The organism is Alkanindiges illinoisensis DSM 15370 (assembly GCF_000619845.1).
GTDB lineage: Bacteria > Pseudomonadota > Gammaproteobacteria > Pseudomonadales > Moraxellaceae > Alkanindiges > Alkanindiges illinoisensis.
The window spans coordinates 1,431,062-1,546,404 of the sequence record NZ_JHUX01000003.1 but is presented as its reverse complement, the minus strand read 5'-3'; the positions used below and the strand labels follow the sequence as shown (position 1 = coordinate 1,546,404).

98 protein-coding genes and 5 tRNA genes (2 of these 103 running past the window's edge) are annotated in these 115,343 nt (G+C 45.5%); 52 read left to right on the top strand and 51 right to left on the bottom strand.

The window, feature by feature from the left end; translation table 11 throughout:
- On the top strand, nt 1-597 hold the final stretch of the coding sequence (locus tag Q337_RS0107705; protein WP_026471109.1) for a GGDEF domain-containing protein. Its footprint begins 660 nt before the window's first position; 597 of the gene's 1,257 nt are visible here — the last part of the coding sequence; its start codon lies beyond the left edge, outside the window; its stop codon occupies nt 595-597.
- A gap of 67 nt (nt 598-664) precedes the next feature.
- Here the strand turns inward: Q337_RS0107705 and argG are convergent, their stop codons facing one another.
- Nucleotides 665-2,005, bottom strand: coding sequence for an argininosuccinate synthase (gene argG / locus Q337_RS0107700; RefSeq protein WP_026471108.1), 1,341 nt, complete (start codon nt 2,003-2,005; stop codon nt 665-667).
- 355 nt (nt 2,006-2,360) lie between these two features.
- Between argG and Q337_RS17110 the strand changes: the two genes are divergently transcribed.
- From Q337_RS17110 to Q337_RS0107665, 7 genes are all read left to right on the top strand, one after another.
- Nucleotides 2,361-2,798 (top strand): YbaN family protein, encoded by a 438-nt coding sequence (locus Q337_RS17110; RefSeq protein WP_051526656.1) that lies wholly within the window; start codon nt 2,361-2,363, stop codon nt 2,796-2,798.
- 257 nt (nt 2,799-3,055) lie between these two features.
- Nucleotides 3,056-3,598 (top strand): L,D-transpeptidase, encoded by a 543-nt coding sequence (locus Q337_RS0107690; protein WP_034279683.1) that lies wholly within the window; start codon nt 3,056-3,058, stop codon nt 3,596-3,598.
- A gap of 229 nt (nt 3,599-3,827) precedes the next feature.
- A tRNA-Val gene (locus Q337_RS0107685) sits at nt 3,828-3,903 on the top strand.
- Between the two features lie 31 nt (nt 3,904-3,934).
- Nucleotides 3,935-4,011 (top strand) — tRNA-Asp (locus Q337_RS0107680).
- A 111-nt stretch (nt 4,012-4,122) separates the two neighbouring features.
- Nucleotides 4,123-4,199 (top strand) — tRNA-Asp (locus tag Q337_RS0107675).
- 139 nt (nt 4,200-4,338) lie between these two features.
- Nucleotides 4,339-4,414: transfer RNA gene (locus Q337_RS0107670), tRNA-Val, on the top strand.
- 233 nt (nt 4,415-4,647) lie between these two features.
- A complete protein-coding gene (locus Q337_RS0107665; RefSeq protein WP_169733748.1) occupies nt 4,648-5,067 on the top strand; it encodes a DUF4124 domain-containing protein in 420 nt (139 codons plus the stop codon).
- A 100-nt stretch (nt 5,068-5,167) separates the two neighbouring features.
- On the opposite strand, the gene Q337_RS18615 is transcribed toward Q337_RS0107665, so the two are convergent.
- Together Q337_RS18615 and Q337_RS0107660 are read right to left on the bottom strand one after the other, a co-directional pair.
- Complete coding sequence (locus Q337_RS18615; RefSeq protein WP_084494751.1) at nt 5,168-5,347, bottom strand: hypothetical protein; 180 nt, start codon at nt 5,345-5,347, stop codon at nt 5,168-5,170.
- A 207-nt stretch (nt 5,348-5,554) separates the two neighbouring features.
- Nucleotides 5,555-5,872 carry an Mpo1-like protein gene (locus Q337_RS0107660; RefSeq protein WP_051526654.1) on the bottom strand — a complete coding sequence of 106 codons (318 nt, stop codon included), beginning with the start codon at nt 5,870-5,872 and terminating at the stop codon, nt 5,555-5,557.
- Between the two features lie 139 nt (nt 5,873-6,011).
- On the opposite strand from Q337_RS0107660, the gene Q337_RS0107655 reads away from it, so the two are divergent.
- On the top strand, nt 6,012-6,719 hold the full coding sequence (locus tag Q337_RS0107655) for a Crp/Fnr family transcriptional regulator (RefSeq protein ID WP_228133095.1): 708 nt from the start codon (nt 6,012-6,014) through the stop codon (nt 6,717-6,719).
- Between the two features lie 60 nt (nt 6,720-6,779).
- On the opposite strand, the gene Q337_RS0107650 is transcribed toward Q337_RS0107655, so the two are convergent.
- Together Q337_RS0107650 and Q337_RS0107645 are read right to left on the bottom strand one after the other, a co-directional pair.
- Nucleotides 6,780-9,401: a PepSY domain-containing protein gene (locus Q337_RS0107650; RefSeq protein ID WP_026471103.1), complete on the bottom strand. Its 2,622-nt coding sequence runs from the start codon at nt 9,399-9,401 to the stop codon at nt 6,780-6,782.
- A gap of 240 nt (nt 9,402-9,641) precedes the next feature.
- Complete coding sequence (locus Q337_RS0107645; protein ID WP_026471102.1) at nt 9,642-10,196, bottom strand: SdpI family protein; 555 nt, start codon at nt 10,194-10,196, stop codon at nt 9,642-9,644.
- 257 nt (nt 10,197-10,453) lie between these two features.
- Here Q337_RS0107645 and Q337_RS0107640 point away from each other — a divergent pair, with 257 nt between their 5' ends.
- The 4 genes from Q337_RS0107640 to gltS all read left to right on the top strand — a co-directional run bounded on the left by Q337_RS0107640 (nt 10,454) and on the right by gltS (nt 14,502).
- Entirely contained in the window at nt 10,454-10,915 is a 462-nt protein-coding gene (locus Q337_RS0107640; RefSeq protein WP_026471101.1) for a hypothetical protein, read from the top strand.
- A 148-nt stretch (nt 10,916-11,063) separates the two neighbouring features.
- On the top strand, nt 11,064-11,777 hold the full coding sequence (locus Q337_RS0107635; protein ID WP_026471100.1) for a type 1 glutamine amidotransferase: 714 nt from the start codon (nt 11,064-11,066) through the stop codon (nt 11,775-11,777).
- Nucleotides 11,778-11,980: 203 nt separating this feature from the next.
- A complete protein-coding gene (locus Q337_RS0107630) occupies nt 11,981-13,216 on the top strand; it encodes a multidrug effflux MFS transporter (protein ID WP_026471099.1) in 1,236 nt (411 codons plus the stop codon).
- A gap of 62 nt (nt 13,217-13,278) precedes the next feature.
- Nucleotides 13,279-14,502: a sodium/glutamate symporter gene (gene gltS / locus Q337_RS0107625; protein ID WP_026471098.1), complete on the top strand. Its 1,224-nt coding sequence runs from the start codon at nt 13,279-13,281 to the stop codon at nt 14,500-14,502.
- A gap of 72 nt (nt 14,503-14,574) precedes the next feature.
- On the opposite strand, the gene Q337_RS0107620 is transcribed toward gltS, so the two are convergent.
- The 6 genes from Q337_RS0107620 to gatC all read right to left on the bottom strand — a co-directional run bounded on the left by Q337_RS0107620 (nt 14,575) and on the right by gatC (nt 20,527).
- On the bottom strand, nt 14,575-15,297 hold the full coding sequence (locus Q337_RS0107620) for an RNA-binding protein (protein ID WP_026471097.1): 723 nt from the start codon (nt 15,295-15,297) through the stop codon (nt 14,575-14,577).
- 78 nt (nt 15,298-15,375) lie between these two features.
- Nucleotides 15,376-15,993, bottom strand: a complete 618-nt coding sequence (locus tag Q337_RS0107615) for a DUF6915 family protein (protein WP_026471096.1) — start codon at nt 15,991-15,993, stop codon at nt 15,376-15,378.
- 270 nt (nt 15,994-16,263) lie between these two features.
- Nucleotides 16,264-16,890, bottom strand: coding sequence for an outer membrane beta-barrel protein (locus Q337_RS0107610; protein ID WP_026471095.1), 627 nt, complete (start codon nt 16,888-16,890; stop codon nt 16,264-16,266).
- Nucleotides 16,891-17,066: 176 nt separating this feature from the next.
- Nucleotides 17,067-18,566, bottom strand: coding sequence for an Asp-tRNA(Asn)/Glu-tRNA(Gln) amidotransferase subunit GatB (gatB, locus tag Q337_RS0107605; protein WP_051526653.1), 1,500 nt, complete (start codon nt 18,564-18,566; stop codon nt 17,067-17,069).
- A complete protein-coding gene (gene gatA, locus Q337_RS17105) occupies nt 18,566-20,116 on the bottom strand; it encodes an Asp-tRNA(Asn)/Glu-tRNA(Gln) amidotransferase subunit GatA (protein ID WP_051526652.1) in 1,551 nt (516 codons plus the stop codon). Before gatA ends, gatB begins: the two co-directional genes overlap by 1 nt.
- A 96-nt stretch (nt 20,117-20,212) precedes the next feature.
- On the bottom strand, nt 20,213-20,527 hold the full coding sequence (gene gatC / locus Q337_RS0107595; protein WP_026471093.1) for an Asp-tRNA(Asn)/Glu-tRNA(Gln) amidotransferase subunit GatC: 315 nt from the start codon (nt 20,525-20,527) through the stop codon (nt 20,213-20,215).
- 157 nt (nt 20,528-20,684) lie between these two features.
- Between gatC and Q337_RS0107590 the strand changes: the two genes are divergently transcribed.
- The 6 genes from Q337_RS0107590 to Q337_RS0107565 all read left to right on the top strand — a co-directional run bounded on the left by Q337_RS0107590 (nt 20,685) and on the right by Q337_RS0107565 (nt 25,857).
- Nucleotides 20,685-21,725, top strand: a complete 1,041-nt coding sequence (locus Q337_RS0107590) for a rod shape-determining protein (protein WP_026471092.1) — start codon at nt 20,685-20,687, stop codon at nt 21,723-21,725.
- Nucleotides 21,726-21,960: 235 nt separating this feature from the next.
- Nucleotides 21,961-22,818, top strand: coding sequence for a rod shape-determining protein MreC (mreC, locus tag Q337_RS0107585; protein WP_026471091.1), 858 nt, complete (start codon nt 21,961-21,963; stop codon nt 22,816-22,818).
- Nucleotides 22,805-23,326 (top strand): rod shape-determining protein MreD, encoded by a 522-nt coding sequence (gene mreD, locus Q337_RS0107580; protein ID WP_084494750.1) that lies wholly within the window; start codon nt 22,805-22,807, stop codon nt 23,324-23,326. The genes mreC and mreD overlap by 14 nt, the downstream gene beginning before the upstream one ends.
- Nucleotides 23,327-23,420: 94 nt before the next feature.
- Entirely contained in the window at nt 23,421-23,987 is a 567-nt protein-coding gene (locus tag Q337_RS0107575) for a Maf family protein (RefSeq protein WP_026471089.1), read from the top strand.
- Nucleotides 23,988-24,007: 20 nt separating this feature from the next.
- Complete coding sequence (gene rng, locus Q337_RS0107570) at nt 24,008-25,462, top strand: ribonuclease G (protein ID WP_026471088.1); 1,455 nt, start codon at nt 24,008-24,010, stop codon at nt 25,460-25,462.
- A 215-nt stretch (nt 25,463-25,677) separates the two neighbouring features.
- Entirely contained in the window at nt 25,678-25,857 is a 180-nt protein-coding gene (locus tag Q337_RS0107565) for a PA1571 family protein (protein WP_026471087.1), read from the top strand.
- Between the two features lie 126 nt (nt 25,858-25,983).
- Here Q337_RS0107565 and Q337_RS0107560 read toward each other — a convergent pair whose 3' ends face one another.
- Together Q337_RS0107560 and Q337_RS0107555 are read right to left on the bottom strand one after the other, a co-directional pair.
- Nucleotides 25,984-27,363 carry a WS/DGAT/MGAT family O-acyltransferase gene (locus Q337_RS0107560; RefSeq protein ID WP_026471086.1) on the bottom strand — a complete coding sequence of 460 codons (1,380 nt, stop codon included), beginning with the start codon at nt 27,361-27,363 and terminating at the stop codon, nt 25,984-25,986.
- A gap of 375 nt (nt 27,364-27,738) precedes the next feature.
- Complete coding sequence (locus Q337_RS0107555; RefSeq protein ID WP_026471085.1) at nt 27,739-28,473, bottom strand: phosphoadenylyl-sulfate reductase; 735 nt, start codon at nt 28,471-28,473, stop codon at nt 27,739-27,741.
- 273 nt (nt 28,474-28,746) lie between these two features.
- On the opposite strand from Q337_RS0107555, the gene thrH reads away from it, so the two are divergent.
- Nucleotides 28,747-29,364: a bifunctional phosphoserine phosphatase/homoserine phosphotransferase ThrH gene (thrH, locus tag Q337_RS0107550; protein ID WP_026471084.1), complete on the top strand. Its 618-nt coding sequence runs from the start codon at nt 28,747-28,749 to the stop codon at nt 29,362-29,364.
- A gap of 145 nt (nt 29,365-29,509) precedes the next feature.
- Here the strand turns inward: thrH and Q337_RS0107545 are convergent, their stop codons facing one another.
- Both Q337_RS0107545 and Q337_RS0107540 read right to left on the bottom strand, forming a co-directional pair.
- Nucleotides 29,510-30,991 carry an outer membrane protein transport protein gene (locus tag Q337_RS0107545; RefSeq protein WP_026471083.1) on the bottom strand — a complete coding sequence of 494 codons (1,482 nt, stop codon included), beginning with the start codon at nt 30,989-30,991 and terminating at the stop codon, nt 29,510-29,512.
- A gap of 268 nt (nt 30,992-31,259) precedes the next feature.
- Nucleotides 31,260-32,591, bottom strand: coding sequence for an OmpP1/FadL family transporter (locus Q337_RS0107540; protein WP_034279254.1), 1,332 nt, complete (start codon nt 32,589-32,591; stop codon nt 31,260-31,262).
- A 420-nt stretch (nt 32,592-33,011) separates the two neighbouring features.
- Between Q337_RS0107540 and Q337_RS0107535 the strand changes: the two genes are divergently transcribed.
- Nucleotides 33,012-35,042 (top strand): NADPH-dependent 2,4-dienoyl-CoA reductase, encoded by a 2,031-nt coding sequence (locus Q337_RS0107535; protein WP_026471081.1) that lies wholly within the window; start codon nt 33,012-33,014, stop codon nt 35,040-35,042.
- Between the two features lie 95 nt (nt 35,043-35,137).
- Here Q337_RS0107535 and htpX read toward each other — a convergent pair whose 3' ends face one another.
- Nucleotides 35,138-36,034 carry a protease HtpX gene (htpX, locus tag Q337_RS0107530; RefSeq protein WP_026471080.1) on the bottom strand — a complete coding sequence of 299 codons (897 nt, stop codon included), beginning with the start codon at nt 36,032-36,034 and terminating at the stop codon, nt 35,138-35,140.
- A 203-nt stretch (nt 36,035-36,237) separates the two neighbouring features.
- A complete protein-coding gene (locus tag Q337_RS17100; protein WP_051526651.1) occupies nt 36,238-37,095 on the bottom strand; it encodes a lytic transglycosylase domain-containing protein in 858 nt (285 codons plus the stop codon).
- Nucleotides 37,096-37,620: 525 nt separating this feature from the next.
- Between Q337_RS17100 and ttcA the strand changes: the two genes are divergently transcribed.
- Nucleotides 37,621-38,523 (top strand): tRNA 2-thiocytidine(32) synthetase TtcA, encoded by a 903-nt coding sequence (gene ttcA, locus Q337_RS0107520; protein WP_026471079.1) that lies wholly within the window; start codon nt 37,621-37,623, stop codon nt 38,521-38,523.
- A 224-nt stretch (nt 38,524-38,747) separates the two neighbouring features.
- Nucleotides 38,748-39,134, top strand: coding sequence for an SCP2 sterol-binding domain-containing protein (locus Q337_RS0107515; protein WP_026471078.1), 387 nt, complete (start codon nt 38,748-38,750; stop codon nt 39,132-39,134).
- Between the two features lie 250 nt (nt 39,135-39,384).
- On the opposite strand, the gene Q337_RS19020 is transcribed toward Q337_RS0107515, so the two are convergent.
- Nucleotides 39,385-39,522, bottom strand: coding sequence for a hypothetical protein (locus Q337_RS19020; protein ID WP_166738959.1), 138 nt, complete (start codon nt 39,520-39,522; stop codon nt 39,385-39,387).
- Between the two features lie 42 nt (nt 39,523-39,564).
- Nucleotides 39,565-40,527: a hypothetical protein gene (locus tag Q337_RS0107505; protein ID WP_228133094.1), complete on the bottom strand. Its 963-nt coding sequence runs from the start codon at nt 40,525-40,527 to the stop codon at nt 39,565-39,567.
- A 409-nt stretch (nt 40,528-40,936) separates the two neighbouring features.
- Between Q337_RS0107505 and Q337_RS0107500 the strand changes: the two genes are divergently transcribed.
- The 5 genes from Q337_RS0107500 to Q337_RS0107480 all read left to right on the top strand — a co-directional run bounded on the left by Q337_RS0107500 (nt 40,937) and on the right by Q337_RS0107480 (nt 48,309).
- Complete coding sequence (locus Q337_RS0107500) at nt 40,937-41,947, top strand: diacylglycerol/lipid kinase family protein (protein WP_228133093.1); 1,011 nt, start codon at nt 40,937-40,939, stop codon at nt 41,945-41,947.
- Nucleotides 41,944-42,732 carry a metallophosphoesterase family protein gene (locus Q337_RS0107495; RefSeq protein WP_026471075.1) on the top strand — a complete coding sequence of 263 codons (789 nt, stop codon included), beginning with the start codon at nt 41,944-41,946 and terminating at the stop codon, nt 42,730-42,732. Before Q337_RS0107500 ends, Q337_RS0107495 begins: the two co-directional genes overlap by 4 nt.
- A gap of 163 nt (nt 42,733-42,895) precedes the next feature.
- On the top strand, nt 42,896-43,189 hold the full coding sequence (locus tag Q337_RS0107490) for a co-chaperone GroES (RefSeq protein WP_026471074.1): 294 nt from the start codon (nt 42,896-42,898) through the stop codon (nt 43,187-43,189).
- Between the two features lie 69 nt (nt 43,190-43,258).
- On the top strand, nt 43,259-44,893 hold the full coding sequence (gene groL / locus Q337_RS0107485; RefSeq protein ID WP_026471073.1) for a chaperonin GroEL: 1,635 nt from the start codon (nt 43,259-43,261) through the stop codon (nt 44,891-44,893).
- A 305-nt stretch (nt 44,894-45,198) separates the two neighbouring features.
- Nucleotides 45,199-48,309: an efflux RND transporter permease subunit gene (locus Q337_RS0107480; RefSeq protein ID WP_026471072.1), complete on the top strand. Its 3,111-nt coding sequence runs from the start codon at nt 45,199-45,201 to the stop codon at nt 48,307-48,309.
- Nucleotides 48,310-48,376: 67 nt separating this feature from the next.
- On the opposite strand, the gene Q337_RS0107475 is transcribed toward Q337_RS0107480, so the two are convergent.
- Complete coding sequence (locus tag Q337_RS0107475) at nt 48,377-48,667, bottom strand: hypothetical protein (RefSeq protein WP_156935731.1); 291 nt, start codon at nt 48,665-48,667, stop codon at nt 48,377-48,379.
- A gap of 62 nt (nt 48,668-48,729) precedes the next feature.
- Between Q337_RS0107475 and Q337_RS18810 the strand changes: the two genes are divergently transcribed.
- Both Q337_RS18810 and Q337_RS18805 read left to right on the top strand, forming a co-directional pair.
- The gene (locus tag Q337_RS18810; RefSeq protein WP_156935730.1) at nt 48,730-48,990 is read left to right on the top strand and encodes a hypothetical protein; all 261 of its coding nucleotides are present in this window, start codon (nt 48,730-48,732) and stop codon (nt 48,988-48,990) included.
- A gap of 55 nt (nt 48,991-49,045) precedes the next feature.
- Complete coding sequence (locus tag Q337_RS18805) at nt 49,046-49,261, top strand: hypothetical protein (RefSeq protein ID WP_156935729.1); 216 nt, start codon at nt 49,046-49,048, stop codon at nt 49,259-49,261.
- A gap of 443 nt (nt 49,262-49,704) precedes the next feature.
- Here the strand turns inward: Q337_RS18805 and Q337_RS0107470 are convergent, their stop codons facing one another.
- Nucleotides 49,705-50,001 carry a type II toxin-antitoxin system RelE family toxin gene (locus Q337_RS0107470; protein ID WP_026471070.1) on the bottom strand — a complete coding sequence of 99 codons (297 nt, stop codon included), beginning with the start codon at nt 49,999-50,001 and terminating at the stop codon, nt 49,705-49,707.
- The gene (locus Q337_RS0107465) at nt 49,991-50,233 is read right to left on the bottom strand and encodes a type II toxin-antitoxin system RelB/DinJ family antitoxin (RefSeq protein WP_026471069.1); all 243 of its coding nucleotides are present in this window, start codon (nt 50,231-50,233) and stop codon (nt 49,991-49,993) included. Before Q337_RS0107465 ends, Q337_RS0107470 begins: the two co-directional genes overlap by 11 nt.
- 334 nt (nt 50,234-50,567) lie before the next feature.
- Here Q337_RS0107465 and Q337_RS0107460 point away from each other — a divergent pair, with 334 nt between their 5' ends.
- The 6 genes from Q337_RS0107460 to Q337_RS0107435 all read left to right on the top strand — a co-directional run bounded on the left by Q337_RS0107460 (nt 50,568) and on the right by Q337_RS0107435 (nt 69,242).
- Nucleotides 50,568-51,830, top strand: a complete 1,263-nt coding sequence (locus Q337_RS0107460; protein ID WP_026471068.1) for a tyrosine-type recombinase/integrase — start codon at nt 50,568-50,570, stop codon at nt 51,828-51,830.
- Between the two features lie 644 nt (nt 51,831-52,474).
- Nucleotides 52,475-53,194 carry a hypothetical protein gene (locus Q337_RS0107455; RefSeq protein ID WP_051526739.1) on the top strand — a complete coding sequence of 240 codons (720 nt, stop codon included), beginning with the start codon at nt 52,475-52,477 and terminating at the stop codon, nt 53,192-53,194.
- 120 nt (nt 53,195-53,314) lie between these two features.
- Nucleotides 53,315-65,074: a calcium-binding protein gene (locus tag Q337_RS19075; protein ID WP_211253596.1), complete on the top strand. Its 11,760-nt coding sequence runs from the start codon at nt 53,315-53,317 to the stop codon at nt 65,072-65,074.
- Nucleotides 65,075-65,151: 77 nt separating this feature from the next.
- Complete coding sequence (locus Q337_RS0107445) at nt 65,152-67,320, top strand: type I secretion system permease/ATPase (RefSeq protein WP_026471065.1); 2,169 nt, start codon at nt 65,152-65,154, stop codon at nt 67,318-67,320.
- 6 nt (nt 67,321-67,326) lie between these two features.
- Nucleotides 67,327-68,730, top strand: a complete 1,404-nt coding sequence (locus tag Q337_RS0107440; protein ID WP_026471064.1) for an HlyD family type I secretion periplasmic adaptor subunit — start codon at nt 67,327-67,329, stop codon at nt 68,728-68,730.
- Between the two features lie 188 nt (nt 68,731-68,918).
- Nucleotides 68,919-69,242, top strand: a complete 324-nt coding sequence (locus Q337_RS0107435; RefSeq protein WP_026471063.1) for a hypothetical protein — start codon at nt 68,919-68,921, stop codon at nt 69,240-69,242.
- Nucleotides 69,243-69,384: 142 nt separating this feature from the next.
- Here Q337_RS0107435 and Q337_RS0107430 read toward each other — a convergent pair whose 3' ends face one another.
- A complete protein-coding gene (locus Q337_RS0107430; protein WP_026471062.1) occupies nt 69,385-69,969 on the bottom strand; it encodes a TetR/AcrR family transcriptional regulator in 585 nt (194 codons plus the stop codon).
- A gap of 136 nt (nt 69,970-70,105) precedes the next feature.
- Nucleotides 70,106-71,248, bottom strand: a complete 1,143-nt coding sequence (locus Q337_RS0107425) for a thiolase family protein (RefSeq protein WP_026471061.1) — start codon at nt 71,246-71,248, stop codon at nt 70,106-70,108.
- Between the two features lie 213 nt (nt 71,249-71,461).
- Here Q337_RS0107425 and Q337_RS18800 point away from each other — a divergent pair, with 213 nt between their 5' ends.
- Complete coding sequence (locus tag Q337_RS18800) at nt 71,462-71,680, top strand: S1 family peptidase (RefSeq protein WP_228133092.1); 219 nt, start codon at nt 71,462-71,464, stop codon at nt 71,678-71,680.
- A complete protein-coding gene (locus Q337_RS0107415) occupies nt 71,667-72,089 on the top strand; it encodes a hypothetical protein (protein WP_051526649.1) in 423 nt (140 codons plus the stop codon). Before Q337_RS18800 ends, Q337_RS0107415 begins: the two co-directional genes overlap by 14 nt.
- A 277-nt stretch (nt 72,090-72,366) precedes the next feature.
- Here the strand turns inward: Q337_RS0107415 and Q337_RS0107410 are convergent, their stop codons facing one another.
- The 10 genes from Q337_RS0107410 to Q337_RS0107360 all read right to left on the bottom strand — a co-directional run bounded on the left by Q337_RS0107410 (nt 72,367) and on the right by Q337_RS0107360 (nt 79,985).
- A complete protein-coding gene (locus tag Q337_RS0107410; RefSeq protein WP_156935727.1) occupies nt 72,367-72,732 on the bottom strand; it encodes a hypothetical protein in 366 nt (121 codons plus the stop codon).
- Nucleotides 72,733-73,291: 559 nt separating this feature from the next.
- Complete coding sequence (locus Q337_RS0107400) at nt 73,292-74,353, bottom strand: DUF932 domain-containing protein (protein WP_026471058.1); 1,062 nt, start codon at nt 74,351-74,353, stop codon at nt 73,292-73,294.
- A 223-nt stretch (nt 74,354-74,576) separates the two neighbouring features.
- Nucleotides 74,577-74,912 carry a hypothetical protein gene (locus tag Q337_RS0107395; protein WP_156935726.1) on the bottom strand — a complete coding sequence of 112 codons (336 nt, stop codon included), beginning with the start codon at nt 74,910-74,912 and terminating at the stop codon, nt 74,577-74,579.
- 183 nt (nt 74,913-75,095) lie between these two features.
- Complete coding sequence (locus tag Q337_RS0107390) at nt 75,096-75,815, bottom strand: hypothetical protein (RefSeq protein ID WP_026471056.1); 720 nt, start codon at nt 75,813-75,815, stop codon at nt 75,096-75,098.
- Between the two features lie 62 nt (nt 75,816-75,877).
- On the bottom strand, nt 75,878-77,293 hold the full coding sequence (locus tag Q337_RS17085; protein ID WP_051526648.1) for a KAP family P-loop NTPase fold protein: 1,416 nt from the start codon (nt 77,291-77,293) through the stop codon (nt 75,878-75,880).
- A gap of 157 nt (nt 77,294-77,450) precedes the next feature.
- A complete protein-coding gene (locus Q337_RS0107380; RefSeq protein WP_051526647.1) occupies nt 77,451-77,783 on the bottom strand; it encodes a hypothetical protein in 333 nt (110 codons plus the stop codon).
- A gap of 120 nt (nt 77,784-77,903) precedes the next feature.
- Nucleotides 77,904-78,455, bottom strand: coding sequence for a hypothetical protein (locus Q337_RS0107375; protein WP_026471054.1), 552 nt, complete (start codon nt 78,453-78,455; stop codon nt 77,904-77,906).
- A 75-nt stretch (nt 78,456-78,530) separates the two neighbouring features.
- Nucleotides 78,531-79,541 (bottom strand): hypothetical protein, encoded by a 1,011-nt coding sequence (locus Q337_RS0107370; protein ID WP_026471053.1) that lies wholly within the window; start codon nt 79,539-79,541, stop codon nt 78,531-78,533.
- A gap of 12 nt (nt 79,542-79,553) precedes the next feature.
- Entirely contained in the window at nt 79,554-79,709 is a 156-nt protein-coding gene (locus tag Q337_RS18925) for a hypothetical protein (protein WP_169733746.1), read from the bottom strand.
- An 18-nt stretch (nt 79,710-79,727) separates the two neighbouring features.
- Nucleotides 79,728-79,985: a hypothetical protein gene (locus Q337_RS0107360; protein WP_034279251.1), complete on the bottom strand. Its 258-nt coding sequence runs from the start codon at nt 79,983-79,985 to the stop codon at nt 79,728-79,730.
- Nucleotides 79,986-80,722: 737 nt separating this feature from the next.
- On the opposite strand from Q337_RS0107360, the gene Q337_RS18795 reads away from it, so the two are divergent.
- From Q337_RS18795 to Q337_RS0107345, 3 genes are all read left to right on the top strand, one after another.
- On the top strand, nt 80,723-81,181 hold the full coding sequence (locus Q337_RS18795) for a hypothetical protein (RefSeq protein WP_156935725.1): 459 nt from the start codon (nt 80,723-80,725) through the stop codon (nt 81,179-81,181).
- Between the two features lie 37 nt (nt 81,182-81,218).
- A complete protein-coding gene (locus Q337_RS0107350; protein ID WP_156935724.1) occupies nt 81,219-81,644 on the top strand; it encodes a hypothetical protein in 426 nt (141 codons plus the stop codon).
- Between the two features lie 428 nt (nt 81,645-82,072).
- Complete coding sequence (locus Q337_RS0107345; protein ID WP_026471049.1) at nt 82,073-82,360, top strand: hypothetical protein; 288 nt, start codon at nt 82,073-82,075, stop codon at nt 82,358-82,360.
- 233 nt (nt 82,361-82,593) lie between these two features.
- Here the strand turns inward: Q337_RS0107345 and Q337_RS0107340 are convergent, their stop codons facing one another.
- The 10 genes from Q337_RS0107340 to Q337_RS0107285 all read right to left on the bottom strand — a co-directional run bounded on the left by Q337_RS0107340 (nt 82,594) and on the right by Q337_RS0107285 (nt 94,263).
- Entirely contained in the window at nt 82,594-83,622 is a 1,029-nt protein-coding gene (locus tag Q337_RS0107340; protein WP_026471048.1) for a hypothetical protein, read from the bottom strand.
- A gap of 173 nt (nt 83,623-83,795) precedes the next feature.
- Nucleotides 83,796-84,878 (bottom strand): YagK/YfjJ domain-containing protein, encoded by a 1,083-nt coding sequence (locus tag Q337_RS0107330; RefSeq protein WP_026471047.1) that lies wholly within the window; start codon nt 84,876-84,878, stop codon nt 83,796-83,798.
- Between the two features lie 327 nt (nt 84,879-85,205).
- The gene (locus Q337_RS18610) at nt 85,206-85,457 is read right to left on the bottom strand and encodes a helix-turn-helix transcriptional regulator (RefSeq protein WP_084494748.1); all 252 of its coding nucleotides are present in this window, start codon (nt 85,455-85,457) and stop codon (nt 85,206-85,208) included.
- Nucleotides 85,458-85,608: 151 nt separating this feature from the next.
- The gene (locus Q337_RS0107315) at nt 85,609-86,271 is read right to left on the bottom strand and encodes a hypothetical protein (protein ID WP_026471045.1); all 663 of its coding nucleotides are present in this window, start codon (nt 86,269-86,271) and stop codon (nt 85,609-85,611) included.
- Between the two features lie 367 nt (nt 86,272-86,638).
- A tRNA-Ser gene (locus tag Q337_RS0107310) sits at nt 86,639-86,726 on the bottom strand.
- A 92-nt stretch (nt 86,727-86,818) separates the two neighbouring features.
- Nucleotides 86,819-87,382: a DUF4112 domain-containing protein gene (locus Q337_RS0107305; protein ID WP_026471044.1), complete on the bottom strand. Its 564-nt coding sequence runs from the start codon at nt 87,380-87,382 to the stop codon at nt 86,819-86,821.
- A 185-nt stretch (nt 87,383-87,567) separates the two neighbouring features.
- On the bottom strand, nt 87,568-90,114 hold the full coding sequence (locus Q337_RS0107300; protein WP_026471043.1) for a glucose/quinate/shikimate family membrane-bound PQQ-dependent dehydrogenase: 2,547 nt from the start codon (nt 90,112-90,114) through the stop codon (nt 87,568-87,570).
- 456 nt (nt 90,115-90,570) lie between these two features.
- Nucleotides 90,571-91,893, bottom strand: a complete 1,323-nt coding sequence (locus Q337_RS0107295; RefSeq protein ID WP_026471042.1) for a carbohydrate porin — start codon at nt 91,891-91,893, stop codon at nt 90,571-90,573.
- A gap of 232 nt (nt 91,894-92,125) precedes the next feature.
- Nucleotides 92,126-93,514: a sensor histidine kinase gene (locus Q337_RS18325; RefSeq protein ID WP_051526646.1), complete on the bottom strand. Its 1,389-nt coding sequence runs from the start codon at nt 93,512-93,514 to the stop codon at nt 92,126-92,128.
- Between the two features lie 86 nt (nt 93,515-93,600).
- A complete protein-coding gene (locus Q337_RS0107285) occupies nt 93,601-94,263 on the bottom strand; it encodes a response regulator (RefSeq protein WP_026471041.1) in 663 nt (220 codons plus the stop codon).
- Nucleotides 94,264-94,372: 109 nt separating this feature from the next.
- Between Q337_RS0107285 and Q337_RS0107280 the strand changes: the two genes are divergently transcribed.
- Together Q337_RS0107280 and Q337_RS0107275 are read left to right on the top strand one after the other, a co-directional pair.
- Nucleotides 94,373-95,350 (top strand): crotonase/enoyl-CoA hydratase family protein, encoded by a 978-nt coding sequence (locus tag Q337_RS0107280; RefSeq protein WP_211253595.1) that lies wholly within the window; start codon nt 94,373-94,375, stop codon nt 95,348-95,350.
- 646 nt (nt 95,351-95,996) lie between these two features.
- Nucleotides 95,997-97,160: an HBL/NHE enterotoxin family protein gene (locus Q337_RS0107275; RefSeq protein WP_026471039.1), complete on the top strand. Its 1,164-nt coding sequence runs from the start codon at nt 95,997-95,999 to the stop codon at nt 97,158-97,160.
- Nucleotides 97,161-97,288: 128 nt separating this feature from the next.
- Here Q337_RS0107275 and Q337_RS0107270 read toward each other — a convergent pair whose 3' ends face one another.
- Nucleotides 97,289-98,521 (bottom strand): GAF domain-containing sensor histidine kinase, encoded by a 1,233-nt coding sequence (locus tag Q337_RS0107270; protein WP_051526645.1) that lies wholly within the window; start codon nt 98,519-98,521, stop codon nt 97,289-97,291.
- Nucleotides 98,522-98,993: 472 nt separating this feature from the next.
- On the opposite strand from Q337_RS0107270, the gene tig reads away from it, so the two are divergent.
- The 3 genes from tig (at nt 98,994) to clpX (ending at nt 102,533) form a co-directional block, all read left to right on the top strand.
- On the top strand, nt 98,994-100,328 hold the full coding sequence (tig, locus tag Q337_RS0107265; protein ID WP_026471037.1) for a trigger factor: 1,335 nt from the start codon (nt 98,994-98,996) through the stop codon (nt 100,326-100,328).
- Nucleotides 100,329-100,568: 240 nt separating this feature from the next.
- Entirely contained in the window at nt 100,569-101,159 is a 591-nt protein-coding gene (gene clpP, locus Q337_RS0107260) for an ATP-dependent Clp endopeptidase proteolytic subunit ClpP (RefSeq protein WP_026471036.1), read from the top strand.
- Between the two features lie 45 nt (nt 101,160-101,204).
- Complete coding sequence (gene clpX, locus Q337_RS0107255) at nt 101,205-102,533, top strand: ATP-dependent Clp protease ATP-binding subunit ClpX (RefSeq protein WP_026471035.1); 1,329 nt, start codon at nt 101,205-101,207, stop codon at nt 102,531-102,533.
- Nucleotides 102,534-102,651: 118 nt separating this feature from the next.
- On the opposite strand, the gene Q337_RS0107250 is transcribed toward clpX, so the two are convergent.
- Nucleotides 102,652-103,011, bottom strand: a complete 360-nt coding sequence (locus Q337_RS0107250; RefSeq protein ID WP_026471034.1) for a MerR family transcriptional regulator — start codon at nt 103,009-103,011, stop codon at nt 102,652-102,654.
- Nucleotides 103,012-103,112: 101 nt separating this feature from the next.
- Between Q337_RS0107250 and Q337_RS17075 the strand changes: the two genes are divergently transcribed.
- Complete coding sequence (locus tag Q337_RS17075) at nt 103,113-104,207, top strand: SDR family oxidoreductase (RefSeq protein WP_051526644.1); 1,095 nt, start codon at nt 103,113-103,115, stop codon at nt 104,205-104,207.
- A 23-nt stretch (nt 104,208-104,230) separates the two neighbouring features.
- Here Q337_RS17075 and Q337_RS0107240 read toward each other — a convergent pair whose 3' ends face one another.
- The 5 genes from Q337_RS0107240 to rep all read right to left on the bottom strand — a co-directional run bounded on the left by Q337_RS0107240 (nt 104,231) and on the right by rep (nt 111,484).
- The gene (locus Q337_RS0107240; protein WP_026471033.1) at nt 104,231-105,037 is read right to left on the bottom strand and encodes a class II glutamine amidotransferase; all 807 of its coding nucleotides are present in this window, start codon (nt 105,035-105,037) and stop codon (nt 104,231-104,233) included.
- 261 nt (nt 105,038-105,298) lie between these two features.
- Nucleotides 105,299-106,207 (bottom strand): acetylglutamate kinase, encoded by a 909-nt coding sequence (argB, locus tag Q337_RS0107230; RefSeq protein WP_026471032.1) that lies wholly within the window; start codon nt 106,205-106,207, stop codon nt 105,299-105,301.
- Nucleotides 106,208-106,226: 19 nt separating this feature from the next.
- Nucleotides 106,227-108,731 carry a phosphomannomutase/phosphoglucomutase gene (locus Q337_RS18605; RefSeq protein WP_084494746.1) on the bottom strand — a complete coding sequence of 835 codons (2,505 nt, stop codon included), beginning with the start codon at nt 108,729-108,731 and terminating at the stop codon, nt 106,227-106,229.
- Between the two features lie 125 nt (nt 108,732-108,856).
- Entirely contained in the window at nt 108,857-109,309 is a 453-nt protein-coding gene (gene dut, locus Q337_RS0107220) for a dUTP diphosphatase (RefSeq protein WP_026471030.1), read from the bottom strand.
- 129 nt (nt 109,310-109,438) lie between these two features.
- Nucleotides 109,439-111,484, bottom strand: coding sequence for a DNA helicase Rep (gene rep / locus Q337_RS0107215; RefSeq protein ID WP_026471029.1), 2,046 nt, complete (start codon nt 111,482-111,484; stop codon nt 109,439-109,441).
- Nucleotides 111,485-111,796: 312 nt separating this feature from the next.
- Here rep and Q337_RS0107210 point away from each other — a divergent pair, with 312 nt between their 5' ends.
- The 5 genes from Q337_RS0107210 to Q337_RS0107185 all read left to right on the top strand — a co-directional run.
- Nucleotides 111,797-112,501 carry a hypothetical protein gene (locus tag Q337_RS0107210; protein WP_169733745.1) on the top strand — a complete coding sequence of 235 codons (705 nt, stop codon included), beginning with the start codon at nt 111,797-111,799 and terminating at the stop codon, nt 112,499-112,501.
- A 5-nt stretch (nt 112,502-112,506) separates the two neighbouring features.
- On the top strand, nt 112,507-113,226 hold the full coding sequence (locus Q337_RS0107205; protein ID WP_026471027.1) for a hypothetical protein: 720 nt from the start codon (nt 112,507-112,509) through the stop codon (nt 113,224-113,226).
- Between the two features lie 188 nt (nt 113,227-113,414).
- Nucleotides 113,415-113,825: a bacteriohemerythrin gene (locus Q337_RS17070; RefSeq protein ID WP_051526643.1), complete on the top strand. Its 411-nt coding sequence runs from the start codon at nt 113,415-113,417 to the stop codon at nt 113,823-113,825.
- Nucleotides 113,826-114,140: 315 nt separating this feature from the next.
- A complete protein-coding gene (locus tag Q337_RS17065; RefSeq protein WP_156935721.1) occupies nt 114,141-115,217 on the top strand; it encodes a hypothetical protein in 1,077 nt (358 codons plus the stop codon).
- A gap of 18 nt (nt 115,218-115,235) precedes the next feature.
- A protein-coding gene (locus Q337_RS0107185) for an RnfH family protein (protein WP_026471026.1) crosses the window boundary here: on the top strand, nt 115,236-115,343 show its 5' end (the start). Its footprint extends 216 nt past the window's final position; the window shows 108 of its 324 coding nt (coding positions 1-108); the start codon lies at nt 115,236-115,238; its stop codon lies beyond the right edge, outside the window.

Here is a 115,343-nt window from a genome sequence, read left to right as displayed (position 1 = left end):
GAACGTATCAGTTTTCTGCAAGCCCGCCTATTAGAGCTAGATAAGCTGCACTCCAAACTGATGAGCAATGAACTGATCCGGCTGTCCAATGAAGACCCGCTGACCAGTTTGTATAATCGCCGCTATTTTAATGAAGCCATCCATACGGAGTGGGATCGGGCAGAGCGTTCCGGTGAGCCATTGTCACTGGTGTTTGTCGATATTGATTGCTTTAAAAACTACAACGATACCTATGGTCATCTTAAAGGGGATGATGCACTGGTTAAAGTGGCACAGGTACTTAAAAATCACATGCGCCGCAGCTCGGATATGGCAGCGCGGTATGGCGGCGAGGAATTTATCCTGCTGTTGCCAAATACCCCGTCCAGTGGGGCACAGGTCGTTGCCAATAATATTATGAAAGCTGTCGATGACCTAAAGGTTGAACACAGTGCTTCACTGATTGGTAAATATTTGACCCTGAGTATTGGTGTAGCCACCTGGTCTGGTGAAGCTGATATGACCGAAACCCAGTTGATTGCGCATGCTGATTCAGCAGTATATCAGGCAAAATCAGATGGTCGTCATCTGGTACGGGTCTTTGGTGAAAGCCTATAAATAGTAAACCCGCTTAAAGCTAAAACTAAGGCCAGCTTTAAGCGGGTGATTACCACAATAAAAAAACTTATTTCTTGTTTTTAAGCTGCGGAATGGCAGAACCCTGACCAATCGACAGTAAGCCAGCCTGCGTATAAACGCCCAGCTTGGCACGTGTATCAGTAATATCCAGATTGCGCATGGTGAGCTGGCCAATACGATCCATTGGTGTGAACTTGGAATCACCTTTTTCCATGGTGAGGCGTTCAGCTTCATAGGTCAGGTTAGGTGATTCGGTGTTCATGATGGTGTAGTCATTACCACGGCGTAGTTCAAGTGTAACCTCACCGGTAATGGCTTTGGCCACCCAGCGCTGGGCAGTTTCACGCAGCATTAGCGCTTGCGAATCAAACCAGCGGCCCTGATATAGCAAGCGGCCTAGACGCAGGCCATTAATACGGTATTGCTCAATGGTGTCTTCGTTATGGATGCCAGTCACCAGACGCTCATAGGCAATGTGCAATAGCGCCATGCCCGGTGCTTCATAGATCCCGCGCGATTTTGCTTCAATAATGCGGTTTTCAATCTGGTCAGACATGCCCAGACCATGACGGCCACCAATACGGTTGGCTTCTAAAATCAGATCAACCGGATTGCTAAAGGTCTGGCCGTTTAAGGCAACTGGCATGCCTTCTTCAAAACGCACCGTCACTTGTTCTGGCTTAATTACCACGTCATCTTTCCAGAACGCCACGCCCATAATTGGCTCAACAATCTTGATACCTGCATTCAGGTACTCAAGATCTTTGGCTTCGTGCGTAGCACCCAGCATGTTGGAATCAGTGGAGTAGGCTTTTTCTTTTGACATCTTGTAGTCAAAGCCGTTGTCGATCAAAAACTGCGACATCTCGGCGCGGCCACCCAGCTCATCAATAAAAGTCTGATCAAGCCATGGTTTATAGATTTTCAGGTTAGGATTGGTCAGCAGGCCATAGCGGTAAAAACGCTCAATGTCATTGCCTTTGTAGGTTGAGCCATCGCCCCAGATGTTGACGTCATCTTCTTTCATGGCGGTAACCAGCATGGTGCCAGTTACTGCGCGGCCCAGTGGCGTGGTATTAAAATAAGGTACACCACCTGTGCTGATGTGGAACGCACCACACTGAATTGCAGCAATGCCTTCAAGTGCCAGTTGCAAGCGGCAATCAATCAGATGTGCTTTGACCGCACCATAGCTGGTTGCTTTTCTGGGAATGGCATCATAGTCATCTTCATCAGGCTGACCCAGATTTGCGGTATAGGCATACGGCTCTGCGCCTTTTTGCTTCATCCACAATAAAGCTGCCGAAGTATCCAGACCACCAGAGAAAGCAATACCAACTTTTTTGCCTACTGGTACATTCTGCAAGATTGTTGCATTATCAGACATTGCGAATCCTAACGTCATAAAAAAAAGACACCCGTTGGGGTAGTCTTGGTGAGTTTGTATTGGCCATTGGCCGCATTATATCACTTTTCATTCAACTGTTTTTACGAAAAATAATCTTAAACACCAGGCAGTCTGACAAAGTGCTTTTAGGCCACTATCAACAGAAAGCGCTAACTGTGTATACAGATTGTAGTTAACCAAGTCATAAAATGAATCGACACAGTTAAAATGATGCGTAGTTTTTTGCCAGTTCTGGTGACAAAAATAACTTATGCTGAAATTAGACTATACTTGAGCGTACAAAATCAGTGTTTTAGTTTGACATTAATCCCTTGGGTTTCAATAGCAGTAAAAAATGCGTACTTCGTTTTGGCACAATTTATTCTGGCGCAGTCTGGTCATTATTTTTCTGATCCTGGCATTTATTGGTGCATTGCTGCCGGGCTTGCCCACCACTGTTTTTTTAATTCTGGCGGCTTGGGCAGCGTCCAAAGGCTGGCCAGCACTGGATCATTGGCTCACCAGTCACCCTAAATATGGGCATCTGATTCGTGAGTGGCGTGCGCATAAAACCATTCCACGCAAGGCCAAGGTGATTGCGACACTCATGATGCTGACCAGTGGCAGCCTGATGTGGCTTACCAACGCGCCGTTCTGGGTAAAGGTTTTTACCGATATTGTGATGCTAATGGTGGCCGTGTGGATGTGGACGCGCCCTGAACCCAAGCGTGAACTCATGGTGCTTACTCCAGCCAAACCCAATAACGATACGCCACCAGCGCCAAAACTTTAGACTTAAAATCATAAGTGCAACATTAAAAGAGGTATTTATAAACATTGCTGCATCAATGAATCTCTTAAGAAAGCTGTACTCAAGGGAAAAGAATCATAATCATCGAGCATAAAGATAATGGGTTGAATACGCATCCAGTAAAAAAATCAGTAAACTGTTAGCAAAATTTAAACTCAAAACTTTAATCTCCAAATCAGCCTCACTGCATGCTAGGCTGTAGCAGCTTATATCGTTATTCAGGTTTACAGTTGAGCACCATGTCCAAGCCCTATATTCAGGTGGATATCTCTACCCAGCAACTGCATTTTTTTGGTGAAGTTCAGCGCAGCTATAGCATTTCAACGGCATTAAATGGGGTGGGGGAGCAGGAAGGCAGCGGCTGCACACCGCGCGGCCAGCATGTAGTCAGTGACAAGATTGGCGCAGGACAGCCCATCAATAGTGTGTTTGTCGGGCGTGTGCCAACGGGTGAAATTTATACGAATGAACTGGCGGAGCAATATCCGCAACGTGACTGGATTTTAAGCCGGATTCTATGGCTGTATGGTATTGAACCGCAGTTTAATCAGGGGACAGGTTGCGATAGCCATAGTCGCTACATTTATATTCACGGCACGCCAGACACAGAGCCCATGGGCATTGCACGTTCTCACGGCTGTATCCGGATGCGTAATAGCGATGTCATTGAATTATTTGATCTGGTAGAAGTGGGAACGCGGGTGGATATTTTTGAGCAACTTGATGATTCATTGCGTAATTTAATTTTTAACGAAAACATATCAGGCAAAAATTGCTTGTAAATTGGATATATAGCGTCTTAAAAAAGATCAAATATTCACCAACTTAAGCCGGATGAGCCAATTTTTGGACAATCAGCTGCAAAATTTCAAAAAAAGCGGAAAAGCGTTTGACAGCTTATCTAGATTCTCTATAATGCACCCCACAACGCGATGAAGCCTGGCTTTATAGTGTTGTGATAGCTTTAATCTTGCGCTCGGGCAAAACGTTGTTTTGCTTTGTCATCGCTCAGGGCGTTTAGCTCAGTTGGTAGAGCAGCTGCCTTACAAGCAGCGGGTCGGCGGTTCGAGTCCGTCAACGCCCACCATGTTAAAGTTGTTATGTAAAAATAACGCGATGCAGCGGTAGTTCAGTCGGTTAGAATACCGGCCTGTCACGCCGGGGGTCGCGGGTTCGAGTCCCGTCCGCTGCGCCATTTCCTCTGAAATAGAGGGCGTTATCCCAAGTGACAATGCTTGTAACAAGCACTTGACTGAATGCAAGTAAACATTCAAACGCACCAGTTTACCCCATTGGTTGCGATAACGCAGCGGTAGTTCAGTCGGTTAGAATACCGGCCTGTCACGCCGGGGGTCGCGGGTTCGAGTCCCGTCCGCTGCGCCATTTATTTTTAAGCAAATCTTAGATTTGTTTCTTGTGCTCAAAATTTTGAGTGGCAGACTGATGCGTAGATGCATAGACTACGCACTCACGTTGTTCGTTTGACTTGCGCTTTTTTAAAGCAGTGCTTTAAAAAATCTCAGGGCGTTTAGCTCAGTTGGTAGAGCAGCTGCCTTACAAGCAGCGGGTCGGCGGTTCGAGTCCGTCAACGCCCACCATATTTCTGTTGGAAATAAAATGAAACCGCGCTTTTTAGTGCGGTTTTTTGTTTTTTGGTCAATGCTATTAAATCTAGATTTTTTAAATTTAAACTTGTTCATTCAAGCAACTAAAGTAAAGCTTAAAATTCTTTTTAATAATGCCTTACTGGAAGAGTCACGATGAAACCCAATATGCTATTGTTGCGTTATTGAAAGTATTTAAATAATTGAATAAAGAAATGGAAATTCATATGAAGACAAATATTTTAGGGGTTATGGTTATGTTAGTGCTGGCTCAGTCTGCCGAAGCCAGTAGTGTTTATAAATGTACCACCAGTAAAGGCACGATTTATCAGGAAGCGCCCTGTGCTGTAGGAGCCTCGTCAAAAACTAAAACTGGGACAGCAAATGCTTCAACCCAGAAGGTGATGAGTTCATCCGGCTTAACCAATGAAACCATGTCAATGGAGTATGATCGCTGTCTGGCGTTTCAGGGCATTATGAAAAGTATGTTTGTTAGAAAAGGCTACAAGGTATTGTCTGATACCCAAACAGCAAATATGTCAGTACTCAAGTATTGTCTGGATGATGGTACGGCCATTGTGACCTGCAATAAAGACACGCGAACCATGGTAGAAACGCAGACGCATAATATGAATGGCTGTAAATAATACGTCTTGAATGAATTTGGGTAATTTGTATTGTTTTATCATGAATAACTTTCAAGATAATAAAAAGCTCCTGAATTGAGGAGCTTTTGAAAAATAAAAATTAACAACGGCCCTTTTTAGCCTGACCAGGTGGGCAAAATCTACCATCATGAGGATGACTACCATAAGTGCGATCAGGGTCAATCACGACGCTGCCATCAGGTGTATGTACTGCACAGCCTGTTGCCAATAGAGCAGTAGCAATAGCCGCACTAATTACTTTCAATATGTTTGATAGCATAATTTTCTCCAATAATTGTTTTCTATAGCATAAAAGAAACGCTTTATTAATCATGAATAATTTTGTATTAGGCGAAGCATTGGTAAGTAATAAAATAGGTTTGCTATTAATATTAGAGCTTATTTTTTAATCAACAGGAGACTTATTAGTATGCTAAGTCTCCTGATTTATAACTATGTACTGTGTTCAATACAGCAATGATTTGCTTTAATCCTCAACCGTGGTGTTGACATCAACCAGACCGGATTTTTGACCCCACCATACCAGTCCTACAAGCAATTGACGCTTGTCATCCACAAAAGCCGGTTTTTTACCTTCAAAAATATGTCCTGCAAACTGAAAACCCCAGCCTACAGTGAACATGGGCACAGCAAGGGGCAGGCCAATGATAGTGGCGCCGATAGGTAGCGATGCTGCAATCAGGGGAATACCAATTTTATGGCAAAACTGGTTACGGGGATTCTGGTGATCAGCCTTGTAGCTTTTGAGCAGGCGGGTCCATTCTGCATTGAGGGTAATTTTCATGGTTGATACTCCATCCGGATTATTTACTGGATAGCTTACGCTCACTCCATCGTTGACACTATCAACTAGGCGACAATCTTTAACTGGGCAGCAATCTTTCGTATGATTAAAGTATGGGTTTAATCCGGCAAGACAATACATGACCATAGCGCCTGATATCAGTACACATGAGATGCAGCAGCTTCAGCAGGGCCAGTGGTTTCATTCATTGCCAGCGTATGTTCAGCAGCAGTTATTAAGCCATGCCAGAATTAAACATCTAACAGCCCAGCAATATTTGTTTTATCGTAATGATGCCTTTGATGGTCTGTATTGTGTGCTGGAAGGGGCGTTGCGGATTAATAGCCATAATGAGCAAGGCAAGGAAGCATTGCTGGCGGTGATTGAACCTTGTAACTGGTTTGGCGAGATTGCGCTGATTGATGGTTTGCCACGTACCCATGATGCCGTGGCCGAAAAGCCCAGCAAGCTACTATGGATATCACCTGCTGCGCTGGAGCAGATGTTGCAGGACAATCCGCTATGTTGGCGTTATATGGCGCAGTTAAGCACCCAGAAAATCCGTTTTACCTTTGCCAGCCTTGAGGAAAATGCCTTGTTTCCGGCATTTAAACGCTTGGTGAGTCGGTTGATTTTAATTGCTGAAGGCTATGGCGAGTTGAGCCAGAACAGCCGCCGGGTGCTGAATTTGCCGCAAGAGCAGTTGGCCAGTATGCTGGCAATTTCACGCCAGACCACCAACCAGATTTTAAAACAGCTGGAAATGCAGCAACTCATTCGGGTGGACTATCGGGAAGTGGAAATTCTGGATTTAGCAGGCTTAAAACAGCTCAGCCAGAAAATATAAAAGCCCGTCGCTTGGACAGGTGTTATACAAAATTCCATTCAAGTTTTGCTTTAAAGTCTATTAATAAACATCACGGCGATAACGGCCAGCTAAAGTGAGTTGTTCCAGCGTCGCGTCGCCCAGAATCTGAATCAAGGCTTCATCTACCGCTGGGGCCATGCCATCAATACTGCCGCAGACATAAATGGATGCGCCCTGTTCTACCCATTGCTGCACCTGTTCTTTTTGCGCCAGCAGGCAGTGCTGCACATAGCGGCGTTCGGGCTGGTCACGTGAAAATACCAGATCCAGAGTATGCAGATGCTGGTTAATGTGCCATTGCTCCAGTTGCTGGGCAAAGAAATAGTCGCGCTCACGCTGGCGTTCACCAAAGATTAGCCAGTTACGGTTAAAGCCATGCAGGGCACGATATTTTAAAATGCTCATCAAACCAGCAATACCAGTGCCATTGCCAATCAAAATAACCGGACGGTTGTCATCGGGCGCATGGAAGCTTTCATTACTACGGATACGCAGCAAAATATTCTGGCCTACCGCGGCATGGGCAGTGAGCCAGCCAGAACCTAGTCCTAAATTTAGGCCATTAGCAATTTTGTTCTGGCGCACCACCAGACTTAAATAGCCATCTTGCGGAATAGAGGCAATGGAATATTCACGCCAGGGAAGGGGTTGAAGTTGTTCCAGCCATTCCTGTACTCCAAATTTTTGCGGTACGCTGGCTGTTACATTGAAACCTAGGTTTAAGTAACGCAGCGCTTTAAACAGAGGCATCTGTTTGCCATGAAGTTGTACCTGACTTTCTGCATGCAGTTCATGCTTTGCCAAAAAGGCGGTAATAATGTCATCACTGTTACCGGGCTGGATTTCTGCAATATCACCGGCATTCCATAAGGCATCATGCTGGGCAACCAGCCGGATTTCAAATGCCGGTTCACCTAGACTACCGGGATTAAGCACTTCACGGCTTTGCAGTTGCCATTCATCAAACACCTTGGTAATCACCATGCTATCAAGGCGGGTGTGCGTTACGCTGCTTAAAGCATCATGCCAGCGATTAAGGTCAATATTGCTGCCATAGTTCACTTCAATACAGTCAAACAGACGGTTGGCACTGCCATCCTCCAGCCATTGATCCAGTTGCTTACCAAAGGCGCAGTAAGTGGCCTGATATTCCTTGTCACCCAGTGCCAATACCGCATAGCTAAGCTGACTTAAATCAGCAGGCTGCGCCAGATATTTTTTGGCAAACCCACGCGCGTGATCCGGTGGTTCGCCTTGTCCATACGTACTTACTACAAACAGGGCAGTGGTGGCAGTTTTTAACTGGTCAATCCCAAGCTGATCCATGCTAATCACCTGAGCAGGGATATTGGCCTGTTGCAGGCTCTGGGCCGTACGCCATGCCACTTGTTCGGCAAAACCAGTCTGGCTGGCATAAATCACTAGCCACGGCGACTGGCCATTTCCAGTCAGCGGTGACAATTGCTGGGCGGCAAGGGTGAGTTTCTTTTGCTTGCGGCGCTTGAGATACAGCATCCATCCTGTAATAAAAAACAGCGGCATACTGAGGGCAGCCAGCATGGTCAGGAACTGCCAGACTGGGCCAAAGAAGCTTCCCCGATGCACTGGCAAAATACTGCTCATGATTTTTTCATTCAGAGCTTTGTCTTTATAAAAACTAAGCTCCTCAATTTTTTGCTGGGCCAGATTATATTTTAAGGTATTACGCGCACGCTCATGCTGTGGCACGGCATCTACAAAAGACACTTCCAGCGTATTGCCTTTTTCTGGCAGGCGGAAGGTGGCTGTAGAGTAGCTTTTCACAGTCTGGTTAAACACCTGCCAGCCCTGATTTAATGCCTGATCAGGATTTATTTCAGGCGCTTTGAGTCCTTTGCTGCCCCGGCTATTGGCGGGTACGCCATCCTGTGGTGCACGCATTGCACGTTCAACATTGAGCTTGGGCTGTTCGCCAGCTCCCGGCCCTCTTGGCCCGCCTTGTGGTTTTGGTGGTTCAACACCCATCACGTTATAAGCAGCAGTGCGATACCAGTTATAAGACCAGGTTAAACCCGTTAATGCCAATAACAGGTAAAATACCAGTACCCAGGTGCCAACAACAGCATGCAGGTTCCACAAAAAGCTGCGGCCTTTTAAATTCTTTTTAACCACCAGCCATTCACGGGCAGAGCTTTTCTTGGGCCAGCGTAAATACAGGCCACTGAAAATAAAATAAATCAGGATAAGAGTACTAATACCCGTAAGCTGCTTGCCAAATTCCCCCATGGTCAGGCGGCGGTGCAGGTCTTCAATAAAATGAAAGAATGCTTCACTGCTGGCTTCTGGCAGGCGCTCGGCGGTATAGGGATTGACATTGTAAGTCTTGCCCCGGCGGCTACCCGGCGCTGCCACATTCACACTTGCAGCTTCGGTTTTTGAAGCGGCTACGGTCACGGCATTGATGGCCTGATCAGGATATTGGCGCTGATAGGCTGCATAAAGCTGGGCAGGGCTTAGCACTGTACCCGGTTGGGCCTGTACCACAAAGCTGTCAGGATTTAGGATTTTTGTGATGGATTCTTCATAGGAATAAATGGCACCGGTTACGCCCATAATAGCCAGAATCAGGCCTGCACTAATTCCAAAAAACCAGTGCAACTGGAATAGAATTTTTTTTAGCATAACTTTTTAAACCTAATCATCGACGAATTCAGCAACCTAAAAATTAGGCAAATTATAGCGGAGTCAGTGAAAAATTTAACTGAGAATGATTAAAGTTTTCATTTATTTTTTAAAAAATATTAAGTACCGGTGTAAGAGTTTAAAATCTTTGGAAAATCCGTAAACAAAAGCCGACATAGAAGTCGGCTTAAGTGCAGCAACAACAAGTTATAACAAACCAAATATAAGCCGGATTAAGGCTTACTTGGCCGGGCCAACAGTTTCGGTTAAATGCTTGCGAATGGTGTCAAATGAGAAATTTTGTGAATTCATGCGCTTGGGTAAGACATGTGCACCCTGCTGGCCTTTGACCTTAAACGTTAAAAATAAAAAGTCCGGATGATCCTGCCATTCAGTGACATCTTTCCAGCTAATCATGCCACGACCTTCCTGTGCACCCATGCGCTGGATCATGGTGAGGCCCTGTGGCTGCACGCCCATTTTAATGCCTTTAATGTCTTCAACCAGTTCTTCACTTAGTTTGCGCTTGACATACCATTCCAGGCCAAAGCGCCGAATGAGTAGATACAGCACCACACCGACCAGCATCAGCCAGAAAAGAATGGTTGAGTAATTCTTCACAAAAACCAGTCCAACAATGGCCAGCGCGACAATAACTCCTAGAATGATCCAGGTTTTTTGGCTAATGGTATTGGTACGACGCCAGATCGCCAGTTGGGCACTGCGCTGTTCAGCTTCAGACAGCTCAAACGGAACCGGCTGTAGCGTATAGGGATAGAGGCTTTTGGACATAATCAATAAAAATCTTTGTTTTGCAGAATATAGCTATAGTAGCCCAAAAGTGGTTTGATCTAAAGTCGGCAGTCACAGGAATTCAAAGTATAAAAAACGGAGTTTCCCGCAAAAAACAAGGTTGAAAACAGTTTTAAAACTGACCAGAAAGTGCTATTAAATAATCTATCAGGATGAAAATGAAAATTGTGCCACTCACAAAAGCCAGTCGGTAAAAACAAGACTTTTGGTGGCATCAGGGATGGGTCAGGGGAGTAAATATGATGAATCAATTCATTCGCATGGTGAGGATGGTTGCTGTTGTTCCATTGGCAGGCTTGAGCCTGTTTATATATAAAGTGGCATTGCAACCAGCCATTCACCAGTTTTATAAGCTGGAACCGGACATGCTCATGGTATACGGACTGGTATTGGTGGCTGCACTGGCACATGCAGTACTGCTGAGCAGCGTGGTGTTAAAATTTTATCATACATCGCTTGGCGTAGTGTGTGGTGTCATGAGTCTGGCGGTGCTGGCATATTGCATCCAGATGGCATGGTTAAGTCCACTGGAGCATACGGTATTCTGGCTGGTGACATTCTTTGCATATGGGGTGATCTGGGCGGGAGTGCTGTGGTTTGGTCAACGGCTGATGCAACGCGAGCAAACTTTTGAAATGCATGCACATATTACCAATAATACAGATAGCTTTGGATTATCGGCCAAAAACAGGCCCAGTTAATCAAAAGCAATGCTGATGAAGCCCTTGATGTACATAAGTAACTGTTTTTACTGAACAGCCTGCCCAGCCCAAGCCCTGAGCAATAATAACACTGGGTATTCACTGATAACTGCGTGCTTGCAGTTATCTTTATTATGGAGGGGTAGGAATGCGTGTTCACGTTTTGCAGCATGTGGCATTTGAGGGGCTGGGCTGTATTGAAGAATGGATTCAGTCCAGACAGGCCACTTTAAGTTTTACCCGATTTTTTTCCGCTAATGAACATACCTTGCCTGCTATTGAAGTATTCGACCTGCTGATTGTGCTGGGCGGGCCAATGAGCGTGAATGACCAGACCGAATATCCGTGGCTGGCACAGGAAAAAATATTTATCCAGCAGGCGATTGCTGCCCGCAAGCCAGTACTGGGCATTTGTCTGGGGGCGCAATTAATTGCCTATAGCCTTGGTGCAACGGTTTATCGCAATACAGTGAAGGAAATTGGCTGGTTTCCAGTTGAGGCCATGCCCAGTTTACCAGAGCAGGCATTTGCATTTCCGGCACAGGCCACGGTCTTTCACTGGCATGGTGAAGCTTTTGATTTGCCAGCCGGGGCCATCCATCTTGCGAAAAGTGCAGGTTGCCTGCATCAGGCTTTTCAGTATCAGGATTATGTGATTGGTTTGCAGTTTCATCTGGAAACCACAGCAGATACAGCCGGGCAGATTGTGGCGCACTGTGCCGATGAGCTGGCCGAGGAACTCACAAAAGATCAGCGTTATATTCAGGATACGGCCCAAATCCTGACGTTGACCCCGCAATACAGTAAGGCCGTCAATGGGCTAATGATGGAAGTCCTGGATTTTCTGGCACAAGCCATTTGAAGGCTAGGTGATTTATATTTGCCTAAGCTTGGGAACTTACAACACGGATCAGAGTAAAATGCTGAAATTTTATCCGTGTTGTGCTGCAACTTTAGTCGTAATTTGATCAATAACACAACGCTATTAACAAGAATGAAGCTTAATTATTGATTCGTCCCATTAAAATAGGGTGCTTCCATCACTATTTTAGATGTATGCCCACTATGCTCAATCAGCCTTCTACCACACGTCCTTATTCCATACGCTGGATTGTGATTCTGGGCTTGCTTACGGCACTGGGGCCGCTGTCCATTGATATGTATTTACCGGCATTGCCGGCAATGGCCAAAGATTTGTCAGTGGAAACGGCACAGGTAGCCAACAGCTTACCGGCTTATTTTTTTGGACTGGCACTGGGTCAGTTGATTTATGGCCCGGTGAGTGACCGCATTGGCCGCAAGATTCCCTTATATTTTGGCTTGAGCCTGTTTGCATTGGCGAGTCTGGTTTGTATCGTGGCCAGTAGTATTGATGTGCTGCTGATTGCACGTTTTTTTCAGGCGCTGGGTGGCTGTGTGGGGGTGGTGATGGCACGGGCTGCCATTCGTGATCGCCTGAGCATGGCAGAGTCGGCACAGGCCTATTCCATGCTGATGCTGGTGATGGGCGCTGCACCCATTCTGGCACCGATGCTGGGCAGTGCCTTACTCATCTGGACAGGATGGCATGGAATTTTTGCCATGCTGTTGCTCTGTGGGCTGGCCTGTTTGCTACTCATTCATTTTTATTTTGATGAAACCCTGCCTGTTGAATCACGGCGCAAGCTGACTGTCGGGCAGGTATTAAGCACTTATGCCGAGCTGCTAAAAGACCATCGTTTTCGCACGCCCGCACTGGCAGGTGGCCTGCTCGGTGCTGCCATGTTTGCCTATATCAGCGCATCCTCAGAATTATTTATTGATCACTTTGGGGTATCAGCCCAGAACTTTGCCTGGATCTTTGGTTTTAATGCCTTTGGCCTGATTGTGCTATCGCAACTCAATGCCCGGTTAGTCAAGCGGCTGGGCGTATTACGCCTGTTGCACATTGGTGCCAGCATGCAAAGTTTCGGGGCGATTTTCCTGTTGTGCTTGGCGCTATCTGGTCATAGCACACTCACCACCAGCATGTTTGGCTTATTTTTTGTAGTGTCTGGTGTTGGCTTAACCGGCGCTAATGCCACTGCTATTGCACTGGCTGAGCAGGGTCAGCGCGCGGGTATGGCCAGCGCCCTGATGGGCGCCTTGCAGTTTGGCTTTGGCCTATTGGCAGGCTTGGCGCTGTATATGCTGCCCTATGCCTTATCACTGTCGATGAGCATTGTCATGGTGGTATTAATTGGCGCAGGCCTGACAGCCGTGTATGTGTTGCGCTGGCGTGAGCGTCGGGCCATGCCGCCAGTCCCGCCCACAGGCGCCTAGCATTATTGTACCCGCTGAAGATATGTCAGGGAACATCAACTGGAATTTAACGGAACGATAAAATGGACTTTACTTTAAACGCCTATTACACCTTGATTAGCGCCGTAATTATTTTATTAATTGGCCAATATCTGGTGAAAAAAATCCGCTTTTTGCAGGATTTTAATATCCCCGAACCCGTGGCTGGCGGTCTGGTAGCTGCCATTATCCTGTTTGCGATTCATGCGCTCACTGGTTACCAGTTTAATTTTCATAAAGACCTGCAAACCGCATTCATGCTGATTTTCTTTGCTTCCATTGGCTTGAGCGCCAACTTTGCCAAGTTAAAAGCTGGTGGCAAGGGTCTGGTGGTTTTTCTGGCCATTATTGCCGTGTTTATTTTAGTGCAGGATGTGGTGGGGATTGGTCTGGCAACGGCGCTGGGGCTTGATCCGCTAATTGGTCTAATTGCCGGTTCCATCACACTGGTGGGTGGTCACGGCACGGCAGGTGCGTGGGGGCAAGTGCTGGAACAAAAATACGGTATACAGGGTGCAGTCACGCTAGGAATTGCCTGTGCCACGTTTGGGCTGGTCATTGGTGGTCTGATTGGCGGGCCGCTTGCTCGTTCGCTGATTGCGCGTCATCATCTGCATTTGCCTGCACCACAGGCCAATAACAATTTACCTGTAACTGAAAACAGTGATGTACTGAATTTTGAGCAACCGCAAAAGGAGCGCCTGATCACTGCCACCAGCGCAGTTGAAACATTGGCGCTATTTGCCGCCTGTTTAGCGTTTGCCGACTATATGACGATTATTGCCAAGGGGACAGTCTTTGAGCTACCCACTTTTGTCTGGGCATTAGGTGGCGGCGTGATTATCCGCAATGCGCTGGAATATATTTTTCGTGTAGACATGTTTGACCGGGCCATTGATGTGTTTGGCAGTGCTTCGCTGTCGCTGTTTTTAGCCATGGCCTTGCTGTCGTTAAAGCTGTGGGAACTGGCAGGCCTGGCTGCACCCCTGATGGTGATTCTGGCAGCGCAAACCGTGGTGATGGCCTTATATGCCTACTTCGTAACGTTTTATGGCATGGGCCGTGATTATGATGCGGCAGTACTGGCGGCGGGACATTGTGGTTTTGGCATGGGCGCAACACCAACTGCCGTTGCCAATATGCAGGCCATTACCAACAAATACGGCCCATCGCATAAGGCTTTTTTGATTGTGCCTATGGTCGGTGCGTTCTTTATTGACTTGATTAATGCGGGCGTGATTCAGGTGTTTATCAAGTTTATTGGTTAATTTAAACGCTAAAAATAAAAAAGCTGCCAATATGGACTGTTTAGCAGCTTTTTTATTTGAATGAAAAAGTTTTTACATTTCCTGAATCTGCTCAAGGGTTAGGCTATGTATTTCAAATAAAGGCTGTTTAAGCAAGGCATTCAGTGCCTTGATGGTCTGGTAGTTCGAGCGATTACCGCTGATTGTTAAACACCGCTGTTGTGTATCAAAGCTGATGCCTTGAGCGTTTTGCAAAAAGACCTGCAAAATTTCAGGACTATCACTCAGATCAGCCAAGTTACCTTGCAGGGTTTGATCCATTCTACTTAAAAAGTACCAGTCGCAATCGCTACCTTCAATAAAATCGGGATCATGATCAAACAATACTGAACCAGTATCATAATGATCCATATAGGATTCTTCTTCATTTAACCAAATCGCATAATGCGGCTTGCTGTCATCAAATTCGATCAGTTGATAACATAAAATGCCAGACAATTTGGCAAGTTCAAAGGCATCGTCTTCATTCATTTCTGGCAGTGTTTCATTATCAAAGGGTTTGCCAGTTTTTTCTAAAATAAAGGCTTCAATTTTTTCATAGGTTTCATCGTCTGCCTCACCATTGCCAATATCGTACTGGCTTAACTCATATTCATTATATAAGGCGTCAACAATCAGGGTCTTATAAGCCTGTTCCGCTTCGGCTTTATCAGTATAAACTGCAGCAATTTGCCCGGCAGTGACATCATTAGTTAAAAACCATTCATCGTTGTAGGCAAATTCATTATGGCGGATGACGTATTTAAGGTTGCTCATGGTTTGGATGTCCTTTATTTAATTGACTTGAGTGTTATGGCCTAAAAATTTTAGATGAAGCGGTTTGAAAGTTAGTTCCTAAGCAATCTTACTTTTTAAATCCCGCAATTTCAGCGCGCTAGGCGGCACTACCATGCCATTATCCATCCACAGCTCAAAGCGCATCGGATTAAAAAACATGGCAGGTGTGATATCAAACTCAATAAATTTGGCGTTACTTTTGCCCATCAGCGGTAAAATGGTATTGATAAACCAGCTATTGTGGGTGATCAGCAGTGATTTTAATTGCCCGGTAACGGATAAGGGCGAGAGCAGGGTAGCGGATAATTTGGGGTCATTAATCACGTCACAGTGAAATTTTTCCAGCCGCCTGGCCAAACCGTCCGTGGGAATATCCTGCATGGCTGCCACAAAATCGCCCAAAGTTGGAATAAAGCGATGGTGAAAATCCACCAGCAAATGGTCTTTTTCACACAGGTCTTTAACCTCAATTGTTTTGCCGGCGCTATTATTAAAATGATGGCCAAATATAGGAATGATGACTTCCTGCACGCCCCAAAAGGTATGCAAAATCCGGTGGCGATTGTCGGTACAGAGCATTTTGGTGCTGTCGATCAAGGCATGAATATCAATATAGTCTTCTAGTTCGCCACCGCGCCGCCGTTGTGAAATTTGCGCGTGCTGTACGGGATTCATGGTTGGGTTTGTTCCATTTTATTTTAAAAGCATCCTAGCAAAAAAATAAGGCAATGGATGATTCTCATGAGTTGTTAAGTCATATATTGTCGCTTGAATATTTTCAGGTTCTTATAAATTTTAAAATACATAATCAATGGCTTAGTCGTGGTTCCTTAAATAAATCCTTTAGTAAGCAATTTATCAGCCAACAAATCATTAAAACTCAGCCATAAAAAAACTGCTCACTAGGAGCAGTGTTTTATATGGATAACTTATAGTTAAACTGACTTAGAACTTATATTTCAGGCCCAGTGTAAAAGTCTGAAGGTCGAGCTGATCGCTACCTTCTTCTTCATCATCATCGCCAACCTGAGGAATATAATCCAGTTGAAGATTAGCAGACAGGGCAGGCGAGAATTGATAGCTGGCGCCGACAGTGAATAGTGCTTCAACCTGTGAGTCACTTTCTTCAGTATTTTCGCTACCTACATAACCCGTGTAATCAATAATCTGGGTTTTAAATTCACCATTAACTACAGCAGGCCCTAGCTTGCCATAAACGCTAAACTGAGGGTTTAGTGGTGCATAAGCTCCCACCTGTAATGCAATGGCAGAAATCTTGGCTTCAGCTTGTGCAGTGATGATGCCAGGCAGTGAACCGTTAACGGTAGCCTTACCAAAATTCAGGTAGGTTAATTCAGCACTAATGTTGTCATTAAACATCAGGCCGCCGCCAATGCGGAAAGTGGTGTCTTTGTCATCACAACTGACAGGTGCGTCTTCCAGCCCATCACAAAAATTTTTGACGGTAGTTTGGCCGATACCCAGATCAACAAAGGGTTGATACTGTAACGTTGCGGCAAAAGAACTTGTTGTAATCAGTGTTAGGGTAAGCAAAGATAGCTGCTTCAACATTTATATTTACCTAATGATTTATAGTCAGAATTTGACGCGCGCATTCTTCATTTTTTGGGTTACAAAGTCAATTAAATTATCCAGGTGAGTTTTAAAATTTTATCAGGATAAAAACAAAAAAAGCCATGCTCATCAATGAACATGGCCTTTTTAAAAACATAGAAAACGATAAAGACTTAACCCAGCAATTGCTTCATCAACTGATTCACTTGTGCCGGATTGGCCTTGCCTTTGGAGGCTTTCATCACTTGACCTACCAAGCCATTAAAAGCCTTTTCCTTGCCGGATTTATATTCAGCCACCATGTTTCCATTGGCAGCGAGTACTTCCTTAATAATGGCTTCAATGGCACCTGTATCGGTTTCCTGCTTGAGGCCCTTGGCTTCAATGATCTGGTCGGCCGTTTGTCCAGTGCCCGCAAACATTTCGGCAAACACCTGTTTGGCAATTTTGCCGCTAATGGTGTTATCCACAATGCGGGCAATCAGGCCACCCAGTTGTTGCGGGCTAATTGGGGACTCGGTAATGTCTTTTTCAGCTTTGTTTAAGCTACCCAGCACATCACCCATCACCCAGTTGGCCGATTGCTTGGCCTGTTTTTCACCACCAGCGGCTTGCACGGTGGCTTCATAGAAATCGGCCAGATCACGCGAACCTGTGAGGACACGGGCATCATATTCCGGTAATTGGTAATAGCTGATAAAACGCTCACGGCGAGCCACTGGAAGCTCTGGCAATTCAGCACGGATTTGCTCAATTTGTGCTTCAGAAATTTCGACAGGCAGCAGGTCAGGATCAGGGAAGTAACGGTAGTCGTTGGCTTCTTCCTTGGAGCGCATGCTGCGGGTTTCATTTTTGTTGGGATCGTACAAGCGCGTGGCTTGAATCACACGGCCGCCACTTTCAATCAGATCAATCTGGCGTTCCACTTCAGCATCAATGGCACGTTCAATGAAGCGGAAAGAGTTGATATTTTTTAGCTCGCAGCGGGTACCGTATTCATCACCCGGCTGGCGGATGGACACGTTACAGTCACACCGGAACGAACCTTCGGCCATGTTGCCATCGCTAATGCCCAGCCAGCGCACCAGCGCATGAATGGTGCGCACATAGGCTACGGCTTCCTCAGCCGAACGCATGTCCGGTTCGGACACAATTTCAAGCAGCGGAGTTCCGGCACGGTTTAAGTCGATTCCGGTCATACCGGCAAAATCTTCGTGCAGTGATTTACCGGCATCTTCTTCCAGATGCGCCCGGGTGACCCCGATGCGTTTGGTGCTGCCATCATCCAGCGTGATGTCGACAAAACCCTTGCCTACAATCGGATGATCCATTTGGCTAATCTGGTAGCCTTTAGGCAAATCGGGATAAAAATAGTTTTTACGGGCAAATACCGAGGCGCGGCCAATTTCAGCATCAATACCTAAGCCAAACCGGATGGCTTTATTAACCACTTCACGGTTCAACACTGGCAATACACCGGGCAGGGCCAGGTCAATCAGGCTGGCTTGCGTATTGGGTTCGGCACCAAATGTGGTGGAGGCGCCGGAAAAAATCTTGCTGTTGGTATTGAGCTGGCAATGGATTTCAAGGCCAATGACCACTTCCCAGCCATGCACTAGTTTGGATTTTGCACTGGATTGATTTGTAATAGATTGGGCAGTTGCTTGCGTCATTATGCGTTCTCCTGTGCACTTGCTGCGCTGTTGAGCTGGGCAGCAATCAGCGGTGAGCGTTGCAGGTGCCAGTCAGTGTGCTGCTGATACTGATGAACAATGGATAACAGTTTGCTTTCAGACCAATACGGGCCAATGAGTTGCAGCCCCACAGGTAGCTTGTTGTCATCAAAGCCAACTGGCGCACTAATGGCCGGCAAACCAGCAAGATTCACGGCAATGGTATAAATATCACCCAGATACATGCTCACTGGATCAAGGTTTTCACCAATCTGGTAGGCGGTGCTGGGTGCTGTTGGCCCGGCAATCACATCAACCTGTGCAAAGGCACGTAAAAAGTCCTGCTGAATCAGGCGACGCACTTTTTGTGCTTTCACATAATAGGCATCGTAGTAACCGGCAGACAGGGCATAGGTGCCAATTAAAATCCGGCGCTGTACTTCATCGCCAAAACCTTCAGCGCGCGAACGGCTATACAGGTCGGTCAGGTCAGTGGGGTTTTCACAGCGATAGCCATAGCGCACACCATCATAACGCGACAGGTTGCTGGATGCTTCTGCCGGAGCCAACAGGTAATAGGCAGGAATGGCCGCATCAGTGGTGTCAAGATCAATATCCACCATTATGGCACCGAGCTGTTGTAGTTGTTGCAGCGCTGCATCAATACGGCTTTGCACTTCACTGTTTAAACCATTGTGACCAAAGTACTGGCGTGGCAGGCCAATACGCAGGCCTTTCAATGGCTGGTTTAAGTCAGCGCCCTGATTTAGCTCAGCAACATAGTCATCAACTGGACGGTCAACACTGGTCGAGTCCTTGGCATCGTGACCCGACATGACTTGCAGCAGATAAGCACAGTCTTCGGCAGAACGTGCCATGGGGCCAGCCTGATCAAAACTGGAAGCATAAGCAATCATGCCAAAACGTGAAATCCGGCCATAAGTTGGCTTGATGCCGGTTAAGCCACAAAACGAGGCAGGCTGGCGAATGGAACCGCCGGTATCGGTGCCGGTTGCCAGCGGTGTCAGGTCTGCGGCAATAGCGGCGGCTGAACCACCAGATGAGCCACCGGGCACCCGGTCAAAACTCCACGGGTTTTTGGTGGCCCCATAAAATGAATTTTCATTGCTGGAACCCATGGCAAATTCGTCCATGTTGACCTTGCCCAGCGTAACCAGTCCGGCATTCAGGCATTTTTCAACTACGGTGGCATTGTAGGGTGCAATAAATGGATTTTTTGGGTCGCCCAGCATTTTGGAGCCGGCAGTGGTCTTAATGCCTTGGGTGCAAAAAATGTCCTTGTGCGCCAGCGGAATGCCAGTCAGGATGCCTGCCGTGCCAGTAGCGCGTGCCTGATCAGCGGCTTGTGCTTGTGCGAGTGCCAGTTCATTGGTGACAGTAACATAGCTGTTGAGCTGTGGATCAATGGTAGCAATACGCTGTAAATAATGCTGGGTCAGCTCAACGGATGAAAACTTTTTGGCAGCAAGGCCCTCACCAAGTTGGCGTACACTGAGCTGATGCAGTTCAGACGAAGAATGGTCGGTCATAATGATTCAGATATATTTTGTTAAAGAAAAAATAAGAAATCCATTGCAGCAAAAAGCCTGATTTTTGGCCCTATTCAACGATTACTCAGCCAGTGGTTACTCAATAACGCGCGGCACCAGATACAGGCCATCCTGGGTGGCCGGGGCTACGGCCTGATAATCGTCACGGCGATTTGGCTCGGCCACGATGTCGTCACGCAATGGCTGTGGATGATCAAACGGGCTTTTAAGCGGCTCAACATCCGTGGTATCAATGGCCTGCAATGCCTGCATCAGGGACAGGATTTTATTGAGGCTCGCTGCATAGGCAGTTGCCTTGCTGTCATCAATGGCCAGACGGCTTAATATGGCAATTTTTTCAACGTCATGTGCGGTTAATGTGTTGTCGGTTTGGCTTGTGTTTGCTGACATAAAAGCACACCTGCATCATCATAAAAAGTATAATTGCGGCACGTTATCACAAGATGCCGACTTGTCCAAATGGCTTGTCTAAATAATAGCATTTCGTTAAAGTTGCGTCCTTGCATTGTCATCTAATTTGCCACTTCATTTTCTCCTGGAATGCCCCGTGATTTTAAAACGTCTTTTTGGCCTGTTTTCCACAGATCTGGCCATTGATCTTGGTACAGCAAACACGCTTATTTATGCACCTGGTCGCGGTATTGTATTAGATGAACCCACAGTTGTGGCCATCCGTCACAGCGGTTCAAATAAAACGGTTGCTGCTGTCGGTATTGATGCGAAACAGATGCTGGGCCGTACGCCAGCCAATATTTCTGCTATTCGTCCTTTAAAGGATGGCGTGATTGCCGACTTTGAAGTCACTGAAACCATGTTGCAGTACTTTATTCACAAGGTTCATGAAAAACGCCTGTTACCACCAACACCGCGCGTGGTGGTGTGCGTGCCATGCAAGTCTACACTGGTTGAGCGCCGTGCCATCCGTGAAGCGGTAGAGCGTGCTGGTGCGCGCGATGTGCGCCTGATTGAAGAACCGATGGCTGCTGCCATTGGTGCGGGCATGCCGGTTGAGCAGGCCTGTGGCTCCATGGTGGTAGATGTTGGCGGCGGTACGACTGAAATTGCCATTATTTCCCTGTCAGGCTGTGTCTATTCTGATTCCCTGCGTATTGGTGGCGACATTTTTGATGAACAGCTCATCAATTACGTGCGCAAGGCACATGGTTGTGTGATTGGTGAAACCACCGCTGAGCGCATCAAGCAGGAAGTTGGTATGGCCTATGCGGATGGCAAGGTACTGGAAATTGAAGTGCGTGGCCGTAATCTGGCCGAAGGGGTGCCGCGCTCCTTTGTGATTAATTCCGAAGAAGTGCTGACGGCTATTTCTGATCCATTGTCCAGCATTGTCAGTGCGGTGAAAACAGCGTTGGAACAAACCCCGCCTGAATTGTCTGCCGATATTGCCGAGCGTGGCATTGTATTGACGGGTGGTGGTGCATTGCTGCGTAACCTGGACAAGCTGCTGTCACAGGAAACCGGCCTGCCGGTGGTGGTGGCCGAAGACCCGCTGACTTGCGTGACCCGCGGTGGCGGCAAGGTGCTGGAATACTTTGACAATCCAAACTACGACATGCTGTTTGTAGGCTAAGGATTTTTAGTACTTTATTTCTTTGATAAACAAGGTCTTTTGACAAGATAAAGGCTGCTATTCAAAGATGGCTGTTGTCCTTCAATGGTTCTTGATCTTGTCAAACTATAAGCTCAGGAACCACCCTTCGGCAGGCTCAGGGGACGTGTCGAACCATTCTTCGGCAAGCTCAGGAACCACGGTTGGTGAGCTTGTCGAACCACAGTAATCATTTTTTAAGTCTAAAGGCGGTTCGGTGCAGTCCAATATTTTCAGCCGTCAGCCGCCAGCGATCCGTTCTTTTACGCTGGCACTGATTGCCTGTTTTGTCCTGATTTTCATCAACTGGCGCTATGAGGACTATGTAACGCCAGTGCGCAGTCTGGTGCACCGTGCATTTAACCCGATTTATGCACTAGCCAGCTATCCGGTACTGTCCGGTGACTGGTTTCGCCAGCAAAGCAAGTCAGAAGATCAGCTACGGCGCGAAAATACGGCCATACGTGCCGAGCTGCTACAAAACCGTGTGCGTCTGCAAAAACTGTCTGAACTGTCTGCTGAAAATACTCGCCTGCGTGGCTTGCTGAATACCCCGCTGATTATTGATGGCCGCATGCTGATCAGTGAGGTGATTGGTACAGATACCGATCCGTTGCGCCAGATTCTAATTATCAACAAGGGCCGCCTTGAGCAGGTTAAAACCGGCCAGACCATTCTGGATGACAAGGGCATTATGGGGCAGGTGATTGATGTTTATCCGCACAGTGCTCGGGTGATGCTGCTATCAGACAAGGAGCACGCCATTTCGGTGCGGATTGAACGGACCGGCATGCGTGGTATTGTGGCGGGTACTGGCGATAGTGGGCGTCTGGCCATGCAATACGTGCCTAACACGGCAGATATCAAGGTTGGTGACCGGTTAATCAGCTCAGGTTTGGGTGAGCAGTTTCCAGCCGGTTATCCGGTGGGCATGGTCACTGCCATTGCCCGGCATGGTGCCGGTGAATTTGCCAGCATTGATGTCAAGCCTCTGGCACAACTTGAAGGCGGACATCATGTGGTGGTGCTGTTTTCCGAGCCTTTAGCCCTGGAGCAACCCTATGCCACTTCTTGAGTTTGGCCGCCGCTTAAGTGGCCGTACGCTGGGTGGCGGCAGCCAGTCACCTGATCCACTAATCGCCATTATTGTCAGTATCGTGGTGGCTTCGGTGCTGATGGTTTATCCTTTGCCGTATGATATAGCCTCCTGGCGTCCACTGTTTTTCCTGCTGATTATGCTGTTCTGGGTGCTGTGTCAGCCGGCCTGGTGTGGGATTTGGTTTGCTTTTAGCCTAGGCGTGGCTACTGATTTTATGATGGATGCGATACTGGGCCAGTATGCGCTCAGCTTTGTCATTATTGCGTTTTTGGCACGCTACTTTACCCGTAACCAGCGCATTTTAACTTTCGGTAACCTGTGGATTATTGCAGCCGTTGCCGTTTTCCTGCATTTGTTGATTCAACTGTTTTTCCAGAAAATGGCCAATATCCAGTTTCCAATTATCAAGCACTGGCGGCCTTTGTGGAGCAGTATGGCCCTGTGGCCACTAATTTATCTAATATTACGGCGCTGGCGAGCCTAGCGGTTCAATATCCAAGTTGTAACGAGCTGGATATAGCCCGGCTGTTGGCGTAAAACAGCACTTGGGATAGTCAAAAACTTTTTAGGAACTAGCAATGATTGTTCTGGCTTCAGGGTCACCACGACGTAAAGAACTGTTAGAGCAGGTTGGCGTAGGATTCACAGTGCAGGTATTTGAGATTGATGAAAGTCCGCATCTGCATGAAGCACCTGCCGATTATGTAGTGCGCCTTGCCATTCAAAAGGCACAAGCAGCTATTCCTCACCTGCCAGCCGATACCATTGTGATTGCGGCTGATACCACGGTAACCATTGATGGAAAAATTCTGGGCAAACCGCAGGATCAGGCAGATGCCTTTGCCATGTGGCAGCGTTTGTCTGGTCGTGACCATTTTGTGATGACTGGCGTGGCTGTTGCCCGAAACCAAACTGTATTACATCGCCGCGTAACCACAGAAGTGCATTTTGCGCGATTAAGTCTGGCGGACATGCAGGCTTACTGGCACACCGGAGAGCCGATTGGGAAAGCAGGAGGCTATGCCATTCAGGGACTGGGCGCTGCGTTCATTCCAAAAATCCATGGCAGCTATAGCAATGTGGTAGGATTACCCTTGTTTGAAACACTCGATTTACTGAAAGAAATTCAATCTATAAACCATTAAACCTGTTTGCTGGAAATTTCATGTCTGAAGAGCTCTTGATAAATATAACGCCAATGGAGTGCCGTGTTGCGTTAATTGAAAATGGCGTGGTGCAAGAGCTGTTTGTTGAACGGACTGCGCGGCGTGGTCTGGTCGGCAATATCTATAATGGTAAGGTGGTGCGGGTTTTGCCCGGCATGCAGGCTGCTTTTGTGGAAATTGGCCTGTCGCGTACTGCATTTTTGCATATTAATGACATGGTCTGGCCACGTCACCAGCCCATTCCCAATGTGATGGAAATCCTACATGCAGGCCAGCAAATTACCGTACAGGTGATGAAAGACATGCTGGGCAGCAAGGGTGCGCGCCTGTCAACCGATTTGTCCATTCCATCACGTTATCTGGTGCTCATGCCGTATGGTCATCACACCGGGATCAGCCAGCGTATCGAACAGGAAGAAGAACGCGAGCGCTTAAAGGCTTTAATTGAAGAAATCCAGCCACAACATAAGCTGCCGGGTAGTGTGATTGTCCGTACTGCAGCGGAAGGGGTCGCACGCGAAGATATTGAACAGGACATGCGTTATTTGGCGCGCCTATGGGAATATATCCAGAAACGCCAAAAGCAGATTGCAGCACCCGGCCTGATTTTTGAAGAATTACCACTACCACAACGTATCATCCGTGATCTGGCTAACGGACAAACCGCCAAGATTTATGTGGATTCGCGCGAAGTACATGCCAAACTGACCGAATTTGTCGATGAGTTTGTGCCCGGCTTGCAGGATCGTTTGCATCATTATCCTGGTGAGCGTCCGCTGTTTGACCTCTACAATGTTGAAGATGACCTGCAAAAAGCACTGCAAACCCGGGTGGCGCTGAAGTCTGGCGGTTATCTGATGATTGACCAGACCGAAGCCATGACCACCATTGACGTTAATACGGGTTCATTTGTGGGTGGGCGTTCGCTGGAAGATACGGTATTTAAAACCAATCTGGAAGCCACGCATGCCATTACCCGCCAGTTACGACTGCGCAATCTGGGCGGCATTATCATTATTGATTTCATTGACATGCAGGAACTGGCACACCGTGAAGAGGTGATGAAGTCACTGGAAAAAATGCTGGAACGTGATCACGCCAAAACCAAGATCACGCAAGTGTCCGAGCTGGGATTAGTGGAAATGACCCGCAAGCGTACCCGTGAGTCGCTGGAGCATTTACTGTGCGAATCCTGCCCGACCTGTCAGGGTCGCGGCTACGTGAAAACCGCTGAAACCGTCTGCTATGAAATTTTCCGCGAGGTACTGCGGCTGGCACGGGCTTATCAGGCGCCTAATGGTTATACCGTGGTGGCCAGTCCTGCGATTATTGACCGGTTACTGTCGACTGAAGCCACTGCCGTTGCTGATCTGGAACATTTTATTGACCGTGTGATCAAGTTTCAGGTCGAAAACCTGTATACGCAAGAGCAATACGACATTGTATTAAGTTAAGGATTATCTGGCGGAACAGCTAAAATCTAATCATCTTATCCAGCTTGAAAAGTGTCAGATACAACAAGGATTTTGCTTATCAGAATCCTTTTTTACCGCAAAATGATATAAGTCCTTACACATTGGGTGGTATTTTATTTAACGCCATCACACTTTGAGTTTTATACTAATCCTGGAGCCAACGACACGGGCATGTCTGGTAGCGAGGTGTAGGTATGAATGCTAAAAGCAAGGTGTTTGAAACGTTAAGCAGCGCCAGACTAACCACTGGTGATGCAGCAGGTTATGTCATTAATGAGCAGGGCGAAATGTGCAGGATTACAGACGCTATGATTAAGCTGGCCTGCCATGAATTAAAGACACGTTGTCATCTGCCAGCGAAAAATAAATCCTGATAAATAGCTCAAGTATTTGATTTAAATTATATAAAGAATGAATTAAAAAGGTGACATTGATATTTAATCAAGTCACCTTTTTTTGTGGCTCTTTTAAGGCAATCCTTAAGATGGTCAGAACGATATTTAGACGTTAATGCTGGCAGGATGTTCCATAAAGCGGGTTAGGTGTTCAAACGTCTGGATTTCTTCTTCCAGCAGCGCCAGCAGACTTTGCACCCGTGGTAACACATGACGGCAAGCCGTAATGCCCACTTCCAGTTTATCCATATAGCTGGTCAGGGTAATGTTAAGCGCCTGACCATCCATCAGTACAGAAGCCGGGTAGAGCGCATCCAGTTGGGCGCCATTCCAGTACAGTGGCTCACGTGGCCCTGGTACATTGGAAATCACCAGATTAAAGGCCTGATGACGCGGCAATGCACCTGACAGCAGGTTCAGGCCAGCCATGGAATACACCAGACCGCTGTAACCCAGAATTTCGCTGGGTTTCATGCGGCCAAAACGGTTTTTGGCATTTAAAACACTGCGCTTGATAATTTCCAGACGCTCCAGCGGATCGCCTTTGTGCGTACCCAGATTAGCCAAAATCATGGAAATCTGGTTACCACTATGGCTGTCATCGGTGCGCAGGGAAATGGGTACCATGGCAACCAGTGGCTTTTTCGGCAAGGCACGCTGGCCAATCAGATAAGAGCGCAGGGCACCGGAACATACTGCCAGCACTACATCATTAATGGTCACACCCAGTTTTTTGGCCACATTACGGAAGCGCGCCAGATCATAAGACTGGGCGGCAAAGCGGCGTGAGGCACTGATCGGCTGGTTGATAATGCATTGCGGTGCCTGAAAGGTAGACACATAATCCGGGTTTCTGCCCATTTCCTGAAACACGGTATTGATCAGTTCACGGCTAAGATTTGGCACGGTCTGGATTTGTTCAGTCAGTACCCGCACCAGCTTGGCTGTCTTGCTAAGTGGGTTGGCCTTTGGGCGCTTGAGTTTGTTGTTCTTAACAGCCCATGGCGGAACGATGCTGTTTTCAGTAGGTGAATGCGACAGGGATTTTTCCAGCAGGCGCATACCAGCCACACCATCCACCATGGCATGATGCATTTTAAAGAACATGGCAAACCGGTTGCCTTCAATTCCTTCAATAATATGGCATTCCCATAGGGGTTTGGCGCGGTCAATCAGTGCACTGTGTTCCTGTGAAACATAGACCAGCAGCTCGCGGATACGGCCCGGACGCGGCAATGAGATATGGCGAAAATGCTGGTCAAGGTCAAATTCTTCATCTTCGCCCCAAAAGATGCCATTTAACACCTGATTAAATGGCGCAACCGGAACTGCCCGGGAATTACGGATGTCTTCCACCAGTTGGTGCACAAAATCTGCCGGTGCATTTTCAGGAAGTTTAAACAGGAACAATCCACCAACATGCATGGGCTGCTGACGTTTTTCCAGTGATAAGAAAATAAAGTCGACGGGACTGAGCGGACGCATGTTAAACCTCTCCAAAAACATAGCTTATTATTAAATTCAACATATAGGGATATCACACGATGCTAAACGCGAACATCTAAATAATGTAAGACAATTTAAGCATTGTAGCATGATATAGAGACTAAGCATGAGTCATGCCAAGAAAAGTAGATGACTAGCAAATGCATTGTTTTTCAAGAAGCTATCTATTAGAAATATTTTTAAGTGAAATACTTAAATACAGTTTTACTTAAGTGAGGCTTTAATTGTTAGACAATATAATTGGTTTTTGTGTGATGAAAACTACAAAAAACAGCTAAAAATAATGCCCTGTTCCTTATGAAAGCAGGGCATGAGCAAGATTATTTATTAAACGGATTTTACCACTGGCGGATCTCAGGACTGGATATTTCCGGCATGCAGGCCACATTCTTTCTTGGTATCTTCCTCCCACCACCAGCGACCTTCACGTTCATGCTGGTTGGGCAGAATGGGCTTGGTGCAAGGTTCACAGCCAATCGAAACAAAGCCTTTTTCATGCAGCGGATTATAGGGAATTTCCATCATACGGATGTAGTTCCACACATCGCTACTGCTCCAGTTGGCCAGCGGATTATACTTGATCAGCTCACGGCCAGGGCCTGCCATGCCCGGATCAGCCTGAATCACGGGAATGGCAGTACGGGTGCCGGGGCTTTGATCCTTGCGCTGTCCTGTAATCCAGCCATCCAGCCCTGCCAGTTTCTTACGCAGCGGCTGTACCTTGCGAATTCCACAGCACTCCTTGTGATCATCCACATAAAAGCTGAACAGCCCCTTTTCATTAACCATGGCCTGTACCGCCTCAGGCTCCGGAAAACAGATTTCAATTTTAATGCCGTAATGCTTGCGCACGGTTTCAATAAACTGGTAAGTCTCACGGTGCAGCCGGCCTGTATCCAGACTAAATACCCGAAATGGTTTGCCAATACGTGACGCCATGTCAATCAGCACTACATCTTCAGCACCACTAAAGGAAATGGCAATTTCACCGGGCTGGTTTAGCGCTAGTTCAAGAATTTCGCGTGGTGAACGATCGGCATAGACCTGGGCCAAGGCTTCAGTTTCGTTAATAGTGGGAATAACAGTCATGAGAACTCCTGGCAAAATGGCGGAACAGAACCGGCTGGGATACAAACAGGGCCTATAAAATAGTAACTGTTCAGGCAAAACGGTGTAATGGCAAGTACTCAATTATAAAGTAAAGTGCTATCATTTTTTAGTAGCTCAACCCTTTAGATAAAAATAAAGCCAGCAAAACAAAAGCGCAGGGATATTAGCACTCGACCAAATACAAAAACCCATGTACAGTTGCGACGCATAAATCTGGCTTAGTTAAATATTTTTTTAAGATTTGGAGTCATCATGGAACTGGTCTGTTTGGATTTGGAAGGGGTTTTAGTACCTGAAATCTGGATTAATTTTGCCAAGAAAACCGGCATTAAGGCGTTAGAAGCCACTACCCGTGATATTCCAGACTATGACGTATTGATGACTCAGCGCTTAAATATCCTGCGTGAACACAATCTAGGCCTGCCAGACATTCAAGAGGTGATTGCTGACATGGGCCCATTACCGGGTGCCAAGGAATTTGTAGAATGGGTACGTACCCATTTTCAGTTAATTATCCTGTCTGATACGTTTTATGAGTTTGCCCATCCGCTGATGCAACAGCTGGGCTGGCCAACCATTTTCTGCCACAAGCTGGAAGTGGATGACAAGGGCATGATATCCAATTACAAACTACGTCAGCCTGACCAAAAGCGTGAAGCCGTTAAAGCCTTGCATCAGCTAAATTTCCGCGTGATTGCAGCAGGTGATTCTTACAACGATACCACCATGCTGGGTGAAGCCGATCATGGTTTCCTGTTTGACGCACCTGCCAATGTAATTGCCGAGTTTCCGCAGTTTCCAGCCATTCATGGCTATGATGCCTTAAAAGAAGCCATTCGCGCTGTATCCCAGCGTAATATTCCGGCTTAACCAATATACGTGCAAGGTTCTGGTATAGACTGCTAAAACCAGAAAAGCAGACAATAACCAGAAAAGCACACGATAAAAAAGGGCGAATCAATCGCCCTTTTTTATACACTTTAATTTTTCAGTTTAGTATTCAAATCATGAAAAATTAGAAGCGATAGCCCAGTTTCAGGCCGTAAGCAATGGCACTATTGTCGCTAAAGTCAGCAGCATAGGCATTGGTACCAGCCTGTGCACCAGTTTGTGCCTTGGCATCACCCAGCCAGAAATACTTCACACCACCAGCCACAAAGTAATTTGGCGCTGGGCTATACTGGATACCAACACCAGCATTCCAGTAACCTTCTGTTGGGCCTAAGGTTGATACCGGGTTACCCGCACCAGAATCCCAACCTACAGACACGTTACCCGCCCATTTGTCGTTTACCTTACGACCTACACCCACGTTAGCGGACCATTGATCATCGGAGTATTCAACCAGGTTAAATCCATTAGGCTGATTAGCTAAGGCACCTACTGCTTTAGAAACCAGACCAAATTTGTAAGGCTGAATGGTGAAGTTAGTCCAGTCTACCCAGCGTACATTGGCAAATGCCACGGTATTAGCCATGATTCCGGTCTGGAAATCCAGATTGACGGATTGTGGTGTGGTAATAGCGGTAGTTCCCTGAGCAGCTGCAATTGTAGCTGGTGCAGTTGGATCCAACAGTGCCAGGGCACCTAAAGTGGGAATGGTTTCCTTGACATTGGCATCGTAGTCAATTTCAGAACGGTAAGTGATAGATGCTTTTAAGGCAATTTCAGGAATCTGGTAAGCCATACCAGCCAGCCAGCCCCAAGCGGTTTCTTCTGAAATCTTGGCATCGTAACCGCTATACACGCTATAGGCCAAACCTCTTAGGTTTACATCACCTTTAATGGTTTGATACACCGGGCCGGCATAAAAGTTAAAGTTTTCATTTGGCTGGAAACCAAACAGGAAGCTTAAATTTTGGGTTTCTACTTCAACCTGAGTGCCTCCACCTGTGCCGCCAACGGTAACACCAGGGCTAGTTAAAGCACCAGCAACTCTCGCATCAACGACAGCTTTTACACCATTATCAATTGTCTGTTTGGTAGTCGGATCAGCGTTATAAGCTGCAACAGTAGCTGCTAACCGGGCTTGGCCAGCCGCCGTGCTAAGATCAACGCCTTGTGCCTGTAAAGCAGCGCCTACACGCTGGGTAGCACTCAAACCAGAGAATATTGTATTTGCCAAACCCTGACTCAGGATGGCTGTATCAGTCCCTTGACTTACAAATGCATTATTCCCAGAGTACTTTGCATCCGCACCGAACGGCTGGTCATACAAAATACCAAATGAGAAATTCTTGGTAGGCTGTAACTTGATGGCAGCTTGAGGAAATGCATAGTCATCTGCCATGTCCCCAATATTTCTCCGCGTTATTGTTGTCCCAGCTTCTTTCCCTGAAACATCCGGATCCAGAACAGAAAAACCAGCCTCAAAATAATTGTCAGGTTGCAGGAAGGCAGCAACAGACTGGCCAGAGCGGTCTAGGGCAGCAGCAAACACACTGGTAACTGGCACAAGAGTAAGCGCTATAGCAGCAGCAAGGGACTTCATTTTCATTGGTCGTCTTTCCATGATGAATAAAATGGTAGAAAAAATCCTTCAATTAGCTGAAGGCGGTTTTCGGGATGAAGTTTATCGTATTTAGGAAAATGCTACCATGTGATTTAAGTCACGAAAATGAATTGAAAATTAAGATAAAAGCTGATTGCTTAGAAATTAATGGATTTCATCACTCATAAACTATGTTGTCATTTTTTGGTGATTTGGTAAACCTTATAAAAAAGGACGAATAAATCGTCCTTTTTGCAGTTAACTTACTAATATTTTAAAACTTGTAGTTTAACTGGGCAGAAATGATGTTAGCACGATTCTGGAAAGTAGCATTATAGGTACCGGAATCCGCGTTTGTGGCACTAACATGAGCCTTGTCTTCATGAGCATAAATATAAGCCAGATCTATACTTGTTTTTGGATTAAACATGTAGTTGGCACCAATGGTATGCAGATAACGTTTGGCGGTTGGAATACGTGCTGAAGGGTGCAGTCCGGCAACGGCCTCATCTACTGCAAAGCCTGCTTTTAAACCCAAACGATCAGTTTGTTGCCAGCTTACCCCAACCGCATAGAGATTGGTGTCGTCATAACCCAAGGTTTCAGCAGTATTGAAAGTGCCTACCGCTGTTCCTTGAATAGAAATCGGCAATGTTTTGGCACTACTCCAGTTGGTACGCATCCAGGTGCCATGTAATTTGGTCGTTGGAGATACATCGTAGGTTGCTGAAACTTCATAGCTTTCAGGGGTAGTCAAGCTCAAACTGGCGTCGTACTGACCAGTAGTGAATGGTAAGCCAAGTGCCGCATCAACATTGCTAAAGCGGACGCTACCTTCGAGGTCATAATCTACTTCTGAACGATAGACTGCACCAAGATGGAGTTCAGGTGTAATGTCCCACAGTGCACCAAAGTTCCAGCCATAGGCAACGTCATCACCAATCAGACTTTGCAGGCCATTATTGGGATTAAGCCCTTGGACTGGATATAATACGTCTAGTGGAGCCAGCATGCGACGAGTCAGTTTACCATCTGCATAGTTAATGGTAACGCCTGCGCCTAGAGACAAGGTATCGTCAATTGCATAGCTAACAGAAGGTTGCAGCGTTAATACTGCGAGTTCAGTTTTATCACCCCAGTAGCGTCCGATATAGCTATTTTCATAGTCTGCATTGAAGCCGAATGGTTGATAAAAACCTAAACCAGCGGACAGACCTTCAACACCAATATTGGGAATTGCCCAGAACGCTGATGCCAGGACGCTGTCTTCGACTGCATCACCTTCAGCAGTTCCACCCAGATTAATTTGTGCACCACCGATTGCTGCTACAGGATTAGTTACAGCAGAAGGATAGGTAATATCTGTTTTTGGAAATACACCGCTGACGTTAGCAGAGACCTGTTGACCATCCAGACGGCTAATACCGGCAGGGTTGGTATAAACGACAGAGGCATCATCGGTTAAAGTAGCGCGGCCCGCATTTGCTAGGGCAATAGCACCCGTGCTTTGATAGTTCAACTGAAAAGCTGCCGCAAAAGCGCTTCCAGTAGCTCCAGTTAAAGCAGCTGTAATACAAACTGCCAATGTACTTTTTTTAGAAAACATGTTGATCATCCTCGCTGATTATTCAAAAAGTCCACGATTACTGAAACTTTACCAATAAATTTAACTTATTCATAGACTTTCAATAATGCATGCATAATGCTGATAATGTGTAGCATAAGAACTTGATTGGTACAAGCAAAGAACAGCACTGCTAAAAAATATGAGATTTTTGTAGAAAATGTAAATAGTCGGTTAATAAAAAGCGTTTAATTGCTTAAATCCTTCGCAAGAAATAATTTTTACCGAAGCACAGGTCAAATTTACACAACAGTACTGACCATTAGGTCACTGACAGTAAGCCTGTACTTTATTAAAATCTACCCATTTGATGTGTTACGGGTTATTGACCTGTTGCTTGCGCTTATTGATGAAAAATAAATAGGTGCTACTGCTTTTTCCTATTGCATGAGAGATTGCCTGATGAAGCCATATTCGCATTTGCTAGAACCGCTAAACCTTGGGTTTACCCAGCTTAAAAATCGTGTGGTCATGGGCTCAATGCACATTGGTCTGGAAGATCGTTTCTATAATTATCCCAAACTGGCTGCCTATTTTGCTGAACGTGCCAAGGGCGGGGTGGGCCTTATGATTACAGGCGGCATTTCACCCAATCGTCAGGGTTGGCTATTACCGGCTGGCGGCACCATGAATACGTTGGCTGATGCAATCAATCATCGGTTGGTTACGCATGCGGTGCATCGGCATGGGGGCAAAATCCTGATGCAGATTCTGCATTCGGGACGCTATGGCTATCAGCCGTTTGTCGTGTCGTCCAGTCCCATTAAATCACCCATTTCCATGTTCAAGCCACGTGCGCTTTCAGATAAGGAAATCTGGTCTACCATTAGTGATTTTGCCCGTTGTGCCAAGCTTGCCAAATATGCAGGCTATGACGGGGTTGAGATTATGGGCTCGGAAGGCTATCTGTTAAACCAGTTTTTAAGCACGCATGTTAATCAGCGCACTGACCGCTGGGGTGGTCCTATTGAAAACCGCATGCGTATTGCTGTCGAAATTGTAAAAGCGATCCGTAAGGCTGTGGGTGACAAGTTTATTATTTCATTTCGCCTGTCCATGCTGGATCTGGTGCATAACGGTAATACCATGGCAGAAGTCATTACGGTTGCCAAGGCGCTGGAACAGGCTGGTATTACCTTGCTAAATACCGGCATTGGCTGGCATGAAGCCCGTATTCCTACCATTGTAACCTCAGTGCCGCGTGCTGCTTTTGCCGACGTTACGGCTGAAGTCAAAAAGCATGTGTCTGTTCCGGTCATTGCGTCCAACCGGATTAATATGCCGCAAACTGCCGAGGCAATTCTGGCAGAGGGTAAGGCTGACCTGATTCAAATGGCGCGTCCGTTGCTGGCTGATCCGGAATGGGTCAACAAGGTAGCCACCAACCGGATTGATGAAATCAATACCTGTATCGCTTGTAATCAGGCCTGTCTGGATCATGCGTTTGAAAACAAGCGGGGTACTTGTCTGGTTAATCCGCGCGCCGGTTATGAAACCGAGCTGGTATATGTCAAAACCCGTAAGCCCCGCCGTATTGCGGTAGTGGGTGGCGGTGTGGCAGGCATGACTGCAGCGACAGTTGCTGCCGGACGCGGTCATCAGGTTACGCTGTTTGAAGCCAATACTGATGTGGGCGGGCAGTTTAATCTGGCCAAGGTGATTCCGGGCAAGGAAGAGTTTCATGAAACCATCCGTTATTACAAAACCATGCTCAAGAAAAATGGAGTGGAAGTACGGCTGGGCACCCGGGTGAATCGTGAGCAACTGGAACGTGAAGGCTATGATGATGTGGTAATTGCCACTGGCATTGCACCGCGTGCCTTAAAGCTGGCCGGGGCTGAGCTACCCAATGTGCTGACTTATCCGGAAGTACTGCGAGGCGCACCCGTAGGCCAGCGGGTTGCAGTGATTGGTGCCGGTGGTATTGGTTTTGATGTCAGCGAGTACCTGCTGCATAACCCAGCTATTCCGCAGCCGCAGCCACTGGCAGACTGGCAGCGCGAATGGGGACTTGATCCTCAGCCCAATTATGATAGTGAGGGCGGTACGGTAAGACCTGAGGTGCATCCGCCATACCGCCAGATTTACCTGTTACAGCGCAAATCCACGCCTGTTGGTGCAGGACTGGGTAAAACCTCAGGCTGGGTACATCGGGCCCAGCTTAAAAAGCATGGTGTGCGCATGCTGCGTAGTGTAAATTATGATGCCATCACCCCAGAAGGCCTGTGGATTACCGTAGATGGCCAGTCACAATTGCTGCGTGTCGATACGGTAGTGGTGTGTGCCGGGCAGGAATCAGTGCGAGAGCTAATGCCAGCAGAAGGGGAGCAACTCGGTGCACGCTACCATTTGATTGGTGGTGCATCGCTGGCTGCCGAGCTGGATGCCAAGCGGGCAATCCGTGAAGGTGGAGAGCTGGCCGCCCGACTATAGAAATTACTGACGATTCATTGGTCATAAAAAAGCCCTGAATCATTCAGGGCTTTTTAGTTTGGATTTTAAAAGCACTATGTTGAGCAGCTTAAGCCTTAATGCACATTTAACTGTTGCAAGGCAGCCACACGCTGTTCAATGGTTGGATGACTATGGAACAAGGCGGCAATACTAAAACCTTGTTCTTTACCTTCATTAATCGCAAAGGCTTTCATTTCCTGTGGCATTTGATCGGGTAACTCATTCTCGGCACGCAGGCGCAGCAGGGCAGAAATCATCGCATCCTTACCGGCAAGGCGAGCACCTGCTTCATCAGCCCGGAATTCGCGCATCCGTGAAAACCACATGACAATGGCTGAGGCCAGAATACCTAGTACAATGTCCATGATAATGCTGGTGATAAAGTAACCCATGCCCGGACTGTCACTTTCATTCTTGAAAATAGCGCGATCCACAAAATTACCAATGATCCGCGCAAAGAACATCACAAAGGTATTGACCACCCCCTGAACCAGCGCCAGCGTGACCATATCGCCATTGGCAACGTGACCAATTTCATGCGCCAGGACAGCACGCAGCTCGTCCTTATTCATACGCTCCAGCAAACCGGTAGATACTGACACCAGTGCATCGTTTTTATTCCAGCCTGTGGCAAACGCATTGGATTGATAACTTGGAAAAATTCCCACTTCTGGCATTTTAATGCCTGCACGACTGGATAACTCAGCCACAGTACTAACCAGCCATTGTTCTGCCGGATTTTGTGGTGTTTCAATGATCTCGGTGCCTGTGGTTTTTTTGGCAATAAACTTGGACATAAATAGCGAGATCATTGATCCCACCATACCAAACACAAAACAGATCACCAACAGGTTAGTGTAGTTCAGGCCACCGGGACCATGAGTTGAGCCAACGCCCAGTACAGACAGGATAATACCAACAACTACCAGTACCGCGAGGTTGGTCAGCAAAAACAAACCAATCCGCATCATGTACATATTCCTCTTAAAATAATAGGTAAAAAAATGATCTTAGCAGGCTAAAAAGCCTTGATCATGATGTAGATAAAGTAGAGCTTTATAGGACTTTTTCAATAGCTCAAAGAGCAGTAGGGGCAAAATGCAGTGGGTTTTTATAATAAATTAAGATGGGTTTAAGGCTATTGCTACTTCTGCCATAAACCCGAATCAAAGCATTAATAGGTTTCAATATTAGAGGCGGTATAAACGCCATCTACGGCATACACCTTTACCGGGGCCTGTGATATTACATTGGAGCTGCTGCTTACCGAACTGACTGGGGCAACCTGCTGGGCTTGCGCCAGCGTATTATACGAGGCGCTCATGGCTGAGGCAGACATTGGGGTTGTACTGATATTCCCGGCATACAGATTCTTATAGCGGCTCATCACCCGGCGCACATAATCCTGAGTTTCGCGGAAGGGCGGAATGCCACGATATTTGTCCACATTGCCTTCACCCGCATTATAAGCGGCCAGTGCCAGCTCTGTATTATAGTTAAAACGCTTCAGTAAAAAGCTCAGGTATCGGGCAGCACCCAATACATTTTGAGCCGGATCATAAGCATTGCTTACGGCAAAGCGGCGTGCGGTGGCCGGCATAAGTTGCATCAAACCCTGTGCGCCGACGGGTGAGCGTGCATTGGGATTAAAACCGGATTCAGTATGCATGACGGCTTTAATTAAACCGGAGTCCACCTGATGGGTGCTTGCAGCCTGTGCAATAATGCCATCATACAGGTTTTTATTCTTGCTATAGCTGGGTAGCACCGCAGATTCACTGCCGCCCCAGTTCCGGTAGCTATGGACATTGGTATCAGGATAATAAGTGACTTTTACCTTGGTATTATATTCGCCAAAGCTTTTATCATCCCGAACATTGGTGAGCAGGGTATCGCCATTCTTGTTTTTGTAGACATAAAGGTTGCCTGCCTGTGCAGGGACAGTAGACAATATAGCAATGCTACTTATTAGGGAGAGCAGTAAAGATCTTTTAGAGTGAAAAAACGCAGTTAAAGTCGGCTGAACTTGCATTGTAAGTTTTACCCACGTCCTTGAGATTTTGGAAGAGTGTAGCAAAAATATTTCTTTAGGTAACCCTTTTTGCGTCTGCAGTTACAATGTAATAGTCTATTTTTTAGACAACATTGAAATAATTGCAGAATTAATGAACATTTAGGTCAAAACTACATTTTAAATTAAAAAAAAATAACTTGAAATTAATAAGTCATTGATTCTAATTGAAAATATTAATTGGTTAAAAAATATACAAATTGTGTCAAACCCTTACAGAATCGTTGCGAAGCGATGTCAAGTTTTTAGTTATCCCCATTGTTATCCACAGGATCTGTGGAAAACTTAACTGATGAATGAATGCACAACTATGGGGAAGATTTTGTGTTTAATGGTTGACAAAGCTGCACCATTTTGTGACTGTGAAGCAAATATGAAGGATTTTTGAAGTCAAAAAAGCCAATTGTGATTTATAAAGCGTCTAACTTTTAATAAAATTTCGGGTACAATATCGGCCCAAAACCGCTTAACCGACGTGCTAAAAACATGTTTTCACCTGTTGCTGATTCTGTAAATTCCTATCCTATTCCTGAAGTACCAACTTCAACGGCCTATCATCGCCTGTTAAAAAAGATACGGCGTCAGGTTGGGCATGCAATCCGGGATTACAACATGCTGGAAGACGGCGACAAGGTCATGGTGTGTATTTCCGGCGGCAAGGATAGCTATACCTTGCTGGATATTCTGCTTCAATTTCAAAAGATTGCGCCCATCAATTTTGAGGTTGTCGCGGTTAATCTTGATCAGAAACAGCCGGGTTTTCCGGAAGATGTGCTGCCAAACTACTTAAGCGAACGTAATATCCCGCATTATATTCTGGAAAAAGATACGTATAGTATTGTAAAGCGACTCACGCCTGAAGGAAAAACCTTTTGCGCCGTATGTTCGCGCTTGCGTCGTGGTTCACTATATGGTTTTGCACAGGAAATTGGTGCAACTAAGGTGGCACTAGGGCATCATCGTGATGACATTATGGCGACGTTTTTTTTAAACCTGTTTCATGGCGGTAGTCTTAAGGCCATGCCGCCCAAGTTACTGTCTACCGATAAAAAGAATATTCTGATTCGCCCGCTGGCTTATGTGGCGGAAAAAGACATTATCAAGTATGCACAAATGCGCGAGTTTCCGATTATTCCGTGCAATCTGTGCGGTTCACAGGAAAACCTGCAACGCGCCATGATTAATGACATGCTGCGCGACTGGGATCGGCAGCACCCCAAGCGACTGGCCAGCATTTTCGGGGCATTACAGAATGTCTCACCTTCGCAACTGGCTGACCGCGAGCTGTTTGACTTTGAAAGCTTGCAGGTAGAAACCGAAGTACCAACCGCTGAGGAATTGGACAATCTTAAGCAACGGCTGGATGTAGTCAACCTGAGCTTAAGCTAAGACTGCGTTTAATAGCTTCTGCACATGCCTAAAAAATGCTGTTAAATTGCGCATGCCAAGTTTTGACACATTTTTTAGCGCGAAGATACAACTTTTGCCATATTCAGTTGGATAAGAGTCTGCTATAAAGCGGAACAAGCATTGCATTTTGAATGGCTTAGCTTATTTTTTTGCTGCCAAGTAATGTTAAATACTGTTTACAATGAATGAATAGAGGATCTAGCATGCCTGCATTTTTAAGTAATGAATGGTTTGATACCGTAGACAAACTGACTGCTGAAGCAGGTGACCTGAATCTGCCGCCTGCACTGGCTGGACTGGCACTTAACCTGACTGTTACTGAGCCTGGTAAAGACAATGTTGATTTGTCTTTGGATGGCGGCAAGATCCAGAAAGGCTTATCTTCCAATGCAAAAACCACGCTGACCATGGATGAAGAAACCCTGCGTAAAGTGTTTCTGGAATTCGACATGGCTGCTGCCATGCAGGCTTTCATGACTGGCAAAATCAAGGTTCAGGGCGACATGAGCCAATTGATGGCTCTACAAACTGCACGTCCAAGCCAGGAACAAAAAGATTTGTTCCAGCGCGTATTGGGCATGACTGAATAATTTTCAGTAAATCCAGAAAAGCCTGCATTATGCGGGCTTTTTCTTTGACAAAAATTATTCATGTTCTATAACAGTAAGGATAGGTAGACTTAAGCATAATTTGAAGATATTAAAATTATTATAATAAGTGGATTAAATAGCGGCTTAAAACGGACTATAAAATGTAGGGGAAGCTGAGGCAGCACAGCGAAATGAGACTGGCTGCCAGACAGGCGCTTATATAAGCTGAGTACCGCAAACGCTTTTAAATTCAGGCAAACAAATATTGCATAAAAAAGGCGGCCAGAATCATGCCAATAATAAAAAACAGACAAGCAGTTTTATCAAGGGCAAGACGATCAATGGATTGAACCAGTTGTTGCTGAGCGGATTCACGTATAATTTTCATTACCAGCACTCATGTACTATTTAACAAATATTCAAATAAGAATTATCCGTTATTATTAGTAGCATAAATGGTAGCCTGAATCCATATGTTTCCACGAATATAATCACCAACCTGAAAACTGGTTGGCATTTTATCGTGGTTTAAATACGCGAGACGTATTATTACCGGTTTACTCTCCTGTTCACGGATTATGACTACATCAATTAAATCGACTGTTTTGCCCATAAAATCAGTTTGTGATAATCCTACAATTTCTCCCTGAAACCACGCTTCATCTTCCTGCCCTAAATGATCACCATATAAATAAGCAACCATTTTGGATAAATCCAGCGTTACAGGTGCTTCATCGTCTGGCGATGCAGGCTGCCAGGCTGTAATTTGAGCCTGCAAGTCTTCTGGCGCTATTCCATTGTTTTTAGCCAGAATATCATTAAGGGCGCGATGGTGCTTAATGGCAGCCGGATCATCCACTAGCAGTGTTTCACCCGTTTTGACCTTTTCAAGGTTATAAGCAAAACCACCCAGATTAATCTGATAGACCTGATTATGTTGATACTGGTATTGATTAACGCTAAACAGGTTATCAAACGCGTAAATGGTGGCACCATCGCTGGTGGTAATATTTAATACCGCCTGCATAATATTACGGCAGCACATAATACGGCTAATTTTTCCTTCAATGCTATAAGGACTATTTATAATGGGAAAGGCAGACATTAAACGTACGGGTTGCTGCGTTTTATCAATTTCGATTAACTGGGTAATTTGTAGGGCCTGTTCCGGGCCATTAATTAGCCAGGTTTCCTGAGGCATGTTTTGATTGTCACGATTCAGGCCATAAGGCATGTGGGCATTATTTAAGGCCAGTTGCAGCCATTTTGGCACATCCTGATCCGGCTGGGCGGTTAAGAGTTGCCAGTGATCAGCATGACCGCCCATACAGTCTTGCTCAATACTAATTAATTCAGGGGCTTGTTGCGTTTGAGTCATGGTCTGTTCAGTCATATGCAGGCTTGCTGTTGAATTGGTTTAATTTAAAGTCTGTTAATAGTAATTGGGAAATTAGGGTATTTTTCAAGCCTGTTCATGTAAAACCTGCTGAAAAGCCCGATAAAATTCCTAAAAATTGAATCATTTGCATTATCACGCTGCATGTAATGATAAACTCGCGATCAATAATCAATACAAACACAACAAATTAAAATAAATCATGGCTGGTACTTAAAACAAAAGCTGTTTTTAATCAGTAAGGTAATCCCTGAAAAATAATGGCGATTATTGCAGCAGGATTTGGGCAATTTTACTTGGTATTGGCATGTTCGGCCTGACGAGTATGTTCAAATCATTGATGTGCGATTCCACTTAACCCTGATTTCAATAACCCGATTTCAATAAATTGATGTCCAGCGTATTTATGTCTTCTTCACTAATACAATCAATGGGATTGCCTGAGCCAACTGCGCCAGTCCCGTCTCATTCTCCAGAAGATCAGCCAGCTCATGCCAGCGGACGCCTGATTTCCATGGTGATGAATACTGGTTCGGGCCATCATGCCTATGGCCACGAGCAACTAGCTCGTCAATTAACAGCTTATTTTAGCGAGCAGGGCTTTGAGGTAGATTTATACCAGTTGACAGAAGCCCGGCAATTAAGCGAAGTGGTGCGACAGGCACGGGTCAAACATGATCGTGAAGGTGGGATCATTGTGGCAGCAGGTGGTGATGGCACTTTAAATACTGTTGCGCAGGAACTCAAAAACTCTAGTATCCGCATGGGAATTATTCCACTGGGTACGTTTAATTATGTGGCGCGGGCATTGGATATTCCGCTAGATCCATTTGCTGCGGCGCAAGTGATTGTTGAAGGGATAGCAAGACCTGTTCATCTGGGCACTGTCAATGACTATATTTATTTAAATAATGCCAGTATTGGCCTGTACCCAAAAATTATTGAGCAGCGTGAACTGTACAACGCCCGGTTTGGTCGCTTTCGGGTGGTGGCGATGGTATCCGGCTTTGTGGTGCTCATGCGCGAACAGCAGAAGCTAAAACTTAAAATGACTATTGATGGCGAACAAACCCCGATTGAAACGCCACTGGTCTTTTTTGGTAATAACCAGTTGCAGCTACAGGATCTGAAATTAACACTGGCCGAATGTGTGGCACAGGGCAAACTGGCTGCTGTTGCCATTACGGCATTAACCCGCTGGCAAATGATTAAGCTGATTCATCGTCTACAGGTTGGCTTGTTTGAGCAGGCACCCGAAGTGACCAGTTTTTGTGCCGAACAAATCAAAATTGAATCCCGGGTTAAGCGCATGAAAGTGGCTATTGACGGCGAAATTGTGCAAATTTCAACTCCCCTGATTTTTAAGGTAGCGCACAATGCGCTGCAGGTGATGGTGCCACGTGAGGTTATCAAATGATCTTACATCTGTCTGACCCGCATTTTGGTACGGAACAGGCCCGTCCAGTCCGGGCGTTAAAGCAGCTTTGTGATGAATTAAAACCGGAAGTGGTGGTGGTGAGTGGCGACTTAACCCAGCGGGCACGTCATAGCCAGTTTATCGATGCCAAGCGCTTTCTGGAAAGTCTGGGCTGTCCCTATCTGGTTATTCCAGGTAATCATGATATTCCCTTGTTTCATTTGCCCAAACGAATCTGGCGTCCGTTTCATCGTTTCCAGCAATGCTTTGGCAGTCTGGAGCCGCAAATCGAAACCGAGAATTTTTTTGTAATTGGCGTTAATACCATCAAGTCACACCATCATACCAAGGGCAGTATCTCGCTTCGGCAAATTGAGCATGTAGCAGAGCAACTACAGGCTGCACCAGCACACAAGCATAAGATCGTAGCCACGCATCAGCCCTTTATGGTGAGTCCGCATGATGATGAAGCGGCCAAGGATATTCCACGCCTGATGCTGCCAGCTTTAAAGCGCTGGTCGTCCTGTGGTCTGCATGCGCTTTTGCATGGGCATTTGCATCATTCTGCGGTATATGACCTCAACCAGTATTTCCTGCTGGGCCGTTCACATCCGGTATTAGACATTCATGCCGGTACGGCACTTTCCCATCGCGTACGTCATAGCATGCCCAATTCGGTGAACATTATCTGCGCTGATTTAACCGTGTGGCGCTATGACTATGACGAGACACAGGTAAGCTTTATTGAGAAGAAAATCTTATGGCAGCCCAAAGCTACCGACTAAAAGGATAAAAAACATACAAATATACAAAATTTTTTCATGTTTGCCCTTGAAGCGCATTTTTATATCCCTATTGATGCATCAACCAATTTAATTTCAGCAGGTCACTGCTGATTTCGTCCAATGTTTTGGCACAAAAAAGTGTTTATCAAGGAGAATCTGCATCATGAGTATCAATATTCGTCCATTACACGACCGTGTGGTGATTCGCCGTGTCGAAGAAGAAACCAAAACCGCTGGTGGTATTTTGCTGCCAGGTTCTGCTGCTGAAAAACCATCTCAGGGTGAAGTGCTGGCAGTAGGTAATGGACAAATTACTGATAATGGTGTGCGCGCCCTCGATATTAAAGTGGGTGACAAAGTACTGTTTGGTCAATACGCTGGTTCAACCGTAAAAGTAAACGGCGAAGAGCTGTTGATCATGAAAGAATCTGACATTTTTGCAGTAATTGAAGGTTAATGAATAGCTTGTAAAGCTTGTTCATTGATTCGTTTTATCTGCTTGAAAACATATAATTAGGAGTTATTCATGTCTGCTAAAGATGTAAAGTTTGGTGAATCCGCCCGTAGTAAAATGATTGCTGGTGTGAATATTCTGGCCGATGCCGTAAAAGTGACTTTGGGTCCTAAAGGCCGTAACGTGGTGATTGACCGTTCTTTCGGTTCACCGCACATCACCAAAGATGGTGTGACTGTTGCCAAAGAAATTACCCTGAAAGACAAGTTTGAAAATATGGGTGCACAGCTGGTTCGCGAAGTAGCCAGCAAGACTGCTGATATTGCTGGTGATGGTACAACCACTGCGACTGTACTGGCGCAAGCTATTTTAAATGAAGGCATCAAGTCTGTTGCTGCCGGCATGAATCCAATGGATCTGAAGCGCGGTATTGATAAAGCCACTCGCGCTGCGGTACAGGAAATCCATAACATTGCTACCCCAGCGTCTGACACCAAAGCCATTGCTCAGGTGGGTGCGATTTCTGCCAACTCCGACCAGACCATTGGTGACCTGATTGCACAGGCCATGGAAAAAGTGGGCAAGGAAGGTGTAATTACCGTTGAAGAAGGCTCAGGCTTTGAAGACACGCTGGACGTGGTTGAAGGCATGCAGTTTGACCGTGGCTATGTAAGCCCGTATTTTGCCAATAAGCCAGACACCCTGACTGCCGAGCTGGATAATCCGTTCATCCTGTTGGTGGATAAGAAAATCAGTAACATCCGTGAACTGATTCCAACACTGGAAGCAGTGGCCAAATCAGGCAAGCCATTATTACTGATTGCTGAAGACGTTGAAGGCGAAGCGCTGGCCACACTGGTTGTGAACAACATGCGCGGTATTATCAAGGTATGTGCGGTTAAAGCGCCAGGCTTTGGTGACCGTCGTAAAGCCATGTTGCAGGACATTGCCATCCTGACTGGCGCAACTGTCATTTCTGAAGAAGTTGGCCTGAATCTGGAAGGCGCTACCCTGCAAGACCTGGGTACTGCCCGCAAGGTCACTGTTGGCAAAGAAAATACTGTGATTGTTGATGGTGCTGGCCAGAAAGACGAAATTGATGCGCGTGTTTCAACCATTCGCAAGCAAATTGAAGAAGCAACTTCTGACTATGACCGTGAAAAACTCCAAGAGCGCGTGGCCAAGCTGGCTGGTGGTGTTGCGGTCATCAAGGTTGGTGCTGCAACTGAAGTTGAAATGAAAGAAAAGAAAGACCGCGTTGATGATGCCTTGCATGCAACCCGTGCTGCGGTAGAAGAAGGTGTGGTTGCCGGTGGTGGTGTTGCGCTGGTGCGTGTAATTCGTGCCCTTGAAGGCCTGACTGGTGCCAATGAAGACCAGACTGCTGGTATCAACATTCTGCGTCGTGCTATTGAAGCTCCATTGCGCCAGATCGTAACCAACGCCGGTGAAGAAGCCTCTGTAGTGGTGAATGCTGTTAAGAATGGTGAAGGCAACTACGGCTACAATGCGGCAACTGGTGAATATGGTGACATGATTGAGCTGGGTATTTTAGACCCTGCCAAAGTGACCCGTTCTGCACTGGAGCATGCAGCGTCTGTTGCTGGCCTGATGCTAACTACTGAAGCCATGATCACTGATATTCCAGAAGACAAGCCAGCTGCACCTGATATGGGCGGCATGGGTGGTATGGGCGGCATGATGTAACTGGTAATATACAGTTAGCTGCTTAAACCACTGGTTTAGCCAGTGTTAAAAACCCTGTCTTGGGCTCAAGGCAGGGTTTTTGTATATTGTGGATGCCTATTAAAAAAAGCCTGCTCATAAAGTAGAGAGCTGGCAGGCAACTGGGATTAAGCGTATCAATTTACAGGGTTAATTGTGCAAGAAGTGTAGAAACTTTATTTACTGGTCATATTATTTCGATATGCTGTTTGATCTTTTGTGGTCTAGGTGCGTGTCTTGCTGGGCAGCACTATGCCAGTACCAGTTTCTTTGTGGGAATAACAGACTTGATGTCCCGTTTTTTTATTGATCGGCCAATTTTTGCCTGGGTATTGGCAATTGTGGTCATGGCGCTGGGGGCGCTGTCCATTTTTACGCTTCCGGTAGAACGCTATCCTGATATTGCACCACCAACAGTCAGGATTTCAGCCAATTACAGTGGTGCATCCGCCAAAACCGTGGAGGACAGTGTTACGCAAGTGCTGGAACAGCAAATTCGCGGTATTGACAACCTGCTGTATTTTTCATCAACCAGTAGTGCATCAGGGCAAGTGCGCATTAGCTTAACCTTTGCGCAAGGTACAGACCCGGATACCGCGCAGGTTCAGGTGCAAAACAGCATTAGCAGTAGCCTGAATCGTTTGCCGCAAGTGGTACAACAACAAGGCGTCACGGTGTCCAAGTCACAGGGTGACAGCCTGATGGTAATTGGTATTTATGACACCAGCCGCAAAATGAGCACGGTTGAAATTTCCGATTACCTGATTAACCATGTGGAACCAGTGCTGAGCCGGATTAATGGGGTAGGCGAAACCAATGTATTTGGCTCGCAATATGCTATGCGCATCTGGCTTGATCCGCAAAAGCTTAACAGCTACAGCCTGATGCCATCGGACATCCGCAACGCCATTGAAGCGCAAAATACCCAGGTGACCGCCGGTGAAATTGGTGCGCAGCCTGCACCACCCGACCAGTATTTAAACGTGAATGTTACGGCGTTATCACGTCTGCAAACTCCGGAGCAGTTTGGCAATATTGTGCTCAAGGCCCAGCCGGGCGGTGCCGTGGTGTATTTAAAAGATGTGGCACGGGTGGAGCTGGGTTCAGAAAATTACTCAGTATCTACTGGCCTGAATGGTTTTCCCTCTTCCGGTATGTCAATTGATCTGGCTACCGGTGCTAATGCACTGGACGTGGCTGACACTATTCGCAGTGAAATGCAGCAACTGGAAAAACAACTGCCGGCCGGGCTAAAAATTGCCTATCCACGTGACAGCACACCGTTTGTAACGGCCTCTATCAAAGGCGTGGTTAAGACACTCATTGAAGCCATTATTCTGGTGGTGATTGTCATGTTTGTATTTTTGCAAAACTGGCGCGCCACTATTATTCCGGCCATTGCCGTACCCGTGGTACTGCTAGGGACATTTGGTATTTTGGCCGTGCTGGGACTCAGCATTAACACGCTAACCCTGTTTGCCATGGTATTGGCTATCGGTTTACTGGTAGATGATGCTATTGTGGTGGTGGAAAACGTCGAGCGGGTAATGCATGAACAGCAACTGGATGCACGACAAGCGACCATTGAATCGATGCAGGAAATTACGGGCGCGCTAATTGGCATTACGCTGGTGCTATCCGCAGTATTTTTGCCGATGGCATTTTTTGGCGGTTCGATTGGTGTTATTTACCAGCAATTTTCCATTACCATCGTGTCGGCCATGATATTGTCGGTATTGGTTGCGCTGACCTTAACACCTGCCTTGTGCGCAACCTTGCTTAAACCATCTCATCAAAAAGAGCCGCATCAAGGTGGTTTTTTTGGCTGGTTTAACCGGAGTTTTGAGTGTTTGCAGCACGGCTATAAAAATGCAGTGGCACGCATGATTGGCTGGCCAAAACTATTTATGGCAGGGTTTATTGTCATTTCTGCACTGGTAGCAGTGGCATATACCAGTTTGCCCACCAGCTTTTTGCCGGATGAAGACCAGGGATCGCTGAATGTGCAATTTACCCTAAAGGAAGGTGCACCTTTACGTGATACTGAACAAATTGGCAAACAGGTGTCGGATTATTTTCTAACCAAAGAAAAAAATAACCTGAATACTGTAATGATTGTGCTCGGGCGTAATTTTTCAGGCAATGGGCAAAATGTTGGGCAGGCTTATGTGTCACTAAAGCACTGGGATGAGCGCAAAGGCAAAGACAACACGGCTGCGGCCATTATTGAACGCGCCAATAAATACTTTAAAAAAGTACCGGATGTTAAAGTGAATGTGAATGCACCATCTGTTGTGCGTGGGCTTGGCCAGTCGAACGGTTTTGAATTCTGGTTACAGGACATCAATAATGCTGGGCGTGATGCCTTAATTGCGGCACAGGAACGCATTCTTAACAAGGCCAATGACAATCCTAATCTGCGTAATGTGCGTATGAGCGGGCTTGAAGATAAAACCCAGCTGCACCTGAATATTGACCAGAGCAAGGCTGCCATCATGGGCTTAAGTCAGTCTGATATTAATTCAACCCTGAGTGCGGCATGGGGCGGCGTGTATGTGAATGACTTCATTGACCGTGGGCGCATCAAGCGGGTATACATTCAGGGTGACATGAATTCACGCTCCAAGCCAGAGGACTTGGCCCAGTGGTACGTACGCGGTGCCGATGGCACTATGGCATCATTTGCCAGCTTTACCACTACGGACTGGATTCGCAACCCGCAATTGCTACAGCGTTTTAATGGGATTTCATCCATGCAGATTAATGGTAACGTGGCTGAGGGCTATAGCTCAGGTGAAGCCATGACCACCATGCAGCAACTGGTCAATGCCGAAAAAGGCTTTGGACTGGCCTGGAGTGGCTTGTCCTATCAGGAACAGCAAACCACCCAGCAGGGTATCTGGCTGTATATTGCCTCCATTGCATTTATTTTTCTGTGTCTGGCTGCACTCTATGAAAGCTGGACCATTCCTACGGCTGTCATGCTGGTTATTCCATTAGGTGTACTGGGAGCTGTGCTATTTACCAAGCTTGCTGGTTTTAGCAACGATATTTACTTTCAGGTGGCAATTCTGGCGACCATTGGTTTGTCGACCAAAAATGCCATTTTGATTGTAGAGTTTGCCGCCGCTGCACAGGATAAAGGCAGCAGTATTCTAGAGTCTGCACTGGAAGGCGCACGCCTGCGACTACGGCCCATTATCATGACTTCACTGGCTTTCGTAGCAGGCGTAATTCCTTTAGTATTTTCCGCTGGCGCAGGAGCAGTTAGCCGTCAGGAAATTGGGGTAAGTATTGTGGGTGGGGTATTATTTGGCACAGTACTGGCAGTATTTTATGTACCACTATTTTTTGTACTGGTCAGAAAACTATTTGCTGGAAAAACCACAAGGGCTTAAAAACTGAGGCTTGAGCAAAAAAAGCGGGTAAAAATGGTCAACCAGAAACAAGCTGGCCATTTTTAGCTTAACCCGCCTGATCCAGTTCGCAAAACCACAGGTAATCAGTGTCATTGCTGTCTTCTGCATGGCAATGGTTGCTTTCATCATTGAGAAATACACCGTGATCCTGTGCCTGGGTAACTCGGGGAAACCAGTAGACTTGACCTTGCGGATTAAAACTGGTGGCAACATTGGGATAGGGTGCTAAACCCAATTCTGCGGTGATGGCACGGTTGTCATCCAGCGTAACTACCAGAAGTTCGGTATTGGGGTCACGGTCGGGATTAATATTACGGATAATTAAAGCCACTGACATGATCATGGTCTCAAACTGTATAACAGATAACCATTTTAAGGGATTCTGGCTAAAAAAAAAGCTTGAAACGTCGTAACCTGTCGCCAATAACTTTATTATCAGTATTTAAGCCTGATAGAAATTACAAAAGAGAAGAAATAAAATTAAAAATTATTTTATATCATATGCTTAGCTATAAGGGTTTTTTACTCTATGTGTCTAGTATTTCATTTATCTTGGCAGCTTTATTTTTGGGAATTTATGAAGAGCAAAATAAGAAAAAATATTTAATGCTTTCATTGTTTTTTTCTACTTTCCTCTTTGAGTCTTTATGTAATGTTTAATTTTAGCCCAGATGTTCAACGTACACCGATTGAGACAGCGTGTGGAATTTCTTCCATGAAAGTTCCTTCTACTGGTTCAACAGCTAAAGCCAGAAATACCTACTTATTTAAATTAGACAAGTACGGAGGAATGACCTATTCAGATTCTTTTAATGGTGAAAATGTAGATTTTTCAAGGTTAAAAGAAGGGCAAAAAGTATGTTTAAACATTTCATTTATAGTTGGTGAGCAAAGAACCTCAAAAACTTGGGTCATTCATTCAGTTAATTGAATCACAAGTCATTAATTAGAGGAGCCACTTATAAATCTATATAAAATATTAATGTATTTTAAATCGGCGAGCTGATTAAGCGTTTAGGCCATACGCTCAACTTTTTAGTGGTGAAGTAAATGCTCTTAAGGATATGACTTGAAAGTTGGATTTTAGCAGATTTTTAAAATTTGCTAAGGACAACAAAAAACCCCTAAGTCCTATAAACTAAGGGGTTTGCGTACTACATCGAACTGTAGTGAACTATAATTTGGCGGAAACGGTGTCCGTGAATTATTGATCCGATACCGTCCGATACGATATTATTTTTAATTATAAAACATACATTTAAGCAAATTGGTTGTCCGAAGGTGTCTGGTGGAATTTGACTTAATCCAGCACTTTATGTTGGCTGGGATGTGGGTTTATTTATGTGGGTTTTTATGTAGGCCAGAAGATATAAATTACTCTTGTGCTTCGGTACGCTGATGAGCGTCCTCATAGACTGCGTTATTTTCACGTTTGCCTATAGCGACCACAAATACGATGATGAGTTCATCACGTACTTGATAAACGAGACGATAACCGGCTGATCGCAATTTAATCTTATAACAGTCGGACAGACCACTGAGCTGATTTGCTTCAATCCGGGGATTTTCTAAAACCTTTTCCAGTTTCTTTTTGAATTGGGTTTTAACAGTATGCCCTAGCTTTTGCCATTCTTTTAACGCGCGTGGATCAAATTCTAACTCATAAGTCATCTAAGCTAACCTTAATACCTTTTTGTGGTTTAGATAGACGTTCCTTAACTATCGCAAGTAGTTCCGCATCCTCATCTGATACCACAATCGTTTTAAAAGGAAGTTTTTTTTGTTCTGCGACATATTGTAGGGTCTGGCGCAATAGTTCTGATGGTGTGATCCCTAGTTGTTCTAGGGCAGCGTAAGAACGTTCTTTGAGATCATCTTCGATACGGATAGTAATTGTCGACATGTCATTCTCCTTGTAATAACAAATGTAATAACATTAGTGAATTTTAACATGTGAGATAATAGAGGTATAGTCTAACTTAATTAGACGTGGCTGATTATGTGAGCATGGGTTTTGCTAGACAGACTATAACCGTCTTAGAGTAGAAAACAATCAGACAACTCCTTTTGTACGTTTCTTGAATTACTTTTAAGTATTTAAGGCTAAATAGAAGTACCAGTTAGTTATATAAAAATTACATTAAATTCAATAATTAATGAAAAATTACTCAAAAGCTTGCTTGTAGGATCAGGCTAGATTTGGCACCTTATACATATCAAGATATTGGGCAGGACATATGCCTAAAAAAGCCAAAGAACTTTCCGCGCTCAGCGTTTCAAAACTCAAAATCAATGGCCGTTATCCGGTGGGCGGGGTTGATGGTTTACAGCTACGCGTGATGGATGGTTCACGTTCATGGATACTGCGTATTGCAGTAGGCACCAGAATTGACAGTAAAGGGCAGCCTGTTGTACATCGTCGGGATATTGGCTTGGGTGCCTATCCAGAAATCTCATTGGGTGAAGCACGGGAAAAAGCCAGAGAATTGCGTAAGCAAGTGCGTGATGGTATTGATCCGGTAGAGCAAAAAAAGCAGCAACGGCAAACCTTGCTTATGCAGCAGCTTAAAGCCAAGACCTTTCGTGAATGTGCCGAAATTGTCATCGCCAATAAAACCCGCGAACTGAAAAATGCCAAGCATATTGCCCAATGGGGATCAACGCTGGAAACCTATGCCTATCCGATTATTGGCGAGCAGCCGGTGAGCAATATTGGTAAGTCAGAAATACTCATGGTACTGGAGCCAATATGGCATAACAAAAATGAAACAGCCAGACGGCTTCGGGGCAGATTAGAGACGATTCTAGATTACGCCAAGGCCATGGATTATCGGCAGGGTGATAATCCGGCAGCATGGAAAGGAGCATTGGAACCAATTCTGGGCAAGGTAAAACAGGAAATCCAGCGACAACCCTCCTTACCTTATACTGAAATTCAGAGTTTTATGGCTGCATTACGTCAACGTGAGGGCATATCCCCCCGTGCCTTAGAGTTTGCCATTTTAACAGCAGTCCGTTCCGGTGAAGTATTTGGAGCGATATGGGATGAGATTGACTGGGATAAAAGAACTTGGGTTATTCCCAAAGAGCGGATGAAAGCAGGCCGGGAGCATAAAGTACCTTTGTCTGATGATGCTTTTCAGCTTTTACAGCTGCTACCTAGAATGGTTGATAATCCCTACATTTTTCCAGCACCACGCGGTGGCAAGTTATCCGACATGGCACTGACTGCTGTAATTAGACGGTTGCATGCTGCTGAGCTAGAAGCAGGTAGAAAAGGTTTTCTTGACCCTAAACAAGATAGGGTAGTGACTACCCATGGTTTTCGTTCAACCTTTAGGGACTGGGCAGCAGATAAAACCAGCTATCCGCGTGAAGTCTGTGAGCATGCGTTAGCCCATAAATTGCCTGATAGTGTAGAGGCTGCTTACCTGCGTAGTGATTTCTTGGAAAAAAGAAACAGGCTGATGAGTGAGTGGGGTGAGTATTGCAAAATATAATTGCTTCTAATGGGCTGATGAAAAACAGGAAGTAATATATGAAATCTAATAAAAAATAACCTATTAAATCAATTTCTTAACCTAAGAAATAGACAGATTTGTATACTTATAATTTTAATTAAATATTGTCTAGTGTATTCTATCAACAGAAAAAAGTATGTTTATGTAGTGTTTATTGTGCTTTTAATAATGAGGTTAGATTGAAAAAATTCATTCTAAGTTAAATATTTGATTTTGAATAACTGAATTTATAGATATAGAGGCTGGAGTTACAGGCTCCTAAAAAGTTGGAACGTGTGGTTAATATCAAATAGTTTGACTGTAGGTAAAGTTAGGCAAGAAAAACAGGATTACATGCTTCCAAGGCTAACAATAGTAGAGATATGAAAGTTTAATATGCAAATTTTTATTAAAACTAAATTTGTGTGAAGCAAACAGTAAACGGGCAGAATCTTGGAAATAGCTACTTGAAGCGTGGAATGTCTCACTATTGAATGATGTGGATAAACAACAGTAATTATTTATAAATCAATTGAAATAGTAGAATGTTTTATTTCATTTATAAATAGCAAGGCAATTAGATGACAATTATTAGATTTAACAATTTAAAGATAGTCACAATACTAATACTGTTGGGAGGTTGCATGTCGAGTCAAAAAGAAGCTGATCCTTACAAAGAAGGTGAGGTGGTCACATGGAAATTTAATGACCAATTTATCCTCAAGACTAAACTAGGTGCCAGAAGAACCCATATCTCTACAGGGCCGCATGATGCTGAATTTTATCGGCCAGAAAGTGAGCATTATGTGGGTCAGTTTCCGGTTGATTATGTGCCGGAGCAGTTTGCCAAGTTGACGAAAGCTCAGGCAAGACAGATGCAACCAGTGGCTATCATCGCAGGGCAACAGTTGGAATTTAATTTGATGCTCAATGGCTCAACTGTGCAGGCGACTGATAAAATCATCGAATCTGAACATGGCTTAGATCATCCTGATCAGGTCAAAGTTAGAATTAACTTTACAGGTTCAAAAACAGATACATATCATTCTTATAGAATTTTTGAGGAATCAGACGAAGCCAAATACGATAAAGATTCTTCAAGCAAGTATAGCTTAAAATGTAATATTTTTACAAAAACTAACGGCCTACTTTGCTTTGGTAAATCTGACTATCCTAATATTTCGGGAGTTTATTTTACTTTTAGAGATAAAGACTGGGTTGTAGGGGAGTCACAAGAGTCGTTGTTTGGAGGAGTTAAAGTAGAGTGGCGCATCGAAAGTAAAAATTTAAAACATTGGAAAGAGATAGACTTAGCTATTTGGCGATTATTAGACGAATGGAATATTTCATCTTTAAAAGTGTAAAACATTTCAGTAGTAAAGATTATAGGAAAAATTATGACAATTTCAATAGATGTGACCCAATTAGCTATAATTGATAGTTTTGTTAAAGTTCCAAATGGGAAGTATCCTGATTATGCAGGTATGTATAGTTATATATACAATACCTTTGGTTCAAAAATGCTCATTGATGACCCTGATCAGGCCTACTGGTTTCAGCAGGCAGCGGATATTAATAGGTATCTGAACTATGTGGCTCATCCAGAGCGATTTTTAAGTCCTGTCACACCGACCCAGTCTGCCTATTTTATTCAGCAGATCAATATAGAAAGCCTGAATTTGGCAAAATTAAATTCCTCTAATGAAAATATTGCAAATATAAGCAATCATATTGCCAAAAACGTCTATTACGATATTGCTGGATTAGACAAGAATGGGAATGTAAGCGGTAAGCCAAAAGGCATCATTCCGTCTTTAGAAAGTCAAGTAAGCCATGACATTCAAGCTGCTATTGATTTCGCAGGATTAGGTGTTAGTCAATGGGGGGGTGCGTTCTATTTTTGGGATACCAAAATTACTGAGGATGGTGAGGTTAATGGTGCTGGGGCCAAAAAAATCGGACAAACTATTGTTGATGCGGGTAAAGTCGATGAGTTTGTCAAAATGACCAGCATTGCAATGGCACGTACCATTGATAAATTTCATGTTGGTGGCGAAGCGACTAGTACAGCCATGATTGGTGCCATCAAGACATTTAGTTATGGTTATTCGGATGGTTTAAATCCGGTTGCACTTATTCCACTGTTGTTGGAAAGTCCACTATTGGCTGCAGCACTTGCACCCAATAGTGACCAATGGGTAGGCTTAAAAGTACTATTTGGCGTCTATCAAAAAAGTGAATGGATACAGTCTCAACAGCCAGCTGGTTTTGCCTGGGCAGAAAGAAATTTTGAGGAGTTTGTTGACTACTTAACCGATTTCGCTGATATAGCAGCAGGAACTATTGAAGATGCAGTATCACGGGTGCTGGATGACACAGTTTACGGTACCGGAAGCAATGATACGCTTGATGGGGGATTGCTGATTGGGTTGGGCGACGATACCCTTTTTGGACTAGGGGGTAATGACACACTCAAGGGTGGCATAGGTAGTGATACGTTACATGGTGGCAAAGGCAACGATACCCTATATGGCGGTTATGGAGCTGATACGCTTTATGGCGGCAAAGATCAGGATATATTACATGGTGATAGTGGTGATGATAAATTATATGCAGGTATAAGAAAAGACGATACCACAGAGACTTCAACAAATTATCTTAATGGAGATGATGGTAATGACCATCTCTATGGGGCAGCTGGTAATGATTATCTTTATGGCGGGCAAGATTCTGATGTTCTTGAAGGTTTCGATGGTAACGATTTTCTGTACGCGGGTACGAAAAGCAATGATGTAGATGATACTTCTGCAAACTATTTATATGGCGGTAAAGGCCGGGATTTTTTATATGGTGCAGCCGGTAATGACTGGCTGTTTGCCGGCAGTGTCAGAAATGATCAGACCGACAGAGACAATAATTTTCTCTATGGTGGCCAAGGCGACGATAAGCTGTATGGTGCAGCAGACATTGACCTGTTAAGTGGTGATGAAGGCAATGACCAACTGTATGGTGGCGATGGCAATGACATCTTAAAAGGTGGTACTGGCGATAGTGATGAGCTATATGGTGAGGCAGGTAACGACACGCTGATTGGCTCAGGATTATTAAAGGGTGGTGATGATTTTGATACCTATCAGGCATCTGGTACGGTTATCATTAATGATAGCGATGGTAAGGGCACTTTAAGCTATAACGGACAACAACTGAATGGCAAAACCATTAAATACAGAAATGAGAATCTGACACCCCCGCCGGTACTGGATTTCGGGCCTTATAAACTTCTAAGCCATGGACCTTTGCAATTAATCTCTCAATCGGCAACTCAGGCGGTCTATGAAGTTTCCGGCAATATTGATTTTACCTATGGTCAACTCACCACAGAGACACTGGACAATGGCGAGCTGGGCATCCGGTTTAGGGTAGTGGTTACCCGGGATGCACCACCGCCACCCAAAAAACCACCATTAAGAATACCCCCAATTCCACCGCGTCCTTCTGACCCATTGATTCTGGATTTGGATCATGATGGCAAAATTAATACCCAGCCTATCAGTGCTGGGGTGCATTTTGACTTGGATGGTAATGGTTTTGCCGAAAATACATCATGGGTGAGTGCAAGCGATGGCTTTGTTACCCTAGATTTAAACAATAATGGCAAAATTGATAATGGTTCTGAATTATTTGGCACAGATACCAAATTAGCCAACGGCAATAAAGCGGCTGATGGTTTTGCTGCACTGGCACAATATGATGCCAACCAGGATCATATCATCAATAATCAGGACACTGTTTTTAGTCAGTTGAGGATATGGAAAGACACGAATCAAGATGGTATTTCCCAGTCGACGGAACTGTATTCGTTCGCTGACTTATCGATTAAATCCATTAATCTTAATGCCACTGTAGAAAATGTGACTGACAGTAATAAGGTAGTTCACACTAACTTAAGCAGTTATACGCAGACAAGTATCGTGGATGGGGTAGAAACCTCTACCACTGGCCTAGCAGAAACCCTGTTGTTTGAAGTTGATACAGCCAGGACAGTGTTTGTTGACTCCAGTAACATTGAGGAAAACCTGCCGTTTGATATTTTGGCACTACCAAATCTCATGGGCTATGGCACCGTGCCATCCCTCCATATTGCTATGGCCAATGATACGACAGGTAAACTTCAGGAACTGGTTGAGCAGTTTGCCATTACTGAGCCAATGCAGCAGCGTCAACTGGTTGAAAAAATACTACTTTACTGGACGGGTAAGCAGGATACACCGGATGATGATGCAAATTTATATAGCATCAGCGCGCCACATTATGAAGTATTAAAAGTACTGTGGGGCAAGGAAACCGAATGGGCAGGATTGGTCCGGGGTGGCGTGTTTATTGGTTCGCTGGAGGCGGCTTATCAGAATGTGGTCAAGAGTGCCTATAGCCAGTTGCTAATGCAGGCCAATTACAGCGATTTATTGTCGTTAGTCAACTTTAAAGATGAAAAAGTCTTTCAGGGAACGCTATATTTGGCAGGCTCTACAAGTAGTTCAGGTGGCAGCACTCAGGTTCTTCATAACACCTATGAGGATCAACTTCCTTCGGGTTTTGGCGGCATTCATGACTGGAAACTGGTTGATGAGATCTGGCATGCTGATTATTCACTGGCGGCCGACCAGTTAGCCACCTTATTTGTACAGAATCCTGCCCATGGCGCCGGGCAAATTGAATCATTCCGCCTGACGATTTCCGGTCTAGACCCCTATCATGATGTGTTATACCGTGAATTTGTTGAGCAGTTTGCCATCAGGGCAGCACAGGTTGCTGATCTACCCACCAGAACGTTATTCATGCAAGCCATTTATGCCGGTGACGATACGATTACCGGTACAGCAGACAGCGATACCATTAATAGCTGGGATGGTAATGACAGCATTACGGCTTTAAATGGGGATGATATTGTCGATGCCGGCAATGGTAATGATCTGGTTAAAGGGGGTAATGGCAATGATCTGATCAAGGGTGGTGCTGGCAATGACACCATTTTTGGTGAAGCCGGCAATGATACCATACAAGGTGGCAGTGGCAATGATTTGCTGGATGGGGGTTCTGGCAACGACACTTATCTGTTTAGCCGTGGTGATGGCCAGGATGTGATCAACAATATTGATAATGATTCCGGTAATACAGGCAAGCTGGATAAAATCCAGTTCGAGGCAGGAATATCAGCGTCAGAGGTCAGCGTAAAGCGTGTCAATAATCATTTGCTACTGATGATAAATAATAGTGCTGACCAGATCACAGTGAATGATTATTTTATTGCCAATAGCGCAATGACGCCTTTACGTATGGATCAGATTGTATTTGCTGATGGCACGATCTGGACTGTAGACGATATTAAAATTAAGGCTCAGCAAGGTACTGATCAGGCAGATCAACTCTATGGTTATGCCACAAGCAATACCTTAGCAGGTTTGGCTGGTAATGATCAGCTTTATGGTAATACAGGAGATGATGTATTAAGTGGTGGTGCCGGCTATGATGAGTTACATGGAAATTTAGGCAATGATTTGCTGGAAGGCGGAGCAGACAATGACTCATTATATGGCGATGATGGTGATGATCAGCTAGACGGTGGTGCAGGGGACGACCAGTTGAATGGAGGATATGGTAATGATACCTATTCCTTTGGACGTAACTATGGATATGATGTTATTTATAGCTATGATTCTGCGCCTGATAAACTTGATAAAATTCAGCTAAAAGCAGGTATTTCTATTGCAGATATTAATTTAACAAGAAATCAATCCGATTTAATTTTAACCATTAAAAATACTAATGATCAGCTTGTTGTTTGGAGTTATTTTGATGAGAGTGGTCCTACCAATTATCGCGTAGATCAAATTGTTTTTGCTGACGGCACAATCTGGTCAATCGCTGATATTAAACAAAAAGTTCAACAAGCCACAGACTATAACGATAGACTTTATGGTTACTCCGGTAACGATAACTTGGCGGGTTTGGCTGGTAATGACACTATAATCGGCTACGGTGGGGATGATATTCTGGATGGTGGTAGTGGCAATGATTATTTAGAAGGTAATAGTGGTAATGATACTCTGGATGGCGGTATTGGAAATGATACCCTAGATGGGGGGATTGGAGCGGATACTTATATCTTTGGCCGTGGTTTTGGACAGGATTATATTACAGGGAATTATTACGATACTGATAATGGAAGTGATAAAGTCATATTTAAAAATGATATTAACATTGAAGATGTTATCGTTAAACGGCAATCTTATAATCTAATTATAACATTTAAGAATAGTTCCGATAGTTTGACAATAGGAAGCTATTTTTATGCTAATCAATTTCAGCTAGGACAAATTGTTTTTGCTAACGGAACAATCTGGACACCCACAGATATCAATAGCAAGGTACTTCAAATTACCAATGGTAATGATGAGATTCATGGCGATGAAAGCAGTAATACTTTCTTCGGCCTAGATGGTGATGATTATTTATTAGGCTATGGAGGTAATGATGTTCTCAATGGCGGTCTGGGTAATGACCGTTTAGACGGTGGTGAAGGAAATGACGAGTTAACTGGCGGTCTTGGTAATGACTACTTGGATGGAGGTGAAGGGAATGATACCTATCTATTTGGCCGTGGTAATGGACAAGACAACATCTATAACTATGATTACTATAATAATCAAACTGATAAGATAACTTTTAATAGTGACATTGCTGTTAATGATATTATTGCAAGACGTGAAGGCAGTGATTTAAAGCTATATGTTAAAAATACTTCCGATTATATAAACATTAATTACTTTTACTATGGTTCCCAGTATCAGTTGGAACAAATTGTTTTTGCTGATGGTACAATTTGGACGAGTCAAGATATTAGTTTAAAAGTTCAACAAGGTACGGAATATAACGATAATCTTTATGGTGATAGTTTAGACAATAGTATTGATGGTCTAGCAGGAGATGATTATTTAGTAGGAAATGAGGGCAATGATATTTTAGACGGCGGTACTGGAAATGATCGGCTATATGGAGGTAGCGGAAATGATACCTATATCTTTGGGCGCGGCTATGGTCAGGACAGTATTGATGCGTATGATAGTGGCTTAAATAAGAATGATAAGATTATTTTTAAAGACAATATTGCCGTTAATGATGTCCTGGCACGTCGTGACGGTAGCGATCTTGTCCTTTACATTAGAAATACGACAGATTCGCTAAAGGTTCAATCCTACTTTTATGATGATGGGAATAGCAATTCACGCCAGGTTCAGCAAATTATTTTTGCAGATGGAACAGTATGGGCGTTGAACGATATTAGGGCCAAAGTTCTAGAGGGTACTGCGGAGGATGATGCCTTATATGGCTATGCCAGTGATGACACTATATCAGGACTGGCTGGTAACGATTCCCTTTATGGTGATCAGGGCAATGATACATTAGATGGCGGCGATGGCAATGACACTTTGGATGGTGGCACTGGTAATAACATTTTAATTGGTGGATCTGGGGATGACCGATTATATACGGAGAATGGCGATGATCTCTTACGGGGTGGTGAAGGGAATGATTACCTAATCAGTGGTGATGGTAATAACCTTCTGGAAGGTGACACTGGTAATGACACCTTAGTCAGTGGAATTGGTAATGATACCTATATCTTCGGGCGCGGGGATGGTCAGGATGTCATTTATAATTATGATAATAGGGTTAATAAACAGGATAAAATCGTCTTTAAGGCCGGTATTTCAGCCACCGATCTTGCAGTCAATCGAGCTTCGGATAATCTGATCATTCAAATTAAAGATTCTTCTGATCGTATCGAAATTGCTAACTATTTCCTTAGCGATGGTCAAAGTGGTAATCAGATAGACCAGTTAGTGTTTAATGATGGCACCATCTGGACCGTTGATGATATCAAGCCTAAGGTGCAGCAAGGTTCTAATGCCAACGATAATCTGTATGGTTATGCTGGCAACGATACCTTACATGGCTTGGATGGTAATGACACGCTGATCGGCAATGCTGGGGATGACCTACTGTACGGCGATGCCGGTGATGACATTCTCGATGGTGGCATGGGGAATGACCTGCTGGATGGTGGCATAGGAGATGATGTCCTTAGTGCCGGTGATGGCAACAATAATCTCAAAGGTGGAAATGGTAGTGATCGGCTCTACAGTGGTGTAGGAGATGATGTCCTTAATGGCGGTGATGGAGACGATCACTTAGAAGCAGGGGATGGAAAAAATAGGCTGTATGGTGAGGCCGGTAATGATGCTTTATATAGTGGAAAAGGGAATGACTTATTAGACGGTGGAGATGGAGACGATTATCTAGACAGTGGACAAGGCAATGATACGCTGTATGGTAAAGCGGACAACGACACTCTAAACAGCGGTGAGGGCGATGACACATTAGATGGTGGTATAGGTAGCGATTACTTAAGTGGTGGTAGTGGCAATGACACTTATATCTTTGGTCGCGGCTATGGCCAGGATGTTATTAATAACTATGATGAGAATCTGAGTGCCGTCGATAAAATAAGTTTTAAGGCAGATATTTTGCCCACTGATCTGATTATGAACCGTGAAGGTAGTGATCTGGTCATTCGGGTGAGAAATACTGAAGATATCCTTCGCATTAATTATTATTTCGATAACTACAATCCACAGATTTATCGTATTGACCAGTTGGTATTTAATGATGGCACTATCTGGAATCAGGCTGCAATTCAGGAGCATCTACAACCTGGAACTGAACAGAATGATTCCATCAATGGCACACCCTTAAATGATGAGTTATATGGCTTTGCCGGCAATGATACGGTTCAGGGTGCTGATGGAAATGACCTGTTGTATGGTAATGAAGGCAATGACCAATTAAATGGCGGTGTAGGCAATGACCTACTGGATGGTGGTATAGGTAATGACATGCTGGATGGCGGTGTAGGCAATGATAGTTACATCTTTGGCCGTGGCTATGGTCAGGATGTTATTACCAGTTATGATTCACAGCCTTCTAAACAGGATAAAATTGTATTTAAGGATGACATCATCGCCAGTGATATTAGCGTTCAGCGTGTGAATGATGATCTGGTGATTCGTCTGGTCAATACGCCGGATACGTTAAAAATTACCGGTTATTTTATCCAAGATGGCCAAGGCGGTAATCAGGTCGATCAGTTGGTATTTAGTGATGGGTCTATCTGGACCGTTAATGATATCAAGTCCAAAGTCCAGCAAGGCAGCAATACTGATGACATACTGTATGGCTACGCGGGTAATGACACTTTACATGGCTTAGATGGTAATGACACGCTAATCGGCAATGCCGGTGATGACCTACTGTACGGCGATGCCGGTGATGATCTTCTCGATGGTGGTGATGGCAACAATACCCTAACCGGTGGAGATGGCAATGACCAACTTTATAGTGGGTTAGGTAATGATCTTCTGGATGGCGGTGATGGTGATGATTATTTATCTGGGGGGGAAGGTATAGATCACTTGATAGGTGGAAATGGCAATGATATTTATATTATTGATAACCAGGATACCTTTGAAGAAACAGGGACTGATGGCGGTTATGATGAATTAAATATTTCCCGCAATATTGACCTACAGAACACCAATATTGAAAAAGCTGTGCTAACAGGTATTGGCAACTTTTATGCCAAGGGTGATGAGAATGATAATGAACTTATTGGTAATGACGGTGATAACTTATTAGAGGGCCGTTTAGGTAATGACATTCTAGAGGGTGGCGCAGGCAACGATAAACTTGATGGCGGCACAGGAGCTGATGTTATAAGTGGCGGCGCAGACGATGACTATTATATTGTGGATCGTTATGACAGTTTATTAACTGATTCTGATGGCATAAAAATTCTAGTGCAAGGGGATCAGGTTGCAGAGGGCTATTTATCTCCGTCTGGTTATGTCTATGGTGATAGTGGCGGTATTGATACTGTTGAGCAGTGGGACGACCATCGCTTCTACCGTCAGGATAGTAATGGTAACTGGACAGATACTGGTAGCTATCATTTGCTGCAAAACAATATTGAAAATCTAATTTTAAAAGGTGCAGCCAAGACTGCATTTGGTAATGACCTGGACAATATCATCGTTGGTAATAGTCAAAACAACTATAGTGATGGTCTGGGCGGTAATGACACGTACGTGTATGCTAAAGGTGGCGGCACCGATACATTAAGCTTTAATGACGATATTGAAGCAATCAATACCTTAAAAATTGAAGGGTATAGTACCAATGACGTGTTTGCCCAAAAGCAGGGTAATAGTGTTTATTTAAGCTTTAAAAACAGCAATGATCATATCTGGCTGTCCAACCATTATGTGGCCGATACGGCAACCACTACCAATAAAGTAGACCAGATTGTCTTTGATTCTGGGGTTATCTGGACTCAGGCCGATATTGATGCCTTGGTCAACCGGGCAGCAACTAATCATGCGCCAACGATGAATCAGAATGTGACTATTCCCACGATTAATACCAGTCAGGGTAGTACCTTTAGTTATACCATTGCTGAAAATGCTATTACTGATGTGGATACTTGGGATTCGTTAACGTTTAAAGTCACTTCCAATACCCAGGCTAGCAATGGCCAGTATAATCCAATTCCAGCCTGGCTCAGTTTTGATCCGGTAACCCGTACTTTAAGTGGTACCCCACCAGCTACTGTTTCTGGAACCCTCACGTTTTATTACTGGGGTACTGACATGTATGGTCAGGGAACTGGTCGACCCTTCACTCTCAAGGTTAATCCACCGAATCGCGCGCCAGTTGTTGCCACTGCCATTGCAGATCAGACAGTCACTGATGGCAAGGCCTTTAGCTATGTGATTCCATCGGGTGCCTTTACCGATGCTGACGGTGATGCATTGACCTACAGCGCAACCCTGGAAGATGGTGGTGCCTTACCCGCATGGCTGACCTTTAATGCCACAACACGCACCTTAAGTGGTACTTCACCAGATAATTCTGCCCCGTTAAATATCAAAATTACTGCCAAGGACACCGTTAACCAGACCGCAAGCGATGTGTTTAAGCTCACCTTTGCTGTGCAAAACCTGACAGTAAATGGGACGACTGGCATCGATACCCTATATGGTGGCTCAGGTAATGACAACTTAACGGGTCAGGCAGGCAACGATATCCTGTATGGCTATGGTGGTAATGACACCCTTGATGGCGGTACTGGTACTGATACCATGTATGGTGGCAAGGGCGATGATACCTATGTCGTTGATGTCAATACTGATGTCATCAATGAAAATGTTAGTGAAGGCATTGATACGGTGAAGAGCAGTGTGACGTTAACACTGACCAATGCCAATGTTGAAAACCTGACCCTGACTGGAACTACAGCAATCAATGGTACAGGTAATGCCTTAAACAATACTCTGATTGGTAATAGTGCCGTTAATACCTTAACCGGTGGTGCTGGCGATGATATTTTAGATGGCGGTGCAGGTAATGATGTGCTGGTAGGTGGTATTGGTAATGATACCTATATTTATGGCACAGGAGATACAATCACTGAAGCAGCTAATGAAGGTACAGACCTGGTGCAAAGTAGCGTGAGCTATACCTTGGCCAATAATGTCGAAAACCTCACCTTAACCGGAACCAGTGTTATTACCGGTACAGGTAATACCTTAAACAATATCATCATTGGTAACAGTGCCAACAATACCCTATCAGGTGCAGCAGGTGATGATCGTCTGGAAGGCAATGCTGGGAATGATACCCTGGATGGTGGCGCGGGTAATGATACGTTGCTGGGCGGCATAGGTGATGATACTTATATCGTGGATAGCAGCAGCGATAAAATTACCGAAAACGCTGCTGAAGGCACCGACAGTGTACAAAGCAGTGTGACCTATACCTTAAGCGACAATATTGAAAACCTGACCTTGACCAGCACTGGATTGATCAGCGGCACCGGCAACAGTCAAAATAACGTATTAACTGGCAATAGCGCAGTGAATACCTTAACTGGTGGTGCAGGTGATGACACCCTAAACGGGGGCGCAGGCAATGACACCCTGATTGGCGGAATCGGTAACGACACCTATGTCGTGGATTCAACCAGTGATGTGATTAACGAGAATGCGAATGAAGGCACGGACACCATTCAAAGTTCCGTGACCCGCACGATTGATAATAATGTTGAGAATTTAACCCTCACTGGCACAACTGCCATTAATGGTACAGGCAATGCGCTTAACAACATCATTATTGGTAACAGTGCAGTAAACATCTTAAGTGCTGGCACAGGTGACGATACATTAGATGGTGGTGCAGGTAATGACAAGCTCACCGGTGGTTTAGGTAATGACATTTATGTGGTGGATAGCACCTCAGATACCGTGACTGAAAATGCCAATGAAGGTACAGATACCATCCAAAGTTCTGTCACCCGTACTCTGGATGCCAATGTGGAAAATCTGACCCTAACCGGTACAGGTGCCAACAGTGCAACTGGCAATACCCTAAACAACATCCTGCTTGGCAACAGCGCCATTAATACCTTAACCGGTCTTGCTGGTGATGATTATCTGGATGGTGGTGCAGGGGCTGATAAGCTAATTGGTGGTGTGGGTAATGATACCTACGTGATCGATAACACCGGGGATGTCATTACTGAAAATGCCAATGAAGGAACCGATAGCGTACAAAGTAGTATTACCTATACCTTGGGCACTAACCTTGAAAACCTGAACTTAACTGGCAGCAGTGTTATCAATGGCACTGGCAATACGCTGGCCAACACCTTAAAAGGAAATACTGCGGCCAATACCTTAACGGGTGGTACAGGCAATGATACCTATTTGTTTGACCGCAGCAGTGGCATTGATACCCTTGTTGAAAATGACACCACATCCGGCAACAAGGACACCTTAAGCTTTGGTAGTGACATTGCCGCTGACCAGCTGTGGTTTACCAAGTCAGGTAACAACCTGGAAGTCAGTGTCATTGGCACCAGCAATAAAGCGGTCATGAAGGACTGGTACTTGGGTAACCAGTATCATATGGAGCAGTTAAAGTCGGGCAATAACCTGACTTTGCTGGATACCCAGGTACAAAACCTAGTACAGGCCATGGCAGGCATGACCCCGCCAGCAGCTGGTCAAACCTCCCTACCGCCTGAATATCAAACGCAGCTGAATGCGGTGATTACAGCCAACTGGAAATAATAAATTACTGCTGACAATCAGGCCTTAACCGATGGTTAAGGCCTGATTGTTTGGTCAGTCTATAGGTTTTACTGTACATGTCTTTTGTTGCCCAAAATCAAGAATCCCCCGATACCGCTCATACCATGCTCCGGATTGACACTGGCCTTGCTTGCCTGATCATGATGGCGCGTTTTCACCACATGGCAGTTGAGCCAGAGCAGGTGATCCATGAAGCGGGTCTGGATAATACCCAATTTAACAGCACCGAGTTATTGCTGGCGGCCAAGCGCTTAAATTTAAAAGCCAAGGCGGTAAGTACGACACTTGAGCGGCTGGACAAGATTCCATTACCTGCCATTGTAGAAACCACCAATCCTGATGGAGAACCAGAATTCTTTATTCTGGCGCGAATTGAAAATGACCAGTATCTGGTCCAGTCTCCGCGTATGGGACGGCCCCAGTTGTTAACGCCTGTACAGTTTGGCGAGCTATGGCAGGGCAAACTGATCTTAGTCACCACCAAGGATAGCCTGGCTCAAGCCTTACGCAAGTTTGACTTGTCCTGGTTTATTCCTTCAGTGATTAAGTATCGCAAGCTACTGATTGAAGTACTGCTGGTCAGCTTTGTGCTGCAACTATTTGCCTTGATCACACCACTGTTCTTTCAGGTGGTCATGGACAAGGTACTGGTGCATCGGGCATTGACCACCCTGGATGTGATTGCCATTGGCTTAACGGTGATCATTATCTTTGATGTATTGCTCTCGACGTTACGCAGTTATGTGTTCGCCCATACCACCAGCCGCATTGATGTGGAACTGGGAGCCAAGGTATTTCGCCATTTGCTGGCCTTGCCACTGAATTACTTTCAGGCACGCCGGGTTGGCGACTCGGTCGCGCGTATTCGTGAGCTGGAAAACATTCGCTCCTTTCTCACCGGCAATGCCTTGACCCTGATTCTGGATTTGGTGTTTTCCTTTGTGTTTATTGCCGTGATGGTTTATTACAGTGGCTGGCTCACGTTAATTGTGATTGCTTCAATTCCCTGTTATTTGCTGCTGTCAGTGATTTTTACCCCAATCCTGCGTCAGCGCTTGAATGAAAAATTTGCCCGTGGTGCGGAAAATCAGGCCTTTTTGGTTGAAACGGTGAGTGGGGTGGATACGGTAAAATCACTGGCTACTGAAAACCACTGGGTACGTAAATGGGATAACCAGCTGGCAGGCTATGTCAAATCCAGCTTTAAAACCACTACCATCAGTACCTTTGCCAATAGTGGCGTGACCCTCATTAATAAAATAGTCACCGTGGCCATCATGTATTTTGGGGCCAAACTGGTGATTGAAGGCAAGCTCAGTGTCGGCCAGTTGATTGCCTTTAACATGCTGGCCGGACAGGTGTCACAGCCCGTCATGCGTCTGGCACAAATGTGGACTGACTTCCAGCAGGTAGGGATTTCCATTCAGCGCTTGGGCGATATCCTCAATACCAAAACCGAGCTGTCCGACAGCAAGGGCAGTCTGCCTAAGATTGCAGGCAGCATCACGCTTGATCATTTGTTCTTCCGTTATCGTCCTGATGGCCGTGAAATCCTTAAAGACATTGATATGAGTATCCAGCCAGGTGAGGTGATTGGGATTGTCGGGCGTTCGGGTTCCGGTAAAAGCACCTTAACCAAACTCATCCAGCGCCTGTATGTGCCAGAACGTGGCCGCATCCTGATTGACGGTATGGACTTATCCATTATGGATACCAGCTCGCTGCGGCGGCAAATTGGCGTGGTACTACAGGAAAACATGCTGTTTAACCGGACCATCCGGGAAAATATTGCCCTGTCTGACCCCAGTGCCTCTTTAGAGCGAGTGATTGAAGTGGCCAAGCTGGCTGGTGCGCATGAATTTATTGTGGAGTTGCCAGAAGGCTATAACACCATGGTGGGTGAGCATGGTTCAACCTTATCGGGTGGCCAGCGCCAGCGCATTGCGATTGCCCGCGCGTTAATTACCAATCCACGCATCCTGATCTTTGATGAAGCCACCAGTGCCTTGGATTATGAAAGTGAGCACATTATCCAGGCCAACATGCAAACCATTTGCCAGGGCCGCACGGTGCTGATCATTGCCCATCGCTTATCCGCCGTGCGTAATGCCAACCGGATCATTGTGATGGAGCAGGGCGAGATTGTTGAAAGCGGCACGCATCAGCAGCTGTTGCAAACACCCGGTGGCGCCTATGCCAAATTACACCAGTTACAGCACGGTTAACCCATCATGAGTATTCTCAATCATTTAAAACACTATGCGGGTGTGGCCAAACTGTCCTGGCAAAGCCGTAAACAACTGGCCAGCCGTCCGGTCACGCCAACCGAAGCTGAATTCCTGCCAGCAGCCTTGGCTTTACAGGAACAACCGGTATCGCCAGCACCACGGATTGCCATGTGGCTGATAGTCAGCTTTTTTATCATTGCCTTGCTGTGGGCGTACTTTGGCAAGATTGATATTACGGCCACTGCACAGGGTAAGATTATTCCCAGTGACCGGACTAAGGTAATCCAGCCATTTGAAACAGCCACGGTGAAACAAATCCTGGTCAAGGAAGGTCAGGCGGTGAAAGCCGGACAGGTACTGGTGGCACTGGATTACACGGTGGCGCAGGCTGATAACACCAAGACCAGCAGTGATTTGGCGTTCGCCAGGCTAAAAGCTTACCGGGCTAAATATATTCTGGCTAAGCTTGCGGGTTTAGCATTACCTTCAATTGATCATCACAACATCAATCCAGATTTATTCAATGAATCGCACAGTGCCTTGCTCAGCCAACTCAATGAATACCAGTCCCGCCTTTCCACCTATGATGCAGAAATCAGTCGTCGTCAGGCCGAGCTTAACTCTTCAACCGCACAAGTCACCAACTTAGAAAAGATCGTGCCGATTGCCAAGACCCGTGCTGATGACTTTAAACAGTTGAAAGATGAAAACTATGCCTCACGGCATGAATACCTGGCCTATGAGCAGGCACGCCTGGAAAAAGAAACCGAGCTGGATCGTCAGCGTGGACAGGTGAAAGAGCTGAGCGCGGCCTTAAATGAAACCCGTACCCAACGCGCCCAGTTTATGGCCGAGTTTAGAAAATCCACCATGGATAGCTTAAATGAAGCACAGCAGCAAATTGAAACCCTAGAGCAGGAAGGTATCAAGACGGCCCAGCGTCAGGCCCTAACCGCACTCAAAAGTCCGGTAGATGGCACGGTACAGCAACTGGCCATTAATACGGTGGGTGGGGTGGTAACCCCTGCACAGGCACTGATGGTGATTGTACCAAAGAATAATCCGCTGGAAGTTGAAGCGTTTATTCCCAACAAGGATATCGGCTTTGTACGGGAAGACCAAAATGCTGAAGTGAAGATTGAAACCTTCCCGCATTCCCGCTATGGCACTATTGATGCCAAAGTACTTTCAATTTCACACGATGCCATTAATGATGAAAAACTGGGACTGATTTATTCCTCACTGATCCGTATGGAAAAAAGTACCATTAACGTAGATGGCAAGCAGGTCAATCTAAGTCCCGGTATGGCGGTAACGGTTGAGATCAAGACTGGACAGCGCCGCCTGATTGAGTATTTCTTGAGTCCATTAATCCAAAATGCCAAAGACAGCCTGCATGAGCGTTAATCTGTTATGATTTAAAAGCTTAGGCAAAATGATTCAAACTGAAAAATTCGTTAGCGTTATCAAAGAGGTATGCATCAGATTTTTCCCAGGCACCTAATGCCTGGGTTATTTAGATCATAATGTTTATGCTTGAGTAGTTGTCTAGCGAGATGGCTGCTCAATAAAAGATAGGATCTAGGATAGGAAAGATGGACAATAAGATTATGAGTAAAGAAGAAGCTTATAGCTTTCTTTATGCATTTTTAGGTTTAATCACCTACACCATTTCAATGTTTTTCTTATTGTATCAAAAGCAAAAAGGAATAATTTTTGTAGAAAACTTGGCTACTATAAATAGTGGTATTGCATACTTTATTTGTGCTTACTGTTTTATGATTCCCAAACTTAACAAGCATTTAAACAGGGATGGGGCAAATATTAAAGAAAGAATATTGTTGAAATTATTTGGCAATCTTACCTGCTTTATTATAGGAACATTATTATCGGTAATGTTCTTTATAGTGGTTTTATAATTTATCAGGCGTTTCGTTCGCTATTTACTGACATCCAGATAGTAGGTGATTTAAGCAATTTACATCATATCTTGCGATTTCCGTTGAATTAAGATTAGAAAATTCCTTAATACTCGCTACGCATCCAATATTAAAAAAGGTCTTAAATTAAAGCCAGCCGTGTATACAGGGCAGTGCGGCTGGCATTTAGCATCTGGTCAGAACGTTCCTGATCCAGCTCACAGCGTGCCAGCGTGATAGCACCCACCATATCTGCAAATACGGAATAGCTAAGGGCATTTGCATCAGTAAAGCCTGCGTCGGCCAGATACTTGGTCAGCTTGCCCAAAAGCTCTTGCATCCCATTAGCAAATGCCTGTTGACCCAAGGGTGCAAGCTGGGTTAACTGTTGAGCAATAGTTGCCAGAGGACAACCTTCGGCGCGTTTGTCGCGATGCAGGCCAGACAGATAAAAACTGATATACGCTGCAATGGCATCCTTACCCGTATGGCCTGCCACGACCTGATCAAAATAAGCCAGACTTTCAGCAAACATGTGTTCAATGGCTGCTGCGATCAATTCATCCTTGGTTTTAAAATGGGCATAAAAGCCGCCGTGGGTGAGGCCAACCTGCTGCATCAGTGAGGCCACGCTCATCTGTTCAGGACCCTTGAGCCGGATGACCTGCGCTGCATGACTGATAATTAATGCATGGGTACGAGCCTTATGTCCATCGTTATAACGCATGGGTAGCGCCTACTAAAATCATGGTTAAATGCCAGTGTGAGTATTAAGGGAGATTTAACATAGTGCAGGCTAGTTTCACTATCAGGCAGTTTGCCTGTGATGATTGCCAGCCCGCACACTGGTTTAACTAAATATGCTATACCGCTTCTAAAATGGTGGCAATTCCCTGGCCGCCGCCAATGCACTGGGTGGCCAGTGCATATTTGCCACCTTCCCGTTGTAACAATTGTGCTGCCTTACCGGTAATGCGTGCCCCGGTAGCGCCCAATGGATGACCTAGCGCCAGTGCACCGCCATCCAGATTAACCCGGCTGCGGTCAATGCCTAATTCACGCAGGCAGGCTACCGCTTGTGAGCCAAAGGCTTCATTGATTTCAACCACATCTATATCGGCAATGGTTAAGCCTGCCCGGGTAAGGGCTTTTTGGGTGGCAGGCACCGGGCCAATCCCCATCAGTTCTGGCGGGCAGCCTGCCACCGCGGTGGACTTGATCTTTGCCAGAATAGGCAGGCCATGCTGCTGGGCAAATTCAAGTGAAGTAACCAATACCGCACTGGCGCCGTCGGTCAGCGGGGAAGAGGTGCCAGCGGTAACACTGCCATGTTCATCAAAAGCTGGTTTTAATGCAGCCAGCCCCTCAAGACTGGTGGATGGCCTTAGACACTGGTCCTGGTCTACCAGTACACCTTCAGGGGTGGTGACCGGAATAATTTCATCCTGAAGTTTACCGGCTTGCTGCGCACTGGCGGCCTTATGCTGCGATTCATAGGCCAGTTGTTCCTGATCAGCACGTAACACCTGATACTGCTGGGCCACATTTTCAGCTGTTTGCCCCATCGTTATATAAGCCTGTGGCGCGCCTGGCTCAAAAAATTTAGGATTAGGGTTCATGCTTAAACCGCCTTGCGGCACCATGCTCATACTTTCTACCCCGGCTGCAATAAACGCATCACCTGCGCCAATAGCAATTTGCCCAGCAGCAATATGAATGGCATACATGGATGAACCGCAAAAACGGTTCACTGTTGTGCCTGCCACTTCTATCGGCAAGCCTGCCAGCAACGCCGCATTACGGGCAATATTGTCCCCTTGAGTGCCTTCAGGATAAGCACAACCCATAATGACATCTTCAATCAGATGTGGGTCAATGCCAGTTTTTTCGATTAACCCCTTTAATACAACCGCTGCCAGATCATCTGGGCGGACAGTTGCTAGTGCACCCTTGCGTGCAAAGGTAAATGGGGTACGCACATAACCGGCAATCACAGCTTGAGTCATTTTGATTCTCCTGAAGCCTAACTTCATTTATATGATGATCATAATATAATCTCATTATTCATTACATGATAGATATCATATAAAGTAAGACTGACTATGCAGTCACTGTTTATCCAGCTTGGAAGAAAATCATAAATGGCAAAAACCGCTTTGTTGTTAAAAGGATCTCATATTTGTTGTTTGAGTTAGACCTTAAATATAAACTCGGCAGTAGTGCAAAGTTGTGGAGCTGGTACAGTAAATACCTCGGTGTTAGGAACCTTGCGCTGTGTACCTGGGGACAGTGGCGGCTCATGGTTTGCCTTAAACGTTGCATTTGGTGTTCAATCCGCCTGCTCTTGGAAGGATGCCGATAAAACCATTGCCCGGACAGTGATTTATACCAGTGTAGATTTTCTGGCAGATATAGGAGCACAACTTGTTTATCAATAATCAACTTAAGTACTGTGGCACATGTGCTGTACTAACGCTGCTGACTGCATGTCAGCAGCCATCACAACCCCAACAATCTCAGCAGCCACAATCTCAGCAGCAAGCGAGCAAGGCAACAGTGAATATTCCTGTTTATGAGTACAATGGCATTTCTGCCTCTGCACGTTTAACAGGAATATTGACCCTAAAAAATGGCTGTTTATATGCTGATGGTTCGCTTCTGATTTTTCCTGAAAACTTGGTTAAATGGGATGAGGTGAATCAGATTCTTACGTATATGAACCGCAATTATCGAATCGGCCAGCAAGTGGATTTTGCTGGTGGCAGTGGCAAGTTTAAAAAAAACGCTAATCGCATTAAGTACTTAAATCCACAATGCACTGAAGAATATGTGTGGCTTGTGGGATAAATGTGTTAACCCTACTGCGGCTATAAGCGCTGCATAGGGTTACTCAAAAAATGCACGGTACCCTGTTTAAAAAGCTGCATTATTGGCTACATTGGGATCAATCATGCATTCTTGTACTGATGCCAACTGTCGGGCATAAGAATAGCCAAAATACTCCGCAGTGCCCTGCTTATAGCCAGCTTTCTATGGCAAATAGTCCACAACTAATAGTGGGATAAGTGTCAATAAGAAAAAAAGAAAATTACTACAATGAGTGTGGTAATTCGGATTAGTTATTCTATTGACTCCTAAACCAGTGAACTACTTCTTTATTAAAGAACAGAAAGTATAATGCATATATATACAATGGAATCGTAATCAGAAAATCCAGTTGATCTAGTATTGTATTAGGCACATGGTACACAAAGACCGATAACGCACCAATTGCGGTAAGAACCGCAATCAGCAAAAGTACATAACGTGCAGCGTTGCTCCTATGGCCTAGCTTATAAGGAATAATGGCAATCAGTGTACTGATAATGAATGTGATTAAGAAAGTTCCTACTAAATATATTCCTATTACTGTTCCAAAAAGATTCAGCAACACCCGGATGATTAAAGAAAACCAAATGAGCTTTATCGCTAACCTGACTGGTTTTGGCATGGCAATGACCTTGAAGTTATCTTTTTTGGTGAGCAAAACTTAGTGTCTGGCTTTACTCAAGCTCTTTTGATTTATTGATGGATCTATGATCAAAGTAAGAGCATTAATAGAGTGACAAATCAGCATTTTTAAGTGAGCTATGGCACCACAATATAATAAAACCTTAATCCCCTAGTGATTGGCTCATAGTCCATCAGCTTATAATGAGGATTGTTAATAAAAAACTCCGACATTTTCATCAGCAACAGCTGCATATTGATACTATTTGAAAAGTAAAGCTCTTGATGTTGCATGTTAAAACCACATCCTTGTTCTAGACAAAGTCATACCAAAATCAATTTTTCTAAATCGTCAGTACCATAATGGACGTAAAAGTATTCCATTACATCCACGCTGACAATAGGTTGTGCATTATATTTACTTCTTGAGCGTGATCATCATAATGAGCTTTTCTAAATGGCTTGATGCATAAAACATGTAGTTCGATGTATGATTTTACGAAAGTTGAAAAAAATAAAAGATTGAATGGGTGCCTGGAACAAAAGTTCCAGGCAAACTATCAAGCCACCATCAACCCTGCCAGATCCAGTGCCCGTTGCTTAATCACCGCACCATTACCAAACCATGCCGACTCCAGCCGGTGATCAGTACTTTTAGCCTTGCGCTCATGATCGACAAACTCAGTGACACTGTTGAGTAGTCCAAATGCAGTACCCTTGGCAGAATCCAGCATGGCACCGCGTCCATGGCCTTCAAACAATGACTTGCACTTGGTCATGGCACGTTCGTTAAAGCTGCTGCTAATCGGTGCTGTCTTGTCATTAAATACCTGCCACAGATACCGGTCTACCTCAGCATTTTTCACCTTACGTTTGGAAAGCTGGTTGAGTTGATAGATGTATTCATCCCAACTTGAGATGGAAATACCCAGTTGCTGCTTGACGCTTTGCGCATCAAACTTGGTGTTGTGCGGGACTTTCACCATGCCCTGATTGTTAAGTGAATTAGATGAATTGCCTAGTGCCTTACTCTGCCTTAGTGCAATGGCAAGGGTGTTATTACACACCACCCGGATACTAGTGAACTGGGCGGTAGTGGCCATCGTGCCATCACAGGCGGTTGCCAAGAGGATATAGCCGTTAGACACATCCTTGCCCTTAATGCTGGCTGATTGCCCGGTGCGTGCCAGTGCCCATAGCTTCTTGCCGCCTTTAAGTACCCCGGCAGTTTCCAGCTCAAAGTCAGCCTTTATCGTTAAGTCCCGGTAGAACTCAAGGATCTCGCGGGGCTGTACCACCTGATAGCGCTGACTCACCACCGATAGCGGTGCCTGGTTGTCAGAACGGTACAGTACCTGTTGTTCATCAAAGGACAGCAGGATATCGCACTTGGGATGCTTGCCTATTGGTGCCGGGCTTGAGCTAAATCCTGAGGCTGTGATATCAGCGCCATCCAAATTGGGGAGCTTGGTCAGGTAATGCACTGGGGATGCTTCAATCGTCCAGTCCATGCCTGCCTGGCGTGCCCAGACCTCGATGGGTTGTCGTGGGGTCAACTGGTTGCCAAGGCCATGCCAAGGGGTAGTGCCGGTAAAGGCTATTGAGTCAATTAGATGTGCCATAGGAAATAGTCCTTCATTGAGTTTGGTTAAATTACAGATAAACGGGTTCCCACCGCGTCATGTGAATGCAGTGTCAATGGATGGGTTTAAGGAAGATTGGGTTTAATGAGACAGCAGGTTGAGTGATGTTATTAGCTAACATGAATTAATTAAATGGATTTAAGGTAAGATAGCTAAAACCCTAATAGGGCTAATCTAAACCAACTCAGGTTGGTTCAATTTACTAAATGCCAAAGTGCCTAAAGCACTGGCCACAATGGCGGCACTGGTAAGACCGCAGTACCGTGGTTTTGAGGGCTGTGCAAATCAAGGGTACAGATACCGTACAGGTCAAGCCGCCAACTAGGCTACCGATCACAAAGCCCGAGGTCATTCCGGCCATGGGTGAGACCAGGCGGATCTTACGGCCAATGGCAGCACCTGCCAAGGCATACTGACCCACATGCTCACATAGGCGTCGGATCTCTAAAAAGGCATCCTGTAGTACTACGGCCTTCGGGATAGATGCGGTGGCGTGGGTCTGGGAAGAGTGACAGTGGGGACAGACTGGTTTTTTCATAGAGAATCTCCTTACGGGTTAAATGAAATCTAGCTACAAATATTACGGACATAAAAAAGCCTGCAAATGCAGGCTTTTTTCATACCGGATTAGGATGTAATGAGTGATTTAGCATAATGACAAGAGATATCGTAGTATATGCACAGTAATGTTATATATCTCATTTATTTTTGAATTAAAAAGTTATAGTGTTTTTAAGCTACCCCAAATTAATCCAACTGTGATTAAAATAATCACATAGCGTTTCTTAAAGTGAAGTTGTTTATCTAACCAAAAGGTCTTAAGCTTTATAGTAGAGGATAGTTGGCAGAATTTTTTAATTTCAGTGTTAATTCCCCAAATATTGATAAACCCAACTAGGCAACCAAAGCCAATAAAAAGCATGATTGACCGCCACATGACGAAATTAAAAAGATCCACATATTTATATTGCGTTTTGAATTGATCAATTTTCTCTATAATTAAATTGAAATTATTGAAATCATCTATAGCTAGAAAAAGTAACAAGGGATACCCTAATGCTAAACCGAGTAATAAAAGCCGAGCTATGTCTCTTCGATATATAATCTGTTGAATAGAACCATCTTTATGATAAAAAACATCAAATAAAAAGAAATAGGCATGCTTTATCCTGATAATCCTTTTTATATTTGAGGTACCCCAAAAATACTTTACTTCATAGAATGAAGTATATTCATTTTCTGCGTAGTATTGCGCAGCTTTATGTTTGACTTCTATGGGAAGAGATTCTTCATTTTTTTGGTCTTGAAGAAGATAGTGGTTAAAATTTTTTGCGTGATCTAACTCTTCTCTTAAGCGCTCCCTTGAAGTCTTTTTAGGATGCTTAAGTGCAATAAGTGTTGTGATAACGGAAAAGATACCTGTAATGATAGCTACCCACATAAATAATCCCCTTACATAGAGATAAGAATATTTTATAAAATTTCTGTACCAATTTACTTTTATTAAAATCCTTGATGAATATAGTCAAACCAAGCATTATCAAAGTTAGTAGTATGACCTTGTATTGGAGGGGATATGGCTTTACCCTCATAAATATCCTGCCAGCTTGCCCCTGAAAATTTTTTATTAATTCTTAGATATTGAAACATCATTTGGCCATATGATGTAGTGAGTATATTATTTATAAATTCCTGAAAAGATGTAATGTACTCTTTAGTGCCTGTAGGACCTGGATGGTAAGAAGTACCATATTTCTTTATATAAAGTGGTTGGAGCCTATCATATATAAGTTCAAAGGTCGCGCCTTCTTTGTCTGGGATAAAACCAATTTCATCCAAAAATAATGTTAAAAATAGCATACTTTTTTTAGTTTCATTGTCAGGACTTAAAAGAAGTGAGTATTTATTAAATATTTTCTTAATCTGCCGGGCTGAAGGATGAAAAGTAGCACACAGCCAGCATGCTTCTCTAAATAGACCTGATTGCTTGGCGTCAGAAGGTGGATATAGGCCTAGCTCTACTAGATATTGTTCAGTAATAGCTTCATATGAGATTTGTTTTTTTTGCTCTTCTGTAGATAATAGTACAGTAAAGTCAATGAACTTATCCAAATAATAATTCTTGCTTTGAAAACCATAGTAACTATTAATGGATTCACATAACTGAGCTTTATGCATTGCTAAGACAAATACAATTTTTGGCGTATCAAAAAAATGTTTTATACGTTCTATAAGGCGAATAGAGAATTCGGGCTTACAACGATCTAGTTCGTCAATAATAAAAATCAATGGTTTATCAAGTTCTTTAGAAAGTTCTTGAAGTTGATGTTTAAAACTATCTAAAGTTCTTTTCTCTGCTTCATGATTTTTGACGCGTTCCTCAAGATGTTCTTTAATTTGCTCATTTATAGCTTCGGCAAACTTCTCACCTACCTCACCACTATTATCTTTTACATCTTTAATAATATCACTTGCACCTTTAGAAATAGCACCTGCACCTATTAGACTCATCGTTAAATGAAATAGAAGCATTGGTAAATTAGGTAGAAGGGCATGATAGGCTGCAACAGCTTTTTCCCTAAGCTTAACACCTAGCCCGGCTTTTTCCTTTTCAAATCTTTCCGCAATTTCAGTGGCGATGATGATAAAAGGATCTTCAAGATAGTCATTAGAAAATGCATCCAAATAAATAACTTGATGTCCTCTGTGAGTTAATACCTTTTTCCAATGATGAACAAACCAAGTTTTTCCTGCGCCCCATTCTGCATCAATTGCTAAAGTTGCCCCTGCCTCTAAGCGTCCTACATAATTAGTTAATTGATTTGATAAAGCTTCACGTTTCCATAAATCACCTTCAAAAGGAACCTCTATATTACTAAAATCTACTTTTGGTAAATTTACTCGTCTATTAACTGTCATTTTCTATCCCTGAAAATATTCTCAAACATGCGGCTTGGTTTATAGCTATAGTAATAATGAGCATAGCTATAAACCTATTAAAATTCTAGGAATGTAAAATATTTAATGGCTAGTCTTGATGGCATTTAGAAGCTCTCAATACTAGTTCTTTATGCAGTTATTTCTTCTTGCTCGTTTTATTACAGTTTTTGATGCTGTGAATGCCAGATCCACCACCGCCATCTTCTTGTAAAAAGCCTGAATCAGAATTCACCACGATACAGGCCCCCTTGTTTAGGTTGTACTTGTGCAGTGAGTTCACCACACCTTCCGGCAGGGTGTACAGGTTTAATGCCACATCTCCTTTACTGGTCTTAAAGAAGATGCCTTCCTCACCATAGGTGGTTTTACCGGTTAAGGTAAAGTGTTCAGTTTTGGCCTGCGCCTGATGGGTTGCCAGTAGGGTGGTTAGTGCAATCAGTATGGCGGCGTTGTAACTTGTGTGTTTCATGGTAAATCCTTATCTATTGATATTTATGCTTTAGGTCAGCTGGTGGTTTAAATCAGCTTGCGGTTTGAGAGATCAGTACAGTGTAAAAACGCTGCTAATTAAGTTGTCCGAACAAATTGCTTAAGGCCGCTCATCATCACCAATCTCACGCAGGTTAATGTCACTGATGTTTTCCGTGATGTTGGAGGCACAGCGGATATTGGCGGCCTGTTTGCCATTGATCAGCACATTTAAGCCATACTCCTCACCACCATGGTTACGGTGGTTAGCCTGGTAGGCCACATAGGTGGTATTGCCACGTGGCAAGTACACTTCATTCCACTCGGAAGTGGTCATGCCTGACCACAGGTATTTATAGGCACGTGCCTTGGGCAGGCTAAAGGTCAGTTCCGGTTTATTAGGCTTGCCAAAGGAATAGTTGAGGTTACTCCCTGCATTACAGATATCGACCTGCTTGCCCTTTGCTGTGGTACAGGAAAACACCGTACTGGCTGCCGAGGGACAGGCGGCCATGGCTGTCGTCGTGCCGGATAAAGCCAGCAACAGGCCGGAAGCCAGTAACAGGGTATGTAGTGGCTTAAATGATCGGATCAATACATGGCGACTTGACAGTAATATTAGGCCAGACTGGTAGGCGGTTGTTTGACGGTTGGGTTGCAGGATCTTATTCATGTCTATTCATTCCTTTATGGTTGTGATGTTGGGTTGTGGTGTTAGTTAAAAATCAGTGGTGATGGTTACGAACAGCTACTGCCACTCTTCAGCAGAGGTGGCCTCGGTGTTATCAATTACCCAGTTAACCTCATGGCGACTTAACGCCAGTGTGGTGGTCAGGATATGCAGGTAGTGGTCAAACTCATCTTCTGTAAACTCATTGATCAGCATGAGTTGTAATGACCATTTGACAAGGAGCTTGCGGCTATCCATGCTGATGCTGGGTAGCATGCGTGCCAGCTGCTCGGTGGTAATGGTCAGGTTAAACGGGCATTGCTTCATGCGTTGCTCGAGGCGTACCTGGGAATCCGGTGGCATGTTGGCAAAGCAATGCCGGATATAGCGCACACTGGCGGTATTCCACTGCCCACTCTTGAACAGGCTAAAAAAGATCAGCAGGTCAATGAGCGGCAAGCCCTTGCTAAAGGGGTCGGTCTGCTTAGGCGGTGATGGGGCAAACGGATCAGGCTGTCCAAACGGATCATTCTGCCCTTGCGTAGAAGTTGCAAATGGATCATGGCCTGCTGCCTGTCCAGCATAAGCCTGGTTTCCACCACCCTGCTGAGGGTGATGATGGTTGCCAAGTCCAGTGCCTGAACTAGCTGGAGTACTTCTGGTATCCGGCATACTGGCCAGCTCAGCCAGAAAGCCAGTAACCAGCTGGACAAACAGTTTCATGCTATGGCCAGAAGGCTTGGTCATGCCACTGACATACTGGCCATTGACATACAGTCCACCATTTAGGAAACCACTGCCAAAGTGAATGCTCTGAATGGTGTTGAGTGGGAACTGCTTGGGTGCATCCATGATCTGCTTGCAGTACAGGTGGGTTGGGGTTAGTGCCAGTCCTTCCCTGGCACTGCCAAATACGGTGTCATCAATCAGCACTACCACATCATTGGGACTAATGCCTGCCGGGATAAAGGAGGACAGTGCGCCATGCAGCTTGCCATGCGGGATGTTGGGTGCGATGTAGACTGCATCATCCTGGTTTAGGGTGGCGGTCACTGGGTTATTGTGAATGTAGTGATAAAGGCTGGTCATAACAAAGTGTCCTTACTTGCCATGGAAGATCAGCACGCTGATAGGCCAGGTCAGGCCACGGCCCAGGTTATAGGGATAACTGCGATTTGAGGTAGTGCTACAGGCCTTGAAGTACACCGAGCAGATCAGGGCAATGATGATGTAGCCTGCAATGAGTTGGTTTTTCATGCGGTATCCTGTCCCCGGTTAAGCCTGGCACTGCATGGCAGCACGCTGCATGACATTTAGGAAGTCTTCCGGGAACTGCATCTGGCCGGTACTCATCTTTTGCATCAAGTCAGCTGAGTAATGCTGCTCAAGCTTGTCATAGGCACACTTGCAGACCGACTTGCTGGGGCCGCCATCCGCATGGCAACCCTGAACAAACTGGTCCCTGGGGCTACTGGAGCATGCCGATAGGCCGAGCATGGCAGAGAGCAGCACTATGGAGGTGAAATGGTTCATGGGGTCCCCTGTATTTCTTGTCTATCTCGTTCTTGGTTTACTTGGGTATCAGGCATAGCCATTCATAAAGCAGCGCGCATGTATATGCATAACCCGTCCCACCTGAACTGCTAAGGTCAAGTGCACTGGATTAAAAATGGCTAAGGCTGTTAGGGAAACGCTGGATACTGAACAGGAAGCAGGGGAGTGTCTGGAAACCTAGATTTAGGGAGTGCAACAGAGGCCTGAACAGGCAATAAAAGGGCAGGGGTAATAATCGTCATGGCTGAATCCTATATGATTAGAAGTTCTGCCAGATCACTGTCAAATGATGGGTGGCAGAACGAAAGGGGTTGACAGACTGGACATATAGAAACCAGCACGCGCGAACGCGTCCCCTCCCGTTCCACCGCAGAGGGGTGCGAGAAAGGCACACGTAATACACCAGCATAAGCCGGAAGAATTACGCGCTATATGTACGGTCTGTCAAAACCGACTGGCAATGTAGGCCAGCCTGCCAAGCATAATCACGAATGAAAGCCCCGTCAATTGCTTAGCAGGGGTCTGGTAAAAAACAGATGAATTTGTCTGGGTACAGCTGTTTTGTTATGATGAAACGCATGGCTAGACTTGGGTCACCAGTCCACAATACCAGAACAATAATGGCGTCGAATTCGTAAGTTCTTTCAATAACTTGACGTTAACTTGTATAAAAATGTCCAGCTGCTTTTCAGGGTGATTTTACCAGTGCATTGGTAATGTATCCCTCTTTTGGAAGCTATCAAGTACATGCTTCTGTATCCAATGGCAATATGAACAATGTTAATGTGCCATACGGGCCTATGACACAATCTGATAGATCAAATATTTTGAATACGTCACCTTATAACCAAGGAACATGGTTTTCAGGAAGTAGCAGCAGTGTTGCTGCACATGAGGCGGGGCATATGATGGGTATTAATGAAGAGAAGTATGATCGCTTTACGAACCCATCTGTACCTTTACAGGGTTGGGAGGGAAATATTATGGCTTCAAGTGCAGGTGGAGCGGTAGATTTCCGGAACATTTATCAAATTATGGAATCAGGAACAACTTCATTTATGAACTTCCAGCCATTATTCCCGGAAACAAGTAATAACGCTATTCAATATGGTTCATTAAATCTGGATTGGAACAGCCAATTGATGAGTAGTCTTGTTCTTGCGAGAGGATTCTAAAATGATCTCAAGATATTTGGCTTGGAGCGTCATGAGCATGAGCATGGCTGGTTGCATGACTTATGCTCAGCCATCGGCAATGACAAGTATTTATAAATTAGAGGGAGGCAGAGTCATTGAGCTGCCCAATGATACTACGATAATAAAGAAAGATAATGGTGGGGACTTTATTTTATATGATGTCTTAAACGCCGACCAAAAAGCTATTTTAGGTATCTTTGTTGGAAATTTCCCAAATAAAGAAGGATCAAATGCTCCTCCTTATCAGCAAATTACACTTCCTAATTTCAGTCAAGTTGATGGTAAGAAATGGAAGTGCGAGATGGCTTACTGTGCACAAGTTTATGTAGACGTGACTAAGTATAGTAAAAATGGATGGCCTAGCTATGTGCATTTCTGGTACAACAAAAATGATGAGAGTGATGCGCAAGAGGCTGATAAAATTATCAACAGTCTTAAATAATGAGAAGGCTGGACATTTGTCTGGCTTTTTACCTTCATCGCTATACTCTTCTAATTCTACCACCTATAGGCATCTAAGTATCTCTCCGTTGTGCTTGTGCCCTGTATGTTAACATCATGCGACAGTTATGCGCCTCGTAGCCTGATCGACAGTACTAATGATGAGCCATAGCGCAAGACGGAGCGGTAGCAGAGTGGTGGACTGTTCTATAACAATATCTTTTGTTGATAATGCGCGCAAGTGTTTCTGCGAGAGGATTTACACCCATAAAATAGATCAAGGTTCTATTTCAAGTTCTTTACGTATTTATCAACGAGGTGCCGATCCACGGCATTTTGAAATAACACCTAAGCCAGGAGCAAATCTTACTCCTCAGCAATATATTAAGGCATATGGGAAAATAAAATGTATAAAGTAAAGGAACGACTATGATGAGCTACTCAGTTAATCTACCTGATGATTTTGGTGATTATGAATGGGAGGTCGAAGCCAAAGGTTGGTTTCCTGTTCCGATCACTGTATGCGATAAAATGTATACGTTAAGTTTTTATGATCCTGTGAGACTGGTGCAGGAGGCTAATGATGAATTACTTGAACAAGATGTTTTTATTGAAAAGAATTTAATTGTGGTGAAAATAGTAAATCGTCTAAATATTGAGGCAGCTGTAGAAAGTCTCGTGAGGTCAGATAGAGTAAACTTCTTGATCCCAGATTAAGCACAGATACGCTAACACACGAAGGCTGGGCAAAATACCCAGCTTTTTATCTTAATACTGCCCAGTACAATAATCACTGTATAAGCTAGGGTAAAAAACCAGAATTCCTTGGGATGTGCCTGTTCCTTGAAGTTGTCATAATTTCAGATGCATTTTTGATCACAGTTCAGTGATGCCTAAAAAAACAGGCTGCGCATGGCAACCTGTTAGTCTCATTATCTCATCAATGTGGATTATCTGGGATTAGTATCGGTATCCAGGACACTGATAAAACCAAAGCCCCCTGCAATGGCTGGCCTGACCAGGTAGTGGGCTTTGGTCATATAGGTCCTGGCCAGCTCTACCTGCTGTTTCTTGTGCTTGTCGCCACGCTCAACCAGTCCACAGCCAGCATGGCGATAGGGCAATGGGTATGCCCCCTGGATGATACCGGTGCCATAGGGTCTGGCTATATTCGTCCAGTAGGTCATGACACGATCCCGGCTGGCCACCAGTGAGTCTGGGTTAAGCATTGGACTGGTGATGAGCATTAAGGAATAACGGTAGCCATAGCCTGCAATCCAGTCCGGTAACCAGAACGCGGCAAGCAACCCATCGGGTGATAGCTCCTGTGTTAACCGGTCCACCAGCTGCTGCCAGTGCTGTTGCATCAGGGTGGCATGGATACCCTGCTGGTCATGGCTATTGCCATAACCCAGCTCCAGCCGTGAGACAAGGTATTGTGACTGGGCTTTAAGCAGCTTCTCGGTGTGGTTGGTAAAATCACAGTGCCGGGTTTGCAGTGGGTCAAGCCACTGCTCACACTGCTTTTCAAATTCCTTTTTAAAAGCGGTCTTTGAGATATCATCAAAGCAGCGGTTAATAACGACACCCATGTTCATCAGGTGATCCAGCGGGCGTCCCCACAGCTGGTACTGGTTCATCTTGTCGATAAACAGATGGATCAGGGGATGGAATTGATGCCGGGGAAACAGCCGGTACAAATGATCAGGGTTAAGCTGCCTGACCAGGTTCATAAAATCACTGCCCAGCGGGCTAATCCGGGGCTGGAAGTCCTGTACGGGCCGGAGTGACTTTAACGGTGGCCAGGTAAATGGATATTTAGTGCTGCGGGCAATCCTTAGGGTAAGCTGGTGGATCGCCAGCAGGTTATTGCACACATAGCGCACCCCCTCAGGCGGCATAACTGGGCTTGGGGTGACGCTATCAATCAGGGCGGCACACAGGTGGTCCAGCTGGTTTTGGTTGGCGATGATATTCATCAGGTACTCCAGTATTTGGTTTGTTCTACCTGGCTGGGGAGGCTAAACCTGTGCCAGCCACCGTCCATAAAGCTGATGGCAGTGAAATTCAGGCAAGGTTCGGCCAGTCCCGGCAGATAGCGGCAATTTGCCATTAAGATTAAGGTTGGGTGTGGTGCCAGGTGTCAGTGAGCCTAGGCTGCCTTGGGCGGCATATCGGCTCTTGGCCTGCCAGGTTTTATTTCAGGGATAGGCGGTAACTCGCTTCGCATAAATGCACGATCCCCTTCAAACTCGCGGTACACCAGGAACTGCTCAACCTTGGTGATATAGGCCACACACGTGGTCAATGTTTCACGCTTGGCATGATCATCATATTCAATGCGGCCAATGCACAAGCGCTTGTACTTGTTCCTGGAACGATGACAGTTGTAATAGCGGCCTTTGCCATGCGTTATGGTGGTGGCCCAGTACTGGCCAATCTGCTCGGCAATGGCAGCATCTTTCTGGCGCAATGAACCATCAAAGAAAAAAATACAATGGGCATGAATACCGGTCAGTTCGCCATACTCAATGCAGAAAATCCGGCCCACCAGTCCGCCAAAGATACGCTTATTGGAACGCGCGTTATTGGCCATCCTTTTTAGGTCAGCCTTGACCTGCTTCAGGGTAACCGCCTTGGCAAACTGCTGCTGGTAATGCAGGTCTACACGGATCACCAGCAGGCGTGCATAGCGTGCAAACAGCGTATCAATCAGCAGGTTGGCGCTGTCAAAGTTATCCTCTGACCTACGGATGAGATTTCTGTACGCATCATCAATCGCCTTACTGGACATGGCCTTACGGACATAATCGACAAAGCGGTTCACTGTCTCCGGGTCTGATGCGGTCAATGAAATCAGGCCTGCCTGTTCGGCCGCATGGAAAAATGCATGGATGGCCGGGCAGCAGATATACTTCTCGTGCGGTGCCTGAAGCAAGTGATCCAGCCGGGTAGTCAGCCGGTTAAACCACTGGTTCTTAAGACACTGCCCATTCGGGCGTGTCTCATAGGCCAGCCGGTCGGTACTCAAGAATAGCTCAACAGCATTGGCTACTTCGAGTAACAGGACGTGGTTGTCGGCATTCGGGATATTTACCTTGTCGCAGCGTGGCAGGTCATCGTCTGAATAAATCAGGGTCTTGGCTTCCAGCTGCATGCTGACCGCCAGTTGCCTTGGCGTAATCGAATCAAATACGGTAGTTTTGTCCTTAGCCTTGTCCTTAACCTTAACCATGTTGACCTCCTAGACACTGAGTTGGGTTCCATAGCATCAGGCACTGCTGTAATATTTTACTGCACTGGCCTATTGAATGTAGAACATGAAACTTCATTGCATCTAAAAGAGAATCGGGTATTCCAGTGACCGTACTAGCCTGTTGCCCTGGTTTGAAAACCAGTGCAGGGGAGATGGCTTGAACCCTTTGGGTTATTATTAATAATATAAATAAGCAGATAGAGGCCATGCGACAGCCACGACAGATGTTGGCCAAAGCCCCCGCACAGGGCGGGAGTTTTGCAGAGACGGCTATATACGAAGTTAGCGTTGGAAAGACCGGGAATTTCATGCGCAGTCCTCCCGGGTTTGGCGATCCTGGATACGCTGGTTGATCCATGCCTGTACCTCATGTTCAACCCAGCCGATTGCTGATGATCCAAGACTTATTGGGCGAGGGAAGTGCAACTCGAAATAGGATGATTTAGGGTTAATTTTTTCGTAAATACTGGAACGCGATAGGCCTGTCATCTGCATAACGGTTTTGATTCGCACAATTCGGGGAATGAAAGACCCTGAAGTAGTGGAGATATTAGACATAAAGTTTATCCTCGGTAGTGAACGTTAAACAACGAATAAACTTTAGAACAAAATCCCCAAGGCTGCTGGCCTCCACCCGTATGTAAAAAAATACATAAAAAATTAATTATATTTCAATGTCTTAGTTGGTTAAAATTTTAATAGGGAGAAATCATTTTTGCTTTTTTGGTTTTATTATTTGCTGCCTTAATTCGAGATTTTCATTAATTGATTTACTTATAAATCGGATAATATTCGATTCCACTAGACCCATTTTTGTAAAACTGGAATATGGTTTTTTATTTAAATAATCTTCATTAGCTTCTCTTTTAAGGATTTGATCATAACTAAGTATTTCTTCCGCAATTGATCTAGCAGCTTCCGTTGCTGTTTTCCATTGATATGGTGGATTTTCTTTCAATAATAATTCTTCAATTTTTTCTTTTATCAATGTGTGGCGCTTCTTTTTAGCGGCATTACCTAAGACTGAAAAGTCTTTTTTCATAAAGGAACTTTGCTTTTGGGATTCAAACCACATCTCAGCTTTTTCTATAAATTCTTCTATTTCCCGTAATGATCTTCCTTCACTTAGCGCCTGACGGGCTAAAGTAATTTGGAGATATGAAAAACACCAGAAAACATCTGTAAGGGGAAGGTTCTTTTTACCACTATAGAAGTAACGTCTAACAGCGTTGTCTAGACGTGTTTCTGGAAACTTATCAGGATGAATTTTACTTATTTTTTGAGCGAAATCTTCTTTTGGAAAATATTCCTTAAGATAATCTTCTAGTAGGAGGGTTAGTTGATCTAGACGTTCAGAAAGTTCTGAATACATTTATTCATTCCATGACTAAATAATTGCTATTTTGATTAAAAAATCAATAGATTAGTTATATGTGTGAATTAAATGATTAAGCACTGATCAATACATCATGGTAAGACTTTAGCAGTGCAAGGTACGTGGTTGAATACCTCAATTAATGCTCATCGTAAGGGACAGTTTTATAATTCTATCCACATTGATGAATAGTAATATCAGGATATATAAGTAATTTGCTTTTAAATAATGAGTAGAAGTATGAACAGCTTATTTGAAGAGTGTATAGAAGCTCTAAATCCAAAAATTTTATGTGGGTTTTTATGTGGGTTTGGATTTTAGGAAATAAAAAAGCCGTTGATTATCAACGGCTTTTTTAAAAATCTGGCGGAAGCGGTGAGATTCGAACTCACGAACCCTTGCGGGTCGCCGGTTTTCAAGACCGGTGCATTCAACCACTCTGCCACGCTTCCAGTGGTTGCAAAGAATACAGGGTGTTATTTAAAAAAACAATTATTTTTAGTCAGAAAAGCTTGCCAAGTGCACAGCTTTTAAGCAAATAGCGCTAAAACATTCCGCCCAGCCAGCGAATCAGTGCATATAGCGTAAAGCCAAACCATACCAGAATAATGATGCCAAGAATATCGGGAATACGCAGCCATAGCCAGCTCACTAAAGGATTACGCCAGAGTGCTGAAGTCTGCTGCCGTTGTTCCAGCTTGCGATGCAAAAAAGGATGGACGATATGATCATCATTTTGCAAACCATGCACCTCACGCAAATGCGTATGCACAATAGCCAGCGCTTTGCGGCTAGGACGGATAAACACATCCATCACATCACCTACTACAGGTACAAAACCAACGGTAACATCCAGCAGCGCAAGGCGTACTGCAGGCATGAGCTTGTGTATTGGCACACCAGCTTGCCATGCCTTAAAAATGGCAAAAGATGCCAAACCTAAGCCTGCCAGATCGCCCACCACTGGAATGGTGCCCAAGGCTGCATCAGCGCCAATGCCCTGTCGGGTAAACGGGATACGCACCAGACTGTCCAGAATATTGGCATAGCTCGCCAGTTGCCGCTCCAGTGCTATGGCTTGCTGTTTGGTCAGTGGTTGCCGCTGCATGGTAGTTTTCCAGAATTTTTATTCACTATAACCTAGAGGCCAATACATTATCCGGTTAGTTATACATTTGTTTTTTAGCAAGATTGTAAGAGTAATCAGGCCTGGCTGGTTCTATAGCCACCATAAAAAAGCCTGCCTTACAAGAGATAAGACAGGCGTTGGAGTAACCTTCAAATTAGACAGATTTAGGTTTTTGGCAATTTGTAGGCATATACATAATCGCCTTTACGAGTGCCCAGTGAACCATGTCCTCCAGCCATCACCAGAACATACTGCTGGCCATCCTTTCCAGCATAGGTCATGGGCGTGGTTTGTGCTCCGGCAGGCAAGCGGCCCCGCCACAACTCTTTTCCGCTTTTCATGTCATAGGCACGCAGGTACTGATCAAGCGTACCACTTAAAAACCCTACACCGCCAGCGGTTGTAATGGTGCCGCCCAGACTGGGCACACCCATTTTAAAGAATAATGGCAATGGTGAGTTGTCACGCACGGTGCCATTTTTGTGCATCCAGATTTTTTTGCCAGTAGTGAGGTCAATGGCAGCAATATAACCCCAAGCAGGTGCCTGACAGGGCAAGCCGGTTGGTGAAATAAAAGGCTCCAGAATCACTCCAAAAGGTGCGCCCTTATTAGGTTGTACACCTTCAACCTCACTTTTGCGCGCTGCACCGTTGGCCACTGCTTCACGCGGTACCAGTTTGGATTTAAAGGCCATAAAGTTGGGGTTTACAAAGGCAATCTGACGTACCGGATCAACTGAAATACCACCCCAGTCAAACACACCAAAGTTACCGGGATAAACCAGCGAACCCTGTAATGACGGCGGCGTATAAATGCCTTGATAGTTCATGGATTTGTACTGAATGCGACAGATGAGCTGGTCAAATGGCGTGCCGCCCCACATGTCTTTTTCCGACATTTTGGGTACAAAGTTAATGTCGGAAATAGGCTGGGTGGGGGAGTAATATTCACCACTGGCCAATACTTCCTTTTCATGGCCTTGCGGTACAGGCGTTTCCTTAACGGGATAAACTGGCTTGCCGGTCAGGCGATTTAATACATAGATACTGCCTTGCTTGGTAGATGCCATCAGGGCAGGTTGCACGCCTTGCGCCGTTTTAATATCAATCAAAGTCGGCTGGCCACCAACATCCATATCCCACAGGTCGTGATGCGTCATCTGGAACGTCCAGTGTACCTGCCCAGTGGCAATATCCAGCGCAGTAACACCGGCACTGTAGGTTTCAGAAGCTTTGGTGCGGTTGCCGCCCCACTGGTCAGGCATCTGGTTACCCATCGGCAGGTACAGCAGGCCATTTTTCTCATCCACAGCAGTAACCGACCACATGTTGGGGGAGTTACGGGTATAAATACCATCCGCAGCAATGGGTGCAGTCTGGGTCGGATTACCGCTATCCCAGTTCCAGACCAGATGACCATCATGTACATCATAAGCACGGATCACGCCCGAAGGCTCATCGGTAGACAGGTTATCAGTCACATGGCCGCCAATAATAACCAGATTGCGGGTAACGGCTGGTGGTGAAGTTGAGTAATAGCCACCAGCTGTAAAGCTGCCCATATTGGCAGTTAAGTCTACGCTGCCATCCTTACCAAACTCACGACACATCTGGCCAGTATCGGCATTAATGGCAATCAAGCGGGTATCGGCAGTGGGTACAAAAATCCGTTTGCTACAGGTAGTTTTTGCAGTATTGGTGGCGCTGGCCGGGGCAGGAGCGACTGTTGTAACCAGTGGATCAGTAGTGGTGGCAACGGGTAAAGAATTACCGGCATTTGCGGTTGTGCTAGCTGTAGTGTTTGAAGCTACTGAAGTAGCGTCAGCAGGAATATTGGTGCCGCTGGTTTGCTGTGCATATTCGGCATCGTCATGGTAGGCCACGCCACGGCAGGTCATGTGTGCCCAGTTTTTAAAAGTTCCAGCGCGCTGGGTGCTCAGTTGTGGGTCAAAGCGCCATATTTCCTTGCCAGTATCGGGATCAAGGGCAATCACCTTGCTATGTGGCGTACAGACGTACAGCTTGCCATTGACTTTTAACGGCGTGTTTTCTGCAGTGGTTTCATGCGGGTCATTTTCACCCGGCACATCACCAGTGCGATACTTCCATGCTACTTCCAGCTTTTGCACATTATCCGGGGTAATCTGGGCTAATGGCGAATAACGGTCCCCAAAGGCAGTGCGTCCATAAGATTGCCAGTCACCTGCGGGCTGGGCAGGTGCTGTGCTGGTCATCTCGGTACTGGTGCGATCTAGCGTTCCTTTTAGCGAATATTTGTCCTGATCGACAAACTGGCTAATCAGTGCCGAACCTCCGGCCATCAGTAACCCGATACTTAGCATGACAGTGTGTACAGGTGAGGTATTGGGCGTTAACAACGGCTTGCGAAACCACGGCAGAATCAGTAAAAGGCCAAGGCCAAACCAGAGTGCCAGCCGGGGAACTAGTTGCCACCAGTCCAGCCCGATTTCCGACCAGGCCCAAATGGTACTAATTATTAAAAACAGGCCATACAAGCTCAGAGCCGATGCGTTTCGCCATAGCAGCAACAGGCCGGCAATAGCAACAGCAAGGCCTGCTGGCAAGTAATACCAGGAGCCACCCAGCATCAGCAGCTTAATGCCACCAAAAACCAGTGCAAGGCCACTCAGCAATAAAATAACCCCAATGATACGGGGCAGGAAGGGGTGACCAGAGGAAGTCGCAGTCATGTTTTACCTCACTACAGCTAGCAGGTGATTGTGTTATTGGTTTTATTGTTGCTGATATCAAATTTTAGTTAATCCGGAGTTTTGAGTAATTTATGTGGCAGTTTTTTAATAAAAAATAAGGATAAATAAATGCAGCTTTAATACTGCGAGTCTTTTCACCTTTAACTGATTTCTTAATGCCAGTTTAGTTTTTACAGAACTAAGGTACTACCATCAATAAACTACACAATAGGAGTAGATCATTTTAACTATAGTAAAAGGTTGGCTTGCTGTTAAAAATTCTAAATTTGGTCCGGTTTCCCCCTTTTAATTTATTTCGAAATGGTTTTAAGGCTTTAACTTTAAATAGTAGTAACAAAGAATTTTTCCGCAATAAAAAACTACGCCGAAAAATTCAGACGTAGTTTAATTAAAGCGACTGCCAGTTTCTTAGCCCAAAGCCTTTGCCAAATAAAGCTAAAAGCCCAGTTGCAGCTTAATGCCACCCACCCATGTGTCATCCAGATAATCCACGCCACCGGCATGTTTGATATATTGAATATTTGGCCGCAAGGTCAACCAGTCTGACAGGTGCAGTCCATAATAAAGCTCGGCGTTGTATTCAGTATCCTGCACAGGCTGATAGGAGGGATCATCAATGTTCAGCAAAATGTCATTTTGTTTTTGCACGCGGCTCACTGCGTCATTGACGTGAATGCGTGAAAATCCAAGCCCGATGTCATCACGCGGGCGCTGATCAAACCAGCCGTGGTATACCAGTCCAATATTCTGGAAATTATCAACCGTATTAGTGTCTTTGTCATGCAGGGTAATATTGGCAAAACCAGTCAGGCCACGGCTGTTGTTGTTCATGGAATCATCATTACCAGTGTCTGTTTTACTGGTGAGTTGTTGTTTGAGAACCAGCCAGCCGCCATGTTTGTGCTCAGTCCGGTCTGAGCTGTTAATGCGCCCAGAATCTGCGGTACTGTGATAATAGCCAGCGCGATATTCTCCCGGTAGTTGCTGTAACCCCAGCTTGGGCTGCCACACCAGTTCAATGGGAATAATAGCGCCTTTTGAGCCATCAGTACTCAGGTTAAAGCCCTTGCTGCGCTCAAGGTTTTCCGGGTTATATTCATACACGCCCACCTGTGCATACCAGTCCGGCTGCATGTTGTATTTAACCCGTCCTGCCCACTGGCTGACCGGCCAGTTGTACCAGATATCGCCCACCCAGTTGCCAACCTGTGATCCGCACAGACTCAGGTTCTGAAAGTCACAATTAAAGCTGTTAAAGTCTTCGCCCTCGCCGAAACGGCCCAGCTTAATATCTAGCCGCTTGTCCAGAAACTGTTTTTGAATCCAGAAATCGGTGAGCCGCCAGGTTTGCCCGCGACCCCAGACTTCCTGCGTGGCACTTAAATGCCCTACGCGCGGGTCACCAATCACACCGTAATTCTTGTCGGACAATGAATGGCCGTTGCGCTCAGTGAGGGTAATTTGCGCCTGTGTATCTGGCCAGCCCAGAATTTTTTCCAGATCCAAATGGGTACCCAGGGCAAACTGGTCGGCATATTCCGTTCTGTGGTTATTACTGTAGCCGCCATCCAGTAAGCTGGCCATTTCACCAGTATAGCCCAGATCAAAGGTATAGCCTTGTTCGGCCAGCGCCGTGCGTTTGCCATTCCAGTTGCCCAGCATCCACTGGCTTTCTTGGGCAAAAGGCTGCTGGGCATGAATGACAGTGCTTAGTAGATTGCATCCCAGCCAGAATACGCTGGTTTTCCACCCTATCATTTTTTTGCGGGCTAAAATTTTACTAACAGGGGACATCATTTTTTAGGCCTCACTTTGCATTTTCAGCCAGCAAACCTGCCAGCAACAAAGCTCACTTTAGCCCTTCACTATGTGCAAAATGCAAAAAAGGGTTTCCAAATAGTGCAAAAACGTGAAAAGTTAGAGCATCTTGTGAAGCGTAAAGTTGCCAACAGGTAAAGATGAAGCCAGACATAAGGATGTTAAAAATATCTTATTCAGGCAAAACAGCAGGCAGGGCAGAATTTTGGGGCGCACTCTTAAATATTAAAATCACGGCAAGGCCACCCAGCATAGAGCGGGACAGTTCAATAGAACCCTGCAATTGCTGCACTGCCTGATGCACAATTGCAAGACCTAACCCACTGCCAATAATATCCTGTGCATTGTTCAGGCGATAAAAGCGCTGGAATACATTCTGGTATTCACTTTCATCAATGCCGGGGCCACTGTCTTCAATAATCAGGGTGGTTTGCTGGCTCTGTTCCTTAAGGCTAATGCTCACCAGCCCTCCCTTGGGCGTGTATTTAATGGCATTGTCGAGGATGTTCATTACAATGGAATTGAGCTGGTCAGGCCGCGCCATAATCCAGCTTTTTTCAAAGTCGGTGATGTACAGATTAAGCTGCTTTTTTTCAAGGCTGGGATAGAGCTGCTCAATACAGCTTTTTACCAGTGCTGATAGTTCAACCGCCTGCTTGCCTGATTCATGTCCCAGCTTTTCCTGATGCGCCAGTGACATCATCTGGTTAACCAGTAGTTGCAGGCGTTGCAGGCGTTCTTCCAGTTCGCTAAACATTTGCTGCTCATGAGGCTGCAAGTGTCCGCTACTCACCAGCTCATTTTTAAAAATTTGCAAGTGCAGGTTCAGGGCGGTAAGGGGAGTTCGTAGTTCATGGGCAGCATTGGCAATAAACTGCTGCTGCTGAATCTGAAACTGGTGTGCACGCTCAAATAACTGGTTTAGGGCATTCACCAGCGAATTCAGTTCCGTTGAAGACGGGCTGGTGGCCAGTGGCCCAAAATAGTTGGGTTCACGCTTTTGAATTTCCTGTTCCAGAGAGCGAAGTGGTTTTAAGCTATTGAGTAGAAAAACAAACAGCGCAATAATCGCCAGTGGGGAAATGATCAGGTAAGGCAATAAAATCTGGCTGGTGAGCTTTAATACATAGGCATTGATATGGCTGTGTAGCACACTGACCTGAATCACTGAATTGTTGTTGGTATTTGGGCTGCTGGCATTCAGGTAATACGTATCAATGTGATCGTTTTTGAGTTCTTCAGCAATAAAGCCGGAAACCTGATTACACGCGGCTGCAATCACAGGTGTTACCGGCTGGCTGCAATTTTTCTGCTCAATACGGATAATGGTCGTGACTTCACCAATTTTATAGCGACCCTGATAAGATCTTACATTGGCGCCGCGTAGTTCCCGCTCTAGCAAAATGCCCACGCGCTCAATCTTGTAATAGACTTTTTGTTCGTACTCAGACTTGGTGGTGTTGTAGGCAAAAATAAAAATAATTAAAAACAGCACCAGCACCAGTGCTGCAAACAAAAACAGGATACGGTTGACCAGAGAGAATAAATGCGTTTTTCTCATGGCTTGCCTATCCTGCCCCCTGAACACTTATCAGCTGAAAACCTGTCATTTGTTTGGCTGTAACTGGCTTGACGTCGTACAAAGTCTCATTGCTCAAGGTTGCCAATCTTGTAGCCCAATCCGCGGATGGTCTTGATAAAGTTTTTGCCTAGTTTCTGCCGGATATTATGAATATGCACTTCTACCGTATTACTTTGCAAAATATCCTGTTTTTCAGAAATCTTTTGCTCCAGCTGCTCACGTGAAAAAATGCAGTTGGGCGTGGCGGCCAGCGTTTCAATAATCGACCATTCCTTGGCAGATACTTCAATCAACTGGTCATTTTTATACACTGCATGTGCTGCCGGAATAATCTTGATGTCGCCCAGCATATATTCAGTCTGGGTTGCTCCTTTGGCACGGCGCAGCAAGGCGCGGATACGTGCCAGCAGCTCATCAATATGATACGGCTTTACCAGATAATCATCAGCACCCTGTTCCAGACCGGACACGCGATCTTCCACATTGTCACGTGCCGTTAAAATCAGGATTGGCAGGTCGCTCACCTTACGGATGCGCTGCAGCACCTGTGTGCCATCAAGGCCGGGCAGGCCCAGATCCAGCAGCACAAATTCATAGTCGTGGTTATCAAACAGTTGCAGAGCCTGCGTACCGGTTTTGGCCCAGTGCACATTAAAACCAGCCTGTTTTAACAGCACGCAGGTGGATTCACCAATCATGCTGTCATCTTCAACAAATAATAAAGTCATGGTGTGATAACAATAAAATAAATAAAAGACCTGAGTTTCATCATACCTGAGTTTGCCGGGCAGGTTTGCTTATTTGGACGTTTTTTATTATAAAACCTAGGCAATAAAAATGGATAAACGTGGTGTGGATGCGCAAAAGTGGCATGCCACCATTTTCTCGTCATTATGGAGTGTGCTGCACATGGCAAGCTATACCTATCAAACCCTGAAAGTCGAGCGTGATGCTGCTGGTGTGACAGTACTGTCGCTAAACCGGCCAGAGCAAATGAATGCCTTTACCGTGGAAATGGCCAATGAGCTGGTGGATTTTTTTGAAAAAGCCAGTGAAGACGATGACATTCGCGCCATTATTGTGACTGGCGAAGGCCGGGCATTTTGCGCAGGCATGGATTTGTCCAAGGAAGGCAATGTATTTGGCCTCAATGAAACCCTGCAACCGTCCATGCAGGACATGCAGGCACGCCGCGATGACGACGAAATCAAGAATGGCGTATGTGATACTGGCGGCCGGGTGGTGCTATCAATTTTTGACTGTAAAAAACCGGTAATCGGTGCTATTAACGGTGCAGCAGTGGGGATTGGCGCCACCATGACCTTGGCCATGGATATTCGTCTGGCCAGCGAAAAAGCCAAAATTGGCTTTGTATTTGGCAAGCTGGGTATTGTGCCGGAAGCCTGTTCAAGCTGGTTTTTGCCACGCATTGTCGGTATCCAGCAGGCACTGGAATGGGTATACAGCGCAGATATTTTTGATGCGCAAACGGCGAAAGAAGGCCGACTGGTCAAGCAGGTGTATCCTGCCGACCAGTTGCTGGATGAAGCCAAAAAACTGGCGCACAAGTTTGTTGATGGGCGTTCAGCCGTGGCGCTTGCACTGGCTCGCCAGATGTTGTACCGCAACAGTGCTATGCCGCATCCTTTGTTTGCCCATCAGGTGGATTCACTGGCCATGTTCTATACCAGCGTCGGCGATGGCAAGGAAGGTGTACAGTCTTTTCTGGAAAAACGTGCGCCGGAATTCAAGCAAAAAGCCTCACAAATGCCGCCATTTTACCCCTGGTGGTCTGATGTGCAGGATACGTTCTGATTCAGCACCACTAATTAAATCTTACTTGCTTTAAAATCAGTTGGATAAAATAGCAAGGAGCAAGGTAATGGAGTAAGAACTGGCTAGTCTTATGTTTAGCTGGTTTCATCTTTACCTTGCTGATTTATCAATTAAAATAAATACAGGCTGCATCATATAGCCCATATTTTATCAATTTATCTTATATAATTATTTTGATGATGAAATATTTTATCATATATTTTTTACCTAATTTTTGTTGACACCTTTAAATTAAAAATATTATGGTTGCTTAGCGTTGCAAATGTCACGTTGAAAATAAGATTATATGAATTATTAAATGTTAACCTATAATTAAGTTAAGTTTAATAATTAACCAAAGTAGTAAAAAATTTATTAAATTAAAAAGGTAATTCTATGAAACAAATCAAATTATTTTATAGCTCATAAAAACTAATTTATCTAAATCTTAATTAATACTCTATGTATATGGATATTAGCATAGGTTTAAATACTAACTTAAATAATATGCTCTTTATATTAATTTATATTAAGAGTGGCTATCTATTTATTTTAAAATTCAGGCAAAAAAATATTAATAATCATAAATTGTCAGGGCTGTGCAATTTATGAGTTTAAACAAAACAGCCTATCCAAGGAGAAGAAGATGTTATTAGCACAAGCAATAAGTAAAAACAGTGTTTCACTGGCTGAAACGCAAAACACCTACAAGGAAAATGTCATTGTGGTCAATACCTGGGTAACCAGCGTCCTGACGTCCAGCTTGCCTACCTTAAATCAGATTCCACCCGACTGGCAGGATTTTGTTAATGCCTATACCAAGGCCAATCAGGACGCCCTGAACTGGGTGAATAATGTGATGGCACGTCTGCTGGATGTGCCTGATGAAGTACAAAATTATAATTCGATTGTGTCGCAGTTGCTCAATGATGCTCAATCACAGGCCAATACACTGGTTAGCAATCCGGGCGATAGCATGGCCTTGCAAATGCTGCAAAATGATTTAAAAAGCCTGACCAGCCAGCTTAATCTGGTGACTGCGTTTATCTCGGGTGCGGTGAGCAGCCTGCAACAATTCAAGGATGTACTGCCTGATATGGCCACGCAATTACAGGCCATTGCTGACAAGTCTGCCGCCGATGCCAACGCTGACCAGAAAAAGATTGATACCCTCAAGCAGGATATTGCCAATTTGCAGGCTGAAATCAAGTCGCTCACTGCATCTATTGTGGCACTGGCCATTGTGGATGGTGTGGCCCTGACGCTAGGTACTGTGGCTACCATTGCAGCCTGGCCGTTTGGTGCACTCACCTGGCTGGTGATGGGGCCTGCGGTTGCGGTTGCCAGCGTATTTATTGCACTGGATTCCATTAAACTGGTTGGGGATAAGGCCCAGCTTGAAGCAGACCAGCAGCAGGTAACAGGCTTAACGCAGGATGTCGCCACCTTGCAATTGCTGGCACAAAATTATACGCAAATGGCCAATCAGACCACAGTAGTGCAAGATAGTCTGCAATCAGTGCTGTCGGCATGGCAGGTACTGGCCAGTGATGTCGGCATGGCCATTAATGATATTCAGGCAGCCATTGCAGATTCTGGTTCAGCCAATTTTTCTGCTGTGGTGCAGGATCTTGGTAATGCAGTACAGGAATGGGAGGCTGCATACAATCAGGCGGGGGATCTGCATCTGGACTTGCAGGTCAATAATGCCCAGCTACAAATTGGCATGACGGCGGAACAGGTGCAGGCAGCTACAGCCAGCGCCCAGACACTGGATATTATCCAGTATTACAACCAGCTGACGTTTTAATCCGGCTTAATTATATTGATATGAGCTGAATTTAAAGGTCATATAGGCAAAACCCGCAATTCAAGGTTGCGGGTTTTGTTTTATCTTTGGGTTTTTTCCAGACTATTTTGAGCCAGTACTTTAGTGGACTAGGACAATACCTTGGCGCTCAAGGGAATGCCAAAGCTGAACGTTGAACCACGTCCCACACTGGAATTGACTTCAAGCGAGCCATGGTGCTGTTGTACAAACTGCTGGCATAACAGCAGGCCAAGCCCAGTCCCTTTCTCACCATGTGTACCCTTGGTGCTCTGGTTGTGATCTCCTTTGAACAGGCGCTGTACCTGCTCCGGGGTCATGCCCATGCCATTGTCCTCAACGGAAATGACCACTTTGTCCTGCTGGGTTTCATCATAAATCCGGATATTGCCGTATTCCGGGGTAAACTTGATGGCATTGCCAAGCAGGTTATGAATCAGTGAGTGCAACATGTGACGGTCTCCGTGCACCCAGATGTCCGGCTGTAGCTGTATTTCAATCCGGATATTTTTCTGCGCTGCACTAAATTGCAGGCCTGCCACTGTTTCCTCAACCAGACTGTCCAGTTGTAACTGTTTTGGCCGATATGGCATGGCACCATTTTCCAGTCTGGCCCATTCCAGCAGGTTTTCCAGCAGCTTGTAGGTAGCATGGGAGGATTCATTCAAATAGCTGGCGATTTCGCGCTTGGTTTTATCTTCCAACTCATCAAAATCGGTATCCAGAACGTCGGAAAAGCCCAGAATGCCATGAAAGGCCGCTTTAAGGTCATGGGCAATAATGGCAAAAAACTTGTCCTTATTCTGGTTGATTTGCTGCATTCTCACCACCGAGCGATGCAGATTCATTTGAGCCACCACCTGATTGGCCAGTACCTTCAAAGTTTGAACCTGCAAAGAGGTCATGCTCTTTGGCTGGTCATCAATGGCACAAATCACACCCAGCGGCAGGCCATCTTCTGTTAACAAAGGCGCACCGGCATAAAAGCGCACATGGGTACTGGGGCAGGTCACCAGTGGATTCTGGTTAAAACGCTCATCCAGGCTGGCGTCTTCGACAATCATGACATCATCATGCAAAATGGCATGGCTACAAAATGAGCCATCACGCGGGCCGGATTCGGCAGCATAATTATAGCGCGACTTAAACCACAGCAAATCTTCACCCACCAGTGACAGCAGCGCTGAACTTGAACCACAAATCTGGGCAACCAGGCTGACAATTTCATCAAATTGCGCTTCTGGCTGGGTGCCGAACAACGCATAAGCAGCCAGTGCTTCCAGACGTTGTTTTTCCTGCGGGTGTAAGGGTGCAATGCTGAGATCAGAATCTGGCGGCATCATGAACGATTCAACTCAAGGGGTTGTAAGGGTAAATTCAATAGATAATAGGCGGCTGATTTTTTCAAATTTTTTAGAAAAATACTACTATTAAAAGATGGCGCAAAAGCTAACATAGCCTGTTATGGCACAATATAGTGAAAATGTACAATTTGCCCTAAATATAAACGTAAGTATTTCATGCCAAGAGAGTTTTTGCACCTGAATCTGCGAATTGACAATGTAGGCAACAAGGCAAAGACCACATAAAAAAGCCGGGCAGTTTGTGATTTTAAATCACCGCTCAAACGACAGCTTAAATGACCTTAAAATGCTGCTTTTTGTGCCGAACCCGTCTAAAAATCAGCAAAAACTGCACATTTTCTGAAAATGCTCGACATTGTGCAGCTTTTTTTTGTATAAGATCGCAGCTTGGCTTATACTAGCCGCCTTTAAAATTTTAGCTCAACCTTATACATATATCATCGAGGAAGCCATGATCGTTAAGACTGAAACGGTTTCGGGCGTTGCCCGTCGTCTAAATGTTACTGTTCCAACCAGCCGCATTGACGAACAATTTGAAGCTCGCCTGAAACGTGCAGCAAAAAACGTAAAAATCAATGGTTTCCGTCCCGGCAAAGTACCCATGTCAAAAATCCGTGCGGATTTTGGGCCTGGTATCCGTCAGGAAGTGATCAACGACATTATCCGTGACAGCGTGTTTGAAGCCATCCAGCAGGAAAAAATCAATGCTGTGGGCATGCCAAACATTGAAAAAGTAGACCTGAACACAGAAGGTCTGGTGTATGAAGCCACTGTTGAAGTTTATCCCGAAGTGACTGTAAAGGGTCTGGAAGATCTATCCATTGACCGCAAAACCACTGAAGTGTCTGATGACGACGTGGAAACCATGATCGAAAACCTGCGCAAGCAGCGTCAGACATGGGCTGTTACCAAAGGTATGGCCAAAAAAGACATGCAGGCTACCTTTGATTTTGAAGGCACCATCGACGGTGAAAAGTTTGAAGGTGGCAGCGCGCAGGACTTTAAACTGGTATTGGGTTCTGGCCGCATGATTCCCGGTTTTGAAGATGGCATCGTTGGCATGAAAGCCGGTGAAGAAAAAGTGATTGATGTCACTTTCCCGGAAGATTATCAGGCGGAAAACCTGCGTGGTAAAGCTGCCCAGTTCAAGATCACGCTAAAACAGGTTGAAAAGCCAAAGTTACCTGAAATTGACGCCGAGTTTTTAAACCTGTTTGGTGTGAGCGAAGAAGAAGGCGTTGACAAGCTGAAAGCTGATGTTCGCAAGAACATGGAACGCGAAGTAAAAAACAGCCTGCGTCAGCAACTGAAACAAGCTGCTTTTAATGCCGTGCTGGAAAACAACGATGTTGAAGTGCCAGGCGCCATGGTTACTGAAGAAATTGGCCGTCAGCGTCAGCAAATGCTGCAACAGTTTGCCCAGCAGTTTGGTGGTGCGCAGCAAAACTTTGACCAGAGCATGCTACCGGACGAACTGTTCCGCGAGCAGGCTGAGCGTTCAGTGAAACTGGGTGTCCTGATTGGCAAGGTACTGGAAGATGCCAAGCTGACCGTTGACCAGGAACGTGTAAAAGCGTTTATTGAAGAAACTGCCCAGTCTTATGAAGATCCAACTGAAGTGATTGAATACTTCAACAGCGACAAGCAGCAGCGCGCGCAAATTGAAGCTGTGGTACTGGAAGATCAGGTGGTTGACCATATTCTGGCCACTGCCAAAGTGACTGACCAGACTATCAGCTATCAAGATCTGATCAAGGAACAGCAAGCCCAGCGCGCTGGCCGCTAATTGCCTGAACTTGTTATTGTAACATAGCAGGAAAGGCGCTTTAAGCGCCTTTTTTGTTGCGCTTTTAAAGACTATTCTGCTGTTTTTAGCCAAACAGGCATGCTGTTATTTTTCACAATGCAACAGCATAACCCCTTTGCAATTTTGGCTATTATCCGCCATAGTGTGAATATAGTTAAAACCAGCTTTATCAGGAAAAACAACGTGTCATTTGATTTTGAAACTGCAAATTCTGCACCCATAAGTAACGCGCTAGTGCCCATGGTGGTTGAACAGTCTTCACGGGGCGAGCGTTCTTTTGATATCTATTCGCGCCTGCTGCGTGAACGGATCATTTTCCTGTCAGGTGAAGTTGAAGATCACATGGCAAACCTTATTGTGGCCCAGCTCTTGTTTTTGGAAGCTGAGAACCCAGATAAGGACATCCATTTGTATATCAATTCACCGGGTGGTTCAGTGACTGCCGGTATGGCCATTTATGATGTGATGCAATTTATCAAGCCGGATGTATCGACGACCTGTCTGGGTCAGGCTGCCAGTATGGGCGCGTTCCTGCTCAATGCCGGCGCACCGGGCAAGCGTTATGCGCTGGCTAATTCTCGTATCATGATTCACCAGCCGCTGGGTGGTTTTCGTGGTCAGGCATCCGATATTGAAATCCATGCCCGTGAAATTATCCAGATCAAGGAAAAGCTGAACCGCCTGATGGCGCAGCACAGTGGTCAGGACTATGAGCGCATTGCACGCGATACCGACCGTGATAATTTTTTAAATGCTGAAGCGGCACGTGAATACGGCCTGGTTGATGCAGTACTGTCCAAGCGTCCTTAAGCCTGCGGGTTTAAGCGTTTGGTAAATTAACCTATTGGAGTTCTCATGTCCGATTTACCCAAAGGACAAAAAACCTGTTCGTTTTGTGGCAAGCGTCAAGCTGAAGTGAGCAAGCTGATTGCTGGAGAAAATGCGTTTATCTGTAATGAGTGCATTGAAGTGTGTACCGATCTGGTGCAAACCAGCCAGCAGGTTGAATCTGGTGACTGGGCCAAGCGTCCATTGCCAAAGCCTGCTGAAATCCGTGCCTCGCTGGATCAGTATGTAATTGGTCAGGACACTGCCAAAAAGACCTTGTCGGTGGCAGTGTATAACCACTATAAGCGTTTAAAGGCCAGCCAGAACCTGTCTGCGCAGCAAGGCGTTAAAGATGCCATGGTGGAGCTATCCAAAAGTAATATTTTGCTGATTGGCCCCACTGGCTCTGGTAAAACCCTGCTGGCCCAGACGCTGGCACGTTTGCTGGATGTACCCTTTGCTATGGCAGATGCCACCACGCTAACCGAAGCAGGTTATGTGGGTGAAGATGTTGAAAACATCGTGCAGAAACTGCTGCAAAAATCCGATTACGACATCGAAAAAGCGCAGATGGGCATCATCTATATTGATGAAATCGACAAGATTACCCGCAAGAGCGACAACCCTTCCATTACCCGCGATGTATCGGGTGAAGGGGTGCAGCAAGCCCTGCTGAAAATGATTGAAGGCACAGTGGCTTCCATTCCGCCGCAAGGTGGCCGCAAGCATCCGCAGCAGGAATTTGTGCAGGTTGATACCAGCAATATCCTGTTCATTTGTGGCGGTGCATTTGCCGGGCTTGAAAAGCTGGTGAAGCAGCGTCATGAAAAAGGCGGGATTGGTTTTAGTGCTGAAGTCCGCAAAAAAGATGAATCCATGAAACTGGGTCAGTTGTTCCGTGAAGTAGAGCCGGAAGACCTGATCAAGTATGGCCTGATTCCAGAGTTTATTGGTCGCTTGCCGGTGGTGGCTTCCCTTGAGGAGCTGGACGAAGAAGCATTGATGCAGATTCTGACTGAGCCAAAAAATGCCTTGACCCGCCAGTATCAATATTTGTTTGAAATGGAAAATGTGGACTTGGTGTTTGAAGATGCGGCCTTGCGTGCTGTGGCTAAAAAAGCGCTAGATCGTAACACCGGAGCGCGCGGCTTGCGTTCGATTCTTGAAAATGTACTGCTGGATACCATGTATGAGCTGCCATCAGCAGATCATATCGGTACGGTTCGCATTACTGAAGCCGTAATCAATGATGGTGCCAAGCCAATCCTTGAGCCAGAGCGTTTACCGGTGTCAACAAAGTCGGATCATACTTATTCTGCTGAACATTTAACCCTCGTAGATTCACGTAGCGCCTGATGATTAGGCTTGTTTAAGTCTGTCAACTAGGTCAATGTAAAAAGCGTCTCAACAGGAGGCGCTTTTTTTATACTTATTATCCTGCGTTTTGATGTACTAAAGATTGGATAGGATGCAATTAACAATCCTGACGAAGCGGACAGTCTAGCCCAATGGGTAATTCAAGCAATCGTTGCCGCAGGGTTTGCAGGCTTGCAACTCGCTGATCAATGAGCTGGATTTTTTCATCAATTACGGTTTTTACCATGGCTTCTGGTAATTCACCACCGCGCAGTAAGGGTAAAAACCCCTGAATTTCATGCAATGAAAATCCCAGCGACTGCGCTAGTTTAATCAGACCCAGCACATCAATAATGTCGTGATCATAATAGCGGTAGCCATTATTTTGCCGCTTACTGTGGATCAAACCGGATTTTTCATAAAAGCGGATTGCATCACGGCTCATGCCTGTTTGTGTAGAAACTTGTCCAATCTGCATTATTTTCTCTGTTTTTGCTTGACCTTAGAGTGTACTCCACTGTTTAGACTTTGTCTGTGTTGATCAAACAGCATTAGAAAATGTCAAAGAGGAGTAACAGCATGAAAACAGTATTGGTGACAGGAGCTAGCGGTTTTATTGGCCGTTATCTGGTTTTAAAGTTATTGCAGCAGGGTGAATATATTTTTGCCCTGTTTAGAAGTCCCGCAAAACAATTGCCACAGTTGCAGGCATGGCTACAACAGCATGGCATTAAATCCATTGATTTAAGCCGGATTGAAGGCGTGCAGGGGGATTTTAGCCAGCCAGAACTGGGAATTGGTCAGGTTGATTGGCAACGTATGCAACAGGTTACAGTAGTGTATCAATGCGCTGCATTGTATCAATGGAATTTAACGCAGCAGCAGGCACGTCTAATTAATGTCACCGCCCCACTAAGGCTGATGCAACTGGCCAGCCAGTATTGCCAGCTCAGGCGCTTTGTGCAGATTTCCGGTTATATGCTTAAGGTAGAATCGCATCTGCAAAAACTGGGCATTGATCGCCAGCAGCCGGATCAGACCAACTGGCCGCAAGTCTACAAAAAAGTCGGCAGCTACGAGGCATCCAAGCTGGAAACCCATTTTGTAATAAAAGACGCTGCACGCCAGCAAGGTATTGCACTGACCCTGATTTTACCGGCTGCCATTATTGGTGATAGCCAACATGGAGAGCTAGACGCGGCACAACCAATTTATCAGACCTTCAGGGATTTATTACAGCAAAAACTGGCTGCAATACCCGGCAGTAGCAAGCACCGGCTGCCAATGATTAGTGTGGATTATGTGGCGGAATTTATGGCAAAAATTGTCAGCGTGCCTGAAAGTAATACTCAGAAATACTTATTACAGGAATATTTATTGCTGGATAATGCCACGCCAAGTTTGCAGCAGGCACTGGAAATTGCAGCCACAGCAGGGCAGGTAAAAGCGCCAAAAAAGCATATTCCGATTGCTGTATTGCAATGGCTGTCACGCTGGCGCTGGCTGGCCACAAAACTCAATATTGCTGCCGAGGCATTGCCATTTATTCGCACAGAGCATTTTGATACTCGGCAAGCCGATGACATGGCGCAAAAGCTGGGCTTGCATAAACCAGCGATTGCGGATGTGATTCAAAAAACTGCATTCTATGTACAGCAGGATTTAAGCCGCTAACTTGCTCTGACGCGGGTCATTGATTAGCTTGCATTCACTAGTCGTTGGATTGTGGTATGGGCTATTTGCTGGACTTTGCCATCCTGAAACCAGATCAGTTCACCCGGCTGGTATTTTTGCCAGACTTCATTATCCGTGAGCGGGGCAGTCGCAACCACGGCCACCCGGTCTTCCGGCTTGGTGACCTGACTAAAATCAATTTCCACGTCCATATCTACCAGGTGCGCCTGCTGGAATGGCCATTCGCGTACAATCCAGTGCAGGTTGGTGGTGGCATAGCTAAACAGCGCCTGACCATTGGACAGGATAAAATTGAACGTGCCATATTCTGCAATTTTGGGTGAAACCTCAGCCAGAAAGTCAAAAATCTGCTGGAGTGAGGGTTCATCCTTGCCAAAACGGTAGCGCAGCTCCTGCAAAATATAGCAGTAAGCGCGTTCGCTATCGGTAGTGCCAACTGGCATAAACTGGCCGCACAACTGGGGCCAGTATTCCTTTAAGTCACCATTGTGGGCAAAAATCCAGTGACGACCCCACAGTTCGCGCATGAAGGGATGGTTGTTTTCCAGTTCAATCTTGCCTTGGGTGGCCTTACGAATATGGGCAATCACATTACGTGACTTGATGGGATAATTGCGAATAAAGTCCGCCAGTGGCGAATGCACGGCAGACTGGCAGTCAATAAACAGGCGGCAGGCTTTTTGTTCAAAAAAGGCAATACCAAAACCATCTGCATGGTCGGAGGTAATGCCCGCGCGCTGGCTAAAGCCTTTAAACGAAAAGGTAATATCGGTTGGCGTGGCACAGTTCATGCCCAGTAACTCGCACATACAGGAACTACACTCAGGCAAAAATAGGATTAATCATAAATGCTCAGCACACAGGAGCAATGACATGAAACGCTAGAGATATTGTGCATAAGCCCTGACTAGAGTGCAAATTATCATTTGCATTGCTGTGATAAAAATTGCTTGATGAAAAATGGGTTTGATAGCAGTGCAGTGGCAAAAAGCGGCTTAATTAAAAACCGCCCAGCAATAAAAATTGCCCACAACTTAAAGCAATTATGGGCAATCAGGCTACCGCAGGATTTATTGAGATTTACGCAGGCGATTGCTGATGAGGGTGCCAATGCCTTCATCAGTAAAGACTTCCAGCAGGGTTACATGAGGAACGCGGCCATCCACAATATGCGCACTCACCACACCGCCTTTAACGGCATCAAGCGCACAGGACACTTTAGGAATCATGCCACCATAAATAACCCCTATCTCAATCAGGTGGTCAACTTCCTGGGTACTCAGGCCCGTCATGACTTTTTTGTTGGCATCCATAACACCGGAAATATTGGTGAGTAATACCAGTTTTTCAGCTTTTAAGGCTTCAGCCACTTTACCTGCGACCAGATCAGCATTGATATTGTAAGTGTTACCTTCTTCATCTACACCCAGCGGTGCAATAACCGGAATAAAGTCACTTTCAATAAACAGGTTGAGTACATCGGTTTTAACACCAACCACTTCACCCACTAAGCCCAGATCAATTTGCTTAACCTGACCGTCATCAGTTTTTTTATCCAGTAGCAGTTTTCTGGCGCGCAACAGGTTACCGTCCGTTCCTGTTAAACCAATGGCACGACCGCCATGGCGGTTAATCAGGTTAACGATAGATTTGTTGACACTGCCACCCAGCACCATTTCCACAATTTCCATGGTGGAGGCATCAGTCACCCGCATCCCATCAATCCGGTCAGATTCACGGCCCAGTTGCTTGAGCAGGTTGTCCACCTGTGGGCCGCCGCCATGCACAACCACCGGATGCAGCCCAACAGTTTTGAGCAGCACGATGTCACGGGCAAACGAGCTTTCCAGTTCTGGGTCGGTCATGGCATTGCCGCCGTACTTCACCACAATAATTTTATCGGCAAAGCGCTGAATGTAGGGGAGTGCCTCAGTGAGAACGTTGGCAATATTCAGGGCGGTCTCGGTGTTCAAGGCCATGGGCAACTCCAGAGGGTTTTTATTCAAGAATCAACTGCGCCAGACGTTCATCTTTTGAGCGTAACAGGCGTGCAAAAGTGGCACGGATCAGGCGCAGGTTTTCAGCCGTGTCGGCATCAAAACGGGCAGTGATAAAGTGGCCGGTATTTGACGGACGAATAATGCCAAAACCAGCATCAAAATCAAGTCGTATGCCATCAATGGTTGAAATTTTGGCATCAGATAACTGAGCTGCTTCAGCTTCAAAGGCTGTCATAAGATCAGTTGCATCAGTATTATCCAGTGGTAAATACAGGTCAGGTGTTGACACACGCTGAGGCAGGCTGGCAATGACTTCTTCCAGGGTCTGACCGCTGTTATCCAGCCATTCCAGCAAGCGCAGGGCAGCATAAAGCCCATCATCCTGCCCGTGTCCGCGATGGTCCTTGAAGAAATAGTGCCCTGAGAATTCACCGGCAAATACGGCCTGATGTTCCGGGTCATTCAATGCCTGGCGCAAGAAAGTATTACCAGTGCGTACCATTACCGGGCGGCCCCCATCCTGACTAACTATGCTGGAAACCATGCGTGAGCATTTCACATCAAAAATGATGTCGCTGCCGGGATTACTGTCCAGACAGATTTTGGCAAACAGGGTAATCAGGTGATCCGGTGAAACCACATTGCCCTGACTATCCAGCACCACCACACGATCGCCATCACCATCAAAGGCAAAACCTAGCTGGCTACCAGAAATGACGATATCATTGCTCAGTTCCTGTAAATACTCAGCCTTGCTTGGATCTGGCGCACCATTAGGAAACATGCCATTGGCTTCGGTATGCAGGCTGCTCACTTCACACCCGGCAGCCTGAAACGCAGCCATTGCAAATTCGCCAGCACTGCCATGCATGGCATCAACGGAAATATTGAATGGCTGGCTTAAGATCACATCATCCTGAAGCAGGTTCAGGTAGTCTTCGTTATATGACACACTGCGGATTGTGCCCAGACCTTCAATGAAGTGTTCATCAAGCACGCACTGTTTGATCCCTTCAATGTTGTCAGGCGTTGGTGACTGGTGCTGAACCAGCCATTTCAGGCCGTTTTCATTGGCAGGATTATGGCTGGCAGTGATCATCACCGCATTGCCATCATGCTGAGCCGCTGCAAAATAGCAGATCGGGGTGGTTACACGGCCAATATCGATCACGGTCAGCCCACTATCAACAAAGGCCTGCCGAATCAGGCGCGCATAGCCAGAGCTTGATGTACGTGCATCGTAGCCGACCACTACCTGATACTGGTTTTTATAGCGGTAATGTGCCCCAAGCGCCCGGCCAATTTTGGTGACCAGTTCATTGCTTAGGTCATCAATGGTGCCGCGAATATCATAGGCCCGGAAAATATGATCTGGAAAGCGGGGGGCACCCACATTAAATTCCATGTCTGGCAGCAGGGTTTCATCCAGATTAAATTCAATGGCATCAGAATGAGCGGCCTTGGCAGTATCTGCAGGTGATTCTTGCAGTGTTTCTTCTAACAGATCCAGTTCCTCAAAGGCTTCACTGGCACTGGCTTCCTGTGCAACCGGCGACGTGCTGGTGGTTTCATCTGAGGTCGGTGCGGCATCCATCACTGCATCATCTTCAAGTACAGTCGAAGAGTTCATGTGTTCTGCTACGGCAGCAGCACTAATCGGTGAAATGGCCACATTATTGTTATAGGCTGAGGTTGCCGCCGGGTTGATAGCAGTGAAATCAGTTGCGCTGCTAGTATTCAGATTATCAAGGTTAGGATCAGCAACTCCGGCTGTATCAGCAACAGGGCTTTTTCGTAAGGCCCAGATCGCTAGCGGAATTAACCCGCCCAGTAAAGTCAGTAGTGCAGCCCACAGTGGCAATTGACTGCCTGAATCCACAGACTGAACAGCCAGTTGCCAGCTTTGCTGATTCAATGGAATGGCTTTTAAGCCGCCATCGTTACCGCTACCATGAATGCGCAGGACTTCAAGCTGGCTACCGTCACTGAGTTTTTGTGAAAATTTAAGCTCAATATTGGCCGGGGTAATACTTTCCAGATCCTTGACCAGTGGTGCCAGTGGCCATTCAAAAATGGCATAGCCACCAGTGGGCATGGCACGGGCAGTACTGACCACCCCCTTGGCTCCTGTCCCACTAATTTCAGGCTGGGTCGGTGCGCTACGGGTTCGGTTAAGCAAATCCTGATCGGCATAATTCAAAGAAGGCGGTACGCTACCATCAATCGGAATGACGGCTTTGAGTGTGGCGCTACTGCGTAGCATGGGTTGCTGGGCCAGTAATCCAGCCTGCTGCTGCCAGTGCTGTGCATAGTGTTCAATCAGTACACCGGCCTGTTTGGTAAAGGTATCAAGTTGGGCTTGCGTTTGCTGCTGGTCATGCTGAGCAACCAGATAATAGACGCCGGCACTGCTGGCACCCATTAGAACAAAATGAATAATCAGGGCAAGTGGTTTATTTATTGTTAGACCTTTATTCGTATTCAAAGGCTTGAGTTTGGGCACGACACACTTCCTTGATCGTTCTTGACCTTATAGGGTGATTAAGGGCTGTGCTTCACCAGCAAAGCCGCCCTGACAAGGCCGGATTAAGATTTGAATGGTTTTAACAGACTCACGTCACGGGCAGTTTATGCAGTACCCGTATGGCCAAAACCACCGCTGCCACGTTCAGTTTGCTCAAAGTCATTTACAACTTCAAGTTGAGTTTGTATCACGGGAACCAGCACATATTGTGCCATTCGTTCACCCGGCGCCAAAGTAAAGGCAGCCGTGCCACGATTCCATACCGAAACCATCAGTTCGCCCTGATAGTCAGAGTCAATCAGCCCCACCAGATTGCCCAGTACAATGCCATGCTTATGCCCAAGTCCCGAACGCGGTAAAATCAGGCCAGCGTAGTGCGGATCGGCAATGTAAATGGCCATGCCGGTTTTGACCAGCACGGTATCACCGGGATTGAGAACAATGGCTTCATCAATGCAGGCGCGTAAATCAAGGCCTGCAGAGCCTGGGGTCGCATGCGTGGGCAGAGGCCAGGTGGTGCCAATCCGTGAATCCAGAATTTTAACTTGAAGTTTCATGCCATGAAGTTCCTATGAGGATTACCCTCAATAATTAAGTACACTAATCGCTTAAAAAGCAGGCAAGTGGGCCGAATTGTAAAATTATAAGCGCCAAGCATCGAAACACCTAGCGCAAGTTACTGATATCTATTTCATTAATGCTTTTAAATTGGCCAGGTAGGCAGCAGCCTGCGCTTTTGGGTCAACATTAGACAGTTTTTGTTTCTTTTTGCCAGACCATTCCAGTTCTTCTTCGGGCAGTTCATCCAGAAAACGGCTGGGTGTGGTCTGCCGCATTTGCCCACCAGCCTTGCGTTGCTCGGCCAGCGTGAGCGTTAAACCTTGCCGGGCGCGGGTAATGCCTACATACATCAGGCGGCGTTCTTCTTCAATGGTATCGCCAGCAATGGAATTGCGGTGCGGCAGCAGTTCCTCTTCCAGCCCCATAATGTACACATACGGAAATTCCAGTCCTTTGGCCGCATGTAGGGTCATCAGGTTCACCTTGTCGGTATCGTCTTCTTCCTGTTGCTGTTCCAGCAGGTCTAGCAGAACCAGCTTGCGGATTACGCTTTCAATATTGCGCTCATCCACATCATCGGCACGGGTAATCAGGCTCTGGATACTGCTGTACAGGGTTTCAATATTGTCCAGCTTATTCTTTTCTGCGGCTGGTGTTGCTGCCTGTTCGCGCACGAAATCAATATAGCCCGTTTCATTAATCATTTGGCGTACCACAGGCACCGGATCGTCATTGTCGTGCAGGCGGCGGGTGTAATCTTCAATAAAACCGGCAAACTCATGCAACTGTGAAGCAGCTTTTTTGGCAAAGACCATGCTCAGGCGCTGGTCTGCCGAGGCGCCTAATAATGACAAGTGATTGTCCTGAGCAAACAGCCCTAGTTTTTCCAGCGTGGCTGGGCCAATGGCACGTTTGGGCGTGTTGATAATTCGTAAAAATGCACTGTCGTCTTCAGGATTAATAATCAGGCGCAGGTAACTCATCACATCCTTGATTTCAGCGCGTGCGAAGAACGATGTCCCACCAGAGAGTTTATACGGAATCTGCATCTGGCGTAGCTGGGCTTCCAGCACCCGCGCCTGAAAATTGCCTCGGTACAGTACGGCATAATCCTTCCATGATTTGCCATTCATTAGCTTATGGTTCATCAGGTCATGTGCCACGCGCTCGGCTTCATCATCATCGTTGCGGCAGGTAATCACCCGGATGGCTTCACCATGACCTTTGTCGCTCCACAATTGTTTTTCAAACAGGTGCGGATTATTGGTAATCACCGAGTTGGCAGCTTTTAAAATCCGGCTGGTTGAGCGGTAATTTTGTTCCAGCTTGATGACTTTCAGGCTGGGAAAGTCTTCTGCCAGCAATGCCATGTTTTCGGGTTTGGCACCACGCCACGCATAAATAGACTGGTCATCATCACCTACAGCAGTAAAGCGGCCCATCACGCCGACCAGAAGTTTAACCAGCATATACTGTGCGGTGTTGGTATCCTGATATTCATCTACCAGCAGGTAGCGCACCCGGTTTTGCCATTTGTCGCGGATTTCGGCATTTTCCTGCAGCAAGCGGGTGGGCAGGGCAATCAGGTCATCAAAATCGACTGCATTGTAGGCCCGGATATTGCGCTCATACAGTTCGTACAGGTGCGCCAGATGCAAATCTTCAGGGGTTTCAGCCGTGCTCATGGCCTGCGCAGGTAGCAACAAATCGTTTTTCCAGTCAGAAATCCGGCGCATGGCCTTGCCAATCAGCTCTTTACTATCGGCACCCGCCAGATTGTCCTTGTGCATTAAATCCATCAGCAGGCGCTTGCAGTCATCGGCGTCCAGAATGGAAAAATTATTCTTAAGGGGGGTATGCTTGAGTTCAATCCGTAACAAATTCAGGCCAAAATTGTGGAATGTAGAAACCGTTAAACCCTTGGATTCTTCACGCGGAATGAGTTTGCTTACCCGTTCCTTCATTTCACGTGCGGCCTTGTTGGTAAAGGTCATGGCCGTAATGCGATGCGCCGGCACACCACAATTTTGAATCAGGTGGGCGATCTTGCGGGTGATTACAGCAGTTTTGCCAGAGCCTGCACCCGCCAGAACCAATAGTGGCCCTGACACATAGGTCATGGCTTCCTGCTGACGGGGATTAAGCTGGCTCAGTTTTGCATTACTGCTCATTGTATGTCGTACTCAAGAAAAACATGCCCGGAAAATCAGGCTAAAAAAAGGTAAAAACAGCAACCGGATTATAGGCAAAGCGACTTATTTAAGGGAGCTTTTAATTTTGTAAAAGTTCATGTGCCCATCACATTGCGTCATCAACTGACGTGTAAATTAGAAAATAAAAATATTACATAAATTATTATTAAGGCTAAGTAACTGTAAGAATAATTACCAATTGCCAGAATAATTAGAAAAAATAAGTGGTTAAACTCCCTTCATTACTCAAAAATAGCGGAGCAATCCTAATTGAATGCAAAGCAGTGGCTTTTGTCAGGACTATTGTTATTTGTAGCAGCCATTGCCGTTGGGGCCGGTATTGCATGGTGGATATTAAATTACCTTGAAATTGGTTTGCCTATTCGCAACCAGCAGGCGCAGGTGCGCATTACAGAACCCGTGCAGGCCAAAGCAGATATCTATGATCCGCTGGAAGTAATGGTGAAAGGGTCAATTGATACAAAAATTCCCATTAACCAGCAAATTCAGGTACCTATTAAGGACACCATGCATACGATGGTCAGTTTTGATAATGAGGTGCCGATCAAACTAAAAGTCAGAGTGGATAACCAGATTCCCCTGGACCAGATTGTGCATGTTGATTCCAGGGTAGAAGTCAAGGTACTGGGTAAGACGGTGAGCCTGCCTATTCGTGGGGATATTCCCATCAAAACCAACATTCCAGTGCATTTTACTATTCCCATTGACCAGCAAGTACGACTGAAATTTGTGGCACCTGTGGCTGCCAATATTGAACAACGCCTGAATATTCCCCTAAAAACCACCATTGATGCCAGAGTGCCTGTGCATGGGGTATTGCAGGTGCCTGTCAAATCACAAATCAATACCCAGTTGGTTATTCCAGAGCCACTGGACACGGTGATTACCAAAAGCAATCTGAGAATTCCACTGAAGGCGCTGTCCTTGTATCGCCATGATTCAGCCCAGCCCAGTCACTCAGCAACAGGGCAGTAATCAGGATGAATACAAGGAATACAATCCCGAAAAAAACCATCCCCAAAAAAACCATCTGGCTGCTAGCAGGAGCAACGCTGGTGGTGATGCTGGGCGGCATGGTTGGCTTTTGGTGCTATGCCTATCTTGGTGTTGGCATTGACCTGCACAATCAGCAGGGAAAAATGATGATGCCCTCACAGATTGATGTGAATGTCGCAGCCACCAACACTTTTGCCGTTCAACTTGCTGGCAATGTTAAGGTTGAGGTGCCGATTGACCAGAACATTGAAGTACCGCTGGCAGGAACTTACAAAACCCGAATTAAAATTGATACGCCTATTCCCATTAAATTTAATGTGCATTACAAGGGCAGCATTCCGGTCAAAACGATGGCAGAAATCAATGACACCACTGCACTGGTATTGCCACATTTGCCCAAGCTGCCATTAAAGCTTCAAGTGCCACTGGAATTTAACCTGCCGGTTGATATGGTGATTCCAGTCAATACCACGCTACGTTTTGCCTATGAAGGGCCAATCATGCTGGGCTTTGACCAGAATACTGTGACCCGGCTGAATACGGTATTGCACACGCAAACACCGTTAAATCATGTGATGCAGGTGCCGCTGCTCACTAGCTTTAATGTCAGGGTTTATCCTGAGCCAAAGCCATTGGGTATGGTACTGGATACCCATTTGCATCAGCCTATTAATCAATTGCAGATCAGCCGAAATGGCAATTAAGCCTTAACCAGCCAGTGCTGGCTGGTTAAAAAATACTTTAGCTTTTTAATGGGTTTAAATACATTTTTATAGCCTGTTGTTTTTGAATGAAAAACTTAAATTAACTTGAGCTAAATGCTTGGTTTTAAAAACAATAATTTTGGGTTAGGGTAAAACAAGAATTAAGGCAAACCGCTGAGGAAACAAACATGGCAATAATGTGGTCACCCGACCTGAACACCGGCATTGAGGTGATTGACCGGCAGCATCAGCGCATTGTGGAATATATCAACCAGCTCGAGCTCACCAAGAATCACCATGACCGTAATATGATGAAACAGGTGCTGGATGATCTGGTGGACTATACCCAGTCGCACTTTGCCTTTGAAGAAAGTTTGCAGGAAGAAGCAGGCTACAAGTATGCCAAGCCGCACCAGAAAGTGCACCAGTTGTTTATCAAGCGCATCAATAACTATCAGGAGCGCTTTAACCGGGGACAGGACATTACCGATGAGCTGCATCAGGTGCTGGTGACGTGGTTAATTAATCATATTCGCCGTGATGATGCTGATTATGTTGGCTCGGTGAAGCAAAACATGATTGGGGTGATTAAGGCGTAGGAAGCCAAAAACAAGAACTGGTTTCAGCGCTGGTTTTCATAGCAGGGTTGTTTAATACAGGATCTTGCATAATAGCAACACGGATAACAGGATAGGGAAGTCCGGTTTAAGATTAGGATTTAAACAAGCAGTAGACTGGTTTTAGACATACTGTATTTATAAGAAAAATAATCTCTGGCAATTTCTGGTTTTGGCGATTCTCAGCTTTCAAGCGCATATATTTTGGTCTAAAAATGTAAAAAAACCGTCATTAATAAGCGTTTTGCATTAGCATTGGCGCAGTTAAAACCCAATGTGATGTGGAATACAACGCCCATGAATTCACCCGTAATATTGCGCGCAAGCAGCATATTGGCTGGCCTAACCATGACCTTGTTGCTGGCTGGCTGGATCGTTCCATTTATTCAGTTTAGCAGTGCTAGCCAGTTTGATTTCTGGTCGGTCTGGCTGCTGTGTATGGTTATTCTGGCGCTGCCATTTAGCCTGCTGGAAATTGCACTGGCCAAGCGCAGCAAGGCAACGCCTTTACCTGCCTTGATGGTACTCACCCGTGAAGCCGATGCCAAACCAGTCTGGCGGATTACCGGCTGGCTGGCAGCAGCCGTAATGGCACTGCTTAGCGGTGGCTTGCTGTATCAGTCGGCCAGCATGCTGTTTGAGGGCATGGGCCATAGCCCAGATGAGATGATGGGTTATTTATCCATTGGCCTGATTTTCGCAGGCGTCGTGTTGTCATTTGTGCCACGCGCTGTGCTGATTATTGTGGCCAGCATTGCGGTCATTATTGCCAGCATTTTAAGCTTTATGCAAATGGGTGTGGGCAACTGGCAGTGGACTGCTTTTAGCCTGAAAGAATGGGCATGGGCCGTGAGTCTGGCGCTGATTGCCACAGGCTTGGGCTATGGCATGTACTGGCAGCTTAATGCCAGCCAGCCAGTTGAAAAAGCCAGCAAAACAGCGTTGCCAATCTGGGCAGGCCAATTGCTTGGCGGTGTAGTGATTGCTGTGATACAGGGCTTTCATGGCACACAAACCTTGTGGCTATATGCCATTGCTTTGCTGGCTGGTGCGGGATTTTTAATTTCATTGCTACGCGAACAACTCCAGGCGCGCGGTTTGAATATAGTGCTGCAATGGCTGTTTGTACTGGTTGGCCTGCTGTTATGGCTGGTGCCCATACAACCTGTACTCACCACGTTAACTGTCATTCTGGCGCTAGTGGTATGCCTGCTGTATGCCATTTTTAGTGGCTGGATGATGAAAATTAGCCATTTGCGCAAGGCACTGAATTTTGAGCAGGAAGTGGTCTATAACCTGTGGCGCATTGCTGTGCGTGTGCTGATTCCACTGGCAATTATTGTGGCCATTATTGGTCTGCTTTTACCCGCTTAACTCCTCAGGACAAACTGCATGGCTGAGCAAATCACACAAGATAAAAAAATAGTGCAGGTGGCTTATGTAGATGCCACCGGACAATATCTGGTGAGTCTGGACTGGCAGGAAGCACTAACCGCCATG

Excerpts from the sequence above, each read along its gene's own strand:
- argG (WP_026471108.1), bottom strand. The coding sequence starts at position 2,005 with ATGTCTGATAATGCAACAATCTTGCAGAATGTACCAGTAGGCAAAAAA.
- Q337_RS17110 (WP_051526656.1), top strand. The coding sequence starts at position 2,361 with ATGCGTACTTCGTTTTGGCACAATTTATTCTGGCGCAGTCTGGTCATT.
- Q337_RS0107690 (WP_034279683.1), top strand. The coding sequence starts at position 3,056 with ATGTCCAAGCCCTATATTCAGGTGGATATCTCTACCCAGCAACTGCAT.
- Q337_RS0107665 (WP_169733748.1), top strand. The coding sequence starts at position 4,648 with ATGAAGACAAATATTTTAGGGGTTATGGTTATGTTAGTGCTGGCTCAG.
- Q337_RS18615 (WP_084494751.1), bottom strand. The coding sequence starts at position 5,347 with ATGCTATCAAACATATTGAAAGTAATTAGTGCGGCTATTGCTACTGCT.
- Q337_RS0107660 (WP_051526654.1), bottom strand. The coding sequence starts at position 5,872 with ATGAAAATTACCCTCAATGCAGAATGGACCCGCCTGCTCAAAAGCTAC.
- Q337_RS0107655 (WP_228133095.1), top strand. The coding sequence starts at position 6,012 with ATGACCATAGCGCCTGATATCAGTACACATGAGATGCAGCAGCTTCAG.
- Q337_RS0107650 (WP_026471103.1), bottom strand. The coding sequence starts at position 9,401 with ATGCTAAAAAAAATTCTATTCCAGTTGCACTGGTTTTTTGGAATTAGT.
- Q337_RS0107640 (WP_026471101.1), top strand. The coding sequence starts at position 10,454 with ATGATGAATCAATTCATTCGCATGGTGAGGATGGTTGCTGTTGTTCCA.
- Q337_RS0107635 (WP_026471100.1), top strand. The coding sequence starts at position 11,064 with ATGCGTGTTCACGTTTTGCAGCATGTGGCATTTGAGGGGCTGGGCTGT.
- Q337_RS0107630 (WP_026471099.1), top strand. The coding sequence starts at position 11,981 with ATGCTCAATCAGCCTTCTACCACACGTCCTTATTCCATACGCTGGATT.
- gltS (WP_026471098.1), top strand. The coding sequence starts at position 13,279 with ATGGACTTTACTTTAAACGCCTATTACACCTTGATTAGCGCCGTAATT.
- Q337_RS0107620 (WP_026471097.1), bottom strand. The coding sequence starts at position 15,297 with ATGAGCAACCTTAAATACGTCATCCGCCATAATGAATTTGCCTACAAC.
- Q337_RS0107615 (WP_026471096.1), bottom strand. The coding sequence starts at position 15,993 with ATGAATCCCGTACAGCACGCGCAAATTTCACAACGGCGGCGCGGTGGC.
- Q337_RS0107610 (WP_026471095.1), bottom strand. The coding sequence starts at position 16,890 with ATGTTGAAGCAGCTATCTTTGCTTACCCTAACACTGATTACAACAAGT.
- gatB (WP_051526653.1), bottom strand. The coding sequence starts at position 18,566 with ATGACGCAAGCAACTGCCCAATCTATTACAAATCAATCCAGTGCAAAA.
- gatA (WP_051526652.1), bottom strand. The coding sequence starts at position 20,116 with ATGACCGACCATTCTTCGTCTGAACTGCATCAGCTCAGTGTACGCCAA.
- gatC (WP_026471093.1), bottom strand. The coding sequence starts at position 20,527 with ATGTCAGCAAACACAAGCCAAACCGACAACACATTAACCGCACATGAC.
- mreD (WP_084494750.1), top strand. The coding sequence starts at position 22,805 with ATGCCACTTCTTGAGTTTGGCCGCCGCTTAAGTGGCCGTACGCTGGGT.
- Q337_RS0107575 (WP_026471089.1), top strand. The coding sequence starts at position 23,421 with ATGATTGTTCTGGCTTCAGGGTCACCACGACGTAAAGAACTGTTAGAG.
- rng (WP_026471088.1), top strand. The coding sequence starts at position 24,008 with ATGTCTGAAGAGCTCTTGATAAATATAACGCCAATGGAGTGCCGTGTT.
- Q337_RS0107565 (WP_026471087.1), top strand. The coding sequence starts at position 25,678 with ATGAATGCTAAAAGCAAGGTGTTTGAAACGTTAAGCAGCGCCAGACTA.
- Q337_RS0107560 (WP_026471086.1), bottom strand. The coding sequence starts at position 27,363 with ATGCGTCCGCTCAGTCCCGTCGACTTTATTTTCTTATCACTGGAAAAA.
- Q337_RS0107555 (WP_026471085.1), bottom strand. The coding sequence starts at position 28,473 with ATGACTGTTATTCCCACTATTAACGAAACTGAAGCCTTGGCCCAGGTC.
- thrH (WP_026471084.1), top strand. The coding sequence starts at position 28,747 with ATGGAACTGGTCTGTTTGGATTTGGAAGGGGTTTTAGTACCTGAAATC.
- Q337_RS0107545 (WP_026471083.1), bottom strand. The coding sequence starts at position 30,991 with ATGAAAATGAAGTCCCTTGCTGCTGCTATAGCGCTTACTCTTGTGCCA.
- Q337_RS0107540 (WP_034279254.1), bottom strand. The coding sequence starts at position 32,591 with ATGTTTTCTAAAAAAAGTACATTGGCAGTTTGTATTACAGCTGCTTTA.
- Q337_RS0107535 (WP_026471081.1), top strand. The coding sequence starts at position 33,012 with ATGAAGCCATATTCGCATTTGCTAGAACCGCTAAACCTTGGGTTTACC.
- htpX (WP_026471080.1), bottom strand. The coding sequence starts at position 36,034 with ATGATGCGGATTGGTTTGTTTTTGCTGACCAACCTCGCGGTACTGGTA.
- Q337_RS17100 (WP_051526651.1), bottom strand. The coding sequence starts at position 37,095 with ATGCAAGTTCAGCCGACTTTAACTGCGTTTTTTCACTCTAAAAGATCT.
- ttcA (WP_026471079.1), top strand. The coding sequence starts at position 37,621 with ATGTTTTCACCTGTTGCTGATTCTGTAAATTCCTATCCTATTCCTGAA.
- Q337_RS0107515 (WP_026471078.1), top strand. The coding sequence starts at position 38,748 with ATGCCTGCATTTTTAAGTAATGAATGGTTTGATACCGTAGACAAACTG.
- Q337_RS19020 (WP_166738959.1), bottom strand. The coding sequence starts at position 39,522 with ATGAAAATTATACGTGAATCCGCTCAGCAACAACTGGTTCAATCCATT.
- Q337_RS0107505 (WP_228133094.1), bottom strand. The coding sequence starts at position 40,527 with ATGACTGAACAGACCATGACTCAAACGCAACAAGCCCCTGAATTAATT.
- Q337_RS0107500 (WP_228133093.1), top strand. The coding sequence starts at position 40,937 with ATGTCTTCTTCACTAATACAATCAATGGGATTGCCTGAGCCAACTGCG.
- Q337_RS0107495 (WP_026471075.1), top strand. The coding sequence starts at position 41,944 with ATGATCTTACATCTGTCTGACCCGCATTTTGGTACGGAACAGGCCCGT.
- Q337_RS0107490 (WP_026471074.1), top strand. The coding sequence starts at position 42,896 with ATGAGTATCAATATTCGTCCATTACACGACCGTGTGGTGATTCGCCGT.
- groL (WP_026471073.1), top strand. The coding sequence starts at position 43,259 with ATGTCTGCTAAAGATGTAAAGTTTGGTGAATCCGCCCGTAGTAAAATG.
- Q337_RS0107475 (WP_156935731.1), bottom strand. The coding sequence starts at position 48,667 with ATGTCAGTGGCTTTAATTATCCGTAATATTAATCCCGACCGTGACCCC.
- Q337_RS18805 (WP_156935729.1), top strand. The coding sequence starts at position 49,046 with ATGAAAGTTCCTTCTACTGGTTCAACAGCTAAAGCCAGAAATACCTAC.
- Q337_RS0107470 (WP_026471070.1), bottom strand. The coding sequence starts at position 50,001 with ATGACTTATGAGTTAGAATTTGATCCACGCGCGTTAAAAGAATGGCAA.
- Q337_RS0107465 (WP_026471069.1), bottom strand. The coding sequence starts at position 50,233 with ATGTCGACAATTACTATCCGTATCGAAGATGATCTCAAAGAACGTTCT.
- Q337_RS0107460 (WP_026471068.1), top strand. The coding sequence starts at position 50,568 with ATGCCTAAAAAAGCCAAAGAACTTTCCGCGCTCAGCGTTTCAAAACTC.
- Q337_RS0107455 (WP_051526739.1), top strand. The coding sequence starts at position 52,475 with ATGTCGAGTCAAAAAGAAGCTGATCCTTACAAAGAAGGTGAGGTGGTC.
- Q337_RS19075 (WP_211253596.1), top strand. The coding sequence starts at position 53,315 with ATGTATAGTTATATATACAATACCTTTGGTTCAAAAATGCTCATTGAT.
- Q337_RS0107445 (WP_026471065.1), top strand. The coding sequence starts at position 65,152 with ATGTCTTTTGTTGCCCAAAATCAAGAATCCCCCGATACCGCTCATACC.
- Q337_RS0107440 (WP_026471064.1), top strand. The coding sequence starts at position 67,327 with ATGAGTATTCTCAATCATTTAAAACACTATGCGGGTGTGGCCAAACTG.
- Q337_RS0107435 (WP_026471063.1), top strand. The coding sequence starts at position 68,919 with ATGGACAATAAGATTATGAGTAAAGAAGAAGCTTATAGCTTTCTTTAT.
- Q337_RS0107430 (WP_026471062.1), bottom strand. The coding sequence starts at position 69,969 with ATGCGTTATAACGATGGACATAAGGCTCGTACCCATGCATTAATTATC.
- Q337_RS0107425 (WP_026471061.1), bottom strand. The coding sequence starts at position 71,248 with ATGACTCAAGCTGTGATTGCCGGTTATGTGCGTACCCCATTTACCTTT.
- Q337_RS0107410 (WP_156935727.1), bottom strand. The coding sequence starts at position 72,732 with ATGCCAAAACCAGTCAGGTTAGCGATAAAGCTCATTTGGTTTTCTTTA.
- Q337_RS0107400 (WP_026471058.1), bottom strand. The coding sequence starts at position 74,353 with ATGGCACATCTAATTGACTCAATAGCCTTTACCGGCACTACCCCTTGG.
- Q337_RS0107395 (WP_156935726.1), bottom strand. The coding sequence starts at position 74,912 with ATGAAAAAACCAGTCTGTCCCCACTGTCACTCTTCCCAGACCCACGCC.
- Q337_RS0107390 (WP_026471056.1), bottom strand. The coding sequence starts at position 75,815 with ATGTGGGTAGCTATCATTACAGGTATCTTTTCCGTTATCACAACACTT.
- Q337_RS17085 (WP_051526648.1), bottom strand. The coding sequence starts at position 77,293 with ATGACAGTTAATAGACGAGTAAATTTACCAAAAGTAGATTTTAGTAAT.
- Q337_RS0107380 (WP_051526647.1), bottom strand. The coding sequence starts at position 77,783 with ATGAAACACACAAGTTACAACGCCGCCATACTGATTGCACTAACCACC.
- Q337_RS0107375 (WP_026471054.1), bottom strand. The coding sequence starts at position 78,455 with ATGAATAAGATCCTGCAACCCAACCGTCAAACAACCGCCTACCAGTCT.
- Q337_RS0107370 (WP_026471053.1), bottom strand. The coding sequence starts at position 79,541 with ATGACCAGCCTTTATCACTACATTCACAATAACCCAGTGACCGCCACC.
- Q337_RS18925 (WP_169733746.1), bottom strand. The coding sequence starts at position 79,709 with ATGAAAAACCAACTCATTGCAGGCTACATCATCATTGCCCTGATCTGC.
- Q337_RS0107360 (WP_034279251.1), bottom strand. The coding sequence starts at position 79,985 with ATGAACCATTTCACCTCCATAGTGCTGCTCTCTGCCATGCTCGGCCTA.
- Q337_RS18795 (WP_156935725.1), top strand. The coding sequence starts at position 80,723 with ATGTATCCCTCTTTTGGAAGCTATCAAGTACATGCTTCTGTATCCAAT.
- Q337_RS0107350 (WP_156935724.1), top strand. The coding sequence starts at position 81,219 with ATGAGCATGGCTGGTTGCATGACTTATGCTCAGCCATCGGCAATGACA.
- Q337_RS0107345 (WP_026471049.1), top strand. The coding sequence starts at position 82,073 with ATGATGAGCTACTCAGTTAATCTACCTGATGATTTTGGTGATTATGAA.
- Q337_RS0107340 (WP_026471048.1), bottom strand. The coding sequence starts at position 83,622 with ATGAATATCATCGCCAACCAAAACCAGCTGGACCACCTGTGTGCCGCC.
- Q337_RS0107330 (WP_026471047.1), bottom strand. The coding sequence starts at position 84,878 with ATGGTTAAGGTTAAGGACAAGGCTAAGGACAAAACTACCGTATTTGAT.
- Q337_RS18610 (WP_084494748.1), bottom strand. The coding sequence starts at position 85,457 with ATGTCTAATATCTCCACTACTTCAGGGTCTTTCATTCCCCGAATTGTG.
- Q337_RS0107315 (WP_026471045.1), bottom strand. The coding sequence starts at position 86,271 with ATGTATTCAGAACTTTCTGAACGTCTAGATCAACTAACCCTCCTACTA.
- Q337_RS0107305 (WP_026471044.1), bottom strand. The coding sequence starts at position 87,382 with ATGCAGCGGCAACCACTGACCAAACAGCAAGCCATAGCACTGGAGCGG.
- Q337_RS0107300 (WP_026471043.1), bottom strand. The coding sequence starts at position 90,114 with ATGACTGCGACTTCCTCTGGTCACCCCTTCCTGCCCCGTATCATTGGG.
- Q337_RS0107295 (WP_026471042.1), bottom strand. The coding sequence starts at position 91,893 with ATGATAGGGTGGAAAACCAGCGTATTCTGGCTGGGATGCAATCTACTA.
- Q337_RS18325 (WP_051526646.1), bottom strand. The coding sequence starts at position 93,514 with ATGAGAAAAACGCATTTATTCTCTCTGGTCAACCGTATCCTGTTTTTG.
- Q337_RS0107285 (WP_026471041.1), bottom strand. The coding sequence starts at position 94,263 with ATGACTTTATTATTTGTTGAAGATGACAGCATGATTGGTGAATCCACC.
- Q337_RS0107280 (WP_211253595.1), top strand. The coding sequence starts at position 94,373 with ATGGATAAACGTGGTGTGGATGCGCAAAAGTGGCATGCCACCATTTTC.
- Q337_RS0107275 (WP_026471039.1), top strand. The coding sequence starts at position 95,997 with ATGTTATTAGCACAAGCAATAAGTAAAAACAGTGTTTCACTGGCTGAA.
- Q337_RS0107270 (WP_051526645.1), bottom strand. The coding sequence starts at position 98,521 with ATGATGCCGCCAGATTCTGATCTCAGCATTGCACCCTTACACCCGCAG.
- tig (WP_026471037.1), top strand. The coding sequence starts at position 98,994 with ATGATCGTTAAGACTGAAACGGTTTCGGGCGTTGCCCGTCGTCTAAAT.
- clpX (WP_026471035.1), top strand. The coding sequence starts at position 101,205 with ATGTCCGATTTACCCAAAGGACAAAAAACCTGTTCGTTTTGTGGCAAG.
- Q337_RS0107250 (WP_026471034.1), bottom strand. The coding sequence starts at position 103,011 with ATGCAGATTGGACAAGTTTCTACACAAACAGGCATGAGCCGTGATGCA.
- Q337_RS17075 (WP_051526644.1), top strand. The coding sequence starts at position 103,113 with ATGAAAACAGTATTGGTGACAGGAGCTAGCGGTTTTATTGGCCGTTAT.
- Q337_RS0107240 (WP_026471033.1), bottom strand. The coding sequence starts at position 105,037 with ATGTGCGAGTTACTGGGCATGAACTGTGCCACGCCAACCGATATTACC.
- argB (WP_026471032.1), bottom strand. The coding sequence starts at position 106,207 with ATGGCCTTGAACACCGAGACCGCCCTGAATATTGCCAACGTTCTCACT.
- dut (WP_026471030.1), bottom strand. The coding sequence starts at position 109,309 with ATGAAACTTCAAGTTAAAATTCTGGATTCACGGATTGGCACCACCTGG.
- rep (WP_026471029.1), bottom strand. The coding sequence starts at position 111,484 with ATGAGCAGTAATGCAAAACTGAGCCAGCTTAATCCCCGTCAGCAGGAA.
- Q337_RS0107205 (WP_026471027.1), top strand. The coding sequence starts at position 112,507 with ATGAATACAAGGAATACAATCCCGAAAAAAACCATCCCCAAAAAAACC.
- Q337_RS17070 (WP_051526643.1), top strand. The coding sequence starts at position 113,415 with ATGGCAATAATGTGGTCACCCGACCTGAACACCGGCATTGAGGTGATT.
- Q337_RS17065 (WP_156935721.1), top strand. The coding sequence starts at position 114,141 with ATGAATTCACCCGTAATATTGCGCGCAAGCAGCATATTGGCTGGCCTA.